At 54.2% G+C, this 112139-nt stretch carries 90 protein-coding genes and 7 pseudogenes; 55 read left to right on the top strand and 42 right to left on the bottom strand.

Going from position 1 to position 112139, the window contains the following annotated elements; translation table 11 throughout:
* Positions 1–79: IS1 family transposase (locus FHW04_RS20465; protein WP_001401901.1), on the top strand; the 79-nt coding region annotated here is incomplete at its 5' end.
* Here the strand turns inward: FHW04_RS20465 and FHW04_RS20460 are convergent.
* From FHW04_RS20460 to FHW04_RS20450, 3 genes and pseudogenes are all read right to left on the bottom strand, one after another.
* Positions 73–2979 (bottom strand): beta strand repeat-containing protein, encoded by a 2907-nt coding sequence (locus FHW04_RS20460; RefSeq protein WP_429274154.1) that lies wholly within the window; start codon positions 2977–2979, stop codon positions 73–75. The genes FHW04_RS20465 and FHW04_RS20460 overlap by 7 nt on opposite strands.
* Before the next feature lie 213 nt (positions 2980–3192).
* Positions 3193–4218, bottom strand: a pseudogene (locus FHW04_RS20455) (filamentous hemagglutinin N-terminal domain-containing protein); the annotation flags it as partial.
* Positions 4219–4230: 12 nt separating this feature from the next.
* A complete protein-coding gene (locus FHW04_RS20450; RefSeq protein WP_089562207.1) occupies positions 4231–5895 on the bottom strand; it encodes a ShlB/FhaC/HecB family hemolysin secretion/activation protein in 1665 nt (554 codons plus the stop codon).
* A gap of 725 nt (positions 5896–6620) precedes the next feature.
* On the opposite strand from FHW04_RS20450, the gene frlA reads away from it, so the two are divergent.
* From frlA to FHW04_RS20425, 5 genes are all read left to right on the top strand, one after another.
* Positions 6621–7961 (top strand): fructoselysine/psicoselysine transporter FrlA, encoded by a 1341-nt coding sequence (frlA, locus tag FHW04_RS20445; protein WP_089562206.1) that lies wholly within the window; start codon positions 6621–6623, stop codon positions 7959–7961.
* Between the two features lie 21 nt (positions 7962–7982).
* Positions 7983–9005, top strand: coding sequence for a fructoselysine 6-phosphate deglycase (gene frlB, locus FHW04_RS20440; protein ID WP_089562205.1), 1023 nt, complete (start codon positions 7983–7985; stop codon positions 9003–9005).
* Positions 9006–9104: 99 nt separating this feature from the next.
* Complete coding sequence (gene frlD, locus FHW04_RS20435) at positions 9105–9890, top strand: fructoselysine 6-kinase (protein ID WP_089562212.1); 786 nt, start codon at positions 9105–9107, stop codon at positions 9888–9890.
* Positions 9891–9989: 99 nt separating this feature from the next.
* Entirely contained in the window at positions 9990–10721 is a 732-nt protein-coding gene (locus FHW04_RS20430) for a GntR family transcriptional regulator (protein ID WP_031378111.1), read from the top strand.
* A complete protein-coding gene (locus FHW04_RS20425) occupies positions 10702–10905 on the top strand; it encodes a hypothetical protein (protein ID WP_031378110.1) in 204 nt (67 codons plus the stop codon). The genes FHW04_RS20430 and FHW04_RS20425 overlap by 20 nt, the downstream gene beginning before the upstream one ends.
* A gap of 15 nt (positions 10906–10920) precedes the next feature.
* Here FHW04_RS20425 and FHW04_RS20420 read toward each other — a convergent pair whose 3' ends face one another.
* The 6 genes from FHW04_RS20420 to FHW04_RS20395 form a co-directional block, all read right to left on the bottom strand.
* Complete coding sequence (locus tag FHW04_RS20420) at positions 10921–11388, bottom strand: GlcG/HbpS family heme-binding protein (RefSeq protein WP_031378109.1); 468 nt, start codon at positions 11386–11388, stop codon at positions 10921–10923.
* A gap of 11 nt (positions 11389–11399) precedes the next feature.
* Positions 11400–12767, bottom strand: a complete 1368-nt coding sequence (locus FHW04_RS20415) for a c-type cytochrome (RefSeq protein ID WP_094106340.1) — start codon at positions 12765–12767, stop codon at positions 11400–11402.
* A complete protein-coding gene (locus FHW04_RS20410; protein WP_089562204.1) occupies positions 12767–14359 on the bottom strand; it encodes a GMC family oxidoreductase in 1593 nt (530 codons plus the stop codon). Before FHW04_RS20410 ends, FHW04_RS20415 begins: the two co-directional genes overlap by 1 nt.
* Positions 14346–15017: a sugar dehydrogenase complex small subunit gene (locus FHW04_RS20405; protein WP_089562203.1), complete on the bottom strand. Its 672-nt coding sequence runs from the start codon at positions 15015–15017 to the stop codon at positions 14346–14348. The genes FHW04_RS20410 and FHW04_RS20405 overlap by 14 nt, the downstream gene beginning before the upstream one ends.
* A 39-nt stretch (positions 15018–15056) precedes the next feature.
* Positions 15057–15452 carry a DoxX family protein gene (locus FHW04_RS20400; protein WP_227021978.1) on the bottom strand — a complete coding sequence of 132 codons (396 nt, stop codon included), beginning with the start codon at positions 15450–15452 and terminating at the stop codon, positions 15057–15059.
* A 133-nt stretch (positions 15453–15585) separates the two neighbouring features.
* Positions 15586–16473 carry a LysR family transcriptional regulator gene (locus tag FHW04_RS20395; RefSeq protein WP_089562202.1) on the bottom strand — a complete coding sequence of 296 codons (888 nt, stop codon included), beginning with the start codon at positions 16471–16473 and terminating at the stop codon, positions 15586–15588.
* 94 nt (positions 16474–16567) lie between these two features.
* On the opposite strand from FHW04_RS20395, the gene FHW04_RS20390 reads away from it, so the two are divergent.
* The 5 genes from FHW04_RS20390 to FHW04_RS20370 all read left to right on the top strand — a co-directional run bounded on the left by FHW04_RS20390 (position 16568) and on the right by FHW04_RS20370 (position 22646).
* A complete protein-coding gene (locus FHW04_RS20390) occupies positions 16568–17548 on the top strand; it encodes a hydroxyacid dehydrogenase (protein ID WP_089562201.1) in 981 nt (326 codons plus the stop codon).
* Positions 17545–18237 carry an RraA family protein gene (locus FHW04_RS20385; protein WP_089562200.1) on the top strand — a complete coding sequence of 231 codons (693 nt, stop codon included), beginning with the start codon at positions 17545–17547 and terminating at the stop codon, positions 18235–18237. Before FHW04_RS20390 ends, FHW04_RS20385 begins: the two co-directional genes overlap by 4 nt.
* The gene (locus FHW04_RS20380; protein ID WP_238585860.1) at positions 18234–19379 is read left to right on the top strand and encodes a major royal jelly family protein; all 1146 of its coding nucleotides are present in this window, start codon (positions 18234–18236) and stop codon (positions 19377–19379) included. Before FHW04_RS20385 ends, FHW04_RS20380 begins: the two co-directional genes overlap by 4 nt.
* Positions 19380–19674: 295 nt before the next feature.
* On the top strand, positions 19675–20967 hold the full coding sequence (locus tag FHW04_RS20375) for a CitMHS family transporter (RefSeq protein WP_031378103.1): 1293 nt from the start codon (positions 19675–19677) through the stop codon (positions 20965–20967).
* A 656-nt stretch (positions 20968–21623) separates the two neighbouring features.
* Complete coding sequence (locus tag FHW04_RS20370; protein WP_089562199.1) at positions 21624–22646, top strand: tyrosine-type recombinase/integrase; 1023 nt, start codon at positions 21624–21626, stop codon at positions 22644–22646.
* Between the two features lie 186 nt (positions 22647–22832).
* On the opposite strand, the gene FHW04_RS20365 is transcribed toward FHW04_RS20370, so the two are convergent.
* Positions 22833–23870, bottom strand: coding sequence for an NADP-dependent oxidoreductase (locus FHW04_RS20365; protein ID WP_031378101.1), 1038 nt, complete (start codon positions 23868–23870; stop codon positions 22833–22835).
* A complete protein-coding gene (locus tag FHW04_RS20360) occupies positions 23860–24714 on the bottom strand; it encodes an oxidoreductase (protein WP_089562198.1) in 855 nt (284 codons plus the stop codon). The genes FHW04_RS20365 and FHW04_RS20360 overlap by 11 nt, the downstream gene beginning before the upstream one ends.
* A gap of 152 nt (positions 24715–24866) precedes the next feature.
* Here FHW04_RS20360 and FHW04_RS20355 point away from each other — a divergent pair, with 152 nt between their 5' ends.
* On the top strand, positions 24867–25424 hold the full coding sequence (locus tag FHW04_RS20355) for a TetR/AcrR family transcriptional regulator (RefSeq protein ID WP_069729908.1): 558 nt from the start codon (positions 24867–24869) through the stop codon (positions 25422–25424).
* Positions 25425–25475: 51 nt separating this feature from the next.
* Here the strand turns inward: FHW04_RS20355 and feoB are convergent.
* The 3 genes and pseudogenes from feoB to FHW04_RS20340 all read right to left on the bottom strand — a co-directional run bounded on the left by feoB (position 25476) and on the right by FHW04_RS20340 (position 28933).
* Positions 25476–27808: pseudogene (gene feoB / locus FHW04_RS20350) on the bottom strand (Fe(2+) transporter permease subunit FeoB).
* Positions 27805–28032 (bottom strand): ferrous iron transporter A, encoded by a 228-nt coding sequence (gene feoA, locus FHW04_RS20345; protein WP_046289418.1) that lies wholly within the window; start codon positions 28030–28032, stop codon positions 27805–27807. The pseudogene feoB and the gene feoA overlap by 4 nt, the downstream one beginning before the upstream one ends.
* A gap of 697 nt (positions 28033–28729) precedes the next feature.
* Positions 28730–28933, bottom strand: coding sequence for a hypothetical protein (locus FHW04_RS20340; RefSeq protein ID WP_031378098.1), 204 nt, complete (start codon positions 28931–28933; stop codon positions 28730–28732).
* 1001 nt (positions 28934–29934) lie between these two features.
* Here FHW04_RS20340 and FHW04_RS20335 point away from each other — a divergent pair.
* From FHW04_RS20335 to FHW04_RS20325, 3 genes are all read left to right on the top strand, one after another.
* Positions 29935–30078 (top strand): YgdI/YgdR family lipoprotein, encoded by a 144-nt coding sequence (locus FHW04_RS20335; RefSeq protein WP_390930216.1) that lies wholly within the window; start codon positions 29935–29937, stop codon positions 30076–30078.
* Between the two features lie 61 nt (positions 30079–30139).
* Positions 30140–30682, top strand: a complete 543-nt coding sequence (locus FHW04_RS20330) for a YfaZ family outer membrane protein (RefSeq protein ID WP_089562197.1) — start codon at positions 30140–30142, stop codon at positions 30680–30682.
* Between the two features lie 93 nt (positions 30683–30775).
* Positions 30776–31081: a hypothetical protein gene (locus tag FHW04_RS20325; RefSeq protein ID WP_371601180.1), complete on the top strand. Its 306-nt coding sequence runs from the start codon at positions 30776–30778 to the stop codon at positions 31079–31081.
* Positions 31082–31145: 64 nt separating this feature from the next.
* Here the strand turns inward: FHW04_RS20325 and FHW04_RS20320 are convergent, their stop codons facing one another.
* A complete protein-coding gene (locus FHW04_RS20320) occupies positions 31146–31331 on the bottom strand; it encodes a DUF2256 domain-containing protein (protein ID WP_201306441.1) in 186 nt (61 codons plus the stop codon).
* Between the two features lie 1227 nt (positions 31332–32558).
* On the opposite strand from FHW04_RS20320, the gene FHW04_RS20315 reads away from it, so the two are divergent.
* On the top strand, positions 32559–32960 hold the full coding sequence (locus tag FHW04_RS20315; protein WP_031378094.1) for an H-NS family nucleoid-associated regulatory protein: 402 nt from the start codon (positions 32559–32561) through the stop codon (positions 32958–32960).
* A gap of 254 nt (positions 32961–33214) precedes the next feature.
* Here the strand turns inward: FHW04_RS20315 and FHW04_RS20310 are convergent, their stop codons facing one another.
* A complete protein-coding gene (locus FHW04_RS20310; protein ID WP_089562194.1) occupies positions 33215–33664 on the bottom strand; it encodes a VOC family protein in 450 nt (149 codons plus the stop codon).
* A gap of 68 nt (positions 33665–33732) precedes the next feature.
* Complete coding sequence (locus FHW04_RS20305; RefSeq protein ID WP_089562193.1) at positions 33733–35295, bottom strand: sensor domain-containing diguanylate cyclase; 1563 nt, start codon at positions 35293–35295, stop codon at positions 33733–33735.
* A 269-nt stretch (positions 35296–35564) separates the two neighbouring features.
* On the opposite strand from FHW04_RS20305, the gene FHW04_RS20300 reads away from it, so the two are divergent.
* Complete coding sequence (locus tag FHW04_RS20300; RefSeq protein WP_031378091.1) at positions 35565–35966, top strand: H-NS family nucleoid-associated regulatory protein; 402 nt, start codon at positions 35565–35567, stop codon at positions 35964–35966.
* Between the two features lie 104 nt (positions 35967–36070).
* Here FHW04_RS20300 and FHW04_RS20295 read toward each other — a convergent pair whose 3' ends face one another.
* Both FHW04_RS20295 and FHW04_RS20290 read right to left on the bottom strand, forming a co-directional pair.
* Positions 36071–37048, bottom strand: a complete 978-nt coding sequence (locus FHW04_RS20295; protein WP_089562192.1) for a GlxA family transcriptional regulator — start codon at positions 37046–37048, stop codon at positions 36071–36073.
* A 69-nt stretch (positions 37049–37117) separates the two neighbouring features.
* Positions 37118–37897 (bottom strand): MBL fold metallo-hydrolase, encoded by a 780-nt coding sequence (locus FHW04_RS20290; protein ID WP_069729899.1) that lies wholly within the window; start codon positions 37895–37897, stop codon positions 37118–37120.
* Positions 37898–38240: 343 nt separating this feature from the next.
* Here FHW04_RS20290 and FHW04_RS20285 point away from each other — a divergent pair, with 343 nt between their 5' ends.
* Positions 38241–38909 carry a DUF2268 domain-containing putative Zn-dependent protease gene (locus FHW04_RS20285; protein WP_089562191.1) on the top strand — a complete coding sequence of 223 codons (669 nt, stop codon included), beginning with the start codon at positions 38241–38243 and terminating at the stop codon, positions 38907–38909.
* A gap of 53 nt (positions 38910–38962) precedes the next feature.
* Here FHW04_RS20285 and ahr read toward each other — a convergent pair whose 3' ends face one another.
* The 3 genes and pseudogenes from ahr to FHW04_RS20270 form a co-directional block, all read right to left on the bottom strand.
* Positions 38963–39979, bottom strand: coding sequence for an NADPH-dependent aldehyde reductase Ahr (ahr, locus tag FHW04_RS20280; protein WP_089562190.1), 1017 nt, complete (start codon positions 39977–39979; stop codon positions 38963–38965).
* 104 nt (positions 39980–40083) lie between these two features.
* Positions 40084–42067, bottom strand: a pseudogene (locus tag FHW04_RS20275) (methyl-accepting chemotaxis protein).
* A gap of 268 nt (positions 42068–42335) precedes the next feature.
* Positions 42336–42632 (bottom strand): hypothetical protein, encoded by a 297-nt coding sequence (locus FHW04_RS20270; protein WP_089562189.1) that lies wholly within the window; start codon positions 42630–42632, stop codon positions 42336–42338.
* Positions 42633–42837: 205 nt separating this feature from the next.
* On the opposite strand from FHW04_RS20270, the gene FHW04_RS20265 reads away from it, so the two are divergent.
* The gene (locus tag FHW04_RS20265) at positions 42838–43023 is read left to right on the top strand and encodes a general stress protein (protein ID WP_072051034.1); all 186 of its coding nucleotides are present in this window, start codon (positions 42838–42840) and stop codon (positions 43021–43023) included.
* A 170-nt stretch (positions 43024–43193) separates the two neighbouring features.
* Here FHW04_RS20265 and FHW04_RS20260 read toward each other — a convergent pair whose 3' ends face one another.
* Entirely contained in the window at positions 43194–46298 is a 3105-nt protein-coding gene (locus tag FHW04_RS20260; protein ID WP_089562188.1) for an efflux RND transporter permease subunit, read from the bottom strand.
* Between the two features lie 574 nt (positions 46299–46872).
* Positions 46873–47697, bottom strand: coding sequence for an SGNH/GDSL hydrolase family protein (locus tag FHW04_RS20255; protein WP_089562187.1), 825 nt, complete (start codon positions 47695–47697; stop codon positions 46873–46875).
* Positions 47698–48236: 539 nt separating this feature from the next.
* Here FHW04_RS20255 and FHW04_RS20250 point away from each other — a divergent pair.
* The 4 genes from FHW04_RS20250 to FHW04_RS20235 all read left to right on the top strand — a co-directional run bounded on the left by FHW04_RS20250 (position 48237) and on the right by FHW04_RS20235 (position 54985).
* On the top strand, positions 48237–49355 hold the full coding sequence (locus tag FHW04_RS20250) for an acyltransferase family protein (protein WP_069729893.1): 1119 nt from the start codon (positions 48237–48239) through the stop codon (positions 49353–49355).
* A 260-nt stretch (positions 49356–49615) separates the two neighbouring features.
* Positions 49616–51943, top strand: coding sequence for an FdhF/YdeP family oxidoreductase (locus FHW04_RS20245; protein WP_089562186.1), 2328 nt, complete (start codon positions 49616–49618; stop codon positions 51941–51943).
* Positions 51944–52380: 437 nt separating this feature from the next.
* Positions 52381–53604, top strand: coding sequence for a cupin domain-containing protein (locus tag FHW04_RS20240; RefSeq protein ID WP_089562185.1), 1224 nt, complete (start codon positions 52381–52383; stop codon positions 53602–53604).
* 265 nt (positions 53605–53869) lie between these two features.
* Positions 53870–54985, top strand: a complete 1116-nt coding sequence (locus FHW04_RS20235) for a metallophosphoesterase (RefSeq protein ID WP_046289425.1) — start codon at positions 53870–53872, stop codon at positions 54983–54985.
* Between the two features lie 55 nt (positions 54986–55040).
* On the opposite strand, the gene FHW04_RS20230 is transcribed toward FHW04_RS20235, so the two are convergent.
* Positions 55041–55496, bottom strand: a complete 456-nt coding sequence (locus tag FHW04_RS20230) for a winged helix-turn-helix transcriptional regulator (RefSeq protein ID WP_031378196.1) — start codon at positions 55494–55496, stop codon at positions 55041–55043.
* Positions 55497–55627: 131 nt separating this feature from the next.
* Between FHW04_RS20230 and FHW04_RS20225 the strand changes: the two genes are divergently transcribed.
* Genes FHW04_RS20225 through FHW04_RS20215 form a run of 3 tightly spaced genes read left to right on the top strand, consistent with a single transcriptional unit; the run spans position 55628 to position 58614 of the window.
* Positions 55628–56890: an MFS transporter gene (locus FHW04_RS20225; RefSeq protein WP_089562184.1), complete on the top strand. Its 1263-nt coding sequence runs from the start codon at positions 55628–55630 to the stop codon at positions 56888–56890.
* The gene (locus tag FHW04_RS20220) at positions 56887–57774 is read left to right on the top strand and encodes an EamA family transporter (protein ID WP_069729890.1); all 888 of its coding nucleotides are present in this window, start codon (positions 56887–56889) and stop codon (positions 57772–57774) included. The genes FHW04_RS20225 and FHW04_RS20220 overlap by 4 nt, the downstream gene beginning before the upstream one ends.
* A gap of 36 nt (positions 57775–57810) precedes the next feature.
* Complete coding sequence (locus tag FHW04_RS20215; RefSeq protein WP_089562183.1) at positions 57811–58614, top strand: MBL fold metallo-hydrolase; 804 nt, start codon at positions 57811–57813, stop codon at positions 58612–58614.
* 151 nt (positions 58615–58765) lie between these two features.
* Here the strand turns inward: FHW04_RS20215 and FHW04_RS20210 are convergent.
* A pseudogene (locus FHW04_RS20210) lies at positions 58766–59035 on the bottom strand (methyl-accepting chemotaxis protein); the annotation flags it as partial.
* Positions 59036–59686: 651 nt separating this feature from the next.
* On the opposite strand from FHW04_RS20210, the gene FHW04_RS20205 reads away from it, so the two are divergent.
* Positions 59687–60007 (top strand): hypothetical protein, encoded by a 321-nt coding sequence (locus FHW04_RS20205; protein WP_046289427.1) that lies wholly within the window; start codon positions 59687–59689, stop codon positions 60005–60007.
* A gap of 32 nt (positions 60008–60039) precedes the next feature.
* Here the strand turns inward: FHW04_RS20205 and FHW04_RS20200 are convergent, their stop codons facing one another.
* On the bottom strand, positions 60040–60324 hold the full coding sequence (locus tag FHW04_RS20200; RefSeq protein ID WP_227021976.1) for a DNA polymerase V subunit: 285 nt from the start codon (positions 60322–60324) through the stop codon (positions 60040–60042).
* A 1167-nt stretch (positions 60325–61491) separates the two neighbouring features.
* Here FHW04_RS20200 and FHW04_RS20195 point away from each other — a divergent pair.
* From FHW04_RS20195 to FHW04_RS20185, 3 genes are all read left to right on the top strand, one after another.
* Positions 61492–62712 (top strand): diguanylate phosphodiesterase, encoded by a 1221-nt coding sequence (locus FHW04_RS20195; RefSeq protein ID WP_031378201.1) that lies wholly within the window; start codon positions 61492–61494, stop codon positions 62710–62712.
* A gap of 147 nt (positions 62713–62859) precedes the next feature.
* Positions 62860–63069, top strand: coding sequence for a CsbD family protein (locus FHW04_RS20190; RefSeq protein WP_031378202.1), 210 nt, complete (start codon positions 62860–62862; stop codon positions 63067–63069).
* Between the two features lie 207 nt (positions 63070–63276).
* On the top strand, positions 63277–64047 hold the full coding sequence (locus FHW04_RS20185) for a MerR family transcriptional regulator (RefSeq protein ID WP_089562181.1): 771 nt from the start codon (positions 63277–63279) through the stop codon (positions 64045–64047).
* Positions 64048–64159: 112 nt separating this feature from the next.
* Here the strand turns inward: FHW04_RS20185 and FHW04_RS20180 are convergent, their stop codons facing one another.
* On the bottom strand, positions 64160–64654 hold the full coding sequence (locus FHW04_RS20180; protein ID WP_031378204.1) for an Hsp20 family protein: 495 nt from the start codon (positions 64652–64654) through the stop codon (positions 64160–64162).
* 168 nt (positions 64655–64822) lie between these two features.
* Positions 64823–65062 (bottom strand): hypothetical protein, encoded by a 240-nt coding sequence (locus FHW04_RS20175; RefSeq protein WP_031378205.1) that lies wholly within the window; start codon positions 65060–65062, stop codon positions 64823–64825.
* A 385-nt stretch (positions 65063–65447) separates the two neighbouring features.
* Between FHW04_RS20175 and FHW04_RS20170 the strand changes: the two genes are divergently transcribed.
* The 5 genes from FHW04_RS20170 to FHW04_RS20150 all read left to right on the top strand — a co-directional run bounded on the left by FHW04_RS20170 (position 65448) and on the right by FHW04_RS20150 (position 70499).
* Positions 65448–65672, top strand: a complete 225-nt coding sequence (locus FHW04_RS20170) for a DUF3606 domain-containing protein (RefSeq protein WP_069729819.1) — start codon at positions 65448–65450, stop codon at positions 65670–65672.
* Positions 65673–66194: 522 nt separating this feature from the next.
* Complete coding sequence (locus tag FHW04_RS20165; RefSeq protein ID WP_069729820.1) at positions 66195–67979, top strand: GGDEF domain-containing phosphodiesterase; 1785 nt, start codon at positions 66195–66197, stop codon at positions 67977–67979.
* A 231-nt stretch (positions 67980–68210) separates the two neighbouring features.
* Positions 68211–68420, top strand: coding sequence for a DUF1471 domain-containing protein (locus FHW04_RS20160; RefSeq protein WP_069729821.1), 210 nt, complete (start codon positions 68211–68213; stop codon positions 68418–68420).
* Positions 68421–68723: 303 nt separating this feature from the next.
* Positions 68724–69917: a diguanylate phosphodiesterase gene (locus FHW04_RS20155; protein ID WP_089562210.1), complete on the top strand. Its 1194-nt coding sequence runs from the start codon at positions 68724–68726 to the stop codon at positions 69915–69917.
* Between the two features lie 195 nt (positions 69918–70112).
* Positions 70113–70499: a GNAT family N-acetyltransferase gene (locus FHW04_RS20150; RefSeq protein ID WP_256150713.1), complete on the top strand. Its 387-nt coding sequence runs from the start codon at positions 70113–70115 to the stop codon at positions 70497–70499.
* A gap of 1433 nt (positions 70500–71932) precedes the next feature.
* On the opposite strand, the gene FHW04_RS20145 is transcribed toward FHW04_RS20150, so the two are convergent.
* Both FHW04_RS20145 and FHW04_RS20140 read right to left on the bottom strand, forming a co-directional pair.
* Entirely contained in the window at positions 71933–73009 is a 1077-nt protein-coding gene (locus FHW04_RS20145) for a RepB family plasmid replication initiator protein (protein WP_031377929.1), read from the bottom strand.
* Positions 73010–74911: 1902 nt separating this feature from the next.
* Positions 74912–75505: a LysR family transcriptional regulator gene (locus FHW04_RS20140; protein ID WP_252867517.1), complete on the bottom strand. Its 594-nt coding sequence runs from the start codon at positions 75503–75505 to the stop codon at positions 74912–74914.
* A gap of 151 nt (positions 75506–75656) precedes the next feature.
* On the opposite strand from FHW04_RS20140, the pseudogene FHW04_RS20135 reads away from it, so the two are divergent.
* The 8 genes and pseudogenes from FHW04_RS20135 (at position 75657) to FHW04_RS20100 (ending at position 86203) form a co-directional block, all read left to right on the top strand.
* Positions 75657–76397 (top strand): annotated as a pseudogene (locus FHW04_RS20135) (SDR family NAD(P)-dependent oxidoreductase).
* 875 nt (positions 76398–77272) lie between these two features.
* On the top strand, positions 77273–78475 hold the full coding sequence (locus FHW04_RS20130; protein ID WP_031377930.1) for an AAA family ATPase: 1203 nt from the start codon (positions 77273–77275) through the stop codon (positions 78473–78475).
* On the top strand, positions 78472–79455 hold the full coding sequence (locus FHW04_RS20125) for a ParB family protein (protein ID WP_094106375.1): 984 nt from the start codon (positions 78472–78474) through the stop codon (positions 79453–79455). Before FHW04_RS20130 ends, FHW04_RS20125 begins: the two co-directional genes overlap by 4 nt.
* A gap of 255 nt (positions 79456–79710) precedes the next feature.
* Entirely contained in the window at positions 79711–80637 is a 927-nt protein-coding gene (locus tag FHW04_RS20120; RefSeq protein ID WP_089562179.1) for an aminoimidazole riboside kinase, read from the top strand.
* Positions 80638–80800: 163 nt separating this feature from the next.
* Positions 80801–82318 carry a carbohydrate porin gene (locus tag FHW04_RS20115; RefSeq protein ID WP_179420102.1) on the top strand — a complete coding sequence of 506 codons (1518 nt, stop codon included), beginning with the start codon at positions 80801–80803 and terminating at the stop codon, positions 82316–82318.
* A 71-nt stretch (positions 82319–82389) separates the two neighbouring features.
* A complete protein-coding gene (locus FHW04_RS20110) occupies positions 82390–83760 on the top strand; it encodes a sucrose-specific PTS transporter subunit IIBC (RefSeq protein ID WP_046289434.1) in 1371 nt (456 codons plus the stop codon).
* Positions 83760–85169: a sucrose-6-phosphate hydrolase gene (locus FHW04_RS20105; RefSeq protein ID WP_089562178.1), complete on the top strand. Its 1410-nt coding sequence runs from the start codon at positions 83760–83762 to the stop codon at positions 85167–85169. Before FHW04_RS20110 ends, FHW04_RS20105 begins: the two co-directional genes overlap by 1 nt.
* A 29-nt stretch (positions 85170–85198) precedes the next feature.
* A complete protein-coding gene (locus FHW04_RS20100; protein ID WP_089562177.1) occupies positions 85199–86203 on the top strand; it encodes a substrate-binding domain-containing protein in 1005 nt (334 codons plus the stop codon).
* A 106-nt stretch (positions 86204–86309) separates the two neighbouring features.
* Here the strand turns inward: FHW04_RS20100 and FHW04_RS20095 are convergent, their stop codons facing one another.
* From FHW04_RS20095 to FHW04_RS20085, 3 genes are all read right to left on the bottom strand, one after another.
* Positions 86310–86852, bottom strand: coding sequence for a chorismate mutase (locus tag FHW04_RS20095; protein WP_031378125.1), 543 nt, complete (start codon positions 86850–86852; stop codon positions 86310–86312).
* A gap of 453 nt (positions 86853–87305) precedes the next feature.
* Positions 87306–88472: a zinc-dependent alcohol dehydrogenase gene (locus tag FHW04_RS20090; protein ID WP_089562176.1), complete on the bottom strand. Its 1167-nt coding sequence runs from the start codon at positions 88470–88472 to the stop codon at positions 87306–87308.
* The gene (locus FHW04_RS20085) at positions 88473–89006 is read right to left on the bottom strand and encodes an SRPBCC family protein (RefSeq protein WP_031378126.1); all 534 of its coding nucleotides are present in this window, start codon (positions 89004–89006) and stop codon (positions 88473–88475) included. It abuts the gene before it with no gap.
* Between the two features lie 231 nt (positions 89007–89237).
* Here FHW04_RS20085 and FHW04_RS20080 point away from each other — a divergent pair, with 231 nt between their 5' ends.
* The gene (locus tag FHW04_RS20080; RefSeq protein ID WP_089562175.1) at positions 89238–89483 is read left to right on the top strand and encodes a hypothetical protein; all 246 of its coding nucleotides are present in this window, start codon (positions 89238–89240) and stop codon (positions 89481–89483) included.
* Between the two features lie 10 nt (positions 89484–89493).
* Here FHW04_RS20080 and FHW04_RS20075 read toward each other — a convergent pair whose 3' ends face one another.
* Complete coding sequence (locus FHW04_RS20075; protein ID WP_089562174.1) at positions 89494–90417, bottom strand: GNAT family N-acetyltransferase; 924 nt, start codon at positions 90415–90417, stop codon at positions 89494–89496.
* A gap of 60 nt (positions 90418–90477) precedes the next feature.
* The gene (locus FHW04_RS20070) at positions 90478–91023 is read right to left on the bottom strand and encodes a GNAT family N-acetyltransferase (RefSeq protein ID WP_089562173.1); all 546 of its coding nucleotides are present in this window, start codon (positions 91021–91023) and stop codon (positions 90478–90480) included.
* Between the two features lie 346 nt (positions 91024–91369).
* Here FHW04_RS20070 and FHW04_RS20065 point away from each other — a divergent pair, with 346 nt between their 5' ends.
* The 6 genes from FHW04_RS20065 (at position 91370) to FHW04_RS20040 (ending at position 98256) form a co-directional block, all read left to right on the top strand.
* Positions 91370–93730 carry a glucose/quinate/shikimate family membrane-bound PQQ-dependent dehydrogenase gene (locus FHW04_RS20065; RefSeq protein ID WP_089562172.1) on the top strand — a complete coding sequence of 787 codons (2361 nt, stop codon included), beginning with the start codon at positions 91370–91372 and terminating at the stop codon, positions 93728–93730.
* Between the two features lie 143 nt (positions 93731–93873).
* On the top strand, positions 93874–94446 hold the full coding sequence (locus tag FHW04_RS20060; RefSeq protein ID WP_031378131.1) for a pyridoxamine 5'-phosphate oxidase family protein: 573 nt from the start codon (positions 93874–93876) through the stop codon (positions 94444–94446).
* Between the two features lie 63 nt (positions 94447–94509).
* Positions 94510–95439, top strand: coding sequence for an alpha/beta fold hydrolase (locus FHW04_RS20055; protein WP_089562171.1), 930 nt, complete (start codon positions 94510–94512; stop codon positions 95437–95439).
* 284 nt (positions 95440–95723) lie between these two features.
* Positions 95724–97187, top strand: coding sequence for a YsnF/AvaK domain-containing protein (locus FHW04_RS20050; RefSeq protein ID WP_089562170.1), 1464 nt, complete (start codon positions 95724–95726; stop codon positions 97185–97187).
* 425 nt (positions 97188–97612) lie between these two features.
* A complete protein-coding gene (vapB, locus tag FHW04_RS20045; RefSeq protein ID WP_031378187.1) occupies positions 97613–97843 on the top strand; it encodes a type II toxin-antitoxin system VapB family antitoxin in 231 nt (76 codons plus the stop codon).
* A complete protein-coding gene (locus FHW04_RS20040; RefSeq protein ID WP_031378188.1) occupies positions 97840–98256 on the top strand; it encodes a type II toxin-antitoxin system VapC family toxin in 417 nt (138 codons plus the stop codon). Before vapB ends, FHW04_RS20040 begins: the two co-directional genes overlap by 4 nt.
* A 105-nt stretch (positions 98257–98361) precedes the next feature.
* Here FHW04_RS20040 and FHW04_RS20035 read toward each other — a convergent pair whose 3' ends face one another.
* The 6 genes and pseudogenes from FHW04_RS20035 to FHW04_RS20010 all read right to left on the bottom strand — a co-directional run bounded on the left by FHW04_RS20035 (position 98362) and on the right by FHW04_RS20010 (position 104953).
* Complete coding sequence (locus FHW04_RS20035) at positions 98362–99201, bottom strand: MBL fold metallo-hydrolase (protein ID WP_089562169.1); 840 nt, start codon at positions 99199–99201, stop codon at positions 98362–98364.
* A gap of 163 nt (positions 99202–99364) precedes the next feature.
* A complete protein-coding gene (locus FHW04_RS20030; RefSeq protein WP_089562168.1) occupies positions 99365–100678 on the bottom strand; it encodes a CitMHS family transporter in 1314 nt (437 codons plus the stop codon).
* Positions 100679–101035: 357 nt separating this feature from the next.
* Entirely contained in the window at positions 101036–102487 is a 1452-nt protein-coding gene (locus FHW04_RS20025; protein ID WP_089562167.1) for a flagellin, read from the bottom strand.
* 206 nt (positions 102488–102693) lie between these two features.
* The gene (locus tag FHW04_RS20020) at positions 102694–103467 is read right to left on the bottom strand and encodes a (S)-acetoin forming diacetyl reductase (protein WP_031378216.1); all 774 of its coding nucleotides are present in this window, start codon (positions 103465–103467) and stop codon (positions 102694–102696) included.
* Positions 103468–103490: 23 nt separating this feature from the next.
* Positions 103491–104159: pseudogene (locus tag FHW04_RS20015) on the bottom strand (thiamine pyrophosphate-dependent enzyme); the annotation flags it as partial.
* Between the two features lie 158 nt (positions 104160–104317).
* Entirely contained in the window at positions 104318–104953 is a 636-nt protein-coding gene (locus tag FHW04_RS20010; protein ID WP_023279901.1) for a hypothetical protein, read from the bottom strand.
* Positions 104954–105566: 613 nt separating this feature from the next.
* On the opposite strand from FHW04_RS20010, the gene FHW04_RS20005 reads away from it, so the two are divergent.
* The 5 genes and pseudogenes from FHW04_RS20005 to FHW04_RS19985 all read left to right on the top strand — a co-directional run.
* Positions 105567–106814 carry a tyrosine-type recombinase/integrase gene (locus FHW04_RS20005; RefSeq protein ID WP_007897923.1) on the top strand — a complete coding sequence of 416 codons (1248 nt, stop codon included), beginning with the start codon at positions 105567–105569 and terminating at the stop codon, positions 106812–106814.
* Positions 106801–108567: a hypothetical protein gene (locus FHW04_RS20000; RefSeq protein WP_007897920.1), complete on the top strand. Its 1767-nt coding sequence runs from the start codon at positions 106801–106803 to the stop codon at positions 108565–108567. The genes FHW04_RS20005 and FHW04_RS20000 overlap by 14 nt, the downstream gene beginning before the upstream one ends.
* On the top strand, positions 108555–110672 hold the full coding sequence (locus tag FHW04_RS19995; RefSeq protein ID WP_017384059.1) for a hypothetical protein: 2118 nt from the start codon (positions 108555–108557) through the stop codon (positions 110670–110672). The genes FHW04_RS20000 and FHW04_RS19995 overlap by 13 nt, the downstream gene beginning before the upstream one ends.
* Positions 110673–110675: 3 nt before the next feature.
* Complete coding sequence (locus tag FHW04_RS19990) at positions 110676–111104, top strand: hypothetical protein (protein WP_017384060.1); 429 nt, start codon at positions 110676–110678, stop codon at positions 111102–111104.
* 90 nt (positions 111105–111194) lie between these two features.
* Positions 111195–111883 (top strand): annotated as a pseudogene (locus FHW04_RS19985) (IS3 family transposase); the annotation flags it as partial.
* Between the last annotated feature and the right edge of the window lie 256 nt (positions 111884–112139).

Raw genomic sequence — 112139 nt, 5'->3', positions numbered from 1 at the left:
GTCGCTGTCGTTCTCAAAATCGGTGGAGCTGCATGACAAAGTCATCGGGCATTATCTGAACATAAAACACTATCAATAAGTTGGAGTCATTACCCCCTGCACGGTACCACTGTTATTAAGCGCACCACCGTTAAGATTTACGGCTTTTTCTGCCAGTAACGATCCTTGGTTTACCAGGCTTTGAGCATTAACCTGTGCTGTTCCCTGTGACAGCAGTTCACCGCTATTACTTAACTCACCGCTAACCGACGCCATCAGGCCGCTGCTGCTCAGCAGAGAACCCTGATGTTGCCAGCTACCGGCGCTGACGTGCAGGTTATCGCCCTGCAACGTCCCTGCCGTATCCAGACGGGTAGCCTGCAACCACAGATCGCCAGCCGTCAGTGCTTTACCGCCGGCATATTGAGCCAACGTACCGTTAGCCTGGATATCCAGTGCCGCGCTTCCCTGCCACAACCCGCGGTTCTCCAGCGTATCCCCGCGAAGGTCCAGGTTATCCGCCATCATTTTACCGCTGTTGAGCAGAGTGGATGCCGCAAGCGTGGCGCTGCCGCCTGAGCGCAGATCGCCGCGGTTATCCAGCAGCCCGTCAGACGATCCACTCAGTGACGCAAACCCGTTCACCGTGCCGCTGTTAGTCAACGAGTCGAAATGATAAGTGAGATTATTGCCTTGCCAGACACCCTGATTGCTGGCGGCGACGCCCTTCAGCATGAGTTCGCCACCGCTCAGTATCTGACCCGCGCTGAGATTGTTGAGCTGACGGAAGTCGCCAGAAACACCGGCATCACCCTGCAATAACCCCTGATTATTCAACGTATCACCGGTTGCGCTAAGCTGCTGAGCAGCAAACGTACCGGCATTGTCCAGCCTGTCAGCGTGCCACTCAGCCCGCTGCTGCGCTAACAACAATCCTGCGGCGTTGTTGTTCAGCGTGCCGTTCAGCTGGGCGTTGATGCTGGCGGCCGTGAGCTGACCACTGTTGCTAAAGTCGCGTCCAGTGAGGCTAAAGTTGCCAGCGACCTGAAGCAGTCCGTTATTAGTCAGCTCAGCCGGAGCAAGATCAAGATCGCTGCCGCTAATCAGCTGGCCGCCGCTGGCATTAATAATATTTTTACTATCCAGCGTCAGCGCACTATTGCCTTGCAGCAAGCCTGCATTGGTCAGCTGTGCTGCGGTAACGCTGAGGCGATCTGCAGCCAGGGAGCCGCTGTTGCTGATTTCGCTGCTGAGCAGGTCGAGGTTGCGTTCGCTTAACAGCGTGCCGCTGTTTACCAGCGATCCGCTAACGTCGGCAGTAAACTGCGCGTCCGCCCGCGCGCTGCCCGCATTGTTTAAATTTTGCAGCGTCAGGCCGAGTTGACTGGCCTGCAGTGAACCCTGGTTATCCAGCGTGGTGGCCTGGGCTTGCAGGTTACCGGCGGTAAGCAATTGTCCGCTGGTCTGGTTGACGAGCCGATCGCCTTTCAACGTAAACGCGTTATTTCCCTGAATCAGGCCGCTGTTAATTAAATCACTCTGTAACGTGAGAACCTGGGCCATCAGCCAGCCACTGTTATCCGTCTTGCCAGACTGCAACTGAACCTGCTGCTGAACAAGTATTTTGCCGCTGTTGCTTAACGTCTCTGCTGTCAGTTCAGCGTCGGCCGCACTTAAGGCATTACCCCGATTCAGCCAGTCGCGGGCCGTCAGTTTTAGCTGCTGACCTTGCAACAACCCACTGTTATCGAGCCGATCGGCCGCGGTCGTTAGCTGGCCGCCACTGAGTAACGTTCCGCTGTTGGTCAGCTGCTGACCGTGAGTTTGCAGAGACTGCTTACCCTGCAACATCCCACTGTTGTCTACTACGCCACTGTTAATACTGAGCCGATCTGCTGCCATCTGGCCGGCATTATCCAGTGAGGCATTCTTTAGATTCAGATCGTGATCGGCCAGCAGCAGACCAGACGGCCGGTTGATGAGATTAACGTTATTTGCGGTGATATCGGTGGCGTTGATTTCACCAGCATTGGTCAGGCTATTGCCATCCAGCGTCAGCGAGGCGCCACTGGTTATCAATCCGTAGTTAGTGAATTCCGGCAGATTAAGCGCAAAGCTGTTGTCTGAACTGACGGTGCCATTGCCGCGGTTAATCAGGCGGCCAGCGCTGAAACGCAGCGCGTGCGTGCCCTGAATCAGCCCGTCGTTGTCTGTGGATGCGCCAGCAAGTTGCAGTGCTTGCTGGCTCAGGATGCTGCCCGTGTTGTTCAGCGTCGCGGCGATAAGATCAGCGTCACCCAGGCTCAGCACATTGCCACTATTCTGCCAGTCGTTTGTCCGGAACGTTAGCTGCTGCCCCTGCAGCATGCCGCTGTTCAGCAGATTGCCTGAGGTGATCGCCAGCTGACCGTCGCTGAGTATCCTGCCGCTGTTGGTTAACCGCTCGCCTGCAGTCTGGATCGCCTGCTTTGCCTGTAGCGTCCCGTTATTGTCCACCTCTGCACTGCTAAGGCCCAACTGCGTAGCCGTCACTTTTCCGTTATTGCTGAGTGAATCGTTGGTCAGTTGCAGCGTATGCTCCGCCAACAGCGATCCGCCCTGCTGGTTGATCAGATGGGCAGTAGACGCTGTAAGATCCGCTGCGTTTATTTCGCCATTGTTGGTCAGATTCTGGCCGCCCAGTGACAGCGTTGCCCCACTGGAGATAAGCCCGCTGTTATAGAGATCCGGCAGGTTGAGTGCAAAGCTGTTGTTTGAGCTAAGCGTACCGCCTGCCTGATTATGGAAGCTGTTTCCGGTAAAGCTGAGCGCATTCGTGCCCTGTAGCAGGCCGTGGTTGCTGGTTGTGACGCTGTCTATTGTCAGCACAGGGGCTGAAATTACCCCCTGGTTCAGCAGATCATGTCCACTGAACGTCAGGCTGCCGGAGCCAGCGATCGTTGCACCGCTGCTGTTTTGCAATGTAGCCGCGTTTACGCTGGTTGCGCTGCCGATAAGCATGCCGCCATTATTGACCTGCTGTGCCGTCGCCGACAGGGTTTTGCCGGCGGTAAACTGACCGCTATTGCTGAGCTGACTTTGCGCCTGAAGCTGGATATCGTCGCCTGCATTAGCGATAGCGAGCTTATCTGCGGTGATGGATGCGCCATTCAGCTTAATGCCGCGTCCGGCAGTGATACTGCTGTTGCCGGATGTCAGACTACCCGTTGCCGAGACGGTAATGCCGGCATCACTGACCAGCTTAGTGCCGCTTAACGTGGCATCCTGTTGCGCAGCTACGGTGATTTGACCGGACGCTTTGTTTTCGCCGGTCAGCGTTACCGAAGTTGCTTTCGCCGTCAGGGCCCCGCTGCTCAGGCTGTTATTGATCACCAGTTTGCCGCTGGCATCCAGCTGAATATCACCCTGTTTAGCCACCAGATTGCCGAGATTTACCCCGACGCCCTTCTCGCTCGACACCAGGTGAATACGGTTGGCATACATGCCGCCCAGCGCGCCGGTATCCACCGCCACCGACGGTGCTGCATCTTCACCGGCAATCGGCGTTACGGAACCATCCGCACCGACGCGGTTGGCCCCGGTTGTGACCGTTAAATCTTTGGCGTGAATACCGGCGTTGATTTCGGTGGCGCGCGCAATAATTGACAGCGCATCACTCTGACTGCCGTCCAGCCCTTTGCCTTCAACGGTGATCGAGCCTTTAGTGACATCCAGAGAAGAGAGATTGCCGTTTGCATCCAGCTGCGGTTTACCGGTGGTGAGCGTGACGTTCGGCGTGTTGATGAAGCCGCAGCCGTTACAGATAATGCCGTAAGGGTTGGCGACCATCACATTGGCCGCTTTGCCCGCCACTTCGGTATAGCCCTGCAGCTGTGATCGGTTCGCGCCGGTGACTTCATTGATGATCGCCTGCGCTTCATGGCCCGCTTTCAGATTGGGGTTGTTCTGGATCAGACCGCCGAGTTGCGTTGAATTAAGCTGGCCGGTGGCATTATTCAGGATCAGTCCTTCCTGCCCGACGTTGTACTGCTGGTACTGATTATGGGAAATCCCCGCGCCGTTCGGCGTCGCGATGTTGAGCACCGGCACGCCGTTAGCCGCCGCATCCAGTTTTGTCCCTGGGGTGACCGGGGTAATGGCCGCTGAAAAAGCAGGCAAAAGCGGCTGAAAGGCGACCAGACCACATACCAGATAACTGAGCAGACGGCGTGATAGTGAAACGGGTTGACGATTATCCATAATCTTTGCCTCTTAAAAAACCAGGGTGACGCGGGCGTAAACGTTGAGATGATCCGGGGCGAGATAGCTGGGATAGCTGACCGGAATGCCCAGCGTGAACTGGGTTGAGACGGTTTGATTGCGGGTGCCGATGCCGATTGCACTGCCCCATAAAGAACCTGAACCGTAAGGATCCTGCTGGTCACGCTTCAGCCAGCCGCCATCCAGCGCCAGCGTGCTGTTAACCTGGCCGATAACCGGTAATGTCAGCAGGGTATAGTTCAGTTCATTGCGCAGATAACCACCGACGTCGCCAGAGAGATACTGCTCTTTAAAGCCGCGCACCGAACTTTCACCACCAATAGTCAGGCGTTCACTGCCATACAGACGATCGGGCGTCCACTGGCTGTAAAAGCTGCTGAGCCACCACACATCCTGTGTTACCGGGCGCTGGAAACTGCCGCTGAGGCTCCATTTACGAAACTCTGCTTTTGGTAACGCGTCCGATTTACCCGCATCGCTCTCCGCATCAAACCACGGCATTCCGCGGCTAAACGTCGGATTAAACGTGGCGACGCCACCAAAGATTTTTTGGGTATGATTAACGCCAGCCTGCAGGCTGGTCAGCTTGCGACTGCTGCTCTGAAGCAGTGTGCTGTTGAGGTAGTTGTGGCTGACATAGTGATTCAGACCGAGTTGCACCCCGGTTTTGACATCTCCATTACGGAACAGTACCCATGATCCATTCAGACGATGAGAAACGTTGTCTCCGTTGCTTAGCCAGCTGAAGTTGTTGTTAACGAAGCTGCTGTGGTAGTTGCTCCAGCTGTAACTGTAATCCAGCAGACCGTAGCCATACGGCACGCTGACGCCTGCCTGGAGATTTTGCGCGTCACGCCACTCACTAAAGGCGCTACTCCGCCCTCCACTGACAAACCAGCGATCGGCAATGCCCAGCAGATTATTTCCTGTCAGTGACGCGGAAAGTTGCCCGGTGCCGGTGCTCTTCTGTCCGCTATTGTCAGCGTTAAGCATCAGGGATAGCGGAAACTGCGGTTTAGCGGTGAGATTCACAATGGAATAGCCCGGCTGTGGCGCAGGCTGGATTTCGATTTGTACCGGCGTGTTTCGCACCCGATTAATCTGCTCCATGCCCTGCTCTATATCCCGCAGATTAAGGATCCTGCCTTCCAGATCCGGGAATGCCATTTTTAGCTGGCGAGAGGCACTGCCCTCAAGACGAATACTTTCCAGTTTACCTTCCAGCACCGTGATACTGAGCTTACCTTGTGTCAGGTCCTGTTCGGTTAAAAAAGCGCGGCTGGTGATATAACCGCGCTGAATATACCATTCGGAAATATTACGTATGAGCTGTTTAATTTCACTTAAATGCAGACACTGATTCAGATAAGGTTGCGTGAGACGTGTAGTGGTCGCTTCAGATAACAGGCTTGCGTGCGCAATAATAATTTGCTGGATTGGAAAACAGGGGCCCTGTGGATCATCCTTAGACAGTGCAGGCAGTGTAATCTGATGCGCATTTAGCAGCGTATCGCGCTGCTGCTGATTATCCTGCAGGCGTTGTTGCTGTTGTTCCTGAATCTGATCGCGGTCTGCCGGGCTCAGCGGCGCAGCTGAAACCTGAAAAGTTATTAGTGCGGCAAGCAATATCCGCCACTTCCCTGTTTTGGCTATCATAGTTAAATGCTTAAGTAATTGTGATTGTAAATAATCCATTTGTAAGGAAACGCAGAATAACATCTCAACAATCGGATAAAAGTGATAATGAACAAATAACGAGAATAGTTTTTTACAGCTAAAATAATGAGTGGGATGTCGTTACTTAAGTTAAATAGGCAGGTGTTTTGAATATTCTTACTTGTTGAATCGCTGGGTGAACTATTAATTGTTACGCTGAGGGTATTTCATCGGATGTCAGAATTTACTGTAATTATTAACCAATCATTTACCAGAATTTCTTTCTCCCGACAGATTAGTGGTAGAGATAACGCGAATATCCGCCTTAAAAAGCGCAAAAAAACAGTACCAGCCTGGCGCTGGTGGGTTTTGACGTTTAATCGCTACCACAGCGAAATTCAGGGTTTACCGACTGATTCCGACATTGCTGCGTAATGACGAGTCGCATGCTCCCGGCTTTACCCGTCAGAAATATTATATTCATATAAATCAATGTATTGATTGCCAATAAGCTTTCATCGTCGCCAATTGTGATGAAATTGTGATCTGCCTCGCCAATCACATTCATCTTGTGTTGTTATATTGGTTATGAGTCATCTCGTTACTAAATCATTTGGCTGATTATCCATGACCCGCGCCGTTCAGGGACATGCGGCTTTCTGCTGGCGTTATTTCGACGAGCTGCTCGTAACCCTACAACCCTGAAAATTAAAAAAGGTAACGATATGGAAAGCCAGGATCTGCAACGCAAGCTCGGCTTCTGGGCCGTGCTGGCAATTTCCGTCGGAACCACCGTCGGTTCCGGTATCTTCGTTTCGGTGGGTGAAGTTGCAAAAGCGGCGGGCACACCGTGGCTTACCGTGCTGGCATTTGTTATTGGCGGGCTTATCGTCATTCCCCAGATGTGTGTCTATGCGGAACTCTCTACTGCCTATCCTGAGAACGGCGCCGATTATATTTACCTGAAAAACGCCGGCAGTCGTCCGCTGGCATTTCTGTCTGGCTGGGCCAGCTTCTGGGCAAATGATGCGCCGTCACTCTCGATCATGGCGCTGGCGATTGTCAGTAACCTCGGCTTTCTGATCCCACTCGATCCGCTGAGCGGCAAGCTGGTAGCGACCGGGCTGATACTGGCTTTTATGTTGCTGCATCTGCGTTCGGTAGAAGGCGGAGCCACCTTTCAGACGCTGATCACCATCGCCAAAATCATTCCTTTTGTCATCGTGATCGGCATCGGTATCTTCTGGCTAAAAGGTGACAACTTTGTCGTCGCGCAGAGTACGGTAACGACCAGCGCGACAGCAGGCTTTATGGCACTGCTGGCGGGGATTTCAGCCACCAGCTGGTCCTATACCGGCATGGCGTCGATCTGTTACATGACCGGCGAAATCAAAAATCCGGGCAAAACGATGCCACGCGCCTTGATTGGATCCTGCCTGCTGGTTCTGGTGCTCTACTCGCTGTTAGCGCTGGTGATTTCAGGGCTAATGCCGTTCGACAAACTGGCTGCATCCGAAACGCCGCTCTCCGATGCCCTCACCTATATACCGGCGCTCGGTAGCGTAGCGGGTATTTTTGTCGCGGTGACGGCCATTATTGTCATCCTCGGCTCGCTCTCCAGCTGTGTGATGTATCAGCCCCGGCTGGAATATGCGATGGCCAAAGACAAGCTGTTTTTCAAAAGCTTTGCTCACGTTCATCCCCGATTCAACACGCCGGATGTCTCGATCATTTTGCAATGCGCACTCGGTATTTTCTTTATCTTCGTTTCCGATCTCACCAGCCTGCTCGGCTACTTTACGCTGGTAATGTGTTTTAAAAACACCCTCACCTTCAGCTCCATCATCTGGTGTCGCAAACGCGACGATTACAAACCGCTGTGGCGCACGCCCGCCTTCGGTCTGATGACCTTCGCCGCTATCGCCTCCAGCCTGATTCTTGTGGCGTCTACCTTCGTATGGGCGCCTGTTCCGGGGCTTATCTGCGCCCTGATTGTCATCGCTACCGGTCTGCCCGCTTACGCCTTCTGGGAAAAGCGCAATCGCCGTCTGGCTCACGTTTCTTAACCCTGTCTGGAGAGTTGTTTCATGTTGAATATTGATAAACGCAGTGTGGATTTTCTGGTAACTGAAAATATGGTACCGGAAGTTGAAAAGATTCTGGAACGGGATGTGCCGCGCGTTGACGCCATGGTTGATGAGATGGTACAGCGCGGAATCGATCGCATCTACTTCGTTGCCTGCGGGTCACCGCTCAATGCCGCCCAGACGGCAAAGCACCTCGCCGATCGCTTCTCCAGCCTGCAGGTTTATGCGCTGTCCGGCTGGGAATTTTGCGATAACACGCCGCATCGTCTCGATGCGCGCTGCGCGGTTATTGGCGTCTCGGATTACGGTAAAACCGAGGAGGTGATTAAGGCGCTGGAGTTAGGTGCGGCCTGCGGTGCGTTCACGGCTGCCTTCACTAAACATCACGACAGCCCGATTACCCAGGCGGCTGACCATGTTCTGGCCTATGAAGCGGATTGTATCTGGGAGATACACCTGCTGCTCTGCTACAGCGTGGTGATCGAAATGATTACCTGTCTCTCACCGCATACCGAGATCGGCAAAATCAAAAATGACCTGCGTAAGTTGCCGCAGGCGCTGGGGCATCTGGTGCGCACATGGGAAGATAAAGGCCGTCAGCTTGGCGAACAGGCGAGTCAGTGGCCGATGATCTATACCGTATCGGCCGGTCCGCTGCGTCCACTCGGCTATAAAGAGGGCATTGTCACCTTAATGGAGTTTACCTGGACGCACGGCTCGGTGATTGAGAGCGGTGAGTTTCGTCACGGGCCACTGGAGGTTGTCGAGCCTGGCGTGCCTTTCCTGTTTTTGCTGGGCAGCGATGAGAGTCGTCATACCACCGAGCGGGCAATCCGCTTCGTGCGCGAGCGCACCGATAAGGTGATCGTGATTGATTATGCGGAGATTTCTCAGGGACTGCATCCGTGGCTGGCACCTTTCCTGATGTTCGTCCCGATGGAGTGGCTCTGCTACTACCTCTCTATTTATAAAGATCATAACCCGGACGATCGCCGTTATTACGGCGGATTGGTTGAGTATTAATCCTTTTGCCCGGCCTGATGAGGGCCGGGCGTAGCGACCAGGAGAAGCGAAATGAAAAAGGATAATGCAGCTGAAGGTGCAACAGCGCAGCCTGACGGGATGATGCGGTTGGCGACGGTCGGCGATAACTGCGTGGATATCTATTCTCAACTCAACAAAGCCTTTTCCGGCGGTAACGCGGTGAATGTCGCGGTCTACAGCAGACGTTACGCCATGCAGTCTGCCTGCGTGAGCTGGGTCGGTGACGATGCATATGGCGCGCTGCTGAAGCGCGACCTGCTGCAACAGGGTGTCGATATTTCGCATCTTCACACTAAAGCTGGCGTGACCGCGCAGACCCAGGTTGAGCTGCGCGACAACGACCGCATTTTGGGCGATTACACCGAAGGCGTTATGGCGGATTTTACGCTGACTAATGAAGATCTGGCATGGCTTAACGGCTTTGATATGATCCATTCGGCTGTCTGGGGGCATGCGGAATCGGCGCTGCCGGCGTTAAAAGCGGCGGGCAGGATCGTCTCCTTCGACTTTGCCGATAAATGGGAAAACCCGCTGTGGCAGAGTTTACCGCCGCATCTTGACTACCTGTTTGCGTCGGCGCATGTCGAATCGGCCTGGCTACGTGACCGACTGCAAACCGTAGTAGAGTGCGGCGCGGGCGTCGCGATTGCCACGCTGGGCGAAAATGGCAGTCTCGCCTGGGATGGTAAGCAGTTCTGGCGTATGCCACCTGAACCGGTGAGCGTGGTGGATACGATGGGGGCCGGTGATTCTTACATTGCTGGCTTTCTCTGCGCGGTTGCTGCCGGCCTGCCGATCGTAAAGGCCATGCAGCAGGGATCGTGCTGTGCCGCCCGCACACTGCGCTATCATGGCGCCTGGTAATCCCTGCGTTGGCGTGACGCTGGGCGCGCCAACCCCTATGACTCCGCCTTAAAGCCTCCTATAATCACCTCCACTGTTTCCAACTGTCAGGGTCGACTCATGCCAGCGACGGCGCGATATTCACATCAATTGCTCTATGCCACGGTACGTCAGCGCCTGCTGGATGATATTGCGCAGGGCACTTACCTGCCGGGCCAGCAAATCCCGACCGAAAGCGACTTATGCAGCTTGTATAACGTCAGCCGCATTACCATTCGTAAGGCGATAACCGAGCTGGTTAACGATGGCGTATTGATCCGCTGGCAGGGGAAAGGCACCTTTGTGCAGAGCAAAAAAGTTGAGAACGCGCTGCTTACGGTGAGCGGTTTCACTGATTTCGGCGTCTCGCAGGGAAAACCGACGCGTGAAGAGGTGATTGAACAGGAACGTGTCAGCAGTGATCCCTTCTGCGAAAGGCTTAATATTGCTGGCAATGGCGAAATGTTTCGCCTGCTGCGGGTGATGTATCTTGATAACGAGCCGCTGTTTATCGACTGTTCGTGGATCCCCCTCTCGCGGTATCCCGGCTTTGATCAGGTTTATCGCGTCGGTGCGTCAACCTATAAACTTTTCCATGAAAAATATGACAGCCGCGTGGTCAGCGACAAAAAAACCATCGATATTTTCACCGCCACCAAAGCCGAAGCGCTCAGACTGCAGTGCGAACTGGGCGAACCGCTGTTTCGCATCAGTAAGATCGCTTACGACCAGCACGACAAACCGGTGCACTATTCAGAGCTGTTCTGTCGGGCAAACCGTGTAAGCCTGACAATTGATAACCATCGTCACTGAAAATCGCCGTATCGGCTGGGATGATGCTGAACCCAACCCTGAAGCTACATCGCGTCTGGATACCAGCCGCACGCGATCGCGTCTGGATGATCCCGCTATTCCAGAGCTGCGACACAATTACCGCCAGCGTGACGGAATGGATGTCGCTCACCCGGATGTGGCGTTACTGCACCAGGTGAGCTGACCGGCTTCGGCTACCTCAATTCAGCGCCTCACTGGCCGCTTTGGCAATGGCAATTTCATTTGGGTTGGCTGAGCCGCTGACGCCAACCGCACCGGTGACCTGACTATTCAGGGTGACCACCGACCCGCCGCCCAGCGGCACCATTCCCGGCAGCGTGGCGATGGCAGGTTCAGCGCCATTGGCACGCGCCATGTAGCGATCGGTTGAGGTGCGATAAAGCGCGGCGGCACGTCCTTTCTGGATCGAAGAGTCGATACAGCCGATTGGCGCATTATCCATTCGCTTAAATGCCAGCAGTTGGCCCGATTGATCCAGCACCGCGATGCAAACCTGCGCATTCAGGGTTTGCGCCTGCTTTTCAGCCCGGGCAATCATGTGCTGTGCATCTTCAGCGCTGAGGATCGTCTGGGTCAGGGTGGCATCAGCCGTCGCTGTCCAGAGCGTGGCGAGCATGCAGAGCGAGGTACAAAGTGTTTTCTTCATTGTTTCTCCTTTTACCGGTTCATTTTTTTGGCGCGATACTGCTTCAGCAGCAGGCAGATAAGCAGCAGCACCAGCAGACACAAAACGATCCACGGCGCGCGCTGCAGCCAGGGGTTGTTTTTAGGCTGTAGCAATACCTTTTCTACCTGCGCTTCGGTGACAGATTGATCGGGCTTACCAAATCGGGTTGAAACGTAATCCAGCAGGCGTGTCAGCTCGCCACGGCTCATCTGATGGGCGAAGGCAGGCATAAAAGCGTGCCCGGCCTCGGTGGTACGATTGACCCCTTCAGCAACGGTCATAATCATATTGGCGGGATCGGCCGCAATCACTGCAGAGCTGCCGGTTAATCGCGGAAAGGATTGCGGATTATCGTGAGTGCCTTCGCCCTCTGCCCCATGACAGCTGGCGCAGGCGGCATTGTAGAGCTGCGCCCCATTCAGATGATTGCCGGATATCGCATCCTCAAGCGTTGCCGCCGGCCCGGATTCAACCGACACCACGTTAAACTTGTCCGGCGCGGAAAGAGCCTGAGGTTTTGCCGGCGCTTCTCCCAGCGTTAACAGATAGCGGGCAATAGAGTGACGGTCATTATCAGTAAGACGTGAGAAGGAATTCTCTACGGCAGTGCCCATTTCACCCGCCGCAATGGCTTTGCCCGGCAGCGAGCCGGTTTTGAGATAGGTGGTCAGCGCCTGTTCTGACCAGTCATACAAATGGGCCTGGGTCAGATCGGGGGCATTCCAGCTGCCGACTTCGCCTCCACGCAAAAAGCTCCCGCTTTTCTCTGCCATCATCAGGTTGCGTGGTGAATGGCAACTGCCGCAGTGCCCCAGCGTTTTCACCAGATATTCACCGCGCGTTGTGCTGATTTGATCAGGACTTCCGGCGGGCAGGGCTTCCTGAGACAGAAACAGGGCATTCCAGACGGACATCATCGATCTGACAGAGAACGGAAATGGAAGCTGCGTCTCAGGCACGCGGTGATCTTCCGCCGGTACGCCGTAAATCAAGTAGTTATAGAGTGCGTCAATGTCCGCATCGGTCATCGATGCGAAGGCGGTGTAAGGCATTGCCGGATAGAGATAACCGCCATCCGGCCGTCGGCCTTCCCGCATTACGCGCCGAAAGTCGCTCAGTGAATAACGGCCAATGCCATTCAGCCGTGAGGGAGAAATATTGGTGGCGATGATATCGCCCAGAGGAGATGAGATCCGGTAACCGCCAGAAAAGGGGTTGCCGTTATCGGGATTGCGGTGGCAGGCCGAGCAATCACCTGCAATCGCCAGATATTCACCGCGCTTAAGCGTCGCCTCATCAGGGTTTGCCCGCACCAGCACCGGAAGCAGCAACAGAAAGACCAGCGTCATTCGCATCATTACAACTCCCGAATCAGGGTGTCAGCCAGACGGAGCGCCAGCGCGATGCCGGTCAGCGTCGGATTCACCGTGGCTGAGGTTGGCATGACCCCGGTGGTGGCGAGAAACAGATTTGAATGATCCCAGCTGCGACAGTGCGCATCGACCACCGAGTCGCGTGGGTTGTCGCCCATAATCGTGGTGCCCATGATGTGATACTGATTACGCCATCCTGTGGGTGCCTCAACTATTTCGCCATTAAAGGCCATCAGAAAATTAGCGAAATCCCGGTAAGCCTGTGCACGCATGCCGCGGACATAACCGTCCAGCTGATAGTTCACCTGCAGCATGGGTAGTCCGATAGCATCACGCCGGCTCGGGTGCGGAATCACGCGATTGGTGGGGCTGGGCAGAGTTTCACTCATGGTGCTGATGTTCATGATGCGCGAAGCGCGATCGCGAATCGCCGCATCAAGTTCACGTCCCATCAGCCCTTGCTTTAGCAGTGACGGTGTCACGTCAATATTCGGCACCAGATTGCGCAACGAATAGCGAATGGCAGAGTGTTGGGCACGGCTCGGCTCATCGCGTCGGGTGGCAATACTGCCGTGCTGAACGGAACCACGGCCTGTCCAGAGGGGTTCATCCGCCAGAAACGTCATGCTTAAACCGGTGTGATCCATCAGATTGCGGCCAACCTGATCGGAACTGTTCGCCACCTCCGACATCAACAGCAATTTTGCAGTTTCCAGCCCATGGGCAGCCACGATGAATTTTTTCGCGCGGAGTCGCACATTACGGCCGTCAGGTTTGCGGTAGTGCACCGCGACGATCTGATTGCCAGCGCCCTTCTCCAGCTGCCAGGCGACCGATTCAGTGCGCAGATCAACGCCCAGCGCCACCGCTTTATCCACATGCATATCACCGGAATACATGGCACCGATGGGACAAACCGGTTCGCAGTTGTTGTTGCCGGCACAGGCTGGACGACCATCGTAAGGCTGCGAAATCCGGGCATGCGGTTCATGTATCACCTGGTAACCGAGCGGCCCAAGTCTGGCCTGCATCCGTTGCACCATGTAGGGTTTGGCTTCCGGTGGCAAAGGATAAGGCGCGGAACGCGGTGGCCATGCCGCCCGGCCCTGACCGCTTTGATCCTCATCAGCGCTGCCCACTACGCCAATTTCACGCTCGGCGAGAAGATACCAGGGTTCGAGATCGTCATAATCTATCGGCCAGTCGCGGCCAACGCCGTAAACGCTTTTTAGTTTGAAATCATTCGGCAACAGCCGCCAGCAGGCGGATGCCCAGTGGCGGGTACTGCCGCCAGCCACTTTCAGAAAGCTGGTGACATACTGAAAATCCGCATCGCCGTGCGCCTCAATGTAGCCATCGGTATAACTATTGGGTGCCCAGGGCAGGTTCGGATAAGGCGCGCACCAGTTACGCTTGCTGGCGCTGTTGCGGTAATTTTCTACCACTTTCCAGCGCGGAATGTAGGGTCCCGCCTCCAGCATAATCACCGACTTGCCGGCTCTGGCCATTTGACAGGCTGCGTTGGCGCCCAGTGCGCCAGAGCCAATAATCACCACGTCGGCATCATACTGCGTCATGATTTACGTCCTCTGCATGGCTCAGCAGACGCACCGCATCGGCATGGGTTCTGGCTCGCCCTTCCACCATCGCCAGCCATTCGGGCTGCGGCTCGGTGATAACGCGGGCTGCACGCGGCGAGTCGGTGCCCCAGGCGGTGATGTTTTCCGGCATCGGGGGCGCAGTTACACCCTCTGGCACCGCCTGCCAGTAATCATGTCCGCGCTGCGAATAGGAGGGGCGTGGCGTAATACTGACCGTTGGCTCATACATCAATGCCGAGAGGAACGTGACAAACTGCGCGTCGTCAGTGGCGCGGGTAGTGGCAGGATTACCGGTATAGCCCAGATACCACGGCGTGATAATGGACAGCGCGGTTGTAACCTCCTCTTCAGAGAGCTGCGCGAGACGCTCTTCCGGCGACAGGTGGATATGGCGACGTAAGCGTTCAGCCAGCCGCGTAAGTTGCTGGTCAAAATCGTGCGTCTGGCGGGATAGCAACAGATAGAGACGCTGACTGATGGCCGGATCCAGTCCCTGTCGACCCGTTAAGGTCTGGCTGACAAAAAGTAATGTCTCTTCACTGCCGGACCCGGCCAGCGCAGCAGGCATGATAGCGGGCACGCTGATAATGACGCTTGATGAAATCATCATGCGCAGGAATGTACGCCTGTTCATTTTTCCTCCAGGTGTAGGTAGGGTAAGAAATAATGCGGATTAAACGGCGTATTTTTTATTTTGAATCCGCTGATTCAGCCATTTATCGATGCTCCAGGGGCCGGCACCGTGAATTATTAGCATCAGGAATCCGGCACAGCAGGATATATTTTTCAGCCACACCATCAGATGGGCGTGCGAATAACCGGGATAAAAAAGAAATGCGGAAAGCAGAGAAAAAATCACCATGAAAATGCAAACAAAACGGGTTAAAAATCCGAACGTTATGGCGAGACTGCCTGCAACTTCCAGCAAAATAACCCACGGTAGAAAATAATCTGACACGCCGTTTTGACGCATCAAAATTAAGTTCTCATCGTAATGAATTATTTTATCGATGCCGGATGTGAAAAAAAGTGCGACAGCGAGCAGGCGCGATAAAGCCCAGATAAACATTTTATAATTTTTCATTTTTTATTAGCTTGAGGTAAGCGTTGTTATTTTTAAAATAGGCCTCAATCAATAAATTTTTTTTGACTTTTTGTGCGGTGAGTCATTTCACCGCATCGCCATCGCGCTCAAAAAGGTTTCACCACTGCCAGCGTTTTTCAGCCAGCTCAACCAGCAATCGTGCGGCTGGTGTCAGTTCGCTCAGCGATCGGTATTGCCAGCCAAAAGTCCGCGGCATGATCACCAGCGGCAGTGTGATTTCTACCAGCGACGGTGGAGTCATCTCCTCCTGCAACAGGCGGCGCGAAAGAAAACTCAACAGCTGAGTCTGCGCCAATACCTGGCGAAGCGGCGATATAGTATTACTCTCCATCTGCACTTTTGGCGCGGCATAGCCGCCGCTCAGCAGGCGTTGTTCAAGCCACTGCCGGGTCGCAACCTGCGGCGAGGGTAATAACCACTGAAAGCGGTTCAGTTGTTCAGGCGTGGGATGCAAACCCGCCAGTGGATGAAAGCAGCTGGCAGCCACCACCACTGGATCTTCCATCAACGGGCGGGTAATAAATTCATCGCTCTTATCCGGTAAAAATCCCAGGATCAAATCCAGTTTGTTTTCCCGCAGCCGTGACTGCAGCAGATCGTTCAGCCCTACCTGCACTTCAAGCACCACGGTAGGCGCATGCTGCAGTAATTCACGGGTTAAATGCGGCAGCATAAATTCGGCTGCGGTAGCTGCAACACCGAGGCGGATCACCCCGGCGGTTCCCGCGCCGAGGGCATTTAAATCCTGCTGCGTCACCTGCATCAGGTGCAGAACTTTTTGAGCGCGTTCACAAAGTAGTAACCCTGCTTCCGTCAATTGTATCCCGCGTCCCACCTTCAGAATCAGCCGCGTTGAGCATGATTTTTCCATGCGCTGAATGCACTTTGTCAGCGCCGGCTGAGTAATACCAAGGGCTTGCGCCGCTTTGCCAAGGTGAGCGGTTTCACGTACCACCACCAGGTAACGCAGGTCTTTAAGCTCCATTCATTCCTCGCAGGAATCAAATCATAAAGAACAGAGAATATTATTTATCAATTCAACCTGCCAGGCTAAATGAAAATTAACACTGGAGTAACACATGAGCTGGAGAATCCTGATGACCGCCCCGACGTTAGGGGCCGGAGGACAACACGCACTGGCCGAGGCAGGATGCGAAGTACATTACCTGCATGACAGCCAGGATGAGGCCGAGGTTGAGAGAGTGATGGCGCGCATCCCTTTTGATGCGGTTATTTCCCGCACGGTTGCCCTTTCCCGTCGCGCCATCACCGCCTGCCCGAGCCTGAAGGTGATTTGTAAACACGGCGTTGGCGTCACCAATATTGACGTCGAGGCGGCTACCGAACAGCATATTCCGGTATTTACCACGCCCGGCACCAATGCGCAGTCGGTGGCTGAACTGACCATCGGCTTGATGCTGAACGCGGCACGCCGCATAAGCTGGTATCAACAGGAAATCGAGGCGGGTCGCTGGACCCGCAACGGCGGCGGTATTGAACTCAGCGGCAAGACGCTGGGTGTGGTGGGCTTTGGTGAAATTGGCCAGCGGGTTGCCCGTATTGCACACGCAATCGGGATGCGCGTCTGCTTTTACGATCCGGCGGTTGGCGATCAGCAGACAAATCTGCCTGGCGAACAGGTCAGTTCACTGGACAGCCTGCTGACCCAAAGCCACGTAATCAGCCTGCACTGCCCGGTCAATGCGGCAACACGTCAGATGCTGAACAGCCGCACGCTGGCGCTGTTACCGCCCGGCGCAGTGATCATCAATACCGCGCGCGGTGAGTTGATCGATGAAGCCGCGCTGGATGCGGCGCTGCGTAACGGTCAGCTTTTCGCAGCCGGACTGGATACCGTCGCCTCGGAGCCTCTCCCCGCCGATCACCCTTTTCGCACGCTGAACAATCTGCTGCTGACGCCGCACATTGGCGGCTCGACGCCTGAAGCGCTGGATGCGGTGGCGCGTTTTGCGGCGCGTCAGTGTCTCGATTTTCTGGCAGGTCATGCGGTAAATCCAGTGACCTGTGTTAACCGAACTGTACTTAAGGAGCGCTCATGACAACCGATAACCGCTGGCCTGCTGGCTATTTTATTGGGCAACGTGGATCCCTGCCCGATGCTGACACCATCGACGCCTTCCGCCGTTTACCGGTGCCGAATATCGGAGACTGCATGGGACGCAGCTGCGGCGCATCCGGATTACAGGCTTATCATAATGACCCGCAGCATGTACTCTGCGGCCCGGCGCTGACGGTCAAGGTCCGTCCCGGCGATAACCTGATGATCCACAAAGCGATAGAGATGGCCCAGCCGGGCGATGTTCTGGTCATTGATGGATCGGGCGATCTTACCCAGGCGCTGATCGGTGGGCTGATGCGTACCTCCGCGCTGGCGAAAGGTATCGCGGGTTTTGTCATTGATGGCGCGATTCGGGACATCAACGAATGGGCAGAAGGCGGCGTCGCTCTCTGGGCCCGGGGAAATACGCTGCGCGGGCCTTCGAAGGAAGGCCCTGGCGAGATCAACGTCACCATACAGTGCGCGGGGCTGGTGGTGGCACCAGGCGATTTAATCGTTGCCGATGCGGATGGTGTGATTGCGATTCCACAGCAGCAGCTCGCGTCGTTACTGCCCCGGGTACGTGAACATGAGCAGCGCGAAGCGCGCATTCGCGAAAATAACCGGCAGGGCACCGCCGATCCGGAACGTTTTAACGCGATTTTACGTGCTAAGGGGTGCCCGCTGTGATCAATAAAAAACATACCCGCTCGCTCAGCCTGCTGACACTGCTGTCGGCAATGATGACAACAACCTGTGTCGCTGCCGAGGATCAGCTGCCGGTTCAGTTACCGACGCAGCAGGACAGTCGTTTGCAGCAGGTTGAAACTTCACCGCGCGTCTGGAATGGCGTTACGGTCAGCGCGGATGGGCGCATTTTTGCTTCGCTGACACAGTCTGAAGGCACCGGTTTGCAGCTGGCTGAAGTGAAGAACGGGCAACTCGAAGCCTGGCCAGACAAGGCGTGGAATCAGTGGGACAGCAAGGACCCGTCCCATCATTTTTTACATGTTAATGCGCTGCGATTTGGCCCTGATGGCGATCTGTGGGTCATGGATGCTGGCAATAAAGGGATCGGTACCGGCGACAAAGCGGTAGAAGGCGGCGCCAAACTGGTACGCATCAATATTCAGACGCGCAAAGTTGTGGCGAGCTATCTCTTCAGGGCTCCCACGCTGAAGCCCGCCAGCTATCTGGATGATGTCCGTTTTAATGGTGATTTTGCCTATATCACTGACCCAGGCGCAGTCGGGCTGGTGGTGCTGAACCTGAAAAATGGCCAAAGCTGGCGCGTGCTGGATAATCACCCGCTCTCCATCGATCATCAACCAATCTATGCTGATGGGAAAAAGCTTTTCTTACGCGACGGGCGTGAAAAGCGGGTAGGACTGGATCAGCTCGAAGTCTCTCCTGATGGCAAATGGCTCTATTACCAGGCTATTCCGGGGCCGATGGCGCGAATAGAGACCCGTTATCTTAATGATGCAACGCTAACGGCTGAAGAGGTTGCCCGTCACACACAGAAGTTTGTTGAAACCTGGAGCACCGGTGGTACCGCTATTGATGCTGACGGCAATCTCTATGCATCGGATATCAACACGCGTTCGGTGAAACGTATTACCCCGCAGGGTGATGTGAGCACGGTGATTCAGGATCCCCGACTGGTCTGGATTGATGCGATGTGGATCTCTGAGGGGCAACTCTGGATGCCATCGGCGCAGATTAACCGGACTCCGGCGACAACCGGCGGTAAGCCTTCTGTGGTGGAGTACCCGGTTAAGCTCTATCGGCTGAGTTTGCCGGTCGCGCCTTCACCGCGCGATCATCAATAATTGACAGGCCCGTTAATTCGGGCCGAATTATCAGGCTTTAGCCAGAAAGTAATTAATCGTTCTCAGACGTAAGTATCGCCTTTAATCATCATCACCTTGCGTGATTTGAAATTTGTTAAAAACATGAGTCAGCGCACAGGAATAATCTTTTTATTGATTGTTAACAGCATCCTTTTTTTCTGATAATGGCTGAATCATTAATAATAACGTTAGTGCACATCGCATTGAATTAAAATCCGCTACGTTTTCTGTTTGTCGCTGACGGACGGGCGATCTCCCTGCAACAGGATAAAATATGTTACTTATTATCAGTCTGCTCATGATAGCCGTGTTTATTGGTCTGTTAATGACCAAAAAGCTCTCTGCCCTGACGGCATTGATTGTGGTGCCAACCCTGTTTGCATTATTAGCAGGGAATGGTTTAGAGACGGGCGATATGGTAATTAAAGGATTGCGCACCGTTGCGCCAACCGGCGTCATGCTGATTTTCGCCATGCTCTATTTTATGAGCGTAACGGATGCCGGTATGTTCGATCCGATCATTAAGAAAATTGTTTCAGCCGTAGATGGTGATCCGGTGAAAATATTTTTCGGCACGGTGCTGCTGGGTTTTATCGTCGCACTGGACGGCGATGGTGCAACCGTTTATATGATTGTGCTTTCCGCGTTTCTGCCGATCTATGAGCGCATCGGGTTGTCGAAATTAAAATCAGCGTGTTTGCTATTACAGTGCACCGGCCTGGGGAATATGTTTCCCTGGGGTGGCCCGACGGCACGTGCTGCAACAGCCGTACATGCAGAGATCAGCACGCTGTTTGTTCCCTTAATGCTGCCCTTACTGGCTTGTGTGATCTGGACTTTTGTCATGGCGTTTATACTGGGACGGCATGAACGCAAACGAATTGGCTGGAACGGCGATTCGGCAGAGAAGCCCCCGCTGGTCTTCGAAGCTAAAGCCTGTGCAAGCTGGCGCTTCTGGACAAACTGGGTATTAACCATTGCACTCATTACGCTGCTGGTGCTGGACTTGGTGCCAATGGCCTATCTGTTTATGCTGGCGACGGCAATAATGTTTCTGGTTAATTTTCCTCGTCTCGACCAGCAGCAGGAGCAGCTTGGCCGGCATGCGCCGGCGATTCTTTCTGTCGCCAGCTTAATTTTTGCGGCGGCGGTATTTACCGGGATTTTTTCAGAAACAGGGATGGCAAATGCACTCGCGCAGGCGATTGTGAACGTTATTCCTGCGGCGTTAGGACCTTATTTAGCCGTGATTACCGCCTTGATCAGTATTCCGGTAACCTGGCTGGTTTCAAATGATGTTTTTTACTTTGGTATGTTGCCCGTTCTGGTTCAGGCAGCCAGCCATTATGGTATTGCGCCAGTAGAGATGGCGCGTGCTGCGCTGGTGGGCCAGCCGGTTCATATATTAAGTCCGCTGGTCGCATCGACTTATCTGCTGGTGGGCATGCTGAAACTGGATTACGCCCAGACGCAGCGATTCACGTTACGCTGGTCATTTATTACCAGTATCGTGTTCTTTTTAACCTGCCTGTTACTGGGTGCCTTCCCTTTTTATCAGAACGTTTAATCTTAAAAATAGCAGGATGATCGATTGAAATATCATCTTGCCTGCTTAGGGCAACGTGCATCATATAAATTTTAACGGGTTTAATATCGATGATGAATCTGCCTGGCAGAATCACCTTATCAATCAGATTAATGCTGTTCTGAAAAATGCATGTTCCTTTAATAAAAAAATTAATATTAAAATTTGCAGCACTGTTAATCTATTTTTAATCTGACTGGTACAGCAAAGCCTCTGGGTTTTTAATTAGCGAGTTTGTTAAGTATAAAAAAATAACATGTCAGAACTTTGGCCGCACAACCCCCTGGTATGCAGGTGTGAGACGAGTGCAATGCTAATGCCAATGCCAATGCCAGAATAGACTCAGGTAAGACGTAGCGCAAAATGGCCTGAAGCTGGCTACCCGCTGGCTTCGGCAACCCTCTCCTTCGGTTGTCGCAGTACGGATCAATGATCGCTGTTCATTACGCAACTGAGTTCGTATAATTGTACTTATACGAAGTCAGATTAATGAAATGCTGTGCGCTCAGGCTGGATACCCGCCAGTCTCAGGGTAAAAAATGGCAACGCTACGTGAATTCTGGCCGGTTATCCCCCTGCCGGTATCACAGAATTGACGTAGCGCGATCACCGGCAAAAAGGTCAATAAACGAGCAGAAATGACGAAGTTAATCCCGCTGGCCAATCTGAGTAACCCGCCGCATGCTGACATCACGGAACAGCTAAAACAATTTGTTCAGGACAAAGAGGCTTTTTCACCCAATACCTGGCGGCAGCTGCTGAGCGTAATGCGGATCTGTAGCCAGTGGGCAGAGGATAATCAGCGCAATTTTCTGCCTATGGCAGCCGATGATCTGCGAGATTATCTGTCGTTTCTGGCAGAGAGCGGGCGGGCATCCTCAACCGTGTCGTCACATGCCGCGCTGATCTCAATGTTACACCGTAACGCCGGACTGCCGGCCCCTAATCACTCGCCGCTGGTTTTTCGTGCCATGAAGAAGATAAATCGGGTAGCGGTGATGAAAGGAGAACGAGCCGGACAAGCCGTACCGTTCAGACTGACCGATCTGCTGGCGCTGGATGAGCGGTGGAGCCGTTCACTCCGCTTGCAGGAGCTGCGTGATTTAGCATTTTTACACGTGGCGTACGCGACTCTGCTGCGTATCAGTGAGCTGGCACGACTGCGGGTGCGGGATGTCTCTCACGCCACGGATGGAAGAGTGATCCTCGACGTCGGCTGGACCAAAACCGTTGTTCAGACCGGCGGACTGGTTAAAGCGTTGAGTTCCCGTTCAACGCAACGGCTTGAAGCATGGATTGATGCGGCGGGTCTTGCCAGCCAGCCTGATGCTTACCTGTTTAGTGCAGTGCACCGCTCTGGTCGGGTGATCACTGCCGGGGCGCCGATGAGTACCCGGGCACTGGAACAGATTTTCTCCCGCGCCTGGTCTGCCGCTGGAAATAACGGTCCTGTTAACGCCAATAAAAACCGCTACACCGGCTGGAGTGGGCACAGCGCCCGCGTCGGCGCAGCGCAGGATATGGCCGCCAAAGGCTACTCTATCGCCCAGATTATGCAGGAGGGTACCTGGAAAAAACCGGAAACCCTGATGCGTTATATTCGCCATGTCGATGCTCATAAAGGCGCTATGGTGGATTTCATGGAACAGCACACAGACTGACCGCAGGTAACGGATCGCAGTCTTTCGCTTTGCTGCCAGAAGTTATCCACAGAAAAAGTGGACAGCCTGTGTGTAAGCCGGTACTCACTATCCTGATGTTCTTGTCAGATCAGCGACATAGCCCGATAACGGCTAACTGGCGCTGTTTCCCGCCGATGAGCAGAAATAACGCCCGCGCATCCTCTGTCAGGCGCGGCTTAGCAGGTCGGGCTTTACGGCCACCACTACTTTTCCTTTTGCATGTCCCTGCTGCAAATGGAGCAGCGCCGCGGCCGCCTCATCAAACGGGAATACGCTATCGATAACCGGTCTGATATCTCCCGCCTCAACAGACTGGACGATCTGACGAAGTTGCTGGCCATCAGGCCGGACGAAAAGGAATGAATATGCCACGCCGCGTTTTTTCGCCAATCGTTTTATCCGGCGGCTTAGTAATCCGACGATCGCGGTAATGATGACGTTGAGTCGGCGTGCCCGGGCAAACCCGACGTCTAACGGACCAACCAGAGAGATTATCCTGCCGCCGGGCCTGAGAATATCCGGATACTTTTCAATCTCGTCTCCTCTCAACGTAGCCAGCACCAGATCATAATCCCGCAGTTCCGCCTCAAACGGCTGTCTGGTGTAGTCCAGCACCCGATCTGCGCCGAGGCGAGATACCCATTCAACATTGCCGCTGCTGGTCGTGGTGGCAACCGTAGCACCTGACAGTTTAGCCAGCTGAATAGCCAACGAACCGATGCCGCCTGCACCGGCGGGGATGAAGACTTTCTGGCCTGGCTGCAGTCCGCCGCGTTCGATCAACGCCTGCCAGGCCGTCAGGCTCACCATCGGCAGCGAAGCGGCCTGAATAAAATCGAGATTGACCGGCTTCAGCGCGGCCGCAGTTTCATTCACCAGGGTAAATTCGCTCAGCGAGCCGTAATCACTGTCAAAGGTGCTGGCAATGATCGCATCGCCAGGCTTAAAGCGCGTGACCTGGCTGCCGGTGGCAACCACAATCCCGGCCAGATCGCTTCCGATAACCGCGGGTAAGGTTAACGGCAGCACCAGCTTAAATATACCGGCAGGTATCATATTATCGATGGGATTGAGGCCTGCGGCATAGACTTCAACCAGCAACTGATCTGCCGCCGGCGCCGGTAAGGTTATCGACTGAAAACCGCTCTGAGGTTGCTTGCCGTAACGTTTAAAGGTAAACGCGCGGTGGGTTTTATTCTCCATTGGCTCTCTGCCCTTTCGGTTCAGTGGCCCGTCGGTCGTCGAGCTGAAGGCTATTGCGTACCGCTTTATCAAGCAGGCCGGCGGGTGCAAATCGGCGCAGAAACGCCAGCCTGCCGGCTAATTTGCCGACCGTGTAGCGCCGCTTTGGCTGAGTGCTTTGCGCCACTTTTACAATCACATCAGCCACACTCTCTGGCTGCTCTGCTTTCGCCATCGCCTGACTGACAACGGCGGTTAATTTGTTGCGTATCGCCGCATATTCCTCAAGCGGAAGGTCCGCCTGCTGGCTGTTGCTCTCAAAATCGGTGCGGGTATACGCCGGCTCGATGACAGAGACTCGTATTCCCTGAGTGCGCAATTCGTGATCCAGCGCTTCGGAATAGCCTTCAACCGCATGTTTACTGGCGGCGTACAGCGCGACATAAGGCAGCGGGATGAGGCCAATAATCGAGCCAATATTGATGATGCGTCCCCCGCCCTGGCGGCGCATCTGAGGGATCACGGCACAGGTCATCCGTACCATCCCGAAGAAATTGGTATCGAACAGATGTTTTGCCTGGCCGATTGAACTCTCTTCAGCGGCTGCCGGCGCAATGCCATATCCGGCGTTATTCACCAGCAGGTCGATGCGTCCTTCCCGTTGCAGGAGTTCTTCTATCGCCGCAGTAACCGAATCATCGTTGGTCACATCCAGCATCAGCAATGGAAAAGCGTGGTCGCCTGCTGTCCTGCCGCGCCGGCTGGTCCCATATACCCGGTAACCTGCAGCGATCAGTTTGTCAGCGGTGACTTTGCCGATACCGGATGATGCCCCGGTAACCAGCGCCACAGGTCTAACATTCATATCGGGATCCTTTGATTAAATAATGTCAATGATGAGATTCAGCGGTCAGAAACTGGACTAATGATGATGTTCATAATCTATAATGTCAATCGCTTTGATTACGATCATCATAAATGTATGATGGCGTCACGATAAGCAGGAGGTAGTCAGCAATGAAAGTGTCTAAACAGCAGGTACAGGCAAATCGGGCGCATATCGTGAAAACAGCGTCAGAACTGTTTCGTGCCCGAGGGTTTGACGGCATTGGCGTGGCAGAACTGATGTCAGCGGCGGGATTCACCCACGGTGGGTTTTACAAACACTTTCAGTCAAAAGCCGATCTGATGACGGAGGCGGTGGCCGGTGGATTTTCTCAGGCAGCCGCGCAGCTGAAAGGGGCAGACAAGGAGGCGTTTATTGCGGATTACCTGTCACATCGCCACCGTGATTCAATGGCCACAGGTTGTATGATGGCGGCGCTGGGCGCGGATACCGCCCGCCAGCCGGACGAGGTTAAACAGGCCTTTGCCGCCGGGCTGGAGAATCAACTGGCCGCGTTAACCACCGAAAGCGGGCAGGCCGCCAGCGACCGGGCGGAATTAATCACCACCATTGCCCAGATGGTCGGTGCCATGGTGTTATCTCGGGCCTGTCCGGATGACGATCCGCTGGCAGAGGAAATACTTCAGGTATGCCGTGCGCACATACTTAATAAGCCGGCTGGGGGCTGATTCCATCTCCGCCAGCGGCCTTTGCAGCACCGCCGGCGGGAGGGGTCAGGATTACTGCGCGAAGCTATCCTGTTTACCACAACTGCTTTTGCAGCCACCGCAGCCCGAACCGCTGGTGACCACGGGCAGCGTAAGCGGATGTTGTTTTATCCGGTTGCCCGATTTGTGCATGGCCAGCAGGATCAGCGCATTCACTGCGAGCACGCTGATCAGGCAGGTGGCGCTGAACGCAGGATGCTCGGCAAACGTGACGCTCTGATAAAACAGAGTGGCGGTGGTATAGGCGATGTTGAGTCCCCAGAAGAATGAGAACAGCATCCAGTTACGGCCCGCTTCACGGGCAATGGCGCCCATCACCGATACACAGGGAACATACAGCAGGACAAAAATCAGATAGCTGTAGGCCGCAATGCCGTCGCCAAATTTGGCCGACATCACGCTCATCTGGCCCGCCGCCATTTCGCCATCACCTTTGCTGGCATCGATAGGATGGGCCAGCGCATCGATACTGAATGCGGCTGTCAGACCAGCCCAGGTCTCGGTCAGCGAATCCTTCAGCTCGTCAATCAGATTGAATTGCTGTGGGTCAAAGGTGCCACTCTGCACGGCTTCACTGGTATAAAGGCTGTTAAGCGTACCGACCACCACTTCTTTGGCCATGATGCCGCTAACTAAACCGACCGTAGCCTGCCAGTTATCCGGCATTACGCCGATAGGCAGCAGAACGGGGGTGATCTGCTTACTGGTGGTGGCCAGCGCAGAGTGGTTGATATCGTCGACCGGCTGTCCGTTAAACGAGAAGCTGGTCAGCACGCCGATTAACATACTGACCAGGATAATCACCCGGCCGGCCCGTACCACAAACATCTTCAGTCGCTGCCAGGTCTGGATCAGCAGACTCTTCAGATGCGGTCGGTGGTAAACCGGCAGTTCCATGATAAAGGGTGAGGCTTCGCCACCCAGCAAAGTGTGCTTAAGAACTAAGCCGGTAACGATCGCCACCACAATACCCAGCAGATAGAGTGAAAAGACCAGGCTGGAGCCATGGGCGCTGAAGAAAGTGGCAGCGAAAACTGCAAAGATGGCCAGTCGCGCTCCGCAGGACATAAAGGGCGCATCAGTACCGTGAGCAGCCGTTCACGCGGCGTATCCAGAGTACGGGCTCCCATAACCGAAGGCACATTGCAGCCAAATCCAACAATCAGCGGCACAAAGGATTTACCGGGCAGCCCCAGTGATTGCATCAGGCGATCCATGACAAAGGCGGCGCGTGCCATATAACCGGAATCTTCCAGAAACGAGAGGAAAAGGAACATCAGCCCAATCTGTGGGATGATCGGCAGCACGGTGTTGATGCCCGCCCCTATCCCCTGCGCCAGAAAAACGGTCAGCCAGGCCGGAAAATGACAGACGTAGCCCAGCCACTGCGCACCGTGGATAAATATCGCCACCGAGCTGCTGTCAAACAGCGGCTGTAAAGCGGCACCGATATTAATCGACAATACAAACATCACGTACATCACCGCCAGAAAGATCGGAATACCCAGCCAGCGGTTCAGCACGATGTTATCAATCCGGCTGGTCAGGCTGCCGGGCGCGGCGTGATGAATGTTACTGACGGCGGCGCACAGTGCGTGGATCGCACGGTAACGGTAATCGGCAATCAGCACCCCGGTATCACCACCGGCCTGCTGAACGATCGCCGGCAACTGCGGCACCAGCGTCGGGCAGAGCTGCTGACTGTTGATATCGCCTTCCAGTAACTGTAATGCCAGCCAGTAACGTTTTTGCGGCGATATCGAAGCAGGCATCAGCGTGCAAAGTTGAGTAATCGCGGCTTCAACATTTTCCGGATAGCGCACCCGCTCTGGTGCGGTGTAGCGGTGCGGATGATCAATCAGCGCCTTGAGCTGTGCGATGCCTTCGCCGCGGGTCGAAGTCAGCGAGACCACCGGGCAGCCCAGCCGCGCTGACAAGGCATCAACATCAATAACGATATTCTGGCTGGCGGCGATATCCTGCATATTGAGGGCCACAATGCAGGGGACACCGAGTTCGAGTAGCTGAAACGTCAGGAACAGATTGCTTTCAAGGTTCGACGCATCCACCACGTTAATCACCAAATCGGCGTGATCGTTGTACAGATACTGGCAGGCGATACTTTCGTCGATTGAGCTTTCAGCCGAGAGCGTGGTGAGAGACCGGGTACCGGGCAGATCGATAAGCCGTACATCAGACTGAGCAGTAAAAAATTGTCCTTCTTTACGCTCGACCGTCACACCGGCCCAGTTACCGACCCGCTGGCGGGCACCAGTGAGCTGATTGAATAAAGTTGTTTTACCGGTATTAGGATTACCGATCAGCCCAATGGTTATGTTTTTCATGAGACCATTTCCTCAAGAACGATGGCATCGAGGTCACGCTGACGCACCGCCAGACTCACCCGGCGGGTACGGATTTGCACCGGGTCGCCCATTGGTGCGACACGGATAATCTCAATCACCGCCCCCGGGAGCATGCCCATGGTGAGTAATTTCTGACGCCAGGCCGGATTCACCGCGGGCTGATAGCCGAGGATTCGATAGGTACTGTGCATGTTCATCGACATATAACCATCTGGTTGGTGGTAAGAGGCAGTGATTATATAAATGATAAGCATTCCGGAATTTGATCTAAGATCAGGCGAAGCGGATTAATGTCAGGAAACGTCAACTCTGTTTCAACTAACAGCAGATTGAGTCCGTAACGTCAGCATCTGACAGGCTCGCGGGTAGTCAGATACCCGCGACCCGTGCCGGCCGCCGCTTAAAACCGTGCCCTGCCAGACATGACGGATTTACCGCCACACCAGACAATCACTAAGCCCAACGTCCCGGTGAGCTGATTTTATGGCGCAGGTGACATGAAATCAGGGATTTCCGGGGGCTTGCGGTTGGCTGCCGATCAGGTAGTTAACTACTAGCGGCTTAGTTACATCATTCAATGCAACGATATAAACATATCGGGCCTGCGGCCCGGCGGCGCGCCTCGTCAGGAGGTCATTCCGGGCGCATGTCTGAGGTTTGCACCCGACAACGATCAGGTCGATCGCCGTACTTTCACATCGCAGCGGACTCTGTATGGAGGGGCTCAGCGGTAACGCCGGACTACCAAAATAAAAATCTTATTACAGGATGATGTAACTATTAGCGGTAACCGCCTTGCCTGTCACTGGCGGTTGTTCGCAAACGCGATACGCCATCTGTAGCGCAGGCCCCGCCCGGCCTGCTTCGGCTATGCCATTTAATCTAAACGAAATCGGCGGCTTATTTCTGCGTCAGCCAGAAACCATCTTCTTCTTTTTCAATCGACATCTCGCTGCCCTGTTTAACCAGATTAACCAGACGAAAAAACTCATCGCCTGAAATATTCCAGCTAAGCCGGATGCGCGCCCGGCTGCCCTGTTCCAGTAGCGTTGCGGCTTGCGTGAATGAAGTGGCGCTGATAACTGTCTGATCCGAACTGTTCATACCTGTCCTTAACCGTTAGCAGCAGAAGAAAGCTGTCCCGGATGCTAAAGGGCGATTCTCTGATGCTGACCCGCCAGGCGAACGATCGCAGCCGGTTTTCTGCCGCTGTATCGCAGCTCACGGGTCACATCTGCCAGCCAACATAGTCGGCTACACCGCCGGTTAAATTTATCGCCAATCGTCTTCGGGGATTAACCGAAGCGTTAAACGAGCGCTATTTTAGGCAGCCGGACAGCGGATTGATGCTGGCAGAAATCTTAAAACCCGGTTTTTAATGTAACCATTACGGCAGCCGGTTCGGCTAATTAACGTCACTGCCTCGCTTGCCGACCCGCAGAAAGCGGAGAAGGTGGCGATGTAATAGGCTGAGCCCGCCGGCAAAAGCGTTTGTCTGGTCGAATTTTTCCGGAAAAGAATGGCCGTAATATATTTCTCTTTCCAACAGATTTAACCGAACCCGTGCAGATACCCTTTTCAAACCGATTACCGGCTGGCCGAATCGTTCACGCTGCGCTATTTCACCGTGCCGTTGTTCAGAAACTGGCCTGCTCAGGCAGGAAAATTTGCCCGAGCCGGGATTATTCCGCGGCTCTTTATCGCCGGATTAGGGGCTGCTGGACCGAAGCAAATAATGGGCGCGATTCAGTGATGTTCTGACAGCATCAGCTGTCACTACTGTAATTCAGCCGCCTTGTTTCTCGGCGGGTGCGCCAGCATTAATACGGTAGCGGAAGTGCATCTCTGCCGGTAAGTAAAGGGCTTCATTGATCAACAATGATCTGGATCATTACAGGCTTATTAAAACAAACTCAGGCCTCAACGTTAACGACCGGTTTAATAAACGAGGGTGAAAATGCAGCGTCCCGACAATACCGGGCGTCATTAACAGACTGTATCAGGAAGTAAAAATGAAATTCTCAGCAACCGTTAAAAAAACGTTATTTCCCCTTGGTTTGCTCACTGCGGTGATACTGGTCGCAGGATGCTCAAGCAATTAAGTCATCTCGACCCGCGACGGACATATGATTTCCACCCACGGCAAACCCGCCAAAGATAAAGAAACCGGTCTGATCTCCTATCAAGATACCGACGGTAATACGCATCAACTGCAGCAGCAGGATGTAAAAGAGATTGTTGAAAAATAGCGATTTATTGACTTAAAACGAGACTGCAAAGCAGCCATTGTTACACCAGGGATTACTAAAAATGAAAACAACTGTGATTGGCATCAGCCTGCTGCTGTGTGCTTCGTCATCGGCTATGGCCATCGGCCTGAGCGCAGAGCAGGGTAAAAACTTTACTGCCCTCGACGCAGAAATCGGGCGATCTACAGGCGGACTTTATCTGGATAGCCAGTGGGTTAAAAACACCGATGACGGCGTGCAGATTGGACAGGCAGGCACCGGTTATAGCCTGGAATTAGGCCCGGTAATGCTGTCCGCTGGCATCAAAGCCACCTATATCGGCGGTAAGAAAGGCGATAACGGCGTCGCCTTCCCGGTCGGTGGCGGTGTAAGGCTGAATCTGCCCGCTAACTTTGCCCTCTACGGAGAGGGATATTCGGCTCCCGAATCCTTCGCTAACAGCGTTAAAAATTTCGTTGAGGCCGATGGCGGAATCAGCTGGACACCGATGTTGCCACTGACGCTGAAAGCGGGTTATCGCTATGCGGGCGTGGATGGCAAAGATGGACGTCCCGGTCATACGCTGATTGACGGTCCCTTCATTGGTGGCGGTGTTACCTTCTGATCGGCTTACCCTGCTCCCTCTTTTTTCTGTCAACTGGCCGGTACGCTGCAAGGTCTGCCGGCCTGATTTCAGAGTAAACTCGCTGAGAAACCAATGATGAAAGCGTTATTACTGCTGATCTTTACGCTCAGCCTGAGCGGCTGCGTAGAATATAAATGGGTCAAACCTGATGCTTCAGACCAGCAGGAAAACAGAGCTGAGATCGCCTGTCAGGCTCAGGCATTACGCGATTTACCCCCTGACAACGTGGTCAGCGGTAAATACATCTCTAAAGACAGCAAGTACAAAACGACCGACACGGATTACTCCACCCGTGATGCAAATGAAACGCAGCGGGCGATTCTGGTGAAGGACTGCATGTTCAAAAAAGGCTGGCAGCAGATTAAAGTCCAGCAGTAAAAATCGCGCGGTTTGCGTCAGTCACTCAAACCGCGCCTGATAATGTGCCTCGCCCACCCTCGCTTTACTCGCGATTATCACTGTCCGCCCGCCCGACGGTCAGCTGACGCCGCTCACGCCGGCAGCGTTCGGAGCAGTACTTCACTTCATCCCAGCAGTTTTCCCATTTCTTACGCCAGGTCATCGGTTTATTGCAGGTCTGGCAATAGCGGACCGGCAGTGATTTTTTATTTCCTTTAAAAGTCATCAGGGTTACCTCATCAAAGGGGACTGAAACGGTATCAGGACATCAGTCTGAGTGGATGAAGGCACAGAGTTCAGACTCAGCCGCCGCCTCACTGCTGTTCCATTGCGCTCAGTTGCCGGGCCAGCGCGGCATTTTTGACAGAATAATCCGCATGCCGTCCATGCGCGTTATACCTGCTCAGCGCGAAACCGATCTTTCAGGACGCCAGCACTGCAGCGATTAATCTTTTCGCCATGAGATTTTAATAACCGATGACAACATCCTGTTGCACCATAATGGTAAAACCGCATTTGCATCACAAAAAGCATTATCCGCCCTGTTTTTTATCCCTCTCTGCCTGTTTATCGCCTGCTGAGTCGGGTTAACGTCGGATAAAGTCCGGCGAATTAGCCCCATTGCTGGCAGCTTATCGGTTCAACGGCGGGCCGGGGAAACCGGTTTAATGCGTATAACGCAATAATGTTATCGTATACTGTCAATAATCCCCCTTTAGCTGCTTTATCGCGCATATATAAGCATGCCTAAAACCGAACTAAGGGTTATTATTACCCTGATTAACCAGTTTCAATTGCATCGCGACCCGCCTGCGTTTCCCTTAAGCAGCAATAACCCATTTCGTCGCTCCTCCGTTGCACCGTCACCGCCCGCGACTGCACAGCATCTGCAGCAGAGTATGACCAAAGTGCCGCCGGTTTTTAGCAGAATCCTCTCCTTAAAAAAATAGGCGAATCATAAAGATAAGTTATTTTTACCGAATGAAAACTATCGTTAAGATAAATTCAACCGTTACCCGCTGCGATACTCCAGTGCGTCATTATCACACTTAACAACGCCGCGTTTACTGTTTCACCTGATATAATATGTTGCGGGTTTTTAACTGCCAGCCGGGTGATATCCGGCACAGCCTAAGTGGATAGATTGCTAAAAAAGCGCGGCCTCAGCAGGAATAATGCCGCCACAGGCCGATTTAACTCATGGATAAAACAGGCGGTGTTTTTGTCATTTTGAGCGACCTTACCACCAGGTTTAAGTTCTTTTACCTTTGCGGTGTTATTGCACGTTAATTACAGTTTCAACTCTCTTAAAAAACGATTAATATGTCAGAGTTGAACTATTGGTTCAGTATTGAGATTCTTCGAAGGCAAGCATTTTAAAAAGCAGGTCTGACGAAAAGCATCAGCGTGAACCCGCTCTGTATTTTATTATCTGAACAAGACTATGGTGACTTTGATGAGTGACACTCTCAGCAGCTTGAATAATATCCGTACGCTTCGCGCAAACGCACGCGAACTTGATCTTGCTGCCCTGGAAGAAATGCTGGAAAAACTTTCTGTTGTTGTTAGTGAGCGTCGTGAAGAAGCGCAGGCTTCTGAAGCCGCTAATCGTGAGAAAGCGGAAAAACTGGCTAAATATCGCGAATTACTGCTGCAGGAAGGTATCGATCCTAACGAACTGTTAAGTGGTATGCAGTCGGCGCCGGTTGAGAAGAAAAAGCGTGCGCCTCGCCCTGCCAAATATCAGTACACTGACGAAAACGGTGAAGTTAAGCAGTGGACCGGTCAGGGACGTACGCCTTCAGCGATTAAATCTGCGATTGAAAATGGTAAATCACTGGATGATTTCCTGATCTGATTGCAGTGCATCCCTTGCAGTAAATCCGCCCGATAGATGTCGGGCGGATTTATCCTCACCCGCAGTGACGCAGTAACTTCCGGCCTCGATTATTCTGCCGGGCTGAAAATCAGGAGCTTATCCTCACCCAAGTCTGATTATGTGGTAATTCCAGCCGTCAGCTCTCCCCGAATGCCTGTTCTCCTATTCCGACGACGCTCTTGTCTTACTCTGTGACCCAACCGGCCATAGCGCTAAACAATAGCGGGCAGTGATTAATCGTTCTGTTGCGAGGTGGCGTTGCGCGCCATGATAATTTCCAGGCCAATTTGCTGACCATAAGAAAGCTCAAGCGTATTCCCGTCAGGATCGGCGAAGAAAGCCCAGTAACCAACCGGTTCGCCGGACTGCTGCGCGGGCCGACGTAATACACCTTCCTGCTGCGCCAGCGCTACTTTGGCATCAATTTCTTCGCGAGTGGCACAGGCGACGCCAATATGACCAAACGGCCCCAGCGGCGTATCCTCCAGGTGAGCCGACTGTACCAGCACCAGCGCAAATGGCCGGGTTAAATCTGACAGCCACGCCACTTTCTGCGCTTCCGCAATGCCAGGCTCGCGATGATGAATAACCTGCATTCCGGCATAACGCTGGTAAAAATCCACACTTTTTTCCAGATCGCGGACCTGCAGAGCAAGATGGCTGAACCCCGTATCGTTTGACATAGTCACTCCCTGAGTTGGTTGAGCGACTACCATGCCACAGCGGTAACGGCGCAAGTGATCAACGGTGCTTAACCGTCTGGCTTTTCACATTCTGCACGATTGCGCCCTTCCCGCTTAGCGCGGTACAGGGCTTCATCCGCCCGTTCAATCAGGTGTGACAATGCCTGCTGTCCGGCAATGCCGCGCTGGGTTGCACAGCCAGCGCTGAGCGTGATCCGTTTTGTCGGCAGTCCGCTGGTAAGGTGCGGAATATTCAGCCGGTAAACCGCCTCAACAATCGCCCTGGCCAGTTTTAACGCCTCTTCAGCGGTGTAGCGCGGCAGAATAATGGCAAATTCTTCACCGCCATAACGGGCCGGCAGATCATTTTTACGCAGTGCAAAATTTTTCAGAATCAATGCGACCGCTTTCAGGCACTCATCGCCCGCTACGTGTCCGTAGGTATCGTTGTAATGTTTGAAATAGTCAATATCGATCAGGATCAGAGAGACCGGCCAGCCCTGTACCCTGGCCTGTTGCAGGCTTTCATGCAGTCTCCGATCAAAGTAGCGGCGGTTAGCGACGCCGGTTAAGCCATCGCTATTTGCCAGGCTTTGCAGAGAAAGATTTGCCGCGGTCAGCTCGTCACGCAGCCGGGTCAGTTCCCGCTGGTAGCGCAGTGTATGTCGCGCCTGGCGCAGCAAAAAAACGCTAAGCGAAAGGATCACTGCCAGCAGTGCGAGGCTCAGCATCACATCCTGCACCCGGCCATTCATCCAGCGACTAAACAGCGCAGATTTGTCGTAGCCGGCGGCGACAATCAGTGGATAACGTTCAGATCGTGCAAAGCCGAAGATACGTTTTTCGCCATCAAGCGCGGCCTTCCACTGCCCGCTGCCCTGATCGGCATCGGCCAGCATTTTGCGGAACAGTGGGCTTGAGGAGAGGTTTTTGCCAATATAACTGTCCGGCATCGGACGGGCATAAAGTACCGTGCTGTCTGCCAGCATCAGCACCAGTACGTCGCGCGCGCCCAGCTCGTAATAGCTGTAGAAGTGGCGAAAGTAGTCCACTTTAATGGTCGCGAGCAGGACACCATCAAAACCGTTTGCACCATCATTGACGCGCAGCGATACCGGAATCACCAGATCGCCGGTGGTACGACTGCGGAGCACCGGCCCGACATGCACGCTGTTACGCAGACTGGCGCGGTGATAGCTGAAATACTCACGATCGGAATTATTGATACCGATCGGCGTCCGGCTCATCGAGGTAGCGATCCAGCGGCCCTGGGCATCGTAATAGAACAATCCGTGCAGCTGCGGCAGCCGATTTTGCAACAGGCGCATAGTCTGACTCAGCGCATCACCATCGACACGATTGTTCACTATCTGGGTTTGCAGGTCGCGCTGTACTTCGCGCAGCGACAGTTCCGTCTGCAGAAAGGTATCTTCTGCCTGTCGCGCCTGTGACAGGGACAGATTGACCGCCATCTCTTCAGTCTGGTTAACGGCTTCACGCCAGTCTTCACGCAGCGTCCACAGATTGATACCGATGACCACCACGGTGAGTACCAGACCTGATAACGTAATGCTTTTGAGTAGCGGCGAAATCTTTGGCGCGGGTGCCGCTTTTTTGCTGCGAAACTTCATGCCCATCCTTATTCAAACCCTTTCACTGAGTTAAGCACAGTTAATGGAGGGCAAAATTACAAATATCATTGTTGTGTTATGCAGAGTGTTTCATTTTTGCGCCCGCATTCTAAACCCTGGTGCATAAAGCCGCCTGCCTGATTCAGTCTGCCTTGATCTCATCCCCGAATCGGCCGCAACCCTTCAAAAATCAGTGGGATGAATGGTATCCTTACCGCTTACAGTGAATGTGCGCTGTAAATTAATGTGAGTACTGAAGGACCTTTTTTATGAGTGAAAACCTGAGCAGCCTGAATAATATCCGCACCCTGCGCGCGCAGTCGCGCAATATAACGTTAGATGTGCTGGACGAGATGGTGCAGAAATTAGAGACAGTGGTCAGAGAACGACGCGAAGCAGAGGAAGCCCAGGCGGCCGAAGCGCGCGAAAAAGCTGAAAAACTGGCGATGTACCGTGAACTGCTAAAGGAAGACGGAATCGACCCGACTGAACTGTTAGCGGGCCTGTCCCCGGCCACCCGCAGCGGTAAAAAGCGCACCAGGCGCCCGGCAAAATATCAGTACCGCGATGAAAATGGCGAGCTGAAATACTGGACCGGTCAGGGCCGTACGCCATCACCGATTAAAACCGCTCTCGAAAACGGCCAGTCACTGGATGATTTTCTGCTTTAATCCTGGCTGATTCCGTTCCGGAAAATTTGGCCGCGCCTGCACGCTGAATTTTCCGGCACGCTTTTTTATCCGCCGTCGATGTTATGGCGAGCGTCTGGTCATAACTAGCCGTGTTCTGCGGTGGTGACCGGCAACGGCCCGCGGAAAGTTCGCCGCCATTCGCTGGGGGCGACGCCAAATCGATGTTTGAAACGCTGACGAAAAGAGATAGGTGAGGTGAAGCCCACTTTTTCGGCCACGCTCTCAATACTGATATCGGTAGTTTCCAGCAGTTCCTGGCTGCGTTGCAGTCGCTCCGCCGTCAGCCAGTCGCCCAGCGTCATCCCGGTCGCCTTGAAAAAATGGCGCGTCAGCGTTCGCCGGCTCATACCAGCCGAACGCGCCAGTGAATCCAGATCGTGCGGCTGATGCAGGTTGCGCCGCAGCGACTCCAGCAGCGTATTGATTTTGCCGTCACGGGTATTCTCCGGTACCGGGCGCTCAATAAACTGCGCCTGCCCTCCTTCACGATACGGCGGCACCACCATTCTTCTGGCCACCCGATTAGCCACAGCGCTGCCGTAGTGCTGACGGATGATATCCAGACAGCAGTCGATGCCGGCGGCGGTTCCTGCCGAGGTAATCAGGCGATCGTCGCGGGTATAGAGCGCATTACTGTCGAGATGAACCTGCGGAAAGCGCTGGCTGAAGTCACGTTCAAATTCCCAGTGGGTCGCGGCACGGTGCTGGTCGAGCAGACCAGCATAGGCCAGCACGTAGGTACCCAGACACAGCCCGACCACTTCAGCGCCGCGCTGCCAGGCAGCGGCCAGCTTATCGAGCAGCCGCTGATCGGGCTTTTCAGCCGGATTGTGCCAGTACGGCAGAATGATAATATCCGCCGTATCCAGCTGTTCAAGCCCATGTTCCACATTAATCGACAGGCCGATCTCCGACAGAACCGTGCCGGGCTTTTCGGCGCAGATTGTGACACGGAAAAGATCCGGCTGCGGCATCGCTGATCCAAACAGGATGCAGGGAACCGAAAAGTGGAACGGACTGAATCCAGCCGTCGCTACCACTGCAACATTCAACGCAGTCATCTCGCCCCCTTAATCGTCGGCTCCCCCAGCTGGCGAGCAGGAGAAAAGTGCTCTGATCCGGCGTGCCGGTCAGAACGTTATAGTTTCACCGTCCTGTGGGATAAGCACTTTATCGGTTATCCCCTGCTGATCGGTATAGGCCCGCAGCTCGGCACGGGTCAGCAGACAGTGGTTGATCGCTTCCATGTGCGACGCGACCAGCGTTGCTTCAGGCACGATCTCCAGCGTGTGCAGTGTATCCTCTTTTCCCATAATAATCGGGCCATAGAGATCGTTAGTCGCATTACCGATATTCAGCACCACCACGTCCGGCTGAAAACGTTGCAGGCTTCTTACATATGGCTTAACCCAGACAGTATCGCCCGCAACATAGAGCGTTTTTTCCGCCGGATGAGTAAACACCAGTCCGCAGGCATCGCCCAGCAGATCTGCCATGACTTTGTCGGCATACAGCGCGTTGCTGCCATGCTGGCCGTCAGTTTTATAGATCGTCAGGCCGTCGACAAACGCATTTTCTTCCTGCAGCACCTGAACGTTGAGGAAACCCTGAGAGCGAATCAGGTCAGCATCGCTGTGATTCTGGGTATAAATCATCATCGTTTTTGGCACCAGCTGCTGCGCGGCCTCGTCCCAGTGATCGGTATGGGTGTGGGTAAGGATAACCGCATCGACATCCAGCAGCTGCGAAATCGGCATCGGCAGTTCAACCATCGGATTTCTCAGGTGCGGACGGGCGTTGCCAACAAAGCCCGGCCAGGCTTCTTTTTCAGCCAGCATCGGGTCAATCAGGAATTTCTTGCCGGCATAGTGCAGCACCAGCGTGGCGTTACGGACTTGGGTCAATTTCATAATCAGGCTCCGGTCTGTGTTCAGTCGAGTGCAGCCAGCGTCGGCGACGTCATTGCTGCGATGGAGTGACTTTACCCGGTTGCGAACGCTGGCGTGACAGGCTCGATGGACAGTGATCGATGAAATCGGGCCAACCTGCTGGCTCAGCCAAATCCCTCGTCGCAATCGGCAAAATTCGCGCGCGTCGGAGATGACAGTGTCGTCATGTCGCAGCTAAGCTGGATGACACGAAGGCAAAACCGATCGGCTGACGAATTTGGATATCCGCGTCGCTGAGGTTCAGGCCGGGCAGCGAAACCTGACCGCTTTTCCGGCTCAATCTGATCCGCTGCAGGAGTGAATAATGGCTGAACAATGGAAACTGCACTGGCTGGAAGCGTCAGGCGATTTACAGGATTATCAAACGGAGATTACCCGCCAGGCTGATGCGGCATGCCAGATCCTGTCAGCGGTTATGCCGCCACCGCGCCTCGATATTCTGGTTCAGTGCGCGCCAGCGGCGGTGATTCCGGAAACCGGTACCGGCGGCTACGCCTATAGTGCGACGCTGTTTGGTCTGACAATCGATCCGGCTAATCCTCAACTGGCGCAGACACTCAGCAGCGGTGCGCTGATGCGCACTATCCTGCACGAAGTACATCACTGTTTGCGCATGGCGGGTCACGGATACGGCTGGACGCCAGGCGACGCGCTGGTAAGTGAAGGGCTGGCTGGACAGTTTGTTTGCTGGTTACTGGACTCACCACCCGAACGGTGGGAGCGGGCATCTGAACGGCAGTGGCTGCTGGACAATCCGGTCACGCTGGTGGCGTTGAATAACCCTCATTACGATCATGCTGCCTGGTTCTTTGGCAGCGGAACCTATCCCCGCTGGTACGGTTACACGCTGGGCTATCAGCTGGTAGCCGCGTGGCGCGATCAGCTTCCGGTCTTAACGCCGGAAAAATGGCTTAACGTGACGGCGGAAGAAGTGATCGCCGCCGGGCTCCACTGCGGGCTGGTAACCCGCTGAAAGCAAAAAAAATGCCGCAGAAATCTGCGGCATCGGTTTTCATAAGACGATTATCAGAAATCGGCTTTCAACACCACACGGTAATTAGCTTTACCGGCGCGCACGTGTTCCAGCGCTTTATTGATGTCTGACATCGGGAAGAACTCAACCTGCGGCGCAATATCAGCACGCGAAGCCAGCTTCAGTAACGAACGCAGCTGACCCGGCGAGCCGGTCGAAGAACCGGTTACCGCTTTGTCACCCATGATCAGGTCAAACGCACCCACCTGGAACGGCTTCATCACTGCACCGACGGTATGGAATTTACCTTTAGGTGCCAGCGCCGCGAAATACGGTTTCCAGTCCAGATCGACCGCGACAGTGCTGAGGATCAGATCGAAACGACCCGCCTGCTGTTTCAGCGCTTCAGCGTCACGGCTGTTAACCACTTCATCTGCGCCCATGTCCAGAATCGATTGTTTCTTGTCTGGCGTTGAGCTGAATGCCACCACTTCCGCACCCATTGCATGCAGAATTTTAATGGCGATGTGGCCGAGACCACCGATACCGATCACGCCAACCCGGCTGGTAGCGGTGATGTTGCTCATCAGCAGCGGTTTGAAGACGGTGATACCGCCACACAGCAGCGGACCGGCGGTGGTAACGTCCAGTTTCTCCGGCAGCGGGATCACCCATTGCCAGTCGGCACGCAGTTTCTCAGCAAAACCACCCTTGTTCATGATGGTCGGAATGCTGCCCTGCTGGCAGTTAACCTGCTCACCATTGATACAGGCGTCGCAGTGCTGACAGCTTTTCGCGGTCCAGCCAATGCCCACCCGCTGACCAATCGACAGGCCTTTGTTTTTTGCCGCGTCGCCCAGCGCAGAAACCCGTCCAATCACTTCATGTCCGGCAATAACGGGAAACTGTGAAATGCCCCACTCGTTGTCGATCATCGACAGGTCAGAGTGGCAGACGCCACAATACTCAACCTCTACTTCAACCTCTTCTGCTGCAAGTTCAGCAACATCATATTCATAAAGTTCAAGCGCCTGACCAGCCTGCATGGCTGCATAACTTTTAACTTTCATTGGTACCTCTGCGTGGTTAATCACCGTCAAGTGTAACAACTGCAGGCGCGGCTTGCCTGGCCGATACGCCTGCACCGCACTTTGTTGTCTTTTTTGCTGAAAACTCAGCCGTTAACCTGCCCGCCAGACAGAACCTGTAACACTTTTAGCTGCGCCACCCCATCCTGCATCGCATCCATACCCTGGGTTAATTCACGCAGGCTACCGAGGTGTTTAGCAATATCGGCGCGCTCATGACGGGTCTGCTGATTCATGGTCGCCAGGGTGTCAGCGGCACTGATGCTGCGTGCGGCCATTTGGGTCGCGGTCTGCGCACTGTCACTGGCCACCAGCCGGATGCGTGCGATGGTGCTCACCGCCTCACTGATGTTACTGGCGGTAGCCTCAGCCTGCTCTTTGGAGGAGTGTGCCAGCCGACGCACTTCGCCAGCCACCACCGCAAAACCCCGGCCCGCTTCACCGGCACGGGCGGCTTCCACTGCCGCGTTCAGTGCCAGAATATTGGTCTGGAAAGCGATGTTACTGATGCCGTGGGTTATCTCGTTAATCCCGTGCGAAATTTTCTCCAGATCGTCCAGCCCGTCATCCAGCCGGCCCTGCGCCTGCTGGCTCTGGGTGGCGATGTCGCTGATGGCGCGAATGCTGTTTTCCGCCAGGCTCAGGGTTTCGCCCTGACTTTGGGTGGCGCGCTCTAATCGCTCTAATACCGGCAGTGCCTCCATCAGCGGCGTCAGCGCCTGCTGATAGCTGATCACCCGATCAAGCACCCCCGTCTGTACGCTGTTCAGCGCTTCCCAGCGACGTAATGCCCGTTGCGCATAGTGTGCCGCGTACCCGGCGTACTCCACCGGAAACTGACTCATCGCTTTCACCTCATGATTAAAGAACACCAGCGCCGACAGCGTCTGGTTGATCGGCACGCCAAGGATCTCGCCAAAGCTGGAGAAGCCCGCCGCCGGGATGCCTTTGAAAAAGTGGGCGTTGTGTAACTGACCGGCATTTCCGACGCGACGCAGAATACAGTCGTTCATCAGTATCGCCGCCGGTTTGCCGTGCTGACGGGCAAACGCCTGCCACTCCAGCTGCGTCGCCTGTTTGAAGTCCTTTTCCTGCATCAGGAACAGCCGGTCGCCAAACTCCAGATCGCAGAAAAACTGCACGCTGTCAGACTCAATTTTGGCCACCGAACGAATAAAGTATTCATCCCCGACCCTGACGCCAAAGGTCAGCCCCTGTAGCCGTTCTGTCAGCTGGGTCTGTTTGCTAGTTCAGGTGGGTGCATAGCGCGGAAACCAGCGATTGCTGCTGGCCCTGACGGTTAAATACCGAACTGACGGTGCGCGCGATCGGATCGGCCTCGGCGATCAACCAGCTGTTGTCGAGCGGCGTAAAGTTCTGGCTTTTGAACGGGGCAAACGATTTTCCCGCTGCCATCTGGCAAAAAATAATCACCGCTTTGCCCTGTAGTATCTTGCCGCCAACCCCAATCCAGGTGCCGTCAAAGCTGATTTTACCGCCGGCCGATCCGCCAATCGCCAGACAGGGGAAACGTCCGCTGTTGTACCAGGCCTGCATCAGGAAACCTTCCGAGGCAGAAAGACCGTCGCAGTAGATCATCGCGAAGGTCCGATCGGCAGAGAGCGGCATCCGCAACTGCAACCGCTCCAGCTCCTGCTGTATCGCTGTGATCCGCTGGCTGGCGGTGTGGGTATCCTGCACGTGCAGGTCAATAATGTGCGTCTCATGCCGCGCAATCAGGCTGTCAGGCAACCAGAGCCAGCTTCCTTCCTGACCGGCACCGTCGCAATAGGTGCTCTGGCGGCCGCTGCTGCTTAGCGCGCCATTAGAGGAAAGCGTCAGGACCGTCAGGTCAGCGGACGTAAAGCGTTGCCAGGCCTGACTGGCCCGCTGAAAATCCGCTTCAGGCGGCACAAAAGTCATCAGCAGACCGCCTGCGCGCTGGCTTAATCCCGCCGCGCTGAGCGACGCCGGCAACGCACGACAATCAAAAGTGCCATTCGCAGGCTGGCTGCTACGCCCAAAACGGGCAGCAGGCAGGCGTTTTTTTATCGCCTTAATAATCGACATATTATTGTTTTCGCTGTGATAAGAATGATTTTGCGCTAAAGAAAGCGCTTTCTGGTGTGTTTAAAAGGAGGGCTAAAAGCAGGTCCGTACGCGTTCAGAACTCATGGCTGAGGGCCGGAATCATCATTGATCGGCACGCTCAACGCCTGTTCGTTATCGCCAATAGCGGTAAAAGCTTTAACAATTACTGTAGGTGGTGAAAACGATGAAAACAGCGCGTTTAAGCAGCATAAAATAAGCCGGGAAGCGATCCCGGCAACGTTACTGCTTACTCGTCGCGACTTTCATGCCAGTGCTGCTCACAGCGCTCCCGGGCCTCGGCCGGTAAGTCGCGCAGGTCAGGCAGACTGTCGCCGGCGCCATAGCCCATTGAGCCGGTCACTTCTTCCTGCTCATCCTGGGCAGCAAAGCTCAGTGTCTCATCCAGCGCCTGCCATTCGCCGTCCTGTTGACGATAAATCACCGCATGGGTCGGTGTCTGAGCATCATCGCCATAAATTTCATATTTTTGCTTCCGGGAGTCAGAACCAAACTCAAGCGTATCGATTAAGGTTGCATCAGTCATCGCGTTCTCCTTTTTCGTTGAGCTTATAAGGGTAGCCTGGGGATCGCAGGCTCGCTGCCGTTTCCCGCCCGGTGCGCGCTGATAATCAGCCTGAAAACAACATTTTCCCGGGGTTGTATTGGCATAAACGAAGCGGTCATCTATGCTTCGTGGTGTGACTAGCTAGTCCTTTTTATCTAATGGAACGTTGATAGGAGGTCTCTCTATGACACAACAGAAATACCGAGGTGGTGCTGGCAATTTTGCCAACGATCCGGGCCGTGCGAGCGAAGCTGGCAGTGCAGGAGGCAAAGTCAGTGGGGGCAATTTCAAAAACGATCATGAAAAAGCCAGGGAAGCCGGCCGGAAAGGGGGCAGGATCAGTCGGCGTCCTGCCAGTAATTCTGAATAAGGCGCCTTAGGACGTTTTACGCCATGGAATGGCATCTCATCTTAAGCGGCGGACAGCCCGTTCCCCGATTTTATTGCGAAAACCCGCCATGCCGTGCCGGTAAACCGGTTCATCACGCCTGTGGGTAAAAATCAGCACGTCTGTGGGCGAGCCGGCAGACGTGCCTGTGGTTATTTCGCCGCGCGATGTCGGGTGAGGTAGTGCTTCACCAGCACGAAGAACAGCGGCACAAAGAACAGCGCCAGCACCGTGCCAGCCAGCGTTCCGCCGATGATGCCGGTACCGATGGCGATACGGCTGTTGGCACCCGCCCCCGTCGCCACCGCCAGCGGGATCACCCCGGCGATAAACGCCAGTGAGGTCATCATGATCGGCCGTAAACGGGTCCGCGCCGCCTGCAGTGCCGCCGCGCTCAGCGAGCTGCCCTGGCGCACCGCCTCCTCGGCGAACTCAATAATCAGGATGGCGTTTTTAGAGGTCAGGCCGACGGTGGTAAGCAGCGCGACCTGGAAATAGATGTCGTTGCTTAATCCGCGTAACGCAACCGCTACTACCGTCCCCAGCACGCCGAGCGGTACCGCCAGCAGCACCGAAAACGGCACTGACCAGCTCTCATACAGCGCCGCCAGACAGAGGAACACCACCAGAATAGAGATCGCATACAACGTGGTGGACTGCCCGCCTGCCTGCTTCTCCTGCAGTGACAGTCCACTCCACGCGCCGGTCGTCCCGGCCGGAAGCTGATCGGCCAACCGTTCAATGGTGTTCATCGCATCGCCGGAACTGTAGCCTTCCGCATTCTGCCCCTGGATTTCATAGGAAGCAGAACCGTTATAGCGATTAAGGCTTTCCGGCCCCATAGTCCAGCGGGTTGAGGCGAAGGCAGAGAACGGCGTCATGCTGCCTTCACTGTTGCGAATAAACCATTTATCCAGATCGGACGGTGCCGAGCGGTACTGGCCGTCACCCTGCACGTACACCCGTTTGACGCGGCCGCGATCGATAAAGTCATTGATATAGGCCCCGCCCCAGGCGCTGGTCAGGGTATCGGTAACGTCATCCAGCTGCAGCCCGAGCGCGACCGCCTTATTAGTATCAATATCAACCTGCAACTGCGGCGTCTGCGGCAGGATATTGGCCCGTACGCCGATCAGTTCCGGGCTTTGCGCCGCGTTTTGCAGCAGCCGATCGCGCAGTTTGCCCAGCTCATCGCGGGTGGTGCCGCCACTGGCCAGCAGTTCATAGGTAAAGCCATTATTCTGTCCGAGGCCCGGCACCGACGGCGGCGTCAGGGCAAATATCTGGGCATCACGAATAGCGGAAAGCGCATACGTCGCGCGGCCGGCAATCGCCTCTGCCGAGTTTTCCTTGCCGGGACGCCGATCCCAGTTTTTCAGCTTGATAAACGCCATGCCGGCATTCTGCGCTGCGCCGCTGAAGTTAAAGCCGTTGATAGTAAACACCACGTCGATGTTCTCTTTCTCTTCAGTAAGAAACCAGTCGACGATCTGCTTATTGACCGCTTCCGTCCGACTGGCAGTGGCGCCCGCTGGCAGCGTTGCCTGCAGCATAATGCTGCCCTGATCCTCGGTTGGCAGAAAGCTGCCTGGTAAGCGGGTAAACATCACAAACAGCACCACGCCCATCGCGGCATACAGCGACACCATAATCAGCGGACGACGCAGAGTGCTGACAACCTTGCGACGATACTGGCGCTCGGTGGCGGCGTAGAAGCGATTAAATCCGCCAAAGAATCCTTTGCGATGCGGCGTGCCGGGGCGGAGCAACATGCCGCACAGCGCCGGCGTCAGGGTCAGCGCTACCAGCACCGAGAAGGTCATCGCCGCGATGATGGTGACTGAGAATTGCCGATAGATCACCCCGGTCGAGCCAGCGAAAAAGGCCATTGGCAGAAACACCGCCGACAACACCAGCGCGATAGCAATCAGCGCACCGGAAATCTCTTTCATCGATTTTTCCGTGGCCTCGCGGGCCGGCAAGCCTTCGTCATGCATGATGCGTTCGACGTTTTCGACCACCACAATCGCGTCATCCACCAGCAGCCCGATCGCCAGCACCATGGCAAACAGGGTCAGGGTGTTGATGGTATAACCGCAAAGTGCCAGCACGCCAAAGGTCCCGAGCAGCACCACCGGCACCGCCAGCGCCGGGATCAGCGTGGCGCGGATGTTTTGCAGGAACAGGTACATCACCACCACCACCAGCGCTATCGCTTCGATCAGGGTGATCACCACATCCTCCACCGAGATTTTGATGAAGTCGGTGCTGTCCAGCGCATACGCCACCTCGTAACCTTGCGGCATCGAGTGGCGATACTCTTCCACTTTGTTTTTCACCAGAGTGGCGGTATCCAGCGCGTTGGCGCCTGGGGCAAGCATCACCCCGATACCGGCCGCCGGATGACCATTAAGCCGGGTGGTCATGTCATAAGATTCACCACCCAGCTCGACCCGCGCCACATCACCGACCCGCACAATGGCGCCGCGGGTATCGCTTTTAACGATGATGTTGCGGAACTGTTCCGGCGTCTGCAGCCGCGACTGCGCCCTGACCGTGGCGGTGAGCTGCTGATTCTGCGGCGAGGGCAGCCCGCCAATTTTACCGGCGGAGACCTGAATGTTCTGCGAACGAATCGCTGCCGTCACGTCGGAAGGCTGCAGTGCGTAGGCGTTGAGTTTGAACGGATCGAGCCAGATACGCATCGCGTATTGCCCGCCGAATACCTGGATATCCCCGACGCCTTCGATCCTTGCCAGCGGCTCCTGCATGTTACTCACCAGCCAGTCACCGATGTCGGTGCTGTTACTCTTGCCGGTGGTGTCATACAGCCCCATCACCAGCAAAAAGTTGGACTGGGACTTGGTCACGGTAACGCCGAGCTGCTGCACCTCGCTCGGCAGACGGGTCAGCGCCTGCTGCACCTTGTTCTGCACCTGCACCTGGGCCGTGTCGGGATCGGTTCCCTGACTGAACGTCACCGTAACCGTCACATTGCCCTGCGAACTGCTGCTGGAGGTGAAGTAGAGCAGATGATCCAGCCCGGTCAGCTGCTGCTCAATCACCTGGGTGACGCTGTTTTCCAGTGTCTCAGCGGAGGCGCCGGTATAGGTGGCACTGATATTCACTGACGGCGGTGCCACATCTGGATATTGCTCAACCGGCAACAAGGTGATGGAGAGCGCGCCAAGCAGCATGATTAAAATGGCAACGACCCATGCGAAGACGGGGCGATAAATAAAAAAACGAGAAAACATCAGCGGGGTCTCTTCCTTTTAGGGCGGGCGCAAAGCCTGCATTCCTGCAGGTTGTGTAACAGCGGTGCAGCGCTGATTATAGTTTGTAACCTTCCCGCTAAACATCCTGACGTTATCATTTGTTAATCCAGCGCAAATCCAGCCGGTTCCGGCAGGCTGTTGCAGCGTGACGCAATAATCCGCCGCCACGGTAAAACCGTTTCAGTCTGAAACCCTGTGGAACGGATTAAGCAAAATAGCGAGGCCTGGCTATCCTGAAAATAAAGGAAATTAAACAGGAGAGAATGATGAAATTTTTCTACTTCGTTTCGCTTATTGCTTCAGCACTCTATTTATTGGCATTCCTGCCTAAACTCAGAACCAAACGCGAGCCTATTGCCTATTGGGGATGTTGGGCTTACCTCGGTGCTAACGCCATATTCTGGGCGATTTACGGTATCCGGCACTACATCTGATGCAGCGGTCTAAGCAAAGCGGCAAATAGGCTAATCAGCTTAGCTAGCTGACTGATCGCGCTGGAAAAGCAAGCCGGGTTTTTTCAATTATCTGGCGCATTGCCGCTTTACACTGCTGTCTATCCCGCCTGCTTGCCGGTCCGGCTGAGTGAGCCCGCCTGGGAACGTGGCGGGACAGCGGCTGGCGAGGCATTTACTGCGGCCTTAATCTGCTGATCATAATGACTCTCTAACACTCTGAAGGTCTCCTGCGCTTTAATCTGATAGAGCGCGTCGGAGGGATGAATACAATCCGGCGACATCAGCGTTTGCCAGTTTTTAATTTGCTGAATACGCTGATACTGAGGGACCAGCGGCACATTTTCGTCCCGTGCCAGGCGGTCGATTTGCGCAACATAAGGCGCAACGTTCCATTTTTCCGCCCGGCCGCACAATGGATGAGGCTCCTGAATAATCACCGCTTTCCCGTACTGCTGCGCCACGCGGATCAGCTCAGACATGATCGCCCGATATTGCAGCGGACTGACGATGTAGTCAGATTCAGTATCTTTGAAGTGATAGTGGCGGGCGTCATTGGTGGCGAAGTTGAGCAGGATAAGATCTGCCGGCGAGGCGGCCATCTCTTCACGCCAGGTTTTGTTATTGCGGTAAAAATTGCGCCCGTTCAGCAGATCCTTCGACTGCGCCGACAGCGCACCTTTATTGATAATCTCTACCTCAGTGCCATATCTGGCCTTCAGCATCTGGTTTAACTGTGCAATTTCATTATTGGGTGTGAGGGTCGCCCGCAATTTACCGTCTTTTCTGACTGCCATCGCGCCTTTGGTGCTGGAACCGCCATAGGCTTCAATAATAAATTTATCCTCCTGCTGACTGGCAAGCGCAACGCCCGCAGATAAACAGAACGCGATGAAAACAAGCAGATGACAAAAAATATTCTTCATTGAGCATAACTCTGGCAGGGCGAATTGAAAAAGATTATCAGCCAGAGTTCACCCGCTGCAAAATTATTTTGCCGTGTCGCCGCTGCGTTATGCGGGTTAAATCGGTATTGCGCAGAAAAAATCGCCAATAAGTGAAACCCGTGGCGCTTATTGATTATCTCTTCCGATGTCCGCCCGCGAAAAAAAAGCCGATTCGGCGACGAATAAACATCAGTAAAACGCTTACTCACTGCACATTTTTTAACCCTATGTTAAGCGAGGCTTTACCCGGTTCGCGGTTTAACCCGCATCCGGTTGCCCGTCCCGCAAGGGCTGCGCCAGAATGGGCGATTAAAAGCAGCAGCAGTGCGTGCTATTCTGATAAAAAAGTGACGCTAAAAAACGGCCAGGCCGGTTTATCATAATTTAACGATCAACAAAAAGGACATACTGGCGGAATTCTGAAAAGTGTGGCGCAATATGTTAATTAACCTTCAGAGTGATATTCTGCCGCTGTCACTTCATACACTATCGCTTCGTCATTTATTAAGGTAATAAAAATGACTACACCCGCTTTTTTATCGAGCCGGAATATCGGCCTCGATTTTCTGCGTGCTATCCTTATTCTGGAAGGTGTTTTATATCATGCCGCCCGCAGCCTGCCTGGTGGCAATAGCTGGTATTACGTCGCGGATAAAAACCCGTCGCTGATTTTTAGTTCACTGATTGAATTCATCCATACTTTCCGGATGGAGGCGTTTTTCTTTCTCTCCGGCATGTTCTCCGCCATGGTTTTTTTACGCAAAGGCCAGTCCTTTTTCTTTGAGAACCGTCGCAAACGCGTGCTGGTGCCGCTGATTGCTGCCTTTGCTTTCATTCCCGGCATCATGTACTGGCTGAGCTCGACGATAAAAGGGGTCGATACTTCGGCCAGTGGACTGCTGGCAGCCTACATGCAGTTGCACCATCTGTGGTTCCTGGTCTCGCTGTCGGCCATCTCCTTTTTTGTGCCCGCCCGCCTGTACCAGACGCTGGCGACATTTGCCCGCCGCCTGCCCTTTCCGCTGTGGCTGGCAGCCCTGATAATCGCCGCCAATAGTCTGTTTGTGGTGAAGTTCGCAGTTAAAGATCTGGGCGAGCTGATCACCTTAATTCCAGTGACCGCACGTTTCTGCGTTTATTACGCAGCCGGCTATGCGCTTTATCTTAATCGTGATGCGATTCCGCAATTAGCGAAACATCCACTGCTGAATACCGCCTTTGTCACGCTGCTGGCGATAATCTGTTATAGCGCTTTCTTCCTGACGATGAAATTTAATCTGCAGGGGGTAGCGAAATATATTCCGGTACTGCTCAGCAGCGTCTTCTCGGTGATCTTCTCTTATTGGGTGATCTTCTTTTTTGAAAAGCTGCGGATGAAAGAGAGCCGCATCGTGAACACGGTGGTTGATTCCGCGCTGGTGGTTTATATTCTTCACTACCCTATCGCGATTGGCTTTGCCTGGCTGCTGGACGATTACCTGCCGGATAATTATCCGGTCAGCTATGTGCTGATAGTTACGGCAATTGCTTCAGGATTGAGTGCATTGTGCTATATGCTCATCAAGCGTAATAGTTTCCTGTCGACACTTTTTGGCCTGAAAGCGAAGCCGGCGAAAGCGCTGGTTTCGGTAAGCTGAAATCGTGCTGTTGCTGCGAGCCGATAATAGCGTAGCGATAACCGCGTAAATACGTTTCGCTCCCTCGCTGCGTTTATTTCTCTGCTGGCGCAATTCTGCGCCAGCTTTATTGATCCGCAAACAACACCTCTGCAATCGACATCGTGATACCAGAAACATTTTGAGAAAAAATTTCAGTAAATAATGCGCTGAATCCATCCTGGGTTGGTTATTTGTGTACCAGACTTACAAAAATAACAATACAGACCATGTGGAGCATTATGAAAGAGCAAAATCGCACAACCGGGATTGCCCCTTATGGTGGCGCTGCAGGCGGCTGGGGCGCACTTAAAGCGGTTGCCGATGCCATTCGCGGTCAGATGTCAGTCAAACAGGATGTGATTGCCCTGTTCAAAGTGAACCAGCCACAGGGCTTTGACTGCCCGGGATGCGCCTGGCCCGACCCTCAGCATGCCTCTTCGTTTGAATTTTGTGAAAACGGCGCGAAAGCGGTGTCGTGGGAAGCGACCAGCAAACGCACCACGCCGGCGTTCTTTGCCGCGCATACGGTCACTGAATTATGGCAGCGCAGCGCATTGCACCTTGAAGGCGAAGGGCGACTGACGCACCCGATGAAGTATGATGCGACCACCGACACCTACCAGCCAATCGAGTGGGAGACTGCGTTTAAAGAGATCGGCGAACATCTGCGCAGTTATGACGATCCCGACAGCGTAGAGTTTTACACCTCGGGCCGCGCCTCCAACGAAGCGGCTTTTCTGTGGCAGCTATTCGCCCGCGAATATGGCACCAATAATTTTCCCGACTGTTCCAACATGTGCCACGAACCGACCAGCGTCGGGTTGCCGGAATCGATCGGCGTCGGCAAAGGCACGGTAGAGCTGGAAGATTTTGACCATTGCGATCTGGTGTTATGCATCGGTCATAACCCTGGCACTAACCATCCCCGCATGCTGGGTACCTTACGTGAAGTCTCTAAACGCGGCGCGACCATCGTTGCGATCAACCCGCTGCGGGAACGTGGCCTCGAGCGCTTTACCTCGCCCCAGAGTCCGATTGAAATGCTCTCCCTCAGCTCGACCGAGCTGGCATCGACCTATTACAAAGTGCGGGTCGGCGGCGATGCAGCGATGCTGAAAGGCGTCATGAAGATCCTGCTGTCGATGCATCAGGAGGCGCTGAGTAAAGGCGAGCCCGGCGTCATCGATGAAGCCTTTATTAATGAACATACCGAAGGGTTCGAGGCGCTGAAGGCCGATCTGGAGAGCACCGACTGGCAGCACATCCTGAAGGTGTCGGGCATGGCACGTGAAGAGATCCAGCACATCGCCCGACTCTATGCCAGCGCTGAGCGGACCATCATCTGTTATGGCATGGGCATTACCCAGCATCAGTATGGCACCCAGAATGTGCAGCAGATTGCCAACCTGCTGCTGCTACGCGGCAACATCGGTAAACCCGGTGCCGGCATCTGTCCGCTGCGGGGCCACTCTAATGTGCAGGGCGACCGCACCGTGGGTATCACCGAGATCCCGCCGCAGTCGCTGCTCGACAGTCTGGAACGCGTTTTTGGCTTCCGTCCGCCGCAGAAACACGGCCACGGCGCTATTCAGGCGATACAGGCGATGCGGGATGGCAAAGCCAAAGCGCTGCTCTGTCTGGGCGGTAACCTGGCGGAGGCCATTTCCGATCCTCAGGTGACCTTCCCGGCGATGCGTAAGCTGGATCTGGTGGTACATATGGCCACCAAGCTCAACCGCTCGCACCTGCTGCTGGGCAAACATAACTACCTGCTGCCGGTTCTTGGCCGCACCGAAACCGATGTTCAGGCTACCGGCGCGCAAAGCGTGACGGTGGAAGATTCCATGTCGATGGTGCATGCCTCGCGCGGCTCGCTGGAGCCGGCTTCACCGCACCTGAAATCTGAACCGGCGCTGGTGGCCGCGCTGGCTCAGGCCACGCTGCCGGACAGCGTGGTTGACTGGCGCGCCATGGCGGCCGATTACAACCGCATCCGTGATGCGATTGAAGCCGTCTTCCCGGCGTTTGAAAACTTCAATGAGCGGGTGAAAAAACCGGGCGGCTTCCGGCTCTATAATGCCGCTTCTGAGCGCGTATGGAATACGCCATCCGGTCGGGCGCAATTCAAGGTGATGCAGGGGATTAATGAAGATCCGCGTTCGCTGAAGTGCCATGATTTGGTGCTGACTACGCTACGCAGCCACGACCAGTACAACACCACGTTATACGGCCTCAACGACCGCTATCGTGGCGTCACCGGTCGCCGCGACGTGCTGTTTATCAATGCCGAAGAGGCGGAGAAACGTCAGCTGCGCGTCGGCGATCGGGTCGATTTAATGGCACTCGATCCGGACGGTAATCCGACCTCACGCCAGATGAAAAACCTGACGATTGTAATCATCGACATGGCTCCCGGTTCGGTCGGCGCTTACTATCCCGAGGCTAACGTGATGGTGCCGCTCGACAGCCATGATACGCAGAGCGGTATTCCTGCCTATAAAAGTATCCCGGTAACCATGACCAGGGTAACCGACGAGACGACAACCACCTCAGGCATACTGCGTTAACGCTGTGGATTGAGGCCGCGCCGTCACTGCAAAGGTTGCCTGAGACTCAGGCAACCTTTTTTATGAGCATAATTTCACCGTCTCCCTGCCGGGGGTACAACACGATCAGCAGGCTAAGATATAAGTTTCACTAACCTTATGCGTAACATTTTATTTCATCTGCAACGCTTGCTGCTTCTTCAACCGATGTTAAACGTACGCCTGACATTTAGGCATTCCGTGCCTTTTTCCCGCTGGCTGGCCGGCTGAAATTATACCCTGAATCAACATGTACCATTCTTCCGACGCTCCGGAAATGTATCAACCCGGCTTACTGGTTTGCTCCGCCGCCGATCGCGTTACAAGTTTGTTAAACGCCGTCTTTCTTCTCTGTTTATAACGGATAGGCAGCACCTATTACCGTCTCTACTCTATTCACAGCGGAAGGAAGATTGCCGATGACAACGTTAAGCAGACGACGCTTTATGGCCTTTGCCGCCGGTGGCACCGTGGCGCTGGCCGCGGGTCAGGTTCATGCCCATGATAATCAGGTCACAGCCTACCCGGCCGGTGCTAAACCCGGCGGGCGCGATCCCGGCCCGCATGACCCGATGCGCGAAGCAGAAAATCCCGACCTGGTTGATCCGCCCGCAACCGACAGCGGCACCTTACCTAACCTGCGTTACAGCTTCAGCGATGCGCACGTGCGTAAAGGCAGCGGCGGCTGGACGCGGCAGGTGACACAACGCGAGTTAGGTATCTCCACCACCATTGCCGGGGTCGATATGCGCCTCAACGCTGGCGGCATCCGCGAACTCCACTGGCACAAACAAGCGGAATGGGCCTACATGACCTACGGAACGGCGCGGGTGACCGCCTTCGATACTCACGGCGGCTGGTTTGTCGATGATATCGGCGTCGGCGATTTGTGGTACTTCCCGCCCGGCGTGCCGCACTCCATTCAGGGGCTGGGACCGGATGGCTGTGAATTTTTGCTGGCCTTTGACGATGGCGGATTTGATGAGGACAGCACCTTTCTGCTCTCAGACTGGTTTAAACACATTCCGCCAGAGATCCTCGCCAAAAACTTTCAGCTCCCGGTTTCTGTCTTCTCTCAGCTGCCGTCGCCCTCAGACGAATATATTTTCGCCGCTACGCCACCTGACCGCGCCGCCTCCGACAGCGTTCAGGGCGGCACCCGATCCACCCTGCGTTTTACCCACCGGATGCTGGCTCAGGATCCGTTAAAGGCACCTGGCGGAACGGTGCGGATTACTGACAGCTCTAACTTCCCGATAGCCCGGCAGGTGGCCGCGGCGCTGGTCGAAATCGAACCCGGCGGGCTGCGCGAGCTGCACTGGCATCCCAATAACGACGAATGGCAATACTATCTGGAAGGCGAGGGCCGGATGGGCGTATTCGCCTCGTCAGGCCAGGCCCGCACCTTTGATTATCGCGCTGGTGATGTCGGCTACGTGCCGTTTGCCATGGGTCATTACATCGAAAATACCGGCAAGGGTCCGTTACGCTTCCTTGAGCTGTTTAAGAGCGACTATTACGCCGATATCTCGCTCAATCAGTGGCTGGCCAGTACGCCACCGGAACTGGTTAAGCAGCATCTGCATCTGGACGATAGCTTTATGGCAGCCCTGTCGCAGAGTAAACGCCCGGTCGTCGGCTAAACGCAATGGCCGGCTTTCCGGCCATTATCAACGGCGTCTGCACAGGCGTTGCGTGTGGTAACCCATACCAGCGTCTCCTTCCACCCTTCTGCCCGCCCCCCGCTGCCCGCGGTTATCTCTGCATAAAGCATTCGTCGTGAAGCCACCGCAGCGCCAGAGTCGTATACACTACACAGCGGCGCATTCCGTGAAAGTTCGCGGTTTATAACGCACATTCTGGTCTTATTTCTTGTGCTGACCTTCAGCGCTCAAAGGGAAGATTGCTATGTTTCACCTGATTTTCAGCTTACCCAGCTGGTACGTTATTGCGCGGGTCATTGTTCCCTTATCCCTGCCGCTGGTCGTCAAAATTCTGTTGTCCATGCTGGTGCTGCTGGCTTCCCAGTATCTGCTGATCAGCCGTTTCACCTCGGGCGGCATTTTCTCGGCTGAGATGCCGCGGATCGTTATTATTCTGTTTAACTGGGCTTACAGCACCGTTCTGTTGCTGGCGCTGACCCAGATGCTGATTGACGCGGTGACGCTGGTGGCCCTGCTGCTGCGCCATCCGCTGGAACTGGTGCCCGGCGTACGCTATCTGGCGGTGCTGTTCGCCATGGGACTGGCCACCGTCGGCGTTTACCAGGCGATACGGGTGCCGCCGGTCAAAGACCTGACGCTGGTGATCCCTGACCTGCCGGCAGAATTTGATGGCTATCAGCTGTTACAGCTGACAGATTTACATATCACGCGGCTGTTTAATGCGGCGTGGAGTGAGGCCACGGTGGCGAAGGCGATGACGCTGGGGGTTGACCTGATCGTGGTGACCGGGGATGTGATTGATGGCAGCCTTGAGCATCGGCGCGCCGACGTCGCTCCGCTGCGCGGCCTGCAGGCGCCTGATGGGGTATGGGCGATCACCGGTAATCATGAGTATTTCTTTCATCAGGCGATCTGGACTGAACATCTGGCTTCACTGGGACTTCAGCCACTGCTCAACAGTCATACGGTGATCGAGCGCGGCACGGCGAAGCTGGTGGTGGCCGGTTTGCCCGACGCATCCGCACCGGCCAGGCAGGCACAGGGGCCCGATCTGGCCAAAGCGCTGGAGCATGCGCCCGCCAATGCGCCGGTGATCCTGCTGGATCACCAGCCCCGTAATGCCCGCCATAACGCCGCGATGGGCGTTGATCTGCAGCTGTCGGGCCATACTCACGGCGGTCTGATCGTCGGACTGGACCGGCTGTTTGCGAAACCCAACGGCGGCTTTGTTTCCGGTCTCTATCAGGTGGACGGAATGCAGCTCTATGTCAATAACGGCACCGCGCTCTGGCCGGGCATGGCGGTTCGGCTGGGCCGCCCGTCAGAGCTGACCCGCATTACGCTCAGACGGCAACCCTGATTCACCCGGTCGGGCCTGCTGCGGGACACAGCCGCAGCAGGCCCGGCAAGAGTGATTAGCCGCCCTTCACCACCCGCACACGGTGGCAATCTTCCGGCCCCAGCGGCTCTCCGCTGGCGGATACCACGGCCAGCGGCTGCAACGGCTGTTGGTCACGGTTATCCCTCAGTACCGAATGGGTCTCGCCTGGGGTGAACATATTCTGCTCACCCCACTGACGCATCGCCACGATAATCGGGAACAGCGCGCGTCCGCGTGCTGTCAGCACGTATTCGCTGTAGGCGCTGCCGTCAGAAGCGGGACGCAGATCAAACACGCCCAGCTCCACCAGCAATTTCAGACGTGCGGCCAGGATATTTTTCGCCAGCCCGAGGTTTTTCTGAAACTCGCTGAAGCGGCGGACGTTGTCGAACGCCTCGCGAACGATCAGCAAACACCAGCGCTCACCCACGGCTTCCAGAGTGCGGGCTACCGGGCATTCACTGTTTAACAATGCGGTTTGCTTCGCCATCTTCTCTCCTGCTCTGTTCTGCTTACGTCTGAGTATACCTTAGTGCGGTAATCTGGTTGCTAAAAAAAACCAAAACCGTTAATAATGGCCAACCTGGTTTTAATTTGAAACCAAATCCGCAGGAGGTAAAAATGGCTCAGCCCGACAGCACACCCCGTTCGCTGGTATCAGACGGTGACCGTCTGGTCTCATCAACCCGCAGCAAACCGGTGCCGCTGAAACTGGTGATGCTGCTGGGCGTAACCTGCGCGCTGGCGGTGGGCAACGTCTATTTTGCGCAACCGCTGCTGACCGCCATGGCGCAGACCTTTGCCGTCTCCGCCGGTTCGACAGGCGTGGTGGTAACCGCCACCCAGGTCGGCTATGGGCTGGGGCTGCTGTTTGTCGTGCCGCTGGGCGACCTTTTTAATGGCAGGCTGCTGATTGTCTGCCAGCTGCTGATGCTGGCACTGGCCGTACTGCTGGTCAGCCTTGCCCCGGACTTTTATGCTTTGCTGATCGCCATGAGCCTGGTCGGCCTGATGGCGGTGGTGGTTCAGGTGGTAGTGGCTTACGCCGCCTCACTCTCTTCTGCGGCGCAACGCGGTCAGGTGGTCGGTATGGTTACCGGCGGAGTGGTGCTGGGAATACTTTTAGCCCGACTGACCGCTGGCGCAATCGCCGATCTCGCTGGCTGGCGGGCGGTTTATCTCTCTTCTGCCGCGCTGCTGGTACTGCTGGCCGCGATCCTCTGGCGGACCGCGCCCGGCCAGAGCGTGCCGATGAAAAGGCCCGCCTGGCGAACGCTGATGCGTGCCTTCTTCCGGCTATTTTTGGATGAGCCGCTATTACGGGTGCGCGGAATCCTCGCCATGCTGATTTTTGCGGCTTTCAGCGTGTTCTGGACCGCCATGGTGCTGCCGTTAAGCCAGCTTAACTTTAGTCATACCGAAACCGGATTGTTTGGCCTGGCGGGTATCGCAGGGGCGCTGGCCGCCATCCGGGCCGGACGCTGGGCGGATCAGGGATATGGCCAACGTACCACCGGCATCGGCCTGCTGCTGCTGACGCTGTCATGGCTGCCGCTTGCGTGGCTACATCACTCAATCTGGCTGTTTATTGCCGGGGTGATCCTGCTCGATTTTGCGGTGCAGGCGGTACACGTCAGCAGTCAGAGCCTGCTGCTTCATGGCCGGCCCGACGCAAATCACCGGCTGATCGCTGCCTATATGTGTTTCTACTCTGTCGGTAGCGCCCTCGGGGCCAGCGCCGCCACCCGGGTCTATGCCGGCTGGCAGTGGCCGGGAGTCTGTCTGCTCGGCAGCGCCATCAGCCTGGCGGCACTGCTGTTCTGGTGGGCGACTTTACGTCCCTCTTCTGCTGACGCTCACTCTCCTGCAGGATCGATAAAATGAAAACGCACCATCTGCTGCTGGCGGTAGTGATCACCGCAATCTGGGGAATTAACTTTTCAGTGATTAAACTGGGGCTGAAGGAAGTTGATCCCTTTGTCCTTGCCGGCATTCGCTTTCTGTTGTGCGCCCTGCCCGCGCTGTTTTTTATCGCTAAACCCGCGGTGAAATGGCACTGGCTGATCGGCTATGGGCTGGTATTCGGCGTCGGCCTATGGGGCATGGTCAATCTGGGCATCCGGCTCGGATTGTCTGCCGGCGTCGCCTCGCTGGTGCTGCAATTCAGCGCGCTGTTTACCCTGTTACTGGGAAGTTGGGCGTTTCGCGAACCGCTGTCGCGCTTTCAGTCGGCAGGTATCGCCATTGCGCTCACCGGTTTGTCGTGCATCATTTTTCTGACCGATGGCTCTGTTTCAGTGCTCGGGCTGGGTTGTGTGTTGTTCGGCGCTATCGCCTGGAGCGTGGCCAATATCCTGTATAAGAAAGCGAACAGTCATCAGGTATTCGCTTTTTTAATCTGGTCGAGCCTGTTCGCCCCGATCCCGTTATTCATTCTGTCTTATGCTGTTAATGGGCTGAGTGGCTTTCACGGTTTACTGACTCACGCCCATGGGACAACGCTGCTGTCGATCCTTTTCCAGGTCTATCCCAACACCCTGTTCGGCTATTGGGTCTGGAACGCCTTACTGAAACGCTATCCGGTTTCGACCGTCGCGCCGCTTTCGTTGCTGGTGCCGGTGTTTGGCTTACTGGGATCGTTCTGGATTTTCGACGAGCAGCTGTCAGCGCTGAAACTGGCTGCACTGCTAATTATTGTCAGCGGTCTGACGATCGGCCTGTATGGCGCGCGACTGATGCAGGCGTGGCGTGGCCGATTCGCATCATAATTCACCCATTCCCAGCCGGGAGAGAAGGAGTTCAGCATGATCAGGCTATGTACCGCCTGTGGCACCGCGTATCAGCCACCGCACAGCCCGACAGATCGCTGTAAAATCTGCGACGACCCGCGTCAGTACGTGCCTGCAGGCGGACAGAGCTGGATCGATTTCGATCAGCTGACCGCGCGCCACGCCAATAAATGGACGGCGCACGGCGAGGCACTGCTAAGTATCAAAACTGTGCCGAAATTTGCTATCGATCAACGGGCGTTTCTGCTGCGCACGCCGCACGGAAACGTATTGTGGGACTGCATTGCCAATCTTGACCAGGCGACCCTGGCGCTGGTGAACGCGCTGGGTGGCCTGCACGCCATCGCCATTTCCCATCCGCACTACTACACCACGATGCAGGAGTGGGCCGCCGCATTTAACGCACCGATATATCTGCACGATCGCGATCGCGAATGGATTGTGCGTGACAGCCCGCATCTCAAACTATGGCAGGGCGACTCATTGCCGCTGCTGCCTTCACTGACGCTGTTGCGGCTGGGCGGCCATTTTCCCGGCGGCTGCGTGCTGCATTGGGCCGAAGGTGACGGCGTGATCCTGGCGGGCGACATTCTGCAGGTCACGCCCGGGGCGCATGGCGTTTCATTTATGTGGAGTTACCCGAATATGCTGCCGCTCCCGGCTGCCGCGGTGCAGCGTATAATGCAACGGCTGTCGGGCGTGACGTTCGGGCAGGTTTACGGCGCATTCGAAGGTCAGGATATTCGCCAGCAGGCGAAAGAGAAGGTGATGCGATCGGGGCAAATCTATCTGGACTGTCTGCAGGACCGCGACGGGTAACCGCAGAACCGGGATAAACAGCGGGCAGTTCATTCGCCGAGGAAGCAGACTGTTCAAGCAGTACCGCATTTTGCTGCGTTGCCTGGTCCATCTGGTTAACCGCAATGTTGATTTGCGCAGTGCCACTGCTTTGCTCTTCTGACGTCGCAAAGATATCAAGCATCAGCTGATCGATTCGCTGCTCCGCCGCCGGCTGTTTTGCGCTATCCATCATGCTTTGATGACGATACAACGCAATGCCGAGCTGATTGGTGGCACTGATCGATTTGTTTAAATCACGGATGCTGGGAATCGCGTTCACCTGCACATATTCAAAACGAGACTGGAAGCCCGATATCACTGATGAAGAAATAATCACCTGCACGATCAGGGACATGGCAAGCAGTGAAAATAGCGATACCAGTCGCTGTGTAATAGTCATAGGTGCTCTCTGTGTAACAGATTAAAAAAAGAACAAGGTGATTAGCTGAATCGATCTTATCTGCGCTGTTTAATCTGACTTTAATTAATCCCCGGCACTATATATTTTAATTATTACCTGCAAGCTGCGCATTCTGAACGATGCAACTCGGATGATTTAACCGTTATTTATGCCGGAAGGGATACATTATTTTACATCTGCGTTTATTGATTTTTTTCTCAGCGCCACAATTAATCTGCCGGGCGTGAGAATCTGTGCAGCAGTAACTTTCTGGCCCCTGATGATTAGCCCGCTTATTGTGCAATTTTAATTTGGGTTAGCGGTGTGCGGAATTTCTCACAGCGAAACAATATTGTCTGCCAGTGCAGTCAGCAGCCCTGCATTTGAGGGTGATTTTCAGCTTTCGCGCCACAAGGCATAAAAAACTCACGGAGGATGGCGGCTGATTTACATCAGAATATCTGATCAAAAAATGGGGGATTCTTTTAGTCACTCTGAACAACAAGCCGGTAATCAGGGCTGATTCTGTCAGGGCCAAATTAAACCTGTGATTGGGCTGGCATTAACAGAATAGTGGTCTATGCTCACTGGCCCGACCAGGCTCAGGCCAGGTCCACAGCAATAGCATTTACAATAAAAAAAGGAGTCATTATGGATTTAGCCACTTTTGAAGCAAGAACCGGCCTTTGGCCACATATGCAATTTACCGATGTGGAATATGAAGTGTGCGGCGATCGTGTCGAGATTTATGCCATTGATGTCAGCCGTCAGACCAAGAGTAAGCTGTTCATCTGCCGCGTACTGAATGAACAGCAGGCAGAATCGCTGACCGCCCAGTTTAAAGAGTGGTTACCTAAACTGCGGCTTAAAAAACGCAAAGTGGCGGTGAACCTTGCACGCCTCAATTGTGAAAAGAGTTATCCCGCCAGCCTGAATCGTCCGGCCGCGCACTCAGCCAGTCGCCAGCTCTGATCACGGCGGCGGCCGTCCCTTCAGCCTGATCGCTAGCGGTCAGGCTGGTCAGACACCTGAATCGCTGTTGCCGCAAAGCCTGGGGTTAGCGCTGTTTCCGGCAGCTCGAACAGCCGATAGTCACCTGACTCAATCGAGATGTCACGAAACAGCGTAATGTGGATCTCTATCCACTGATTAGCGGCCCGCAGAGTATGCGGCCGGTTACACCGTTCCAGTTCAGCGACAAAATCACGGGTACTTACCGTCCACTCGCCATTGCCGCCCCGGCGCATGACCTGATGGAACGCGCTATGAATCTCATCTGACTGTGGCATTCTTCTTTTCTCACAGAGACTGTATAGATAAACAGTATTACCGATCGCCAATCTGATCAAGCGGCTTTTCTTTTTCGCTGCTTTATTGCTGGTTCTGAAAGGTCTTTTCCTGCCTCTGTAACACTTCAGCGTCTGTTGGGACGCCAGCCCCCTGCCTGACGCGCCTGATCGGGAAAAAGGGGTGCGCCTGCCCCGAGCAATTAATTTTATAATCCTTTAATTTTATTGATTTTTAATTAATTCGCCGCTGAGCACATTCCGCCCGCTGTTCTCCGCTTGCCTTTCTGCAGCGGTGACTTTAAGCCAAATCTTAGAAAACGTTTTCATATAAGCGTAACGCATTGATAAGCAACAACATCACCCACCCTTCGCTTTTTAATCATTTGATATCTAATTAAAAAACTGAGTAAACGTAACGGCAAAGCTGGCGGTTTTGCCCTATCTTTAAATGGCTCTGTAACGAAACCCACTTCATTTACAGAGTGATCTAACTCCTACCCTTGCCCCCTTTTACCGGGGGCTCTTTTTTGCTCGCCGGTTATTTCCGCTGGCTCAGATGTTATTCCACAATACAGGCCTTATCTCCCGCTTCGCTATCCGCTGAAACGTGCTGAATCGTCGCCTGATTGCGGGGATTAGCACGTGCAGAATCAAGTCAAATGCGCATTTAACGATCGATATAGTTAGGAACGGTTATTTATTTGTAACGTTATAATTCAACAATCTGAGTTATTGCCGAAATCACGGATGATATTACGTTGAAAGTAATGCAATTTTTCCTTAATACTGTTTCGGCAGTTTTTTGGCGTCTAAAAATTAGTCAGTAATGGCGTGGAAACTGTCGATAAAAAAGCGTAATAATCCCGTTAACACCCTATTAACCGGCGCCTCACCAGGGAAGCCGTCAACCAATAAAAAAATGTTCTGCCCGTTTTCTTGCCCCTGCCTGTCTGGCAGGGGCTTTTATTTTTCACGGTGTTCCCGCCGCCTCCCGCTAATGCTCTGCCAACAAAACTACCGTTGCCTGTGTGGATAGTGAACCTCTGCCCCGATACTGACGCAAACCATGCGCCCAGCAGAGGCATGAATACCCCGCTGTTGTACCGCTAACCGCTAACGACGCTGTGCTATGGTTGCAAAGCCAACACCAGCCATGTGAGTCCGCCTATGCTTTCCACCATCATTTACCGCAGCCAGCTGACGTCCTGCGTCTCGTCTGAGAGATTGCAGGCGCTGGTCGATCATGCCGGTTCGAAAAATGCGGCCATTCAGGTGACCGGGATCCTGTTATTTGATGGTCAGCATTTTTTTCAGGTGCTGGAAGGCAACATGGAGGCGGTTCTCACTGTCTACCAGCGCATCAGTCAGGACGATCGGCATTTCAACCTGATTGAATTAATGCGGGATTACGCGCCAGCCCGCCGCTTTGGCCACGCCGGTATGGAGCTGTTTGATCTGCGCGACTACCAGGACAGCACCGTGGTTGATGCGCTGCTTAGTCGTGTCACGCTGAATGCCGAGCGGGTGAAAGGCGATCGGGTGGTGAAATTTTTACGTTCGTTTGTTGAAGGGCGCGATAAAGAGACGTTTATTGCGATTGACCCGGCAGATGCCTGGCAACTGATCACTCCGCCATCAGCGGAGGTACCGTTAACTTATCGCCCTGCCCCCGGCCAGCCATGTGAGTTTGCGTTACAGCCGATTGTCGATGTCGCCAGTCGCCGGATTGTCTCCTGTGAAGCGCTGATCCGCGGCCCGCAGGGTGCGTCGCCAGCAGACTACTTTGCCACGCTGCCTGAAGAGATGATCTACCAGGCCGATCTCGATTCAAAAAACTATGCGTTTCAGCTGGCTCGCCACGTGGGCATGCAGCATCAGACCCTGTCGGTCAACCTGCTGCCGATGTCGCTGGTGGTGATCGAGCATGCGGTTGATCGACTAATCCGGCAGATCACCCGACAGGGTTTACGTCCTGAGCAGGTGGTGGTCGAGGTGACTGAAGATGAAGTTATTTCGCGCTTTGATGAGTTTCAGTTTGCCGTTCAGCAGCTGAAAGCCGCCGGGATCAGCCTGGCGCTGGATGATTTTGGCGCGGGCTTTGCCGGCCTGTCGCTGTTAGCGGATTTTCAGCCGGATAAGGTCAAAATCGATCGCAAGCTGATTATGGATATTCACCGCAGTGGTCCCCGTCAGGCCATCGTGCTGGCGATCCTTAAATGCTGCAACGCGCTGGAAATCACCGTCATTGCAGAAGGCGTAGAGAAGATTGAAGAGTGGCTGTGGCTGGAAAGCGCCGGCGTTCGCTATTATCAGGGCTTCCTGTTTGCCCGGCCAGCGCTTAATGCCATTCCGCCGGTAAGCTGGCCTGAGCGGCGTCTTCCGGGATAATCGACTCTTTTTCCGAACTTTGACCTGGCTCACACCGCTTCGCTGCAAACAGCAAAGGCTGTGCCAGGCTTAATCCACCCGCAGGCATAACGCCTGACCGGTAATGATTTAGTCCCCTGGATAACAGCCTTAAAGTGGAGGTTCACCATGAACGAAGATCGCATTGGCGGTAACTGGAAGCAGTTCAAAGGTAAAGTTAAGGAAAAATGGGGCGATCTGACGGATGACGATATGACCGTTGTTGAAGGGAAGCGCGATCAGCTGGTCGGTAAAATTCAGGAACGCTACGGTTACGAGAAAGATCGGGCCGAAAAAGAAGTGAAAGAGTGGGAAGATTCGAACAAATACCGCTGGTAATAGCTGTTCTCGCCGGGCCACGTCGCGCCCGGCACGTCATCTTCCCCCACCTGCTGCACGCTTTTTTCTTCATTCTGCCTTTATCCGATAGTCGCTTAATCTGTCTGCAATTCTTATGGAAATGATTGTTTCTTTATTCGGTTACGGCGCGCATACTGCCGGCGTCATCCCTTTCAGCGGGATCTGAATCCCCTCCGGAAATTTATCATGCCCCAACACTCTACCGACACGGTCTGCGGCCTCGTCGGTGTTCTGCCTGAGACGCTGCGCCGCTGGCGACGTGCCGGACTCATGACGCCTCCTGGCCCGGCCGGTTATTCCGACAGCCAGCTAACGCGTGCGCTGTGTGTGCGCGACATGACCTCGGATGGGCATACGCTTTTTGATATTCACGCCTCGCTTCGCTGGCCTGCACTTAAGCTGCAGGGAGGCTGGGCCTGTCGGAAAGAAGAGTTGTTGCAGCTATTACGGTATGAGGCCGATGACGACATCACACGTGAATTACGCACGATGGGCGCGAACTACAGTGGCGATGATTATGTGAATCGCTATCTGCGACCGCTAAACCTCTGGCTACGTAGCGACGCCAGTGAAGGGGCAGCAGCACGTCAGCAGCGCTTCCACTCTGCGATTGTCACCCAGTGGCAACATCTGGCGCTGGCTGCCCAGCGGCGTAGCACCGTGCCGCTGTTTCTTGAGGCGGTGAGCGTCACCGATGAAACTGAGATCTGGATGGAAGCCATTCGACTGAATGGACAGGGATTTCGGGTTGAGGTGGCTGCAATTGCGTCTGGCGAACCCGCCGTGGCGCATCACCGGTTTGAGCACCACCTGATGTGGTGCAGTGATGGGATCACTCCGCTGATGAACGCGGCGTATCAATCGATGCTGGAGGCAGGCAAACCGGTGATGCTGACCGGAACCGACACCCGGCTCAAAGCAGAAGCAGAAACAACCCTGCTGGCTGCCAGCGCCTGATCCTCGCCCGCTGCGGCAGCGTCGTCGGATAAACCTCCGGCCGGATCTGACGATCAAAAAAGGCGGAAGGCCTCCTGAGCCGCCTTCCGCCATACTGTTTAGCTCCCACCGCTTATTCCTGATGTTCCAGCGTCCGGGGTGCCCCGCCAACCTCAATCGGAATACGGCGAGGTTTCTCGCTTTCCGGAATTTCCTGCAGTAATCCTACGTTCAGCAGGCCATCTGCCAGGCTGGCGCCGGTCACTTTCATGTGTTCAGGGATCGAGAAGCTCAGCCGGAAATCGTGACGCGCGATGCCCCGGTAGATCCAGCCGCTTTTCTCATCTTTCGCCTCCTCAGCCCCGTCGGATGCCGTGGTTTCTTTCTTACCGGCGACCGAAAGGCGTCCGCCGCTCAGTTCGATTTCAAGCTCGTGCTCTTTCCAGCCGGGCACGCTCACCGTCAGTGCGTAGCGGGCATCGTCAAGCCGCTGCAGATCGTAAGCCGGTACAGACGCGACCTGACGGTCGCCGGTAAGCTGGCTGAACAGTTTATCAATGCGGCTGAAGCGATCTGATAACGCGGAATCGGCCAGCGATGGGAAGACAGAGATCTGATGTAAAGACATGGTGACAACCTCCTGAATAATGTTCATCCAAAAGCTCATCTGACCGGTTATCAATCGCCGGTCACTGGTATAAATAATGCCTTTCTCTGCGCTTTCAAGTCCCGTAAATAAATTTTTTATCCTAATAAAAGCAATCGTTTATTAAATAATATCGCCCGTGATGAAGCGCTATTTCTTTGAATGGGGAGCGAGGCAAAAGTGCGGATGTCGGCCGGCCAGCAGCAGCAGCAGTTCATATTCGCCCTGACTTAACAGCGTCGGGTTTACTGCGGCTTCTTTGGTTTGCCAGACGCGCAGGCTGAGGTCGAAGCGCTCAGCGGCGCTCTGCTGAGAGAGTCCCGCAGCAAGACGAAGTTCACGGACATTATTCTGAACCACTACAGGCTGCTGGGAAGGACGATTAACCAAAAAAAACTCCTTTGAAATGAGTGACCCGCGCAAAAAATTCATCGCCGCTTTTTATCGAAAGCGAAGCGTTACGGACGCGGCCCGGATGTTTTGACATGAGAATAATTGACCATTTTAATTAAATGTCAAATGTCAAATGTCAGGCTTATCTTTTATGTGCAGTCAGTGAATAAGCGAAGCGGCTTAATCTGCCAGTAAATCGTCATTTTTCAGTTTTTTAGAATGTGTTATTTCCAACACCAGGAATTTTCCTGATATTTTCGCGTGCGTTAAATCAGGGATTATTCCGCTACTCTGCCTTCCCATCATTCATCAGGATGGTTGGTTTAACCTGAGGATAATTTTTCAGGACCGATAACCAAAAAAAGCAGAGGAGAATAAAGCGATGAAAAACCCTATTCAGCGGCGCGTACCTGAAGATCTGTCGCGGGTGGAGATACGAGAGCAATGGCAAATCACTTACTGGACTCAGGAACTGAAAACTACCCAGGAGCGGCTGACACGCGCCATCCGGGAGACGGGTCCGCAGGCTGACCACGTGCGTGACTGGCTGGAGAAAAATCCACCGCCGCGACAGCCGCAGCAGCCAAAAACGGCTGGCAAGCGTTAAACGGATGGCCGCCGGAGCGTCAACGTCAGCGTCGCTCTTTCTGCGGTTTACGGCCCCGCAGTGAGGACAGCTGAGAGGGATAATTGAGGTCAGTCTGGCTGCCCTGCTGGGGTTTTATCTGTTAATTTAGGATGTTACCCGCCCTGGTCCGTCAGGGCGCTGACGGTTTATTCGCTGAGTTTACTTTTTAACCATTAATATAATCCCAAATTAATTGTCTGCAGAATGAATGATAATTGATTATCAGTCGGCTAATAATCGTTAAGCCCCTTTACAGAGTATTGCGCCCTGACTGTGAAAATAAAAACGGCTGTCGATAAAATTACCGAATCGTAAACAGGCATGAAATGCGTTAAAGAAAATAGTAAGAGACACCCGCCGTCGAGTCACTTATCATCACTGTGAAAACAATAAATATGCGTTATTTCCTTTCGCCCGAACCGCACCTGGTTCCGGTCAGTTACCGTACAATTTCTCTTTTTATTTCGTGCCGTCACCAGACAGTACGAAGGACACACACAGATGCTAAAAAATTTAAACGGCGACGATGAACGCCGTACCCGTGCTTTGCAGGCGCTCAGCCGGCCTGACGAAAGTCGCGACGATGTCCTCAGGAAATTTGTCAGGTTAGCCAGCCAGGCGCTGAGTATTCCGGGCAGTTTTATTTCCGTGCTGGATGATGAATATCAGACGGTACGTGCAGCACACAATTTTGCCCTTGAGCGTTCATCACGCCAGGACTCCTTATGCCGTCACGTGGTCGACAGTGATAGCGCCGTTATCGTTCCTGATACTTATCTTGATGCACGCTTTGTTACTCATCCGTTAATTACCGGCGCTCCCTTTATTCGTTTTTATGCTGGCGTGCCGTTAAAAAACCGCGAAGGTATTATTCTGGGGACCTTATGCGTCACCGATACCCATCCCCACCCTTTTGGTGCCGATCAGGTCACTACGCTGAAATTACTTTCAACGCTGGTCATGTCGTTTCTGGAGGCGTGGCATTCCGCTGGCTTTGCCGATCCGGTCACCGGCCTGCCAAACCGTCAGCGGCTGATCCGCGATCTGCAATATCTGGCCGTGGCGGGCGATACCACGCCGCGCCGTCTGGTGCTGATTGATTGCATCGATATGTCACGCGCTTACGAACTGGCTCGCACCATGGGTATGGGGCCGGTTGAAAATCTGCTCAAAGATATGGCGACCCTGCTGCCGCTGCGCCTGCGCCCGGCGGTCGGTGAAATGATCTATACGGTTGCCACCGGCCGGTTCGCTATCCTGACCCGGGCGGACAGCCGCCTGAGTGCGGCGTGGGTCGCCGGGCGTCTGGAAGGGATCAGTGCCGATATGGACGAAGGATTATCGGTGGCGCTCACTACGCATACCGGCGAAGCCGACTTTACTGCGGGCAGCGTGCCGGCGCCGGAAGTGCTCCGTCGCGCCGTCAGTGCGCTCAACGAAGCTGTGGGCCGGGGAGTGCCATCGCAACGCTTTGACGCCGCCACCGAAATGCAGCGCACCGAAGATTTCGTTCTGATGACCGATCTCAAAATAGCGCTGCGTGACAATATCGGGCTCTATCTGGTCTATCAGCCAAAAATTTGTCTGCACAGCGGTAAGCCGGTCGGGCTGGAAGCGCTGGTCCGCTGGCATCACCCCACGCGCGGCGAACTCTCCCCGGCGAGTTTTCTCCCGCTGGCGGAGCAAACCGACCTGCTGTCGACGCTGACGGCCTGGGTAATCGATCAGGCGGTAGATCGTCTGCGGCGACTGCGGAATAACTGTATCCAGCTGCCTTTAACCGTCAATGTCAGCGTGCGCGACTTCTCACGCGAGGGCTTTGCCGCTGCGCTTGAAAATAAAATGCTGAAGGCAAAATTGCCGACGTCGCTGCTGGGTATCGAGTGTCTCGAAACCGAACGCATTATTGAAAGTCCCACGGCGTTACGCGGGCTGGAAATGCTCAAACAACGTGGTTTTGGCATTTCACTCGATGATTTCGGATCGGGCTACAGCAATATCAGTTATCTGCGACGGTTGCCGCTTGATGTGATTAAGCTGGATCGTTCACTGATCAGTGAGCTCTCTTCAGATACCGCTTCCCGTATCATCGCCCGTAGCATTATCGCCATGCTGAAAGAGCTGGACTATGTGGTGCTGGCAGAAGGCGTCGAGTGCCCGGATGCTGTGACCTCGCTGACTGAATATGGCTGCGATCAGGCACAGGGCTACTTCTACTCGAAACCGTTAACCGAAGAAGCCCTCAATCACTGGCTGCACTGGAAGCTACGCGGCGAATGCCGTTGAGGCTGGCACGGCACAGGTCCGGCCGAGAATAGCCAAAGCGTTGTCTGTAACAGACAGCGCTTTTTTTTGTCGGCGATCAGGCGGGGGAAATCAGGCGCCACGATAGTCATTCAAAATAATTGACCTTTAACAGCAAAATAAGACTATTTTTCTTTACCGTCATTGCGCCTACTATTCATTCCATCGAGGCAGAACGCCTCTTCCGAATTAAAACGAACTGAGGAAATGACCATGAAAACCATCAAAACTTTCGTTGCTGTTACTGCACTCTCCCTGATCTCTTTCGCTGGTTTTGCCCAGAGCATCACGGCTACCGCCTCTACTCTGGACGCGGCTGAAGCAAAAGTCGCTGCACAGGCGAAAGATGCTGGCGCGTCATACAAAATTACCGGTGCCCGCGTCGACAACCGCGCCTATGTGTCGGCTGAGCTGATTAAATAAGCCCATCTGTTCTGTATAAAGGCTGCCTGCAAGGCGGCTTTTTTTTTGCCTGCTGCTTTTACCACGCTCAGCCTGTGCCCCCTTTTCACACTCCGTCTTAAACCTCATTACTGCCGGTTCAGACGGGCCGCATCGGGTCAGCGTTTAGCCGCTACGGTTAAAAACAGGTTAACGGCAAATTTGCCGTTTCGCTTACTGCCACCTGTGATGGTGCAGTGTGTGCGACAGTGAATAAGGTTAGATGCAACATTATTTGAACAATGTTAGCGTGTGCCCGACAATCACATTAAATCGGAGCTGCACATGCTGACCACAATAATATATCGCAGCCATATTTCGGATGACTTTCCGATCAAAACGGTGCCCGAAATGGTCGTAAATGCCAGCAAAATTAATGCGGCTCACGATGTGACCGGTATTTTACTGTTCAACGGCACCCATTTCTTTCAGCTGCTGGAAGGCCCTGAAGCGGGAATACTCGCCGTTTACCGGCGGATTTGCGCTGATAAACGCCATCACAATGTGGTGGAGTTGATGCGCGACTACGCGCCTTCACGCCGTTTTGGTAACGCCGGCATGGAACTGTTCGATCTGCGCGAGCACGATCGTTCTTCCGTACTGCAGGCGGTGCTCGATAAAGGCACGTCAAAATATCGCCTGACCTATGACGATCGGGCGCTGCAATTTCTGCGTACCTTCGTTGAGTCACGCGAGAAAGAAAACTACTACGAAGTTCTCCCGCCAGGCTACTGGGAGTTTATTTCTGAACGCAGCGATGTGCCGGATTCCAGACCCGTTACCGAAGGGGTCAGCTTTCGCCCGGTCGTCGATCCGCTGGCCCGTCAGGTCACCGCTATCGAAGCGACCACGACCCGTCCGGCAGGATCGCTGTCTGAAGATTCAGCCAGCCAGCAGCTCTATTTTGACGATCTTGAAACGGTGAAAAAGACCTTTGCCCATGCCGGCCTGGTCTGCCCGGACGGCATGACGCTTTACGTCAGCCTGCTGCCGATGACGCTGGTGGTGGTGCCGGATGCGGTGAAGCTGATTGTGGCGGCGATTGAGCAAGCGGGTCTGGTGCCCGAGCAGGTGGTTATCGGGGTCAGCGAAACTGCTGTCATCTCACAGCTTGATGCATTTTCACAAGCCGTGCGCGAGCTTAAAGCGGTGGGGATCAGCTTATCTGTCGACAACTTTGGTGACGGCTCAGCTGGCTTGTCATTACTGACCCATATTCAGCCAGATCGTATCCGCATCGATGCCGGCATCACCCGTGATGTTCACCGCAGCGGACCAAAGCAAGCGGTGGTACAGGCGATTATTAAATGCTGCTCAGCGCTGGAAATTACGGTGATCGCAGCCGGTATTGTGCAGGCTGAAGAGTGGATGTGGCTGGAAGCGGCGGGCGTAATTAACTTTCAGGGGACGCTGTTTGCCGCTGCTGGACGTTATGATCCAGAGTCGGTGGCCTGGCCGGAATACCGCGAAGCGATGTAATCGCCGCACAGCGGGACAACACCTGAACGGGGCTCGCCGTATGGCGGGCCTTTTTTTATCGTGATCCGCGGCACCTGTTCTGCTATTGATCGCGCGCAGACGACAACCTTGCCGGGAGTGCGTACCACATTGAACCTTCACGTCAGAGCCGCGACCGCCGCCGATACAGCCGATCTGTTTCATATCCGGACTTCCGTGACTGAAAATGTGCTGTCTCACGAGGATCTTCAGGCGCTGGGCATTACCCCGGCCGCGATTGAAGCGATGATTAATACCTCAACCTGCGCATGGATCGCAGTGTCTGGCTGCAAAGCGGTGGGGTTCTCTATGATCCTGCCGGAAGAAGGCTGTCTGTTTGCCGCTTTCGTCCTTCCGGCTTATGAAGGCGCAGGCATTGGAAAACGGCTGGCAGAGGAAGCTGAAAACCAGCTGTTTCTTCATCATGACCTCATCTGGCTGGAAACCGGTGAAGCGACCCGCGCCGCAGGATTCTATCGTCACAGAGGATGGATTACGGCGGGTGAAGCAGCGGCAGAGAAGGATATCCGGATGATCAAACAGTCGTCATGGTGTTCAGCCTGAAGATAGGCGATCCGGTGTTATTCTCAGGGAGAAGCAATGCTAGCCGGGCGACCTCGATTCAGGGAACAGCAAAGACGCTTTAATTTGCATAACCACTGTAGCGAGTAAAAAGCCAGACTAACCACTGTAGCGAGTGACCGTATCACTTCTGAGACGCTGTTTCGCTTTAATAAACCTCAGCACCTGCGGCAAAGATATCGACTATAGCGAGTAAAAATAGCCTGCAAAGATCATCAACAACCACTGTAGCGAGTAATTTTGCGCAATAAATATCCGGGTTTCCGGCGAAAGAGGCTTAGCCGATCAATTCTTCAGCGGATAACCACTATAGTGAGTGCCCGCCTACCGCAACATCGCCACCCATAACCACTGTAGCGAGAAGTCCTTCTCTCTCCGCTATCACTCTCTTACTCAGCGCTGAGCACTGACTCACACAACAACTTATCGCAATTGTTTATGCCTCCTCGCTGCTTTTCGCGCTCAGCCAACCACTGTAGCGAGTAGCCTGAAAGCGGGTAGCCGCTAACATCGGCGTTATAACGCGCATTGACACCTTCATTCAACACGGCAGCGTGCCCTTTCAGCCCGCTCTGCAGGGTGATCGTCTGCATTCGTTGCAAGCTAACCACTATAGCGAGTGATTCCCTGCCCGGTTTGCAGCCTTTTTTAGCTGTCGATCTCAGGCAGCACCATCCTGACCGCTCAATATCCACTATAGCGAGAAGCCTCGCATATTTGTGCTAACCACTGTAGCGAGTAAAAATCCGCTTTCAGCCGGGTTATCAGCCTGTTGGGAGAGATCATTTGAAGCCAGCTGTGTTTGATAACCACTATAGCGAGTATTGAGTCTGCCCAGCGCTGCTTGTTCCCATTTGATAACCACTGTAGCGAGAAAGTAACAGCGTAACTGAACATTATCCGAACAAAAAAGTAGCTAATCTGGCTTAAAAACCAGCAATTAACCACTGTGAAGCGTAAACCGGCGAGGAAATCGCTGTTTTCAGGCAGTTAAAAGAGGATTTAGACAAGGCAGATGTGGCTGACAACCACTATAGCGAGAACGTTAAGACTGACGAGCGACGTGTGAAGCTGCACAGGAGCAGAACCACAGGCAAGGCTCCCTTTTCAGCGTATGTGGTACCACTACGGATAACCACTGTGATGAGCATCGCAAACGCGCTGGCTGGTAGCAGCAGGCTGAACGAGAGCAGCATAGCGGGGAGAACCGTGTCAGTGATCACTAACAGCAGACATGGTAAGGCTTAGCAGGTAAGCAGGCACCAGGGAGGAAATGAATAACCACTATAGCGAGTGATCTATCTCACCATAGTGGTTAGTACTCACTACAGCGGTTACCTGAAACGGTAGCCTTCTCGCTACAGTGGTTAGTTTGCGACATTGCTCACATTCTCGCGGCTGGTGTCGCAAAACAGTTAGCCTTTTTTTTCTTTACGGATTTTATTCAGGAGCTCTTTCTCTTCACGCGACACCATCACCAGCTCACTGCTCTCCTCCTCTTCCGGAATGATATCCGGCAGACTCATATCCATGAGCTCCGTATCGCTGTCGATATCGTCATAATCATCCATATCATCGTCAATTAAACCTGACTGACTGAGCGGCAGTTCTGCCGGCCGCAGCTTCGGATGACGATAGTGGACCCAGAAGTAGACTGACGAGCCGCGCTTGGTTTCGGTGTAGTCAAGGTAGCCGATCTCTTTCAACTGCTCCATCGCTTTTCTGACGGTCGCATTTTGCGTGATCACGCGAGAGGTCAGGTTAAGTCTGGCGCGCAGCCGGGCCATTGATATTGGCGCAGGCTTCGGCGGCAGGCTTTCGATGAAGGTATATAACGCCTGGGCGGACTCTTTTCGCGCCAGTTCATTGATGGCTTTGAGCTGCAACAACACTTTACGGTCGAACTGATACAACTCAAAGATCTTGGGATCGGCCTGCAACGTCACGGTATCTTTTTTAATACTGTATTTGGCGGACTGCACCAGGTGCGTCGTGTAGTTTTCGCCGCCCTTGCTGGTGAAGGTTAAGGTATTGGAGGCGATACGCGTCAGGGAAGCGTCCAGACGGTTCCTGAGCTTCGACGAGAGACGAACAGAGGGAATGCCACACAGTTTGGCGAATTCGACAAAAGAAAGCGTTACCGTGTCTCCCAGACACTCGTGCGTGGCAAAAGCACGGATGATCCCCACCCACGTTTTGAAATCGTTATCCATATCCAGCCGGGCACCGAGGATCTTGATATTGTCATACCCCTCCGATCGGACCAGAGACAATTGTTTAAGATCCTGCGTAACGTCCATCGCATTCATCTGGTTTTTCTGACTGCGCGCGGTGGATTTTAGCGTAGGAACAAACAGGCCCAGCCTCATCAGAGCAACCGGCTGCACCGTGTTATTACTGTTGGGCGTCAGGGTAACAACTTCACCGGTACGTTTGTCGGTTTCGCTAAACGCTTCAGCTATGTTCAGGATATCTGGTTCTTTTTTCGGCATGCGGAAGATCCGTGAAGTGAACAAGCGAGAGTCGCCGTTACTCGATACAGTGGATACTAGCACTCACTATAGCGGTTAATCTACTCGCCATAGTGGTTTTTTGTCTCGCTACAGTGGTTGGTTTACTCGCTACAGTGGTTAGTGATCCGCTCTCAGAGCAGCGATACCATGGCCTCAGGCCGTATAGGGATCTCTTAGGAACTTATTATGATCTTATGAGGATCTGTTATTGGATCTAACCGGTGGATAAAACGGCTGAATCGCTCTCATTTTGCGGTGGATAAAGAAAATTAACTCTCCGGCCCACTTCCCTGCCCTCAGCTGCGATCCGCTGATGATACGGTTTATGGCCTGTTTCTAGAAACACCGGTTATGCACAGGCAAAGGGGCATTTACTCGCTACAGTGGTTATTGGTCACTCGCCAGCGCGGTTGTTTATCTCGCTACAGTGGTTATTTTACTTGCCACAGTGGTTATTCTTCTCGCTATAGTGGTTATCAACACCTCCTCAGCCCTTATGCTACAAGGCCCTGGCGGTAGCGGGGATCTATTAAGGATCTCAGTTTGATCTATAGAGGATCGAACAATTGGATCTGACCTGTGGATAATGAGGATAAAAAGAGCAAACATACCGGGAAAACAGTGGGAGAACTGGCAAGAAGGTTTGAGGAATAGCCAGGGCGAACGTTAAGAGTGAAAACCGTCCCTAATCTGCCAGAGCAAATCAAAGGAAAATAAAGCACAAATCTGATAAGGCGAGACTGTACTGACGCTGGATAAAACTAACCAGCAAACAGATGCGGAGAAAACAGCTTTGATTAGGTTAAGTTGATACCTTTTACCGTTTCGCAGCAGAGGTGTTAAAAGAAGCATTGTACTATTCGCCCTGACTCACTTCAGGTAACCGTCAAACCTGACGCATGCGTAATGCCATGGTTTGATGCATTAACAGCGGTGTCAGCCATATCGATAACCAGCCCGGTGTTTAGTCAGGCACCAGATTCATGGGTAAGAAGTATTTAACGACATTTAGCGACTCTCTCCTCTGCTCAACTAAACCGTTTTATTCATCCTTCTCAGACAAAATTTTCACCATAGAAATATCAATGTAAGTATTTGATTAAAAATGACTTTTTTTGGATTTTCATGATGAAAACACCGTGAATTTACCCTGAAAATCAGGATTGCGGAGTTCGTTATTATGGGCGCTGTAGGCTTAACAAAGCGATTCTCAGCACAAAACTTGTGCTCAATGCTTACGTTAATCCATCCGGCTATAGCAGTGAGTAAAAACCATCATAAGTAAAATCGTGAAACTTCCCTCTAAACAGTGGCTGAGAAATGAAGGTTTGAGTTCTGAAGGCCATAAGTTCACTGTCGGATGGCACATCCACTCAATGAGGTTGTGAGGTCTCTCTGGCTGGCAATATATATTTGCTGTCAGACCGGCTCGTTTTAAGCAGGTCAATTCCCCCTCCCCTTTGAGTAGGTAGTTCATACGTGAAATGCTGCTGTTGGAAGAGTCAGCTTTTTAATCAGCCAGAAGAGGGGCTTTTCCAGAAATTAGCAAAAACACCGATCAATCAACCTCAACAGTCTGCATATTTCAGTTTGGATCTGGTGCGTGCGTAGTTGTCATTAAGCAGAAACTCGCAGATAGCCCGACAGCAAAAAGAGCGAAGCGATACTCTCTCTACGCTGCAATCAGTACGTTGCCGTTACGAAACAGTACTAAGTCGGTCAAGATGACTGAGCCACAGCATCTTGTTTGAGGAAATCAACAAATGCGCGCAACGGCGCAGACATGAACCGGCTGGGAAAATAGAGCCAGGGGCCTTCGAATGCAGACCACCATTCTGGCAGTACAGCAACAAGCTCGCCAGTTTCGAAATGGGGCTGTAATTAGTTTTCGAAGGTAGCAATTATCCCTCTGCCCTGTCTGGCAAATTCAATAGCGGCAGCGGCACCATTGACGCCAATGATTAAGCGACCGGCAGGATTCACACTCACGATCTTTCCCTGCCATCCAAATTGCAAGGGTATCAGTGCCCCGCTTGAATACTTCAACTGAATACAATCATGCTCTGCTAAATCAGCCGAATGTGACGGTAAATCCTGCAAAGCCAGATAGGAAGGCGCGGCCGCCAGTGCGAGCGTCTGTGGGCGGGGAGCAATCGGTACGGCAATGTTATCTTTTGCCAGCTGCTCGCCATAGCGGATACCGGCGTCACAGCCTGCTGAGGTTGCGTCTACCAACCGGTCATCAACCATAATCTCCACGCGCAATAGCGGATAGCGCAGGAGGAAAGGGTTCATTATGGGGGGCAGGATATCCGTCATCACTGCACCAGTAACATTCAGTTTTAGCACGCCAGGACTCTGTTCCAGCGCGGTGATCTTTTCGCTGACGGTAGAAGGCGACAAACCAAGCTGCTTCGCGACCATCCGGAAACCATTTTCTTTGAATACGCTAATGAAGATCGATAGGTCATCCACAGTTGCCGTCTGTTATTGTCCGGATTTCCGATCAGCCTATTCACATTACCCTCTATTATCAAACGTTAACAATCAGCTTAAAAAGGGAGGGCAAATACGGGTCTCTTTCTGCAGAAGAAAGAGCACCCAAGCCGAATAAATCAGAGTCTGTATGAAAGATAAAATTGTTCTTATTACCGGAGCCAACAAAAGTATCGGCTTTGAAACGGCCCGACAGCTTGGCCTGCGTGGTTACCGCATCTGGCTGGCATGTCGTGATAAAGCGCGGGGCCAGGCTGCGCTGGCAAAACTGGTCGCGGAAGGTATCGAAACCCGGATAGTGGAGAGGGATGTGTCGCAGTTGTCGAGCGTTCAGGCGGCTGCGCAATACATGTTTAAAGAAGAAGGGCAGCTGGATATTCTGATTAATAATGCCGGTATCTAAGGCGTTCTGGGCACTAACCCCAGCGAGCAAAGTATCGATGAGGTTATGGCGGTATATGATACCAATGTGTTTGGTGCCATAAGAGTAACCCAGGCTTTTCTGCCGCTGCTGAAAGCCGCAGTCAGCGCTAAAATTATTATGGTCAGTAGCGGACTGGGCTCACTGGAATGGGTCTCCGACCCGAACTATCCCTATTTTAAGGTCAATGAACTGGGCTATAACAGCTCCAAAACTGCACTTAACGCGGTGACCCTCGCCTTTGCCAAACAGCTAAAGGATCAGGGCATCAGCGTGAATGCTGTCGACCCTGGCTATACCGCCACGGATTTCAATGGACACAGTGGTTATCGAAGTGTCACTGAAGCTGCTGCCGGCATTGTCTGGCTGGCAGAACAGAGTCCGGCGGGAATTAATTACCGGCGGATTCTACTTCGATCAACATCGGGCACCCTGGTAGAGGCCGGCTGAAACCAGATACAACCAGGATGATGAGCGGGTCTGCATCTCAGCGGCGGTGATATTCTGGCGAAGTTTACGCCTCAACATCTCATTGCCGCGCCTGCTGATTCGTCCACTTTTGTTCTCTACCCGGCGCTAACCACGTTCTTTCGGTCCAGATGATACAGCGTATAAAAAGCGAGAAAGGAAGAACGGGAAACCGGGCAAATAGTCAGGTGAGCAATCTGTCTTGTCATTGTAATTATTCGACCGCTCTCCTCACGGAAATGGCTTAATCGCCATGACGCGTTGTTACCGCCGGTAAAGGAACATCTCAACAGGCTAAACTATCCTGTTACTATTTATGCGCGGTTTAACCGTGGATATGAGAGATTTACCGTCACTGCTGCCATTAAAAGCATCGCCGGTGCTCTCCTGATCTTTACTCTATCTTCCGACTTGTGCTGACCGTTTCTTTCCTGAAATCTCACCAGGGAATTTTACGTGTAAGATGATGAAATAAATAATTATTTTTTATATTTTCACGATGAAAACACCCTTTTCCACCCGCCATTTTCACCAGGATCCTGTCCTGTTATTACGCTGTATGCTGGCTGCGGTTCCTGCCCAGACAAATGAGATCGCAGAAGTTTTTAATAACAGCACCAACGAAGATTCGTCTGCCGCCTATCCCTGCCTGAGTTCGGCTACTGTGTATTAGCCAGGCTTCCCCGCTACTCCCTGCTGTAGTCACCCGATCTGGATGATAAGCCGGTTACGCTGGCTGGCTCTGCCGAAGCATTCCATCCGATAGTAAAAAATCCAGGTTTTTGGCATTTTTCTAAAAAATTGGCAGATAGCCGCTTTTTGTGTAGTATGCAAAAAACATTAATGCAGAGGGGCTTATGAAGCGTGACTATGGTGGTGTGCTGGAGATGGCAACGCGTGCCAACTCTATGTTGCACGGGCTGAGCAATCACATTGAGCAGCAGCGTCAGGAATTTAACCAGACCGGTTTTTATCAGACTTTCTCACGCAATGCCGTCGCTAATATGCCATTGCTGAGTAAGCATGCCGTGGTTGCTGCCATCAGTGACATGGAAGAAGCCGGCTATCAGTTTGGCAAGAAGCAAACCGGTAGCACCTCGCAATATGCATTAACCATCCAGAATGTGGTCGATATTTATCAGCATCGCAAGGTGCCAAAATACCGCGACAAGCACGAAGGCCCGTTTGTGATTTTTGTGGTCAGCCTCAAAGGTGGCGTCTCCAAAACGGTCAGCACCGTAACGCTGGCCCACGGTATGCGCGCCCATCCTTCGATGCTGCACAATGACCTGCGTATTCTGGTTATCGACCTCGACCCGCAGGCATCCAGCACCATGTTTCTCAGCCACACCAACAGTGTCGGCTCTGTGCTGGAAACCGCCGCTCAGGCGATGCTGAACGATCTGGACGCTGACCAGCTGCGTGAACAGTTTATCAAACCGACGGTGATGCCTGGAGTGGATGTCATTCCCGCCTCGATTGATGACGGTTTTGTCGCCAGTGACTGGGAAGAACTGGTCGCCCAGCATCTGCCTGGCGTTGCACCTTCTGAAGTTCTGCGTCGTAACGTCATCGATCGTCTGGCAGGCGATTACGACTTCATCTTCCTCGATACCGGCCCGCATCTTGATTCCTTTATGCTGAATGCGATTGCTGCCAGTGATGTGCTGCTGACGCCAACGCCGCCAGCGCAGGTTGATTTCCATTCAACCATGAAGTACCTGACGCGTCTGCCAGAGATGCTGGAGCGGATCGAAGCGGAAGGGGTTGAGCCACGTCTGAAGGCGAATATTGGCTTCATGTCAAAAATGACCTCCAAGCACGACCATCTCACGTCACAAAGTTATGCCCGCGAAGTGTTTACCAAATCGATGCTCGATTGTGGCCTGCCGCGACTGGATGGCTTTGAACGCTGCGGCGAATCGTTTGATACGGTGATCAGCGCGAACCCATCATCTTATCCCGGCAGCGCTGATGCGTTACGCAAAGCTAAATATGAAGCGGAACAGTTCTCACGGGCTGTATTCGATCGCATTGAATATATCAGGAGCACCCTGTGAGCAAACCCATCCAGCGCATTGGCCGCAAATTCGGTGATTCCGCCATTGCCAGCATGATCGACAGCAGCAGCCAGTCGCGCACTTTTACCCTGAAGTCAGGTATGAAGGCGACCTTTGTGCGGCAATTGATCCCGCATGATGACATAGAAGCAAAGACCTATGTCGACCCGAAGATCAACGGTCGCGATCAGAGCACGCTGACGGCGGAGTCGCTCAAAGAGATCACCCGCACCATTACCCTGCAACAGTTCTTTCCGGCCATCGGGCGCATCACCGCTGACCGGATCGAAATCATGGATGGCTCCCGTCGCCGTGCAGCCTGTATTCTCTCTGGCGCCAGTCTGGAAGTGCTGGTCACGGCGGATGAACTGAGCATCAGTGATGCTCGTCAGCTGGCCGCCGATATTCAGACTGCCCGCGAACATAACCTGCGCGAGCTGGGACTGCGTTTTATGCTGATGAACGAGCAGGGCATGAGTAAGTCGGAGATTGCCAAAGCGGAAGGGATCTCGAATGCCAAAGTGACCCGTGCTTTCCAGGCTGCTTCAGTTCCGGCTGAATTTATCGAACTTTTCCCGGTGGTGGCTGAACTGACGCTGCAGGATTATCAACTGCTGCTTGATGTGTGGGAAGAAGCCAAAGCCGAAGCGGTCGCGGTCGATGACCTGGTCAGTCAGATTCAGGATAAACTGACCCGTGATACGATGCCGGCACAGCTCAACGCCGACGAAAAAAAATCGGCCATTCTCGACTGCTTCAAAACCGCCAGGAAGCAGCTTAAAACGCCGCCGCCAGCCAGCAGGACGGTGACGGAAAAACTGGCGACCTTCAGCACCGCCAATACCTATGCGCGCCGTAAAACCAACGACGAGAAGCGGACCGTGCAGTATGAATTCAGCCGCCTGCCAAAAGAGATCACCGAGAAGATTGATGCTTCGATTAAACAGATTTTGTCATCGATGAAGCAGAACAATTCCTGATTATCGTTAAAACCGGCCTGCCGCCGGTTTTTTTATCCTGGCCGGTCAGATCACTTTCTTCACTATTTATCACTCCCGCTCGAAAACTCGCTGCATTGCTGACCCACCCGGCGTTACAGGGAGGTTAAAGACGGTCATCCTTCCCCTTATTCCGGCGTTACATCTCCCATTACTGCAATTTGATTGTTGAATCCTGACCTATTTGCGGTTATAGCTAAAACGGTTTAGCTTACTCATCTACTTTAAGGAATTTCTATGTCAGTACGCGTGTGGTGTCTGGGTGATGCGGTAGTCGATCTGTTGCCGGAAGAGCCGGGACGTTTAATGCAGTGTCCGGGCGGCACACCGGCCAATGTGGCGGTGGGTGTGGCGCGCCTGCAGGGGAAGAGTGCGTTTATCGGCAGGGTAGGGGCCGACCCGTTTGGCGACTTTATGCGCCAGACGCTGATTGATGAGCAGGTAGAAACCTCCTTCCTTAAATCCGACCCCGCTCATCGCACCTCAACCGTGGTGGTCGGACTGGATAACACCGGCGAGCGGTCGTTCACCTTTATGGTACGTCCCAGCGCCGATCTGTTTCTTGAGACAACCGATCTGCCGCAGTTCAGCGCCGGGGAATGGTTGCACTGCTGTTCAATCGCGCTGTCAGCCGAACCTTCACGGACAGCCACGCTTACCGCAATGCAGCGTATACGCGCCGCAGGCGGATTCGTCAGTTTCGACCTGAACCTGCGTGATGATCTGTGGCCTGACCCGACACAGCTGCATGCGGTTGTGCATCAGGCGCTGGCCTGTGCTGATGTGGTGAAGCTGTCAGAAGAGGAACTTCAGTTCCTCCATTCTGCCGCAGATCCTGCCGACAGCATGCAACAGCTGGCTGAACGTTTTGCCATTAAGCTGCTGCTGGTTACGCAGGGCAGGGCGGGCGTGATGGCTTGTCACCAGGGGCAGATTTATCACTATCCCACTACGCCGGTGGCCAGCATTGACACCACCGGTGCCGGTGATGCCTTTGTCGCCGGACTGTTGTGGCAGCTGGCGCAGTCGGGTCTGCCCGCCGATGAGCCACAGTTAGCCGTCAGTCTTGCCAGCGCCCAGCGTTGTGGCGCACTGGCAACCACGACTAAAGGGGCAATGACGGCACTACCCTGGCTGCATCAACTCAGCGACCCGACAGGCTGATTTTCCGGGCTGTTATCACTGGTTTTGCGAGCCATCTCACATTCACTAAACCGGTTTAGCTATTTTCATTGCGCGATGAAATTACCCATGATTATGATTCGCGCCTAAACCGGTTTAGCAAGAAAAGTTTGTGATGATAGCCCTTCCTCAGAGACGCAAAACAATGAAAAAAAGCACGATTGCATTAGCCCTGGCAACCCTGTTCGTTGCTGTGCCGGTCCGGGCAGAGCCGGGCCTCAGCACGATTGAAGCCCGGCTTGCCGCACTTGAACACCGTCTGCAGGTCGCGGAGCAACGCGCAAGCGCGGCTGAAATCCGGGCCGAAGCGGCTGAGAAGCAGGCACAACAGCTGGCAACCGTCCAGCAGCAGACCCCGCCAGCTCCCACTGACGTTGCGCAACGTAGCGCTAAACCGGAACTGAAACCTTCCGCCGATGCGGGCGGATTTGAATTTCACGGCTACGCCCGCTCCGGCCTGCTGATGAACAGCTCGGCAGCGAAAACCCAGGGCGGACCGACGCTGACCCCTGCCGGCGAAACCGGCGGCCACGTCGGGCGTCTCGGTAATGAGCCTGACACCTATGTCGAACTGAATCTGGAACATAAACAGACGCTGACCAACGGTGCCACCACCCGCTTTAAAGCGATGCTGGCCGACGGTCAGCGTACCTACAACGACTGGACGGCTGACAGCAGCGATCTCAACCTGCGGCAGGCGTTTGTCGAAATCGGCCAGCTGCCGACCTTCGACGGTGCCTTTAAAGACAGCACCGTCTGGGTCGGTAAACGCTTTGGTCGTGACAACTTCGATATTCACTGGATCGACTCCGATGTAGTGTTCCTCGCCGGAACCGGTGCCGGCTTTTACGACATCAGGTGGGGCGATCGGGCGCGCAGCAACCTCTCGGTGTATGGACGGACCTTTGGTGATATCGAAAACAACGAAAACAGCGCGCAAAACTACATCCTGTCACTCAACAACTTTGTCGGCCCGGTTCAGCTGATGATGAGCGGCATGCGGGCCAGAGATAACGATGATCGCGAGGATATTGACGGAAATAAGATCAAAAGCGATGCGGCGAACACCGGCGTACATGCGTTGCTCGGGCTGCATAACGACAGCTTCTATGGCCTGACCGACGGCTCGGCGAAAACGGCGCTGCTGTATGGCCACGGTCTGGGCGCAGAGGTGAAATCTGTTGGTTCAGATGGCGCGCTGCTGCCGCAGGCGGATAGCTGGCGTCTGGCCAGCTATGGCATCACGGCGCTGGGAGACGGCTGGCATATTGCCCCGGCGCTGCTGGCTCAGCATAGCCAGGATCGCTATGTCAAAGGCGACAGTTACGACTGGGCGACCGTTAACCTGCGGCTGATTCAGGAGATGACTCAAAATTTTGAGATGCAGTATGAAGGCTCTTATCAGTACATGGACCTGCGCCCGGAAGGGTACAGAAACCGCAATGCCGTCAGCGGCAGCTTCACCAAACTCACCGTCGCACCCACCCTGAAAGCCGGAGACGTAGGCGACTTCCTGAAACGTCCGGAAATCCGCTTGTTCGCCAGCTGGATGAACTGGGATCACCGGCTGGATAACTATGCCAGTGATGATGCCTTTGGCAGTAAGGGTTTTGAGGCCGGAGGGGAATGGAACTTTGGCGTTCAGATGGAAACCTGGTTCTGACCAGACAGCCCCAGCTTGCAGGGGCTGGGCAACCGCACCAATAAAAATGAAACCAGAAGACAGAGGTTAATATGGATTATGCAAAAATTTCCCGCGCGCTACTGCCCTTGCTGGGCGGCCGGGAGAACATCGCCAGCGCGGCGCATTGCGCTACGCGCCTGCGGCTGGTGCTGGCGGACGACAGCCAGGCAGACACCGCGGCGATTGGCCGGATCGAGGGCGTAAAAGGCTGCTTCCGCAACGCCGGGCAACTGCAGGTGATTTTTGGCACCGGTGTGGTCAACAAAGTCTATGCCGCATTTATTGCTGAAGCGGGGATTAGCGAGTCGAGCAAATCTGAAGCGGCGGATATCGCGGCGCGCAAGCTTAATCCGTTCCAGCGTATCGCCCGTCTGCTGTCGAATATCTTTGTGCCGATTATCCCCGCCATCGTGGCATCCGGCCTGCTGATGGGGCTGCTGGGCATGGTGAAAACCTACGGCTGGGTCAATCCGGATAACGCACTCTACATCATGCTGGATATGTGCAGTTCCGCCGCCTTCATTATCCTGCCGATCCTGATCGGCTTTACCGCTGCTCGTGAGTTTGGCGGCAATCCGTTTCTTGGCGCAACCCTTGGCGGCATTCTGACCCACCCGGCACTGACTAACGCCTGGGGCGTGGCTTCGGGCTTCCATACCATGAATTTTTTCGGTATCGAAGTGGCGATGATCGGTTACCAGGGCACGGTGTTTCCGGTGCTGCTGGCGGTGTGGTTTATGAGCGTACTGGAGAAGCAGTTGCGCCGGATTATTCCTGATGCACTGGATTTGATCCTGACGCCGTTCCTGACGGTAATCATCTCCGGTTTTATCGCGCTGCTGATCATCGGACCGGCTGGTCGTATGCTGGGGGACGGCATCTCTCTGGTGCTCAGTACCCTGATCGCCCACGCGGGCTGGCTGGCGGGGCTGGTGTTTGGTGGGCTCTATTCGGTGATCGTGATTACCGGGGTACACCACAGTTTCCATGCGATTGAAGCCGGACTGCTGGGAAATCCCGCCATTGGCGTTAATTTCCTGTTGCCGATCTGGGCGATGGCCAACGTGGCTCAGGGCGGTGCCTGCCTGGCGGTGTGGTTTAAAACTAAAGATGTGAAGATAAAAGCGATTAGCTTGCCCTCGGCATTCTCAGCGCTGCTGGGGATCACGGAAGCGGCAATCTTTGGTATTAATCTGCGCTTCATGAAGCCCTTTATAGCCGGCCTGATCGGTGGCGCGCTGGGCGGTGCCTGGGTGGTTTCCGTGCATGTCTATATGACAGCCGTCGGGCTGACGGGGCTGCCAGGCATGGCAATCGTCAAGGCGGGTTCTTTGTTCAATTATGGCATCGGCGTGGCGATCGCATTCACCACGGCGTTCGTGGTCTCTTACCTGCTTAAATACAATACGGATGCTGAATAATGGCTTCATCGACACTTTTGCCGGCTATCCTGCAGGCGGTGATGCAGAAGATGCCTGCTGCGCTTAACGACCATTATTATCCCGGCTGGCATCTGGCGCCGGTTACCGGACTGCTTAACGACCCGAATGGATTTATCCATTTTGACGGTCATTATCATCTGTTTTATCAGTGGAATGCGCTGGGGTGCGAGCATAAACATAAATGCTGGGGACACTGGCGCTCTGCCGATCTGCTGCACTGGCAACATCAGCCGATTGCGCTGATGCCGGATGAAGCGTATGACCGTAGCGGCTGTTACTCCGGCAGTGCGGTCGATGACGATGGCGTTCTGACGCTGATTTACACCGGCAACGTGAAATTTGACGACGGCACACGCACTGCGTGGCAGTGCCTGGCTCAGCAAAATAGCGCAGCAGGATTTGATAAGCTCGGGCCGGTTATTGCTTTGCCAGAGGGCTACACCGGACATGTCCGCGATCCGAAAGTCTGGCGACAGGGTAACCACTGGTACATGGTGCTGGGCGCTCAGGATCGGCAGTTGCAGGGTAAAGTGCTGCTGCTGCGGGCGGAAAATCTGCAGCAGTGGCAACTGCTCGGCGAGATAGCGGGCAGCGGGCTGGGCGGTCTCGGGCCGGCGGGTTACATGTGGGAATGCCCGGATATGTTTACTCTCGGCGACAGCACTTACCTGATCTGCTGTCCGCAGGGCGTGGCGCGCGAGGAAAAACGCTTTCTCAACAGTCACCCGAGCGCCTGGCTGAGCGGCACGCTCGATGATCAGACGCCGGCCTATCACCACGGCCCGCTGCACGAACTGGACGCCGGCTTCGAGTTTTACGCGCCGCAGACCACGCTGACCGCTGACGGGCGGCGGTTGCTGGTGGGATGGATGGGCACGCCCGACGGGGAAGAGATGGCCCAGCCCACCGTTGCTCATCACTGGATCCACCAGATGACCTGCCTGCGTGAACTCAGTTCCCGGGATGGCAAGCTCTGCCAGCAACCGATCGCCGAGCTGCAGGCGCTGCGCGAAGCCGGAAAGGTTTATCAGGGACGTGCTGATGACGCGCCGCCGATCGATGCGCAGCGGCTGGAACTGCTGCTGGAAAGCCAGGGCGGAATCGAACTCAATTTTGCCGACACGCTGATCGTGACGTGGCAGCAGGATGCACTGCAGCTGGCGCGTCGCAGTCTGGTCACGGGTGAATGGCACTACCGCTACTGGACGGGCGCCGCCAGCCGGTTACAGATCCTGTGCGATCACTCCAGCGTTGAGATTTTCATCAATGATGGCGAAGGGGTGATGAGCAGCCGTTATTTTCCGACGCAGCCGGCGCGGTTAACCCTGCGTGGCCGCGCAGAACTGCAGGCTCACTACTGGTCGTTACGTCGCTGCATGGTAGAATAAGCGCTTGTTTCCTTAGACGATGCCTTGCCGTGAGAAAAACGAAACGCGTTACCATCAGTGACATTGCCACGCTGGCGGGGGTGAGTAAAGCCACCGCCAGCCTGGTGCTCAACGGCCGCGGAGAAGAACTGCGGGTCGCGAAGGAGACGCGTGAACGGGTGCTGGCGCTTGCCCGACAGCATCACTATCAGCCCAGCATTCATGCCCGGATGCTGCACGATGCCCGCAGCCATACGCTGGGACTGGTGGTGCCGGAAATCACCAACCATGGCTTCGCTGCGTTTTCTCATGCGCTGGAAAATCTGTGCCGCGCCGCAGGATTGCAGCTGCTGATCTCCTGTACCGACGAAAATGCCGGGCAGGAAATGGCGGTGGTCAATAACCTGGTATCGCGCCAGGTCGACGGGTTGATTGTCGCGTCCAGCATGTTAAGCGACAGTGATTACGTCACCCTTAGCGAGCAGTTGCCGGTGCTGCTGTTTGACCGTCGCATCAGTGACACGCGCTTACCCTGGGTGATCACCGATGCCATCACGCCCACCGCCGATCTGGTTGAAAGGCTGGCGCGCGCCAGTCCGGATGAGATCTACTTTCTTGGCGGTCAGCCCGATCTGTCACCAACCCAGGATCGCCTGGCGGGTTTCAGCCAGGGACTCACGCGTGCTGGCGTTACGCTGCGTCCGGAATGGATTATTCAGGGTAACTATCACCCGGCCAGCGGTTATGAGATGTTTGCCGCCCTGTGCGAACGGCTGAGGCGGCCGCCGAAAGCGCTGTTTACCGCCGCCTGCGGCCTGCTGGAGGGCGTTCTGCGCTATATGAGCGAGCACCGCTTGCTGACCAGCGACATCCGCATTGCCAGTTTTGACGATCACTACCTGTATGATTCCCTCTCCATCCCCATCGACACGGTCGAGCAAAACGTGCCGCAGCTGGCGCAGGCCTGCTTCGCGATCCTGACCAGCCTGATCCGCGGCGATGAGCCAGTAAACAGCCAGCTGGTACTGCCTGCGACGCTTCGTCTGCGCTGTTAACGCCGCCGCAGGTTAATCGATGCCAGCAACGCGACTCCCGCTGGCAGAGGCAACTATCGATTGGCGTCGTGCGGCTTAATGCGCTGAATCAGCGGCCGGATTAATGTTACTGGCTGCGCCGGATGCTGGCGAGCGACGTGAGCAGGCTATTTTTATCGCCTTCGCTCAGGTTGGCCGCCGTGAGTTGCGAGGCCAGCCATGCCCGTTCGGCGTGCGGAAAGCCGCCAGCCAACAGCTGCTGGCCGATCGCGTTGAGCAATTGGCTATCCAGCCGTTGTATCTGTTGCCGGGTATCAGCCAGATCCCTGACGGCGGCGTTATCCGGGACTGATAGCCAGTCCGCCCGATAACGATATTGAATCGCCTTACTGGCATTCATCAGGGCATGAACAAACGGTTCCACCGAATGGGGTTCCAGTCCGGCTTGCTCAGCGTTTTTCAGCATGCTTTGCATCACCTGCTGTTCCCGCGGCAAATCCTCGATCGGGAGATGATGCTGTGCTTTGTAGCCAGCCACCTCTTTCATCACCTGCATCCGTTCATTTAATGCAGTGGAAAGCGTGCCGAGCGCAACGGAAGAGACCGGCCCGGCAAAAACGTTACAGCACACAAACAGTGAAGAGAAGAGAATCGTCGTAAAATGCGTCATTTGCCCGCTCCGTTAATGAAAACTGGCGCTAATTTAGTCATGAAAAAATCGCCGAAGGTAATTATTTTGTTTTCAAAGTATGAATTGCAAACGGTGTCAGTGCGCTAGCGCAGGTGATTAATTCTGATGGGTTTTGCGTCTTTTAACGTCACACAATCTTCATGTTGCTATGCCACGCTGACAGGTTTATCCCGCCGCAGCCGGTGTTGCTCAACAGCCGGTATTAATGATGTTGCCGCCAGCGCAGCTCCAGTTATTGTCAGACAGGGATGCGCTAAGCGAAGGGCGACAGGGCAGGGTGAAGAAGGTTGTTACGGCCGGGTGCAGTAAAGCCATTGCCCGCTAATAGGCCGCCAGTGGAGCCTGATGTTGCGATCCGGATCGGTCAGCATCAGGCTGCCAGTGATGTGCTGAGGATGATGGCTACGCCGCCGATCGTGGCGGCGCAGTCAGTCAGGGGACGAAGATAGCGCGGACGCAACCATCTTCTTTGTGTTTGAACATCTCGTAACCCCGCGGTGCCTGTTCCAGCGGGAAGCGATGCGTCGCCATAAAAGCCGGGTTCAGTTCATTGCGGGCCACGTGTTCCAGCAGGCGGTGCATATAACGTTGTCCATGCTGCTGAGCGGTACGGATTGTCAGGCTCTTGTTGATCATCAGGCCTAACGGAAACTTATCCATCACCCCGTAAACGCCGAGAATGGCAATGTTGCCGCCTTTACGGCAGACGTAGAGTGCCTGACGCAGTGCCGCGCCAACATCGGTTTCAAGATGCAGCATCTGTTTGGTTTTATCGTAAACCTGGCTCAGTCCTTCGCCCCGGGCTTCCATACCGACCGCATCAATGCAGCTGTCCGGGCCACGTCCACCGGTTAATTCCAGTAACGCTTCGTTGATATCCACCTGGGTGTAATCCAGCGTCAGGCTGCCGGCATAATCGCGCGCCATTGCCAGCCGTTCCGGATAGCGATCGATGCCAATCACCTGATGAGCGCCCATCAGCCATGCACTTTGCTGCGCCATCAGACCGACACCGCCACAGCCCCATACCACCACCGTGTCGCCAGGGTGGATATTACAAAAATCGGCACCCATGTAACCGGTCGGGGCAGCATCAGAGAGAAACAGCGCCTGTTCATCGGTCACGCCCTCGGGCACCACGAAGCAATCATTGTCGGCAAACGGCACGCGCACATATTCTGCATGCGATCCGGCATAGCCGCCAAAGGCGTGGCTGTAGGCGTAAATACCGCCGGTCGGATGACCGAGTACGGCTTCTCCTTTCTCCCATTGCGGATTGGTGTTGTCACAACAGGAAGGTAAATGATGCTGGCAATACCAGCAGGAACCACAGGAGATGAATGAGGGCACCACCACCCGATCGCCGCGGCGAATATTATTTACGGCGCTGCCGACTTCGACCACTTCACCCATGAATTCATGACCGAGGATGTCACCTTCGCGCATACTCGGGATCAGGCCATCAATTACGTGCAGATCGGAGCCGCAGGTGGTGGTCAGCCTGACGCGAACAATCGCATCATGAGGATTTATCAGGCCCGGATCGGCCACGGTCTCAACGCTCAAATCGTTAACGCCATTCCAGCATAGTGCGCGCATTTATTTCTCCTTATCCTGACGTTCGGCGTGGCGGCCAGCAGGCTGACCATCCAGCGTGGCGATCTCTCCGGTCTCGGCGAGGCTTTTAAAGCGATGCAGCGCTTTGCTGGCCACCTCTTTCGGCAACAGATCAAACACTTTGGTCACCTTTTTCCCCAGCGCGCCGCCCGGCGGGATGAAGCGCAGAGTGAGCGCCAGTTCAGTGCCCCATTCGCCGGGCGCCGGGCGCAGCAGAAGTTCGCCTTCGTTAGGGATGTCGGCACCCTCCAGCGATCGCCAGGCAATAATTTCGCCCGGCTGGGCTTCGACAATCCGGCTCTCCCAGGCGTAGTGTTTACCCAGCGGGCCTTCGATCTGCCAGTGCGCATCGCTTTTATTGACCGGCGTCACCGTGGCAAAGTGGCTCATAATACGCGGCAGAGTATCCGGCTCCAGCCACAGGGAAAAAAGCTCGGTCGCCGGACGACCGACGGTTATCCAGCGCCGGAGCGTAAGCGTATTATCGCTGGCGGTTGTTTGAGGTTTTTTGGCCAAAAGGTCCTCCGATAGCAGGCTCAGTCGAACGGAAATCACTGAAAATGAGTTAAGAACAGCCTGCGGAATTTTGCGAGCGAAGCCGTAGCGTTGCGGTACGGCAGGTCTGGCCGCAGGTTATGTATCGGACAGCGCGGTGCGGGGCGCAGGAAAACCCCGTTGCGGACGGCGGGATTATGTATAATGCCTGCAGCAAAGAGGCATCTGTTTTAGCAGCAAATAGAGGTAGATATGTCTGCATCTGAAACTTCTACCGGTGGTAAAAGTGTGGTTGAGTTGGTGCTGAGTTTAGAAACTCAGGTGGCAGGTTACCCGCAGGCAAACTGGCACATCGGTCTGAAAAGCAAAACCAAAATGGCGCTGGAAAAGATTAACCGCGCGTTTGATGCAAAACGTATCAGTGCAGAAGAGAGTCTGAATCTGAAACAGCGGGTTTATAGCGTGCAGGATAAATTAATTGAGCTGGCGCTATGGTAAGGCTGTGCATTTAACCGTCAGCGGCCATCACCCGCTGACCTGCACTTAAGTCGGCCGGTGTGAAAAACTGATACTTCAGTACGCAACGCCGCTGGGCATTTTCTGCACTTTTCAGCGAAGGCGTATTGCCGGGAAGGATAGTGCCGGTCAGCAGCACGCTGTCGCCGTAACGCTGATCGAGCTGCTGCAACAGCATCTGCTGGGCTCGCGCTGCCAGTCCGCGGCCGCGGTATTCGGGCAAAATCACCTCATCCAGAATCTGAATCGCCTCAATGAACCCCACGCGGCGCATCGCGCAAATGATCAAGCCGGCCAGCTGACCCTGACTGACAATTAGCGAGACGTTGCCCTGGGCGATATCCTCACGCAGTTCCCGTTTATCGGTTGCCAGCAGCAGATGTCTGAGCTGCGGCAGGGCACGCCAGCTGGCACGATAGGCGCGATTGATAGTGGTCAGACAGACCGGATAATCCTCTCTGGTGGCGGTCACCAGCGAAACATCCTGCCCGGTCGGGGCGGAAAGCGAGTCCGGGCGGCCAAGAAAGATCAGTTGATCGGTGAAGCCGATCGCAGGATGGTCGGCGGGCAGCAGCACGCGCAGCGTTTGCGGGTTCAGCGCCTGCCACGCCTGCATAATGGCGCAGGCAACCTGCTGGTTAATCGGTCCATCCAGCGCGACGACATCGATAAACGGCTGGGCCAGATCGCCGCCGAGATAGCGGGGACCGGTGAGATAACGCTGACCGTCAATGTGGAGTTCACGTTGCAGAAAATAACGCTGTGGCAACCCGGTTTCACGCCAGGGAAAGGCGGCAGAGAAACGGGCATCACGACACCATGCCTGCTGCTGCTTCAGCCACTTAATCAGCCAGCCCCTGAGCCGGTGCGGTGAAACCGGCAGGCTCTGGTAGCGCGACACCATATAATCCAGCATACCCTTTCCACCTTGTTGCCCGTCTCAGGTTCAGCATCGGGGCTGAATGAACGTAACGGCTTAGCGCCGGCTCTGGTACTCCTCTTTCAGCAGACCGAACAGCCAGTCATCCTGCCATTTACCGTTCAGAAAAAAGTTCTGCCTTAAGGTGCCTTCCTGCGCGAAGCCGGCGGAGATTAACGCTTTCCGTGAGGCGATATTCCCAGCGGTAACGGTCGCCACCAGCTTGCGGTACGCCAGTTGGTCAAAACAAAACCCGATCACCGCATTCAGTGACTCGCGACCGTAACCTTTGCCGTGAAAGTCAGCGGCGAGAATAAAACCAAACTCGGCAATGCCGTTACCCCGATCGATAAATCCGCTGAATCCTGTCGGCAATCCTGAGGTTTTTTCTTCCATCACCAGGCAAAGCCAGTGATCACATCCTTTATGCCAGGCGGGCAAGCGAACGTCAAACGAGTGGGTTCTGATTTCGTCGGCAGAGCGTGGATCAGAGATATATTTCATCACCGATTGATCCTGACTGACCGCCAGATAAAACGGCCAGTCCTGCTGACTCAACGGCCGGTAACGCAGCCGCGCAGAAATGATCACATCAGGTTGCATCATGCTACTCCTTGCAGGCCGAGCTTCAGGGCGAAAGTTGATGCCAGCAAGCTAACACAGCCGCCGGAGAAGCGGGAGTCAAACTCGCCAGCCAGCCGCGCACCGCTGAAGACGGCGGTTGTGGTATCGCTTCCATTTATGCCGGGATTCTTACGATGAGTTGTGTGGTTCGCATCGGTTGAAATTTTTTAGTTAATACATTTCAAATATAATTAGCTGATATATAACAATTATTAGAGATTTGTTTACACTCTGCCACGAAAAGGCAATGTAAATGGCATGTGATAGCGTTTACACTTGCACTGATGTTTCTTTACATTTCCCGCTTTTTATCAAGGTTAAACACATGTCACGGGTATCCCGAACACTCAATTTGTTAACGCTGCTGTTCTCTGTCGCCTGCTCTGCCTGGCTGCTGATCGGCGGCGTCTGGTTGCTATCGCTGGGCGGTAGCGCGTATTACCTGATCAGCGGCCTGGCCATGGCGGGCTTTAGCGTGCTGCTGTGGCGCAGAAAACGCAGTGCGCTCTATCTCTACGCCGCGATTCTGATCGCCAGTGCGCTGTGGGCGTGGCAGGAAGCAGGCAGCGACTACTGGACGCTGGTGCCGCGACTCGACGTCTGGGTACTGCTGGGGATCTGGCTGATTTTGCCTTTCAGCTATCGTCAGTTTGGCCCGGCCGGTAAAAAACCGCTGGCGGCGATGGTTATCGCCTTACTGGCTAACGGAGCGCTGCTGGTGGGCTCATCACTGCACGATCCGCAGGAGATAAACGGCGAACTGCCGCTGACCGATGTTGCGCCAGCCGCTTCATCGGTACCGGCGGAAGACTGGACCGCCTACGGCCGGACGCAGGAAGGCGTGCGTTACTCGCCGCTGAAGCAGATCAATGAGCACAACGTGCAGAACCTGCAGGTGGCCTGGCAATATCACACCGGCGATGTCAAAACCGCGAACGATCCGGGTGAGATTACCAATGAAGTGACGCCGCTCAAGGCGGGCAACATGCTCTATCTCTGCACGCCACACCAGATTCTGCTGGCGCTGGACGCGGTGAGCGGCAAAGAGAAATGGCGCTTTGATCCGAAGCTCAAATCCGATCCGTCATTCCAGCACATCACCTGTCGTGGCGTGTCCTATCACGAAATGCCGGCGGCGCAGCAGAGTAGCGCTTCACAGCCTGCCCACTGCGCGCGTCGTATCTTCCTGCCGGTGGACGACGGTCGTCTGATTGCGCTGGATGCCACCTCTGGTGAGCGTTGCGAGAACTTCGCCAGCCACGGTGAGCTGAATCTGCAACATCAGCAGCCAAATGCCTATCCGGGCGGTTATGAGCCGACGTCACCACCGATTGTCACCGACAAAGTGATCATCGTGGCGGGCTCGGTCACCGATAACCTGTCAACCCGTGAACCGTCTGGCGTGATCCGCGGTTTTGATATCGACAGCGGTAAGCTGGTGTGGGCGTTTGATCCTGGCGCGAAAGATCCGAATGCGCTGCCTGCAGAAGGGGAGACCTTCAGCGCCAACTCACCTAACTCCTGGGCACCGGCGGCGTATGATGCTCAGCGTGACATCATCTATCTGCCAATGGGCGTCTCGACGCCGGATATCTGGGGTGGTCATCGCACGCCGGAACAGGAGCGTTATGCCAGCGGCCTGCTGGCGCTGCACGCCTCTACCGGTAAGCTGGCCTGGTTCTATCAGACAGTACATCATGACCTGTGGGACATGGATCTGCCGTCGCAGCCAACCCTGGCGGACATCACGGACAGCAGCGGCAAGCGCGTACCGGTGGTGTATGTACCGGCTAAAACCGGCAACATTTTTGTGCTGAACCGTGAAACCGGCCAGCCGGTGGTACCTGCACCGGAAACCCCGGTACCGCAGGGACCGGCGAAAGGCGATCATCTCAACCCGACTCAGCCTTTCTCGCAACTCACCTTCCGGCCGAAGCAGAATCTGCAGGGCAAGGATATGTGGGGCGCGACGATGTTCGACCAGCTGGCGTGCCGCGTGATGTTCCATCGCCTGCGATATGAAGGCCCGTTTACGCCACCTTCAGAGCAGGGCACGCTGGTGTTCCCGGGTGATTTCGGCATGTTCGAATGGGGCGGTATTGCGGTTGATACCGACCGTCAGATTGCGATTGCGAACCCGATGGCGATGCCGTTTATCTCACGGCTGGTCCCACGCGGACCGGGCAACCCGATTGAGCCTGGTGCGGCGGGTGCTGCCGGTTCCGGTTCGGAATCCGGCGTGCAGCATATGTATGGCGTACCTTATGGCGTTGAACTGAATCCGTTCCTGTCACCTTTAGGTCTGCCGTGCCTGCAGCCGTCATGGGGCTTTGTCTCGGCGATCAATCTGCAGAATCATCAGATTGTCTGGAAGAAACGCATCGGTACGGTACGCGACAGTGCGCCGGTTCCGCTGCCGTTCAAAATGGGCGTGCCGATGTTAGGCGGCCCGGTGACCACCGCTGGCAATGTCTTCTTTGTTGCCGGAACGCTAGATAACTACCTGCGCGCCTACAGTGTGCGTGACGGCAAACTGCTGTGGCAGGCCCGACTGCCGGCGGGTGGTCAGGCGACGCCGATGACCTATGCAGTCAACGGTAAGCAATATGTGGTGATCATGGCCGGTGGACACGGCTCGTTCGGCACTAAAATGGGCGATACGCTTATCGCTTATGCGCTGCCGTAACCTGCGTTAATCTGTAAAATCACGCCCCCGTCGGTCTCGCCTGCGGGGGCTTTTTTTTGCTGACATTAGCGCGCTGACAGGTGAAGCCGTGGCTTCACTGCTACGCTTGAGCCGCCCCCCTTGCCACTGAGAGAGCAAAACGGATGGATCTGAAACAGATTGACGCCTCTGCCTGGACCACACTGAGCGATGCTGCCGCTGATCCGCAGGCGGAATTCCGCTACCTGACGCTGTGTACGGTTGATGCCGCCAGTCGGCCACAGGCGCGTACCGTGGTTTTACGTCAGGTTGATAGCCGCCTGCGCACCCTGACCTTTCATACCGATCTCCGCAGTCCGAAGTGGCAGGAGATGAGCGCGAATCCGCAGGTGACGGTGCTGGGATATGCCCTGCAGACCCGGCTGCAGTTGCGCCTGCAGGGAGAGGTCGGACTGTATGCCGGGGAGAGCGATATTGCGGATGCTGCGTGGTCCCGGTTACCGGCGCGGACCCGCAGCACCTACACCGGCGGCCCGCCGGGCGAGGTGTCTGACAGTGATGAGCAGGCTGCAGTGCCCCCAGCGGATGACGATGCCGGCAGGCAGCATTTCGGCGTAGTGGTGATGCGGGTCAGTGCGCTGGACTGGTATCAGTTACACCGGGAGAACAATCAGCGGGCGCTGCTGATCTACGCCACTGACGGTGCGTTGGTCAGTGGCCAGCAGATCACCCCCTGAGCAGACGGGTTTAATCCCGGTCTACACTGACTGAACAGACTTTTTTGAAACGACGAGGTCAGGGTGGGTTCAATCAGCAATCGGGGTCCGTCCCCGTTTATTCAGGGTTTCCAGTTGCAGGATGTCACGCTGGATAACGGCATCACGCTGCGCGTCGCCACTGGCGGCAGCGGGCCGGCGCTGGTGATGCTGCATGGTCATCCGCAGAATCACCTCTGCTGGCATAAGGTGGCACCAGTGCTGGCGCAGCATTACACCGTGGTGCTGCCCGATCTGCGCGGCTATGGCGACAGTGATAAACCGGCCAGCGATGCGCAGCACCGGCCCTATTCAAAACGGGCGATGGCGCAGGATATTGCGCTGCTGATGACTGCGCTTGGCCACCCGCGCTTTGCTTTTGTCGGACACGATCGGGGAGCCAGGGTAGGCCATCGGCTGGCGCTCGATTATCCGGATCGCGTCAGCGCCTGTACCTTTATCGATATTGCACCGACAGCCACCATGTACCAGCAGACAGACAGGGAATTCGCCACCCGCTATTTCTGGTGGTTTTTTCTGATTCAGCCTGAGCCATTACCGGAAACGCTGATCGGATCAAATACCGAATTCTTCCTGCGTCAGCATATCCGGGCGCAACTTAAAGTCGCTGATGCTACGCCTGAAGCGATTCTGAAAGATTACCTGCGCTGCTATCAGCATCCGGCGATGGTGCACGCGGTGTGTGAGGATTATCGCGCCAGTGCGACGATAGATTTAGAGGATGATGCTGCCAGCGCAGGAGAGCGAATCCGCTGCCCGCTGCTGTTACTGTGGGGAGAGCAGGGCACGGTCGGCCAGCTGTATGATGTGCCGCAAACCTGGGCTGACAAAGCCTCACATATTCGGGGGCGGGCGTTACCGTGCGGCCATTCGCCGCAGGAAGAGGTGCCATCAGCATTGCTGGCGGAACTGCAGGCTTTCCTGACCTCTGCCGAAGAAAAACAGCCTGATTAATCCGCAACCCCACAGCCGGGGCGAGCCACCGTTAATGATGTCATATTCACTGCCAGCCGCTGCGCTGGCATTTTTTTATCTGCCGCATCGCTTAACGGATTTTAGCGCCACGTTATCCTCATATTTCCATCTTTTTACGCTATTTCCTATCTTTTAGCTTCGCTTGTGCCAGGCTTTAAATTCTCATGAAGCAGTCACTTATGCTTCATGACAGGAAAAGTCACCATTATTTCTCTGCACGCTTATCCCAGCATAACTTTCTCAGGACTACGGGCAGGTTAACCATGAACGATCGACCGCCTGAAAAACCGGAGGCAGGGGAAAATGACCAGCGACTCAGGCTGGCGGAAGAGCAGCTTGAGATTTCGAAGCAGCAGGTCAGTGACGGCCATGTCCGGGTTACCCGGCGGGTGACGGAGCATGAAGAAAAAATCGCCCTGTTACTCAGGCAGCAGACAGCCGAAATAGAGCGAGTCCCTAAATCGGAACGGCTGACGTCAATGCCGGAAATCCGCGAAGAAAACGGCGTGATCATCATTCCTGTGGTTGAAGAGGAAGTTGAGATTATCCGCCGGCTGGTGCTGAAAGAGGAACTGCATATCCGCAAAGTGGTTAACCAGGTTCCGCTGGAACAGGTGGTCACCCTGAAAAAACAGCACGCTCAGATAGACAGACATCAGCAACCAAAACAGTCTGAACCCATCACCGAGGAGAAAACTATGGCGCGTGAAACAATCGTAACGATGTTCAGCAATGTCTCACTGGCAGAAGGCGCAAAGCGCAACCTGATCAAAGCGGGCTTCCTGGACGATGACATTGATATTATTTCCGGAGAGCGCCTGCGTACTGAAGGTCAGGAAGCGCGTCATCCTGGCTTCTGGCAGCGTCTGTTCGGCAATACGCTGGAAGAAGATCAGGCAGAAGTCTATGAAGATGCGATGCGGACTGGCGGCGTGGTGCTGTCGCTGCGTGCAGATGAAGATCAGTTGCCGCGGGCACTGGGCATTCTTGATGCACATGAAGAGCTCACCGAGCGCAGCGCCGCCCTGCCGGAAGATTACGCCGCCGATGATGGCCTGACCACCGCACCGGGTGCCTCGCTGAATCAACCGACGCCGGGCAGCGATCTCACCGGCAATCCGGCCCATAGCGCGACCGTACGTCCTTCGCTGACCGGCGATGAAAGTGAAGAAGACGTGCTGCGTCTGGCCGAAGAGCGACTGGAAGTGGGAAAACGCCTGGTCAGCGAAGGCTCAACCCGGGTACGCCGCTACACGGTCACCGATCAGGTGTCAGAAAATGTGTCGCTGCGTGAGCAGCATGCGGAGATTTTCCGCCGTCCGCTGAGCGAAACCGGCGCGCCGGATCAGGTCGACTGGTCGGAAAAAACCATCGAAGTTGAAGAGACCCATGAACAACCGGTGGTGAATAAAACCGCGCAAATCATTGAAGAAGTGGTGTTGCGTAAAGAGCAAAGCGATCGGGTTGAAACCATCAATGACTCGGTACGTCGCCAGGAAGTGGATATTGACCGTGCCAGCACGGATAACGTGGCCGGCAACCGCACTGCGACCGATCCGCTGCTCGACGCTACGCAGCAGGCCCGCACCGGTCACGACAGTCCGGCTGTATCGCCGGGTGGCCTCTCTGGCCGGGATCCAGCGCATAAAGAGGGCGTAATCGAGAAGGCAGGCGATAAAATTGCCGAAGCCAAAGATAAGGTTGAAGACAAATTCAAAAAGCCATAAGGCTGCGGCTGTATCCGGCTTAATCCACTGCCCGTATTAGTGAATACGGGCATTTTTTTGCCTTCAGCGCAGCGGGGCGTTAACCCGCAACGCGTCCAGTTCGCGCATGACGACAAAAATTACCCCGCGATAGCATCTGGCCTCGCGCCCGTTCAGCAAGGCTGGCAGGCTCACTAAGCTATTCTGGCTGTTGTATTTTCCGGCAGCCGCTGATCTGATTTCAGACAGTTCTTTGCCATGAGGAAAGCTTGTCTGCCTGCACCCACTCTTCCCTTACCAATAAAGCGTTCCGGTGGTGTCTGCAATCTGCAGGTGTGCCAGCTATACATATGCTTTGCATCTGCATATACTTTGCCTATGCTTGGGGTGCTTGCTGGTATTGATGCACCCGCTTTGTACAGCATTTACTCTATGGGAGAAAAATCATGCGAACCGTATCAGTATTTAAAAATGGCAATAATCGCGCCATCCGTTTGCCGCGTGATATGGACTTTGAGGGGGTGAGCGAACTGGAGATCATCCGTGAAGGCGACAGCATCATTCTTCGCCCGGTACGTCCAACATGGGGCTCATTTATTCAGGAAGAGAAAGCGGACCCTGACTTTATGACAGAGCGTGAAGACGTTATCAGTGATGAAGGCCGCGTTGACTTATGAGTAAGACTTACATGCTGGACACCTGCATCTGTTCGTTCATTATGCGCGAGCAGCCGGAAGCGGTGATCAGACGTCTGGAGCAGGCGGTGCTGCGTAATCATCGTATCGTGGTATCGGCGATTACCTATGCCGAAATGCGTTTCGGGGCGATCGGGAAAAACGCTTCTCCGCGCCATGGAAAGCTGGTTGATGCCTTCTGCGCCCGCCTTGATGCAATCCTGCCGTGGGATCGGGCAGCGGTGGACGCCACTGCGGAAATTAAAGCGGCACTGGCTTCGGCCGGAACGCCAATCGGCCCTAACGATACCGCCATTGCCGGACACGCGATTGCGACAGGGGCCATTCTGGTGACCAATAATGTCAGGGAGTTTGAGCGGGTACCGGGCCTGGTGTTCGAAGACTGGGTGAAGTAAGCATGGGTTTTCCAGCCCGCTATTTAATCGCTCCGTGGATAAATAGCGGGCTTTATCCGGCTCAGTCTGCTGGCCAACCTGATCAATACAATAATTGGTTTGCTCTTAGCGCAGCGGGGCGTTAACCCGCAACGCGTCCAGTTCGCGCGCATCGTGACTGCAGAAAAAGGTGATCTCGCCGCCACGCTGGCAGGAAAGTTCGCGCAGCCGCTGCTGATTATGCCGGCGTGCCGCGTTATCCATCGCCATCATCCACTGGTAAAAACGCAGCCCCGGCGTGCAGTGGCGCGTCGGCTGGCGCATTTCACCGCGATAAAACCAGGCGTCACCGCCGTGCAACAGCCAGCCATCAGGTTGCTGAATCGCGATACCGGCATGGCCAGGCGTATGTCCCGCCAGCGGCACCAGCAAAATTTCCGGCGGCAGATCGCGCAATCCGTGCACTGCCTCAAAGCCAAACCACTTTTCCCCCTGCGGCTGATAGGTTTCCCAGTTGCTGATCCCGCCCCACTGGCCGGGACGATAGCGCTCACGCGACAGCCAGCTATGCCGCTGATGAGCAGTATCAACCTCTTGCTGAAGCAGATGAATGCGCGCCTGCGGGAAGTCCGTTAAGCCGCCAGCGTGATCAAAATCGAGATGGGTCAGAATAATGTGGCGCACATCCTCAGCCCTGAAACCCAGCGCGGTAATCTGTGCCAGCGCGGTCAGCTCATCGCGGCGCTGAATGTTATTCATGGCGCGGAAAAAACCGGACAAGCGGCTGCCGGGTGCCCGCATATCCTGACGGCCAAACCCGGTATCGACCAGCACCAGACCTTCGCGGTCGGTCTCAATCAGCAGGCAGTGGCACACCAGCTGGGCCGTCAGGCCTTTGCTGAATCCGTCATAGAGCGCGCCGCCCAGCGGGCACATACAGCCACAGTTGAGGTGGTGAATTTTCATCTGGCCTCCATAAGGTCAATACACAAGATACGACGCGGCCCGGCCAGCCTGGCGCGTGGCACGTCTGTCTGGCTTTAGAGTGTAGAAAGGGATGACGCAGTAGGCGGAGCGGTGCAGCGGATAACCGGGCAAAATTGCCGGTTATCCGCCAGAAATCTGTGATTTAGCGGTGGAACAGCGGGAATGCGCCGGTCAGGAGACCGCCAGCTATCAGCACCAGGCTGACCAGAATCCCCCACTTAATCGCAAAGCGCTGGTGATCGCCGATATCAACTTTCGCCAGTCCGACCAGCAGGTAGACCGACGGCACCAGCGGACTGAGCAGGTGGAACGGCTGTCCGACAATCGACGCGCGGGCGATTTCTTCTGCTGAAATGCCGTAACTGGCGGCGGTCTGGGCGATAACCGGCAGGATACCGAAGTAGAACGCGTCATTGGACATGAAGAAGGTGAAGGGCAGGCTGACCAGCGCAGTGAATAGCGCCAGATAAGGCCCAAAGCTGTGCGGGATCACCGCCAGCAGGCTCTTCGCCATCGCATCGACCATGCCGGTGCCGGAGAGAATGCCGGTGAACACGCCAGCGGCAAAAATCAGCGCGGTGACTGCCAGCACGTTACCGGCATGGGCACCAATACGCGCTTTCTGCTCTTCCAGCGACGGATAGTTGAGCATCACCGCAACCGCAAACGCCAGCATGAACAGGATCTGGATCGGCATCAAGCCAATCACCAGCAGCACCAGCAGCACGGTGGTCAGGATGCAATTAGGCCAGAACATTTTCGGTCGGCGATTAGCGGCACACTCTTCGGCATCACCCAGCCCCAGTTCGATATTATCCAGATGGTGATCTTTCAGGGTCATCACGCCTAAACGCTTACGTTCACGCAGGCCAAACAGCACCGCCATCGCCACCAGGCTCATGCAGGCCATCAACATCGCGGGCAGCATCGGAATGAAGATATCGAGCGCATCAATGCGCAGTGCGGCTGCGGCGCGCGCCGTCGGTCCGCCCCACGGCGAAAGGTTCATAATACCGCTGGCCAGGTTGACCAGGCAGGTCATCGCCAGCACGTTCATGCCAAGCCGCTGATAGAGCGGTAAGAAGGCGGCGATAGCGATCATGTAGGTGGTGGAGCTGTCGCCATCCAGTGAGACCAGTAAGGTCAGCACCGCGGTACCGACCAGCACCTTGAGCGGATCGCCGCGCACGATTTTCAGGATAAAGCGCACCAGCGGATCGAACAGGCCGGCATCAATCATCAGCCCGAAATAGAGAATAGAGAAAGTGAGCATCACGCCGGTCGGGGCCAGCGTTTTGACACCGTCCAGCATCATGGTGCCCAGGCCCTGATAAAAGCCGCCAATCAGCGCAAACAGGGTCGGGATCAGGATCAGCGCAATCAAGGCTGACATGCGTTTGGTCATGATCAGATACATGAAGCAAACAACCATCGAAAATCCCAGTATGGTCAGCAAATTAATGGCCCTCGTCATGGCTAAAAAGTAATAGAAAAGTTACGTAGTGCGATAAAAACTCACGTTATACTTAGCGCATTAATGGTTAACCTGTTGTTTTAATTAACCCTGCACCTAAAGATGATAATAATTAGTTATCAGGATTTAGCATTTATTTAACAAAAAAGAGTGATCCCGATCGTTATTAAACGGTTGTTAAACGAGATTGTGTGATTGCGATCAACTGAGGCGCACGATTTACCGGCTTTTCAGGGCCAGAGAAGGCGCAAAGCAACGGGTGAGTGTCTGGATGACGGGAGAGGGAACGGCAGCATAGCTGAGCCGGAAAGCTCAGCTATCAGGTGGAGAGTAACGACGTTAACTGCCTAACAATTGCATGATCAATTCAGGCGACTTATTCGCCATTTTCATGACCGCATTCTGGCCCTGCTGAAGGATCTGACTGCGCGCCAGCTGGCTGGCTTCCTCTGCATAGTCAGCATCCTGAATCCGACTGCGGGCCGTCGAGGTATCCACGCTCTGCTGAGACAGCACCGTGCGGTTGGACTCATAGCGATTTATTTTCGCGCCATAGGTCGACTGATAGCGGCTGACTTTGTCCAGCGCGCTATCCAGCGCGTGCATGGTGCTGCTGATATCACCCGGTGTCAGCAGAGTAGTGTTATTCAGCCCGAGCGCTTTGGTATCCGACGGCGTAGCCGGAATATGATCAGACTGTATCGGCTGACCGAAGTCGGCGCTGGTGATCACTTCTAATGGCTCGCTCTGATGCGGCGGCGTAACCGGACTCGCTTTTGGCTCAGGCAGATTTCCCCAGGTCAGGTTACTGGTGAATGAACCATTGCCGACCACCACCACAATCAGATCTTCGCTGACGGTATCCAGCGTAATGCGCTCCAGCCGGGTGCCGGTATTGGTGCCGTTGTTGAAATCGCCGCTGGCGACATCTTCATAGCGATCGCCGTCACCACTGTAGGTGATATTCATCCCGTTATAGCTGCCACTGTTACTGCCAGCCAGCGACCAGCTGGCTCCGCCTTCCAGCAGCTGCGAACCGTCATAGGCCGCGCCGCTGGCGAAGCCGTTGTTACTGGTCAGCAGGCGAGACTGCGCGGTGGCGTCATCGGTGATGCCTTTACTCATCCAGGTATAATCGGGCGCGCTGCCGTCAATCGGGGTGCCGGCCAGATGCTTACCGTCGCGGGTAAACAGCTGCAGATCATCATCCTGACCCAGTGAGTCAATGGAGATGGTGATGGCGGTCGAGCCGGCCGGGATATAGGCCAGCGGGATCACCCCGGAAGTAAACGAATAGCTCTTTCCCGCAACCGGGAATTTGGTGTTGATCGGCTGGACGTTGCCGAGCAGCGCTGGCGGCAGGTCCGGATCGTTAGTGGCTAACGGGTATTTACCGAAAATCTCCGTCTGGTCGGCAATCTGGTTAATGCCGGCCAGAATCTGCTGGTATTCGCCGTTGACGCTCTGGCGGTCGGCATCCGACAGCGTACCGGTCGCGGCCTGGATAGAGAGCGTTTTAGCCCGAATCAACAGGTCCGCTATGCTGCCCAGGCCACCGCCTGCCGTCTGGGCATAGCTGATGGCATCGTTCAGGCCGCGGGCGACCACACTATCGGCGCCAATGTTGGCCGTCATGCGGTTGGCAATCGCCTGGCCCGCTGCATCGTCTTTGGCACTGTTTATCCGCATCCCTGATGATAACCGTTCAATCGTTCTTCCCAGAACTGACTCAGTGCTGTACCGCATATTGTTCGTAAATGCGGCGGTTTCGTTATGGTTGATCGTTAACATAGTCGCTTCGAACAGGGAGTAGGGTCTGTGTTTTATCGGCATGACGATTAGCAGCTTTAACCTGCGAAGACGCATATTGTGGCTGTTATAGCGGTCGTACGGGCAAGTGGCTGAAGGCAGTGGGCTTTTTTGATAAAAAAATTTAACGATTCAGCAAGGGGAAAGCCTGCTACGCGCGGGCGCAGCAGGGGAGGGCGATGCGGCAATCAGTTAAACACCATGCCGCCGTCAATCAGTAACGCCTGTCCGGTCATGTAATCGGAGTCGGGACCGGCGAGGTAGGCGACACAGGCCGCCACATCTTCCGGCTCGGAGAGGCGTCCAAGGGTGATGCGTTTGGCAAACTCACGGGTGCCATAACCGGCGGGCTGACCGGCCGCATCGGAGATCTGCCGGTCAATCTCATCCCACATCGGTGTTCTGACAATGCCAGGGCAGTAGGCGTTAACCGTGATGCCTGACGGAGCCAGGTCTCGGGCCGCTGTCTGGGTCAGGCCCCGTACCGCGAACTTACTGGAGCTGTAAACGGCCAGTTCCGGGTTACCGACATGGCCAGCCTGTGAACAGGCGTTGATGATTTTACCGCCGTGTCCTTCCGCGGCGAACGCCTTGATGGCGGCCTGCATGCCCCAGATCACCCCTTTCACGTTGACGTTGTAGACTTTATCCACCACCTCTTCGGTGATCCCGGCGATCGGTGTGGAGGGCGCGATGCCGGCATTATTGACGATGACATCGAAGCCGCCCAGCGCCTGACGAGCCTCCTCAACCGCATGCATCACCTGATCACGCTGGGAGACATCAACTTTCAGCGCCACCGCTTTACCGCCACTCTGAATGATCTTTTCTGCCACCTGGTGGGCAGTGTCAGGATTGAAATCGGCCACGGCCACGGCAAAACCGTCCCGGGCCAGCCGCAGGGCGATAGCTTCACCTATTCCCTGTCCTGCACCGGTAACAAACGCTACGTTGGTTTTCATCATCATATCCTTTCAGGTTGAAATTAAAGAAGCTGGCTCAGATGCAGCTGGCCCATCAGCAGAGGGTTGTCGGCATAATCGACCGGTACCGCCACCACGGCAGGGCCCTGAACATCCATCGCCTTACGCAGGGTCGGTTCAAGTTCTGCCGCACTGTTGACTGCAAAACCGGCGGCACCAAACGCTTCGGCGTAGACTTTGAAATCGATCGGGCCAAAATTCACCCCGGAGACGCGCTGGTATTTTTTCTGTTCCTGCATCGCCACCATGTTGTAGGCGTTGTCGACCCAGACAATGTGCAGAATATTGGCTTGCAGCCGTACCGCGGTTTCCAGCTCCATGCTGGACTGCAGGAAACCGCCGTCGCCCGATACCGACACCACTTTGCGCTGCGGGTCGACCAGCCAGGCACCAATCGCCCACGGCAGCGCCACGCCCATGGTCTGCTGACCGTTGGAGATCATGATCTGGCGGGCGCGGAAGCTGTAGAGATAGCGGGCGATCCAGATGTGGAAGCTGCCCATATCGACGGTCAGGCTGACGTCACTGTTAATGATGTCCTGCATGGCGCGCACGATGCGTAACGGGTGCAGAGCAAACTGATTAAGGCTGGCACCCTGCATCGCCAGTAATTTGCGCTGATGTTGCCGATCTTCCAGCACGCTGGCCGCTTCCGGGCTGAGCTGAAGCGGTGCCGTGATCCGGCTTGCCAGTTACTCTTGTTTTTATGTATTTAGAGTTAAACTCTACTTTTCTATTTTTAGAATTCAAGCTATTCATCGTAATTGAGAGATATCCTTTTAATGTTCAGCAAGCCTGTTAAAAGCACTTTATCTGAACCGCGTTTTGCCTAAATCCTGCTCAATATATACTCTCCCTGAGTTCTGAAATCCTCAAATTCCCCAATCTTAAAGCATTGATACATAGATGATGTCAGATAATGCGCAATCATCTCACCGCCAATATGGATCCGTTCCGGGTGTGAGTATGTCGCCTGTATAGCCCTTTGTTCATTCATCATTACAGGAATTGTCTGCAACAAATCCCCATCCAGGATTTGGCACTCAGGTTTTACTCCTGTTCCGTATTGTAATTGCTCTGATTCGAAATCATGGACTGAGCGATAGGCGAACGAAACGATATTTCCTGTTTCCTCGCAAATTGCGAACTGATAAACACTGGTTGTCACCGTTGAAGAAGAGGGAATTGCATGGTCATGCTTGTATTGTTTCCACAGCCTCCTTAGACAGGCCGATGTATGATAATTGAGATTTTGTATACCTGATACGACCATTCTGGTTGATGCTTCAAGCAACCAGGTGTTAGAAAATCCACCTGCCCCCGTACCTGCTATGATGGTTCTTAGCTGGGGGATGTAACCTGCTTTGGAAACAAAAGATAACGGCTCCCCATTATCGGTGACGGCAAGGGTATCTGTTACAATCAGTGCTTGTGCTTCGTCTGTATAAAATATCAGTGATGACATATTTTCCTCATCCAGAAAAGACATTACATGAATCACAGAACAGGTCACTACAACCACGTGAAAGGGAGTCAGACCATTTTCCAGAGGTAAATATATTCTTGTGTTTGGACGCGTTGCGGTTCTCTGTAAAAAATATATAGCACAAACAAAAGTCCCCGCAGGGATAAATATAGTTATATGCGCTTTTTCTGCTGGCTTTTACAATTGAAAGTGACAGGTAAACGAAATGTGTTACAGGTTTCTTTTGCTTTTCGTTGGGTTCTGTATATGCGAATTTACCCTGTGTGTTATTTTTGCAATGGACTCAGGCTGTATTCAATCAATTAAGGTTTACTTCTGGCATTAAGATGTATCCGTTGCCTGTTTTTTAAGGGCACGGTTTGTGCCGGGAAATGAAAATCACATCTTAAGTTCTTCACTCAAAGGATTTGTGATGTTTATCACGTATGGTCCGGGTAACGTGTTGAGGTCAATGTATTGCATCGTGATGGTGTCGTTACATCTTTTACTTTCCTCCTGATTTGCATATTCACTCCCGGCAACCTGGTTGTTTGTTTTTTCTTCTTCCGGATTTATAGTGTAGGCATGAGGTGGCGTTTCAGGGCGACAGACTGTGAGGATAATCACTAACATTCATGCGCGTTATGGGCGTGTCAGCAAACTGGATGCAACAGAGCCGAAACTGAAATTTGAACCCGGATTTCTGTATGCTGAAATACCTTATATTAGCGGCATCCAGAATCGAAAACTGAGCCGATATGTACACTTTTATCTTATGGATAAAGCTATCCTGCAGGCCAGGGATTTAAAGCCTTTAGCCCGGGCATTTTTACGCTGGATAAGGTGGCTGGAGGATAACGGACTTGACCCTTTCACCCCGGGAACGTTGAAATACCAAAGCCCTACATATGGCTTCAGGGAGTATCTTCTGGGGGCCGTAAGGCAGGGGCGCATCGCCTCATCCACCGCGGCGGTGTACATCAGCGTTATCCGACGGTTTTACGTATTTCTGGGCAAGTGTGGTGAGCTGGCTGCCAGCTCATTTTTTACGTTGGTCGAAAAAGTCGTTGACGGGCGACGCAAGGTGATAAGTTCGGATCTTGCCATCAGGATAACCAGCACAACAAAAAGGACAATCAACCCACTGAATGATGCAGAGGTTCATATCCTGGATGAGGCACTGAAATCTGAGTCCGGGTTGTTCAGTTTAATGATTGTGCTGATGAAAAATTGTGGGTTACGGCTGGATGAAATGCTGACCCTGCCGTCGTCACTCTTTACTGAAGAGTACCTTGCCAGTGTCCCTGTATCTGAGTTGACCATCAGGGGGCTTCATATTGGTCCGAGATGCGGAGTTCATACGAAGTTTGGGATGACGCGAGAACTCTTCATCACCAGACGATTGTACGAGCAGGTTCTGGATTATCTGGCGGATGAGGAGTATGAAAAGAAGATCCAAAAATGGCGTGCACGACAGGGTGGGGAAGGGCGGCACGAGCCTTTATTTTTAATGGCAAACGGGAAACGGATGTCTGAAAAAGCCTTTTACTCCCGCTGGTACAGTTTTCGCCATCGCCTGGCCCGGTCTGCTCCGGGAAATGTGTTCAGACATAAACCCCATGATTTGCGGGCAACGTTTGCGACCCATTTTTTACGCTCGGCACTGAGTTGCTATCCCGATCAGGCCGCAAATGCGCTGGGTACAGTAAAATACTGGATGGGCCATAAAAGCGAAAATACGACGATGAAATACATCGTCTTTCTTCAGCAAAACCAGATTTCTGATGCAGTCGCCGGGGTCATGGACGCATTGATTGACGGTGCTGCAGGTCGCGATGGAGCCATATATGAGCCGGAGTGAAACGCAGATAACGTGGATGGCCGAAAATGTGCTGTCATGGGAGACGGTCAGCGGACACATCACTCAGCGGGATCTGAACCGATATTATTTACTTGACGTTTATCTTCAGGCTCATTTTTCAGATTATGTGTTGCTCCCCGGATGGTTTAGTGAACATTCGCATCTTGCCCGCCCTGAAAAACGCGATTTTATTGCCTCTCTGAAACGATTTCTTCTGTCTTACCGTCCCGCCGGAAGGTTAACCATTTTCCGTTATCTCAATATGTTTTTTATATGGCAGTCAGTCAATCAGTATGACTATGGCACGGCTGAAGGCGTTGAAATGTATATTAAACATCTCATGAACGATATTCGTCGGCGAAAAATTTCAGTCAGGATGGCAAGACACTACTTGTCCGTGGTCAACCGGTTTTTGCTTACGGGCGGGCAGATTCAGAGGCGGTATGAATATGAATTCTTACCGAAAGGAACGTATCAGCAGCAGGGAAGGGATAGCTATACCAGGAATGAACTTTCCGAGATCCTGAGGCAGTTGTCATCCATGAATGAGTTCCTTGCGGGATGTATCCGGGAGCATATCGCTAAATCGGAAAAAGGGGTGCGGCATTTCTCACCGTCTTTGCTGGCACCTGTTTATGAAGCGTATTTCCGGTATCCGGGAGAGAACGGGGTCAGCAGGGCAGAGATCATCATCAGGGACGTTCTGGAAAATTACTTTCTTACTTCTTTTTTTCTGTTCTGTTACCACACATGGGGAAACACCTCTCAGGTTCTGGGTCTGACGCGGGATGATATACATCTGGATGAAAAGGGTATCAGCACTGATTATGTTTATAAGGGGAGAGCGAATAAGTATATACGTCTGACGATAGGTAAATCGGAGTATGTGACCAAACGTGCGGGCTATTACTGGTTTCTGTCTTTTATCAGGCTCAGGGACGACATCGTTAACTATCTGGTTTCCGCAGATAACTTCCCTCCGGTACAGGCGCTGTTTCTGAGTGAGCCGCAGGTGAAATTCCGTAAGCTTTATTCTCTTAATCCCAGTCATCTGACTAAATTTTCTAACTCTGAGGGGGCGTGGGCCACGATGCGGCAGCTTAATCCCTCGCTTCCATCAATTACCGTTTCTGGCTTGCGCAAAACGTCTGAGCAGTATACGGACAGAACATTAAAGAATGGTCTGATTACGGCGGAAAAAGCACAGCATAACTGGGGCACTTACAGGCGGAATTATGCTGCAGGTAACCCACAGGGGGCGAAGGAAAACTTCAGTGCTGCACTTGATACGCTTATGAATCAGGGGATTGCGACACGTGCGTTATCCGAGCGGGTAAAAGTTGCTGATGAGCTGGGGATCGATCTGCGTGGAAGCGATGAGGGTGTGGATCTTTTATTGAATGGCCTGGGATGTCGATCGCAGGAGCCGCCTACAGATATTGAATTGCGCTTTATAAAAAAGCAAAAACGATTTGGCCGGACACCAAAGGCTTGTGCGGATTTTTCTCATTGTGTCGAATGTTCAAAAAGTTGCGTTGTGGAAACGCTGGAGTCTGTATGGCTCCTGCTGTCATTCAGGCATGCTATCGAGTATGGAAAACCGTTGTACATCGGTTCGGTCAATGCTGTGGAGCGTTATGAAACGTTACTCCTGAAGATTGATTTACGGCTTGGGCTGGTAGATGAGGCGACCCTGAAAAAAGCGCGCGTTAAACTTCAGCGAGAAGGTGTGGCTCCGGTATGGCAGATTTGAAGAAAAAAGAGGTAAGCCGTAGTCGAATGGCGGAGTTTCCTGCCGGAACGCCGCTTCGTTCAGGGGATGAGTTTCCGACTGAGGATATCATCTGTGAGGCACTAGAAAACAAAAGCTTTGAACGTCTGAATAACTGCCTGGTTATCGCCAGCTCAGATGAACATGATATGCGTTTTATCAATGAGGAGACGCTGAATATTTATTTCAGGGATGATGTCTGGACCAATCGCTATGTCAGAACCCATATTGGTGAAACGTTAAGAACCGTTAATTTTTCAGGCATACGGGATCCTGAACTGCGTCTTGAAGCCAAAATCATCTCAGCCAGCCTGCTCTGGATTGTCGGCAGGACCGCGAAGACGCAGTCCCTGATCCGGAAATGTGCAAACATTGTGGCGGGAGCCCGTATTATTGAGTCTATGGGGTATCGCAGTCTGTTTCAGCTTCGTTTTCCGCTTGTCCGGAATGCTTTCATTGTAAAGATGAAGGAGGAGGATGAGCACGGCAGGAAGCGTTCTGAAAGAACATTACGTAATTACTTTATGGACCTGGCGGATATCTCGCTGACAGGTCATACCCGTCTTCGAAAATACGGTTACTTTCCTGATATTAGCTTCGACAGTTACAACAGTGTGGATGATTCAAACCAGACATATTGTATGCCTTTCAGTCTTATGATGTCTGTCTGGGAAGGGCTGATTACTGAACTGGATGCTGAAATCAGTGATTTCGATTTTGACGGGTTTTCCCGGCTGTGCGCTATCATAAACGGTTTTTATGATTCGCCTTACTATACGTCGATGCTGGAAGCCCGTAAAAGAGGGACAGCAAAAAGCATACCGGATTACCGGGCCGCGTATTACTACAATATTGTTGCCGGGGAAATTCGGGCGCTTTTCGCGACACTTGGCCCCGGGATGCAGGGCTGGTTCTCGGTACATAAAAATAAGCGCTGGAGATCTGATTTTATTGGCGTTGATCACATAAAGCTGAACACCTGGCATTTTGAGCTGACGTTAAAAGTCATGAATGTGATACAGGCCATGTCGGGGATGAGACACAGCGAAGTGCTTGGCGTGATGCACGGTTCACTGATTTATGATGGTGATATCCTGGGACTTCGTTCGGTGTTGCATAAGTTCGCCCCGGAAGGTGGAAGTCACGAAGACTGGGTTGTTTGTCGCTATGTGGAAAAGCCTTTTCAGCATTTACGCAGAATTAATCAAATCATGACAGGCCTGGACGGGAAGACGCTGGACAATGTTCCATTGTCTTTAAATATCAGGTCGTGGTTCTCGGAGCAAAAACTCTCTTTTATGGGGACGCAGCGCCAGACTGAGTGGGCAAAGAAATTTGTGAAAAGACACCATCTGTTCATCCGACGTGACCATATTGATGAGTTCAGGCTTTTAAATCCAAACATACGTGATGATGAACGCGTTGCGATGGAGATTCGGGAGGGGGCTTTCTGGCCATTGCGAACCCATCAGTTTCGCCGTTCACTTGCTGTACACCTCAGGCGTCTTGATCTGATTTCTACTAATGATCTTATCCGGCAGTTTAAGCACTTAATCAGAGGCATGACGGAGTGGTATATGTCCGGTGCACTCAACGCTTCGCATTTTAGCCGGGCGATCCCTCAGGCATTCGCTGCCGAGATTGAGAGGGTTGATACCGAACTCTCAGCTTCCAGGGCTGTTTCTTATCAGCATGAAGGCCTGCTTTATGGCGAAGGCGGGAAGTTACTGATGTCCCAGAGAGGTGGGCACTTACATCAGATGACGTTTCCTACACTGAAAAAAGCGATGAGCATGGCTAAACGAGGCGGGCAAAAACTGGTATCTCTTGGAAACGGTTTTTATTGCATGAATGGCCATGACTGCGAGTTTAAGGCGGTTGTTCAGTCAGCGTCCTGCAATCCGGGATGTGAGAACATGCTGGCCGGAGCTGATTCTGTTCCCGTGTGGAAACGCAGGATGGCTCATTATGACAACCTTCTGGAGATTGCCGTGCGAAATAATGCTCCTCAGGCTGACAGGGATTTTCTGATGCTTGAGAGAGATTTTTATGCAGATGCTGTCCGTTTTTTTGAAAAGGATGAATAGAGCATGACGAACGAACAGTCGGGGGTTAAAAAAACACAGGCAAGAGCAGAGCAGGCCCTGAGGGAACTGATGTTATCAGGGGAGCGTATCAGCCAGTATGCTGTGGAAAAACGAGCGGGGCTGGCAAACGGCACCCTGAATTATAACTGTCCTGAGTACAGGCAGGTCAGGGAGGCTATCCGCAGTCTGAAAAAAACGTGCCAGGGCACCGCGCCGGTTGATGAGCAGGGCATTGAGCAGCAGATCAAGCTGAAAGAAAAGTATCGCCGTCAGAGAAATGAGCTGAGGGAAGAAATCAAAAAGATGATGGCTGAAAATGTAGAGCTGTTACATAACCTTATACTTTTACAGCAGTATGTCAGGGAGCTTGAACGCAACACCGGGAGGGAGAAAGGGGACGTCATTCCGTTCTCGGGTGGTGTCAGGGACTGAGGCTATACTGAACGGAAGGACGCGAGGTGAATCGCCACAGGTTTAACAGACACCTCAGAGTCATTTAAGATGACTTAAAGAGAGGTGCCCATGAGCGGTAAGCGTTATCCTGAAGAGTTTAAAATTGAAGCAGTCAAACAGGTTGTTGATCGCGGTTATTCTGTTGCCAGCGTTGCAACGCGTCTCGATATCACCACCTACAGCCTTTACGCCTGGATAAAGAACTACGGTCCGGATTCTTCCACTAATAAAGAACAGTCAGATGCTCAGGCCGAGATCCGCCGTCTTCAGAAAGAGCTGAAGCGGGTTACCGACGAACGGGACATATTAAAAAAAGCCGCGGCGTACTTCGCAAAGCTGTCCGACTGAGGTACGCCTTTATTCGTGACAACACCTATTGCTGGCCTGTTCGCCTGCTCTGTCGGGTGCTGGATGAACATCCCAGTGGTTTTTACGCCTGGCTTCAGCAGCCGCATTCACAACGCCATCAGGCAGACCTGAGACTGACAGGACAGATTAAACAGTTCTGGCTGGAATCGGGATGCGTCTATGGTTATCGCAAAATCCATCTGGATCTGCGGGACAGCGGGCAACAGTGCGGAGTGAACAGAGTCTGGCGACTGATGAAACGTGTCGGGATAAAGGCTCAGGTCGGATACCGGAGCCCGAGGGCATGTAAAGGCGAGGCCAGTATCGTGTCGCCCAACAAGCTCCAGCGACAGTTCAATCCGGATGCTCCGGATGAGCGTTGGGTAATCACAGCGTGGTTTCCTCAAACCCTCGCTGTGAATTAACTGAAATACTTCATTGAAGCTGTAACCAAACAGTTAACTGAAAGAATGAGCCCGCAGAGCATTGCACAGCGATGACACCATTTGTTGAGCTTCACCGTTTTCGCATACAACCGTCCGGAATTTGGAAAAGCACTGTCTTTTTGTACGTAAGCGTACAGCGTGAACCGTCTGGTCATAATCTGAAGCATCCGACAAAGTGGTGTCCACCAAATAAGTAGTGGGAACCAAAGTGTCAGATATG

This window comes from Pantoea sp. AN62, from assembly GCF_050432985.1.
Lineage (GTDB): Bacteria > Pseudomonadota > Gammaproteobacteria > Enterobacterales > Enterobacteriaceae > Pantoea > Pantoea brenneri.
Note: the sequence above shows the minus strand (reverse complement) of the source record. Positions and strands in the feature narration are given on the sequence as shown.

What these genes read in the sequence shown, in the direction of transcription:
- FHW04_RS20065 (WP_089562172.1), top strand. Translation starts at nt 91,370, where the DNA reads ATGTCACGGGTATCCCGAACACTCAATTTGTTAACGCTGCTGTTCTCT.
- FHW04_RS20390 (WP_089562201.1), top strand. Translation starts at nt 16,568, where the DNA reads ATGAGCTGGAGAATCCTGATGACCGCCCCGACGTTAGGGGCCGGAGGA.
- FHW04_RS20235 (WP_046289425.1), top strand. Translation starts at nt 53,870, where the DNA reads ATGTTTCACCTGATTTTCAGCTTACCCAGCTGGTACGTTATTGCGCGG.
- vapB (WP_031378187.1), top strand. Translation starts at nt 97,613, where the DNA reads ATGCGAACCGTATCAGTATTTAAAAATGGCAATAATCGCGCCATCCGT.
- FHW04_RS20165 (WP_069729820.1), top strand. Translation starts at nt 66,195, where the DNA reads ATGCTAAAAAATTTAAACGGCGACGATGAACGCCGTACCCGTGCTTTG.
- FHW04_RS20310 (WP_089562194.1), bottom strand. Translation starts at nt 33,664, where the DNA reads ATGTCAAACGATACGGGGTTCAGCCATCTTGCTCTGCAGGTCCGCGAT.
- FHW04_RS20050 (WP_089562170.1), top strand. Translation starts at nt 95,724, where the DNA reads ATGAACGATCGACCGCCTGAAAAACCGGAGGCAGGGGAAAATGACCAG.
- FHW04_RS20300 (WP_031378091.1), top strand. Translation starts at nt 35,565, where the DNA reads ATGAGTGAAAACCTGAGCAGCCTGAATAATATCCGCACCCTGCGCGCG.
- FHW04_RS20260 (WP_089562188.1), bottom strand. Translation starts at nt 46,298, where the DNA reads ATGTTTTCTCGTTTTTTTATTTATCGCCCCGTCTTCGCATGGGTCGTT.
- FHW04_RS20370 (WP_089562199.1), top strand. Translation starts at nt 21,624, where the DNA reads ATGACGAAGTTAATCCCGCTGGCCAATCTGAGTAACCCGCCGCATGCT.
- FHW04_RS20195 (WP_031378201.1), top strand. Translation starts at nt 61,492, where the DNA reads ATGCTTTCCACCATCATTTACCGCAGCCAGCTGACGTCCTGCGTCTCG.
- FHW04_RS20040 (WP_031378188.1), top strand. Translation starts at nt 97,840, where the DNA reads ATGAGTAAGACTTACATGCTGGACACCTGCATCTGTTCGTTCATTATG.
- FHW04_RS20220 (WP_069729890.1), top strand. Translation starts at nt 56,887, where the DNA reads ATGAAAACGCACCATCTGCTGCTGGCGGTAGTGATCACCGCAATCTGG.
- FHW04_RS20400 (WP_227021978.1), bottom strand. Translation starts at nt 15,452, where the DNA reads ATGTTTATCTGGGCTTTATCGCGCCTGCTCGCTGTCGCACTTTTTTTC.
- FHW04_RS20360 (WP_089562198.1), bottom strand. Translation starts at nt 24,714, where the DNA reads ATGAATGTTAGACCTGTGGCGCTGGTTACCGGGGCATCATCCGGTATC.
- FHW04_RS20420 (WP_031378109.1), bottom strand. Translation starts at nt 11,388, where the DNA reads ATGAAGAAAACACTTTGTACCTCGCTCTGCATGCTCGCCACGCTCTGG.
- FHW04_RS20130 (WP_031377930.1), top strand. Translation starts at nt 77,273, where the DNA reads ATGAAGCGTGACTATGGTGGTGTGCTGGAGATGGCAACGCGTGCCAAC.
- FHW04_RS20410 (WP_089562204.1), bottom strand. Translation starts at nt 14,359, where the DNA reads ATGACGCAGTATGATGCCGACGTGGTGATTATTGGCTCTGGCGCACTG.
- FHW04_RS20265 (WP_072051034.1), top strand. Translation starts at nt 42,838, where the DNA reads ATGACACAACAGAAATACCGAGGTGGTGCTGGCAATTTTGCCAACGAT.
- FHW04_RS20080 (WP_089562175.1), top strand. Translation starts at nt 89,238, where the DNA reads ATGTCTGCATCTGAAACTTCTACCGGTGGTAAAAGTGTGGTTGAGTTG.
- FHW04_RS19990 (WP_017384060.1), top strand. Translation starts at nt 110,676, where the DNA reads ATGACGAACGAACAGTCGGGGGTTAAAAAAACACAGGCAAGAGCAGAG.
- FHW04_RS20145 (WP_031377929.1), bottom strand. Translation starts at nt 73,009, where the DNA reads ATGCCGAAAAAAGAACCAGATATCCTGAACATAGCTGAAGCGTTTAGC.
- frlB (WP_089562205.1), top strand. Translation starts at nt 7,983, where the DNA reads ATGTTGAATATTGATAAACGCAGTGTGGATTTTCTGGTAACTGAAAAT.
- FHW04_RS20240 (WP_089562185.1), top strand. Translation starts at nt 52,381, where the DNA reads ATGACAACGTTAAGCAGACGACGCTTTATGGCCTTTGCCGCCGGTGGC.
- FHW04_RS20450 (WP_089562207.1), bottom strand. Translation starts at nt 5,895, where the DNA reads ATGATAGCCAAAACAGGGAAGTGGCGGATATTGCTTGCCGCACTAATA.
- FHW04_RS20230 (WP_031378196.1), bottom strand. Translation starts at nt 55,496, where the DNA reads ATGGCGAAGCAAACCGCATTGTTAAACAGTGAATGCCCGGTAGCCCGC.
- FHW04_RS20060 (WP_031378131.1), top strand. Translation starts at nt 93,874, where the DNA reads ATGGATCTGAAACAGATTGACGCCTCTGCCTGGACCACACTGAGCGAT.
- FHW04_RS20200 (WP_227021976.1), bottom strand. Translation starts at nt 60,324, where the DNA reads ATGCCACAGTCAGATGAGATTCATAGCGCGTTCCATCAGGTCATGCGC.
- FHW04_RS20340 (WP_031378098.1), bottom strand. Translation starts at nt 28,933, where the DNA reads ATGAACAGTTCGGATCAGACAGTTATCAGCGCCACTTCATTCACGCAA.
- FHW04_RS20120 (WP_089562179.1), top strand. Translation starts at nt 79,711, where the DNA reads ATGTCAGTACGCGTGTGGTGTCTGGGTGATGCGGTAGTCGATCTGTTG.
- FHW04_RS20430 (WP_031378111.1), top strand. Translation starts at nt 9,990, where the DNA reads ATGCCAGCGACGGCGCGATATTCACATCAATTGCTCTATGCCACGGTA.
- frlD (WP_089562212.1), top strand. Translation starts at nt 9,105, where the DNA reads ATGATGCGGTTGGCGACGGTCGGCGATAACTGCGTGGATATCTATTCT.
- FHW04_RS20395 (WP_089562202.1), bottom strand. Translation starts at nt 16,473, where the DNA reads ATGGAGCTTAAAGACCTGCGTTACCTGGTGGTGGTACGTGAAACCGCT.
- FHW04_RS20110 (WP_046289434.1), top strand. Translation starts at nt 82,390, where the DNA reads ATGGATTATGCAAAAATTTCCCGCGCGCTACTGCCCTTGCTGGGCGGC.
- FHW04_RS20325 (WP_371601180.1), top strand. Translation starts at nt 30,776, where the DNA reads ATGATGAAAGCGTTATTACTGCTGATCTTTACGCTCAGCCTGAGCGGC.
- FHW04_RS20115 (WP_179420102.1), top strand. Translation starts at nt 80,801, where the DNA reads ATGAAAAAAAGCACGATTGCATTAGCCCTGGCAACCCTGTTCGTTGCT.
- ahr (WP_089562190.1), bottom strand. Translation starts at nt 39,979, where the DNA reads ATGAAAGTTAAAAGTTATGCAGCCATGCAGGCTGGTCAGGCGCTTGAA.
- FHW04_RS20460 (WP_429274154.1), bottom strand. Translation starts at nt 2,979, where the DNA reads ATGCTTATCGGCAGCGCAACCAGCGTAAACGCGGCTACATTGCAAAAC.
- FHW04_RS19995 (WP_017384059.1), top strand. Translation starts at nt 108,555, where the DNA reads ATGGCAGATTTGAAGAAAAAAGAGGTAAGCCGTAGTCGAATGGCGGAG.
- FHW04_RS20180 (WP_031378204.1), bottom strand. Translation starts at nt 64,654, where the DNA reads ATGTCTTTACATCAGATCTCTGTCTTCCCATCGCTGGCCGATTCCGCG.
- FHW04_RS20025 (WP_089562167.1), bottom strand. Translation starts at nt 102,487, where the DNA reads ATGTTAACGATCAACCATAACGAAACCGCCGCATTTACGAACAATATG.
- FHW04_RS20250 (WP_069729893.1), top strand. Translation starts at nt 48,237, where the DNA reads ATGACTACACCCGCTTTTTTATCGAGCCGGAATATCGGCCTCGATTTT.
- FHW04_RS20090 (WP_089562176.1), bottom strand. Translation starts at nt 88,472, where the DNA reads ATGCGCGCACTATGCTGGAATGGCGTTAACGATTTGAGCGTTGAGACC.
- FHW04_RS20330 (WP_089562197.1), top strand. Translation starts at nt 30,140, where the DNA reads ATGAAAACAACTGTGATTGGCATCAGCCTGCTGCTGTGTGCTTCGTCA.
- FHW04_RS20225 (WP_089562184.1), top strand. Translation starts at nt 55,628, where the DNA reads ATGGCTCAGCCCGACAGCACACCCCGTTCGCTGGTATCAGACGGTGAC.
- FHW04_RS20365 (WP_031378101.1), bottom strand. Translation starts at nt 23,870, where the DNA reads ATGGAGAATAAAACCCACCGCGCGTTTACCTTTAAACGTTACGGCAAG.
- feoA (WP_046289418.1), bottom strand. Translation starts at nt 28,032, where the DNA reads ATGTCGATGAACATGCACAGTACCTATCGAATCCTCGGCTATCAGCCC.
- FHW04_RS20285 (WP_089562191.1), top strand. Translation starts at nt 38,241, where the DNA reads ATGGCTGAACAATGGAAACTGCACTGGCTGGAAGCGTCAGGCGATTTA.
- FHW04_RS20020 (WP_031378216.1), bottom strand. Translation starts at nt 103,467, where the DNA reads ATGAAAACCAACGTAGCGTTTGTTACCGGTGCAGGACAGGGAATAGGT.
- FHW04_RS20070 (WP_089562173.1), bottom strand. Translation starts at nt 91,023, where the DNA reads ATGCAACCTGATGTGATCATTTCTGCGCGGCTGCGTTACCGGCCGTTG.
- FHW04_RS20205 (WP_046289427.1), top strand. Translation starts at nt 59,687, where the DNA reads ATGGATTTAGCCACTTTTGAAGCAAGAACCGGCCTTTGGCCACATATG.
- FHW04_RS20270 (WP_089562189.1), bottom strand. Translation starts at nt 42,632, where the DNA reads ATGACTGATGCAACCTTAATCGATACGCTTGAGTTTGGTTCTGACTCC.
- FHW04_RS20405 (WP_089562203.1), bottom strand. Translation starts at nt 15,017, where the DNA reads ATGAACAGGCGTACATTCCTGCGCATGATGATTTCATCAAGCGTCATT.
- FHW04_RS20215 (WP_089562183.1), top strand. Translation starts at nt 57,811, where the DNA reads ATGATCAGGCTATGTACCGCCTGTGGCACCGCGTATCAGCCACCGCAC.
- FHW04_RS20185 (WP_089562181.1), top strand. Translation starts at nt 63,277, where the DNA reads ATGCCCCAACACTCTACCGACACGGTCTGCGGCCTCGTCGGTGTTCTG.
- FHW04_RS20375 (WP_031378103.1), top strand. Translation starts at nt 19,675, where the DNA reads ATGTTACTTATTATCAGTCTGCTCATGATAGCCGTGTTTATTGGTCTG.
- FHW04_RS20290 (WP_069729899.1), bottom strand. Translation starts at nt 37,897, where the DNA reads ATGAAATTGACCCAAGTCCGTAACGCCACGCTGGTGCTGCACTATGCC.
- FHW04_RS20010 (WP_023279901.1), bottom strand. Translation starts at nt 104,953, where the DNA reads ATGTCATCACTGATATTTTATACAGACGAAGCACAAGCACTGATTGTA.
- FHW04_RS20075 (WP_089562174.1), bottom strand. Translation starts at nt 90,417, where the DNA reads ATGCTGGATTATATGGTGTCGCGCTACCAGAGCCTGCCGGTTTCACCG.
- FHW04_RS20160 (WP_069729821.1), top strand. Translation starts at nt 68,211, where the DNA reads ATGAAAACCATCAAAACTTTCGTTGCTGTTACTGCACTCTCCCTGATC.
- FHW04_RS20035 (WP_089562169.1), bottom strand. Translation starts at nt 99,201, where the DNA reads ATGAAAATTCACCACCTCAACTGTGGCTGTATGTGCCCGCTGGGCGGC.
- FHW04_RS20095 (WP_031378125.1), bottom strand. Translation starts at nt 86,852, where the DNA reads ATGACGCATTTTACGACGATTCTCTTCTCTTCACTGTTTGTGTGCTGT.
- FHW04_RS20255 (WP_089562187.1), bottom strand. Translation starts at nt 47,697, where the DNA reads ATGAAGAATATTTTTTGTCATCTGCTTGTTTTCATCGCGTTCTGTTTA.
- FHW04_RS20000 (WP_007897920.1), top strand. Translation starts at nt 106,801, where the DNA reads ATGAGCCGGAGTGAAACGCAGATAACGTGGATGGCCGAAAATGTGCTG.
- FHW04_RS20155 (WP_089562210.1), top strand. Translation starts at nt 68,724, where the DNA reads ATGCTGACCACAATAATATATCGCAGCCATATTTCGGATGACTTTCCG.
- FHW04_RS20295 (WP_089562192.1), bottom strand. Translation starts at nt 37,048, where the DNA reads ATGACTGCGTTGAATGTTGCAGTGGTAGCGACGGCTGGATTCAGTCCG.
- FHW04_RS20305 (WP_089562193.1), bottom strand. Translation starts at nt 35,295, where the DNA reads ATGAAGTTTCGCAGCAAAAAAGCGGCACCCGCGCCAAAGATTTCGCCG.
- FHW04_RS20170 (WP_069729819.1), top strand. Translation starts at nt 65,448, where the DNA reads ATGAAAAACCCTATTCAGCGGCGCGTACCTGAAGATCTGTCGCGGGTG.
- FHW04_RS20415 (WP_094106340.1), bottom strand. Translation starts at nt 12,767, where the DNA reads ATGATGCGAATGACGCTGGTCTTTCTGTTGCTGCTTCCGGTGCTGGTG.
- FHW04_RS20105 (WP_089562178.1), top strand. Translation starts at nt 83,760, where the DNA reads ATGGCTTCATCGACACTTTTGCCGGCTATCCTGCAGGCGGTGATGCAG.
- frlA (WP_089562206.1), top strand. Translation starts at nt 6,621, where the DNA reads ATGGAAAGCCAGGATCTGCAACGCAAGCTCGGCTTCTGGGCCGTGCTG.
- FHW04_RS20385 (WP_089562200.1), top strand. Translation starts at nt 17,545, where the DNA reads ATGACAACCGATAACCGCTGGCCTGCTGGCTATTTTATTGGGCAACGT.
- FHW04_RS20355 (WP_069729908.1), top strand. Translation starts at nt 24,867, where the DNA reads ATGAAAGTGTCTAAACAGCAGGTACAGGCAAATCGGGCGCATATCGTG.
- FHW04_RS20245 (WP_089562186.1), top strand. Translation starts at nt 49,616, where the DNA reads ATGAAAGAGCAAAATCGCACAACCGGGATTGCCCCTTATGGTGGCGCT.
- FHW04_RS20315 (WP_031378094.1), top strand. Translation starts at nt 32,559, where the DNA reads ATGAGTGACACTCTCAGCAGCTTGAATAATATCCGTACGCTTCGCGCA.
- FHW04_RS20190 (WP_031378202.1), top strand. Translation starts at nt 62,860, where the DNA reads ATGAACGAAGATCGCATTGGCGGTAACTGGAAGCAGTTCAAAGGTAAA.